This is a genomic window from Pseudoxanthomonas helianthi (genome assembly GCF_017939625.1).
Classification (GTDB): Bacteria; Pseudomonadota; Gammaproteobacteria; order Xanthomonadales; family Xanthomonadaceae; genus Pseudoxanthomonas_A; species Pseudoxanthomonas_A helianthi.
The window spans coordinates 549,592-662,292 of record NZ_JAGKTC010000002.1; the positions used below are offsets into that span (position 1 = coordinate 549,592).

At 66.7% G+C, this 112,701-nt stretch carries 103 protein-coding genes, 2 tRNA genes and 1 pseudogene (1 of these 106 only partly in view); 66 read left to right on the plus strand and 40 right to left on the minus strand.

The window, feature by feature from the left end; genetic code table 11:
* The first annotated feature begins 84 nt into the window (after window positions 1–84).
* The 5 genes from pheT (at window position 85) to J5837_RS10305 (ending at window position 4,543) form a co-directional block, all read left to right on the plus strand.
* Window positions 85–2,463, plus strand: a complete 2,379-nt coding sequence (gene pheT, locus J5837_RS10285; RefSeq protein WP_210536656.1) for a phenylalanine--tRNA ligase subunit beta — start codon at window positions 85–87, stop codon at window positions 2,461–2,463.
* 37 nt (window positions 2,464–2,500) lie between these two features.
* Window positions 2,501–2,818 carry an integration host factor subunit alpha gene (locus J5837_RS10290; RefSeq protein WP_210536657.1) on the plus strand — a complete coding sequence of 106 codons (318 nt, stop codon included), beginning with the start codon at window positions 2,501–2,503 and terminating at the stop codon, window positions 2,816–2,818.
* Window positions 2,811–3,167 (plus strand): MerR family transcriptional regulator, encoded by a 357-nt coding sequence (locus J5837_RS10295; protein ID WP_210536658.1) that lies wholly within the window; start codon window positions 2,811–2,813, stop codon window positions 3,165–3,167. The genes J5837_RS10290 and J5837_RS10295 overlap by 8 nt, the downstream gene beginning before the upstream one ends.
* 79 nt (window positions 3,168–3,246) lie before the next feature.
* Window positions 3,247–3,323, plus strand: a tRNA-Pro gene (locus tag J5837_RS10300).
* A gap of 194 nt (window positions 3,324–3,517) precedes the next feature.
* Complete coding sequence (locus tag J5837_RS10305; RefSeq protein ID WP_210536659.1) at window positions 3,518–4,543, plus strand: TraB/GumN family protein; 1,026 nt, start codon at window positions 3,518–3,520, stop codon at window positions 4,541–4,543.
* A gap of 13 nt (window positions 4,544–4,556) precedes the next feature.
* On the opposite strand, the gene dxs is transcribed toward J5837_RS10305, so the two are convergent.
* The 6 genes from dxs to J5837_RS10335 form a co-directional block, all read right to left on the minus strand.
* Window positions 4,557–6,461, minus strand: coding sequence for a 1-deoxy-D-xylulose-5-phosphate synthase (gene dxs / locus J5837_RS10310; protein ID WP_210536660.1), 1,905 nt, complete (start codon window positions 6,459–6,461; stop codon window positions 4,557–4,559).
* 204 nt (window positions 6,462–6,665) lie between these two features.
* Window positions 6,666–7,277 carry an HNH endonuclease gene (locus J5837_RS10315; RefSeq protein WP_244755858.1) on the minus strand — a complete coding sequence of 204 codons (612 nt, stop codon included), beginning with the start codon at window positions 7,275–7,277 and terminating at the stop codon, window positions 6,666–6,668.
* A 135-nt stretch (window positions 7,278–7,412) separates the two neighbouring features.
* Window positions 7,413–8,267, minus strand: coding sequence for an NAD-dependent protein deacetylase (locus J5837_RS10320; protein ID WP_210536662.1), 855 nt, complete (start codon window positions 8,265–8,267; stop codon window positions 7,413–7,415).
* Window positions 8,268–8,320: 53 nt separating this feature from the next.
* Window positions 8,321–10,111 (minus strand): acyl-CoA dehydrogenase C-terminal domain-containing protein, encoded by a 1,791-nt coding sequence (locus J5837_RS10325; protein WP_210536663.1) that lies wholly within the window; start codon window positions 10,109–10,111, stop codon window positions 8,321–8,323.
* Between the two features lie 79 nt (window positions 10,112–10,190).
* Entirely contained in the window at window positions 10,191–10,670 is a 480-nt protein-coding gene (locus J5837_RS10330) for an LEA/WHy family protein (protein ID WP_210536664.1), read from the minus strand.
* Between the two features lie 133 nt (window positions 10,671–10,803).
* A tRNA-Phe gene (locus J5837_RS10335) sits at window positions 10,804–10,879 on the minus strand.
* Between the two features lie 138 nt (window positions 10,880–11,017).
* Here J5837_RS10335 and J5837_RS10340 point away from each other — a divergent pair.
* Window positions 11,018–11,473, plus strand: a complete 456-nt coding sequence (locus J5837_RS10340; protein ID WP_210536665.1) for a DUF6491 family protein — start codon at window positions 11,018–11,020, stop codon at window positions 11,471–11,473.
* Between the two features lie 13 nt (window positions 11,474–11,486).
* Here J5837_RS10340 and J5837_RS10345 read toward each other — a convergent pair whose 3' ends face one another.
* The 3 genes and pseudogenes from J5837_RS10345 to ftsY all read right to left on the minus strand — a co-directional run.
* The gene (locus J5837_RS10345; protein ID WP_210536666.1) at window positions 11,487–11,756 is read right to left on the minus strand and encodes an oxidative damage protection protein; all 270 of its coding nucleotides are present in this window, start codon (window positions 11,754–11,756) and stop codon (window positions 11,487–11,489) included.
* Window positions 11,753–12,802: an A/G-specific adenine glycosylase gene (gene mutY / locus J5837_RS10350; protein ID WP_210536667.1), complete on the minus strand. Its 1,050-nt coding sequence runs from the start codon at window positions 12,800–12,802 to the stop codon at window positions 11,753–11,755. The genes J5837_RS10345 and mutY overlap by 4 nt, the downstream gene beginning before the upstream one ends.
* A gap of 98 nt (window positions 12,803–12,900) precedes the next feature.
* A pseudogene (ftsY, locus tag J5837_RS10355) lies at window positions 12,901–13,932 on the minus strand (signal recognition particle-docking protein FtsY); the annotation flags it as partial.
* Window positions 13,933–13,997: 65 nt separating this feature from the next.
* On the opposite strand from ftsY, the gene rsmD reads away from it, so the two are divergent.
* From rsmD to J5837_RS10385, 6 genes are all read left to right on the plus strand, one after another.
* Window positions 13,998–14,615, plus strand: a complete 618-nt coding sequence (gene rsmD / locus J5837_RS10360) for a 16S rRNA (guanine(966)-N(2))-methyltransferase RsmD (RefSeq protein ID WP_210537007.1) — start codon at window positions 13,998–14,000, stop codon at window positions 14,613–14,615.
* Complete coding sequence (coaD, locus tag J5837_RS10365; RefSeq protein WP_210536669.1) at window positions 14,612–15,118, plus strand: pantetheine-phosphate adenylyltransferase; 507 nt, start codon at window positions 14,612–14,614, stop codon at window positions 15,116–15,118. The genes rsmD and coaD overlap by 4 nt, the downstream gene beginning before the upstream one ends.
* A gap of 112 nt (window positions 15,119–15,230) precedes the next feature.
* Complete coding sequence (locus J5837_RS10370) at window positions 15,231–15,731, plus strand: hypothetical protein (protein ID WP_210536670.1); 501 nt, start codon at window positions 15,231–15,233, stop codon at window positions 15,729–15,731.
* Between the two features lie 103 nt (window positions 15,732–15,834).
* The gene (locus J5837_RS10375) at window positions 15,835–16,098 is read left to right on the plus strand and encodes a YfhL family 4Fe-4S dicluster ferredoxin (RefSeq protein WP_210536671.1); all 264 of its coding nucleotides are present in this window, start codon (window positions 15,835–15,837) and stop codon (window positions 16,096–16,098) included.
* A gap of 147 nt (window positions 16,099–16,245) precedes the next feature.
* A complete protein-coding gene (ggt, locus tag J5837_RS10380; protein ID WP_210536672.1) occupies window positions 16,246–17,997 on the plus strand; it encodes a gamma-glutamyltransferase in 1,752 nt (583 codons plus the stop codon).
* A 210-nt stretch (window positions 17,998–18,207) separates the two neighbouring features.
* Complete coding sequence (locus tag J5837_RS10385) at window positions 18,208–18,798, plus strand: hypothetical protein (RefSeq protein ID WP_210536673.1); 591 nt, start codon at window positions 18,208–18,210, stop codon at window positions 18,796–18,798.
* Window positions 18,799–18,824: 26 nt separating this feature from the next.
* Here the strand turns inward: J5837_RS10385 and J5837_RS10390 are convergent, their stop codons facing one another.
* Entirely contained in the window at window positions 18,825–19,556 is a 732-nt protein-coding gene (locus J5837_RS10390) for an SEL1-like repeat protein (protein ID WP_210536674.1), read from the minus strand.
* 88 nt (window positions 19,557–19,644) lie between these two features.
* On the opposite strand from J5837_RS10390, the gene J5837_RS10395 reads away from it, so the two are divergent.
* Window positions 19,645–20,535: an MBL fold metallo-hydrolase gene (locus J5837_RS10395; protein ID WP_210536675.1), complete on the plus strand. Its 891-nt coding sequence runs from the start codon at window positions 19,645–19,647 to the stop codon at window positions 20,533–20,535.
* Between the two features lie 60 nt (window positions 20,536–20,595).
* Here the strand turns inward: J5837_RS10395 and J5837_RS10400 are convergent, their stop codons facing one another.
* The 3 genes from J5837_RS10400 to J5837_RS10410 form a co-directional block, all read right to left on the minus strand.
* Window positions 20,596–20,910, minus strand: a complete 315-nt coding sequence (locus J5837_RS10400; RefSeq protein ID WP_210536676.1) for a PsiF family protein — start codon at window positions 20,908–20,910, stop codon at window positions 20,596–20,598.
* Between the two features lie 88 nt (window positions 20,911–20,998).
* The gene (upp, locus tag J5837_RS10405) at window positions 20,999–21,631 is read right to left on the minus strand and encodes a uracil phosphoribosyltransferase (protein WP_210536677.1); all 633 of its coding nucleotides are present in this window, start codon (window positions 21,629–21,631) and stop codon (window positions 20,999–21,001) included.
* Between the two features lie 196 nt (window positions 21,632–21,827).
* A complete protein-coding gene (locus tag J5837_RS10410) occupies window positions 21,828–23,324 on the minus strand; it encodes an aminotransferase class III-fold pyridoxal phosphate-dependent enzyme (protein ID WP_210536678.1) in 1,497 nt (498 codons plus the stop codon).
* A 116-nt stretch (window positions 23,325–23,440) separates the two neighbouring features.
* On the opposite strand from J5837_RS10410, the gene J5837_RS10415 reads away from it, so the two are divergent.
* The 6 genes from J5837_RS10415 to secF all read left to right on the plus strand — a co-directional run bounded on the left by J5837_RS10415 (window position 23,441) and on the right by secF (window position 29,966).
* Window positions 23,441–23,872, plus strand: coding sequence for an Lrp/AsnC family transcriptional regulator (locus tag J5837_RS10415; RefSeq protein WP_210536679.1), 432 nt, complete (start codon window positions 23,441–23,443; stop codon window positions 23,870–23,872).
* 389 nt (window positions 23,873–24,261) lie between these two features.
* Window positions 24,262–25,311, plus strand: coding sequence for a tRNA preQ1(34) S-adenosylmethionine ribosyltransferase-isomerase QueA (gene queA, locus J5837_RS10420; protein ID WP_210536680.1), 1,050 nt, complete (start codon window positions 24,262–24,264; stop codon window positions 25,309–25,311).
* A 151-nt stretch (window positions 25,312–25,462) separates the two neighbouring features.
* Window positions 25,463–26,590 carry a tRNA guanosine(34) transglycosylase Tgt gene (gene tgt / locus J5837_RS10425; protein WP_210536681.1) on the plus strand — a complete coding sequence of 376 codons (1,128 nt, stop codon included), beginning with the start codon at window positions 25,463–25,465 and terminating at the stop codon, window positions 26,588–26,590.
* A gap of 107 nt (window positions 26,591–26,697) precedes the next feature.
* The gene (gene yajC / locus J5837_RS10430) at window positions 26,698–27,042 is read left to right on the plus strand and encodes a preprotein translocase subunit YajC (RefSeq protein ID WP_210537008.1); all 345 of its coding nucleotides are present in this window, start codon (window positions 26,698–26,700) and stop codon (window positions 27,040–27,042) included.
* Window positions 27,043–27,102: 60 nt separating this feature from the next.
* Window positions 27,103–28,986: a protein translocase subunit SecD gene (gene secD, locus J5837_RS10435; RefSeq protein WP_210536682.1), complete on the plus strand. Its 1,884-nt coding sequence runs from the start codon at window positions 27,103–27,105 to the stop codon at window positions 28,984–28,986.
* Between the two features lie 20 nt (window positions 28,987–29,006).
* Window positions 29,007–29,966, plus strand: coding sequence for a protein translocase subunit SecF (gene secF / locus J5837_RS10440; protein ID WP_210536683.1), 960 nt, complete (start codon window positions 29,007–29,009; stop codon window positions 29,964–29,966).
* A gap of 668 nt (window positions 29,967–30,634) precedes the next feature.
* On the opposite strand, the gene J5837_RS16650 is transcribed toward secF, so the two are convergent.
* On the minus strand, window positions 30,635–31,759 hold the full coding sequence (locus tag J5837_RS16650; protein WP_425504837.1) for a C40 family peptidase: 1,125 nt from the start codon (window positions 31,757–31,759) through the stop codon (window positions 30,635–30,637).
* A gap of 117 nt (window positions 31,760–31,876) precedes the next feature.
* Window positions 31,877–32,377 (minus strand): C40 family peptidase, encoded by a 501-nt coding sequence (locus tag J5837_RS10450; protein WP_244755920.1) that lies wholly within the window; start codon window positions 32,375–32,377, stop codon window positions 31,877–31,879.
* Window positions 32,378–32,536: 159 nt separating this feature from the next.
* On the opposite strand from J5837_RS10450, the gene J5837_RS10455 reads away from it, so the two are divergent.
* Window positions 32,537–33,016, plus strand: coding sequence for an FKBP-type peptidyl-prolyl cis-trans isomerase (locus J5837_RS10455; protein WP_210536685.1), 480 nt, complete (start codon window positions 32,537–32,539; stop codon window positions 33,014–33,016).
* 82 nt (window positions 33,017–33,098) lie between these two features.
* Here J5837_RS10455 and J5837_RS10460 read toward each other — a convergent pair whose 3' ends face one another.
* Window positions 33,099–34,718 (minus strand): M4 family metallopeptidase, encoded by a 1,620-nt coding sequence (locus tag J5837_RS10460; RefSeq protein ID WP_210536686.1) that lies wholly within the window; start codon window positions 34,716–34,718, stop codon window positions 33,099–33,101.
* A 292-nt stretch (window positions 34,719–35,010) separates the two neighbouring features.
* Between J5837_RS10460 and J5837_RS10465 the strand changes: the two genes are divergently transcribed.
* The 4 genes from J5837_RS10465 (at window position 35,011) to J5837_RS10480 (ending at window position 39,596) form a co-directional block, all read left to right on the plus strand.
* Entirely contained in the window at window positions 35,011–36,267 is a 1,257-nt protein-coding gene (locus tag J5837_RS10465; RefSeq protein WP_244755921.1) for an NAD(P)/FAD-dependent oxidoreductase, read from the plus strand.
* Between the two features lie 93 nt (window positions 36,268–36,360).
* The gene (locus tag J5837_RS10470; protein ID WP_210536688.1) at window positions 36,361–37,830 is read left to right on the plus strand and encodes a DUF418 domain-containing protein; all 1,470 of its coding nucleotides are present in this window, start codon (window positions 36,361–36,363) and stop codon (window positions 37,828–37,830) included.
* Window positions 37,831–37,839: 9 nt separating this feature from the next.
* Entirely contained in the window at window positions 37,840–38,616 is a 777-nt protein-coding gene (hutG, locus tag J5837_RS10475; protein ID WP_210536689.1) for an N-formylglutamate deformylase, read from the plus strand.
* Window positions 38,617–38,708: 92 nt separating this feature from the next.
* On the plus strand, window positions 38,709–39,596 hold the full coding sequence (locus J5837_RS10480) for a DMT family transporter (protein WP_210537010.1): 888 nt from the start codon (window positions 38,709–38,711) through the stop codon (window positions 39,594–39,596).
* A 1-nt stretch (window position 39,597) separates the two neighbouring features.
* Here the strand turns inward: J5837_RS10480 and J5837_RS10485 are convergent, their stop codons facing one another.
* The 3 genes from J5837_RS10485 to parE all read right to left on the minus strand — a co-directional run bounded on the left by J5837_RS10485 (window position 39,598) and on the right by parE (window position 44,780).
* Complete coding sequence (locus J5837_RS10485; RefSeq protein WP_210536690.1) at window positions 39,598–40,734, minus strand: carboxylate-amine ligase; 1,137 nt, start codon at window positions 40,732–40,734, stop codon at window positions 39,598–39,600.
* Between the two features lie 88 nt (window positions 40,735–40,822).
* Window positions 40,823–42,775, minus strand: a complete 1,953-nt coding sequence (locus J5837_RS10490; RefSeq protein WP_210536691.1) for a S9 family peptidase — start codon at window positions 42,773–42,775, stop codon at window positions 40,823–40,825.
* Between the two features lie 115 nt (window positions 42,776–42,890).
* Window positions 42,891–44,780: a DNA topoisomerase IV subunit B gene (parE, locus tag J5837_RS10495; RefSeq protein WP_210536692.1), complete on the minus strand. Its 1,890-nt coding sequence runs from the start codon at window positions 44,778–44,780 to the stop codon at window positions 42,891–42,893.
* Window positions 44,781–44,958: 178 nt separating this feature from the next.
* Here parE and J5837_RS10500 point away from each other — a divergent pair, with 178 nt between their 5' ends.
* The 10 genes from J5837_RS10500 to truD all read left to right on the plus strand — a co-directional run bounded on the left by J5837_RS10500 (window position 44,959) and on the right by truD (window position 53,076).
* Window positions 44,959–45,450 (plus strand): hypothetical protein, encoded by a 492-nt coding sequence (locus J5837_RS10500; RefSeq protein WP_210536693.1) that lies wholly within the window; start codon window positions 44,959–44,961, stop codon window positions 45,448–45,450.
* A gap of 145 nt (window positions 45,451–45,595) precedes the next feature.
* Window positions 45,596–45,847, plus strand: coding sequence for a hypothetical protein (locus J5837_RS10505; RefSeq protein ID WP_210536694.1), 252 nt, complete (start codon window positions 45,596–45,598; stop codon window positions 45,845–45,847).
* A 177-nt stretch (window positions 45,848–46,024) separates the two neighbouring features.
* Window positions 46,025–47,683: a CTP synthase gene (pyrG, locus tag J5837_RS10510; RefSeq protein WP_210536695.1), complete on the plus strand. Its 1,659-nt coding sequence runs from the start codon at window positions 46,025–46,027 to the stop codon at window positions 47,681–47,683.
* 54 nt (window positions 47,684–47,737) lie between these two features.
* The gene (gene kdsA, locus J5837_RS10515; RefSeq protein ID WP_210536696.1) at window positions 47,738–48,571 is read left to right on the plus strand and encodes a 3-deoxy-8-phosphooctulonate synthase; all 834 of its coding nucleotides are present in this window, start codon (window positions 47,738–47,740) and stop codon (window positions 48,569–48,571) included.
* 32 nt (window positions 48,572–48,603) lie between these two features.
* Complete coding sequence (locus tag J5837_RS10520; protein ID WP_210536697.1) at window positions 48,604–49,107, plus strand: hypothetical protein; 504 nt, start codon at window positions 48,604–48,606, stop codon at window positions 49,105–49,107.
* Window positions 49,104–50,408 carry a phosphopyruvate hydratase gene (gene eno / locus J5837_RS10525; RefSeq protein WP_210536698.1) on the plus strand — a complete coding sequence of 435 codons (1,305 nt, stop codon included), beginning with the start codon at window positions 49,104–49,106 and terminating at the stop codon, window positions 50,406–50,408. Before J5837_RS10520 ends, eno begins: the two co-directional genes overlap by 4 nt.
* 2 nt (window positions 50,409–50,410) lie before the next feature.
* Window positions 50,411–50,761, plus strand: coding sequence for a cell division protein FtsB (gene ftsB / locus J5837_RS10530; RefSeq protein ID WP_210536699.1), 351 nt, complete (start codon window positions 50,411–50,413; stop codon window positions 50,759–50,761).
* Window positions 50,761–51,450, plus strand: a complete 690-nt coding sequence (gene ispD, locus J5837_RS10535) for a 2-C-methyl-D-erythritol 4-phosphate cytidylyltransferase (protein WP_210536700.1) — start codon at window positions 50,761–50,763, stop codon at window positions 51,448–51,450. The genes ftsB and ispD overlap by 1 nt, the downstream gene beginning before the upstream one ends.
* A complete protein-coding gene (ispF, locus tag J5837_RS10540) occupies window positions 51,447–51,935 on the plus strand; it encodes a 2-C-methyl-D-erythritol 2,4-cyclodiphosphate synthase (protein ID WP_210536701.1) in 489 nt (162 codons plus the stop codon). The genes ispD and ispF overlap by 4 nt, the downstream gene beginning before the upstream one ends.
* A gap of 88 nt (window positions 51,936–52,023) precedes the next feature.
* Entirely contained in the window at window positions 52,024–53,076 is a 1,053-nt protein-coding gene (gene truD, locus J5837_RS10545) for a tRNA pseudouridine(13) synthase TruD (protein WP_210537011.1), read from the plus strand.
* An 81-nt stretch (window positions 53,077–53,157) separates the two neighbouring features.
* On the opposite strand, the gene J5837_RS10550 is transcribed toward truD, so the two are convergent.
* Window positions 53,158–53,712, minus strand: coding sequence for a Smr/MutS family protein (locus tag J5837_RS10550; protein WP_210536702.1), 555 nt, complete (start codon window positions 53,710–53,712; stop codon window positions 53,158–53,160).
* Window positions 53,713–53,799: 87 nt separating this feature from the next.
* Between J5837_RS10550 and surE the strand changes: the two genes are divergently transcribed.
* The 6 genes from surE (at window position 53,800) to J5837_RS16430 (ending at window position 57,635) form a co-directional block, all read left to right on the plus strand.
* On the plus strand, window positions 53,800–54,579 hold the full coding sequence (surE, locus tag J5837_RS10555) for a 5'/3'-nucleotidase SurE (RefSeq protein WP_210536703.1): 780 nt from the start codon (window positions 53,800–53,802) through the stop codon (window positions 54,577–54,579).
* Window positions 54,576–55,253, plus strand: coding sequence for a protein-L-isoaspartate(D-aspartate) O-methyltransferase (locus J5837_RS10560; protein ID WP_210536704.1), 678 nt, complete (start codon window positions 54,576–54,578; stop codon window positions 55,251–55,253). The genes surE and J5837_RS10560 overlap by 4 nt, the downstream gene beginning before the upstream one ends.
* Window positions 55,253–55,867 carry a YqaA family protein gene (locus J5837_RS10565; protein ID WP_210536705.1) on the plus strand — a complete coding sequence of 205 codons (615 nt, stop codon included), beginning with the start codon at window positions 55,253–55,255 and terminating at the stop codon, window positions 55,865–55,867. Before J5837_RS10560 ends, J5837_RS10565 begins: the two co-directional genes overlap by 1 nt.
* Window positions 55,868–55,880: 13 nt before the next feature.
* Window positions 55,881–56,657 carry a peptidoglycan DD-metalloendopeptidase family protein gene (locus J5837_RS10570; RefSeq protein ID WP_210536706.1) on the plus strand — a complete coding sequence of 259 codons (777 nt, stop codon included), beginning with the start codon at window positions 55,881–55,883 and terminating at the stop codon, window positions 56,655–56,657.
* A gap of 8 nt (window positions 56,658–56,665) precedes the next feature.
* A complete protein-coding gene (locus J5837_RS10575; RefSeq protein ID WP_244755860.1) occupies window positions 56,666–57,292 on the plus strand; it encodes a hypothetical protein in 627 nt (208 codons plus the stop codon).
* A 202-nt stretch (window positions 57,293–57,494) separates the two neighbouring features.
* On the plus strand, window positions 57,495–57,635 hold the full coding sequence (locus J5837_RS16430; RefSeq protein WP_342345541.1) for a DUF2164 family protein: 141 nt from the start codon (window positions 57,495–57,497) through the stop codon (window positions 57,633–57,635).
* Here J5837_RS16430 and J5837_RS10585 read toward each other — a convergent pair.
* From J5837_RS10585 to yhbY, 3 genes are all read right to left on the minus strand, one after another.
* Window positions 57,625–58,236: a D-Ala-D-Ala carboxypeptidase family metallohydrolase gene (locus J5837_RS10585; protein WP_210536707.1), complete on the minus strand. Its 612-nt coding sequence runs from the start codon at window positions 58,234–58,236 to the stop codon at window positions 57,625–57,627. The genes J5837_RS16430 and J5837_RS10585 overlap by 11 nt on opposite strands.
* Window positions 58,237–58,365: 129 nt before the next feature.
* Window positions 58,366–58,740 carry an Mth938-like domain-containing protein gene (locus J5837_RS10590; RefSeq protein ID WP_210536708.1) on the minus strand — a complete coding sequence of 125 codons (375 nt, stop codon included), beginning with the start codon at window positions 58,738–58,740 and terminating at the stop codon, window positions 58,366–58,368.
* Window positions 58,741–58,747: 7 nt separating this feature from the next.
* Window positions 58,748–59,053 carry a ribosome assembly RNA-binding protein YhbY gene (gene yhbY, locus J5837_RS10595; protein WP_210536709.1) on the minus strand — a complete coding sequence of 102 codons (306 nt, stop codon included), beginning with the start codon at window positions 59,051–59,053 and terminating at the stop codon, window positions 58,748–58,750.
* Window positions 59,054–59,146: 93 nt separating this feature from the next.
* Between yhbY and rlmE the strand changes: the two genes are divergently transcribed.
* The 5 genes from rlmE to hfq all read left to right on the plus strand — a co-directional run bounded on the left by rlmE (window position 59,147) and on the right by hfq (window position 64,682).
* Window positions 59,147–59,779, plus strand: a complete 633-nt coding sequence (gene rlmE, locus J5837_RS10600; RefSeq protein WP_210536710.1) for a 23S rRNA (uridine(2552)-2'-O)-methyltransferase RlmE — start codon at window positions 59,147–59,149, stop codon at window positions 59,777–59,779.
* A 39-nt stretch (window positions 59,780–59,818) separates the two neighbouring features.
* On the plus strand, window positions 59,819–61,744 hold the full coding sequence (gene ftsH, locus J5837_RS10605) for an ATP-dependent zinc metalloprotease FtsH (RefSeq protein ID WP_210536711.1): 1,926 nt from the start codon (window positions 59,819–59,821) through the stop codon (window positions 61,742–61,744).
* 65 nt (window positions 61,745–61,809) lie between these two features.
* Window positions 61,810–62,709, plus strand: coding sequence for a dihydropteroate synthase (folP, locus tag J5837_RS10610; protein WP_210536712.1), 900 nt, complete (start codon window positions 61,810–61,812; stop codon window positions 62,707–62,709).
* Between the two features lie 628 nt (window positions 62,710–63,337).
* Entirely contained in the window at window positions 63,338–64,297 is a 960-nt protein-coding gene (gene miaA, locus J5837_RS10615; RefSeq protein WP_210536713.1) for a tRNA (adenosine(37)-N6)-dimethylallyltransferase MiaA, read from the plus strand.
* Between the two features lie 118 nt (window positions 64,298–64,415).
* Window positions 64,416–64,682, plus strand: coding sequence for an RNA chaperone Hfq (gene hfq, locus J5837_RS10620; protein ID WP_210536714.1), 267 nt, complete (start codon window positions 64,416–64,418; stop codon window positions 64,680–64,682).
* Between the two features lie 105 nt (window positions 64,683–64,787).
* Here hfq and J5837_RS10625 read toward each other — a convergent pair whose 3' ends face one another.
* Together J5837_RS10625 and J5837_RS10630 are read right to left on the minus strand one after the other, a co-directional pair.
* Complete coding sequence (locus tag J5837_RS10625; RefSeq protein ID WP_244755861.1) at window positions 64,788–65,450, minus strand: exopolysaccharide biosynthesis protein; 663 nt, start codon at window positions 65,448–65,450, stop codon at window positions 64,788–64,790.
* Window positions 65,428–66,738 (minus strand): hemolysin family protein, encoded by a 1,311-nt coding sequence (locus J5837_RS10630; protein WP_210536715.1) that lies wholly within the window; start codon window positions 66,736–66,738, stop codon window positions 65,428–65,430. Before J5837_RS10630 ends, J5837_RS10625 begins: the two co-directional genes overlap by 23 nt.
* 298 nt (window positions 66,739–67,036) lie before the next feature.
* Between J5837_RS10630 and J5837_RS10635 the strand changes: the two genes are divergently transcribed.
* The 4 genes from J5837_RS10635 (at window position 67,037) to J5837_RS10650 (ending at window position 70,007) form a co-directional block, all read left to right on the plus strand.
* Window positions 67,037–67,663 (plus strand): DUF47 domain-containing protein, encoded by a 627-nt coding sequence (locus J5837_RS10635; protein ID WP_210536716.1) that lies wholly within the window; start codon window positions 67,037–67,039, stop codon window positions 67,661–67,663.
* A gap of 10 nt (window positions 67,664–67,673) precedes the next feature.
* Window positions 67,674–68,795, plus strand: coding sequence for an inorganic phosphate transporter (locus J5837_RS10640; RefSeq protein ID WP_210536717.1), 1,122 nt, complete (start codon window positions 67,674–67,676; stop codon window positions 68,793–68,795).
* A gap of 167 nt (window positions 68,796–68,962) precedes the next feature.
* Window positions 68,963–69,298: an MGMT family protein gene (locus J5837_RS10645; RefSeq protein ID WP_210536718.1), complete on the plus strand. Its 336-nt coding sequence runs from the start codon at window positions 68,963–68,965 to the stop codon at window positions 69,296–69,298.
* 55 nt (window positions 69,299–69,353) lie between these two features.
* Window positions 69,354–70,007 (plus strand): rhomboid family intramembrane serine protease, encoded by a 654-nt coding sequence (locus tag J5837_RS10650; RefSeq protein ID WP_210536719.1) that lies wholly within the window; start codon window positions 69,354–69,356, stop codon window positions 70,005–70,007.
* 145 nt (window positions 70,008–70,152) lie between these two features.
* Here J5837_RS10650 and J5837_RS10655 read toward each other — a convergent pair whose 3' ends face one another.
* The 6 genes from J5837_RS10655 to J5837_RS10680 all read right to left on the minus strand — a co-directional run bounded on the left by J5837_RS10655 (window position 70,153) and on the right by J5837_RS10680 (window position 80,844).
* Window positions 70,153–72,183, minus strand: a complete 2,031-nt coding sequence (locus tag J5837_RS10655) for a M13 family metallopeptidase (RefSeq protein ID WP_210536720.1) — start codon at window positions 72,181–72,183, stop codon at window positions 70,153–70,155.
* 261 nt (window positions 72,184–72,444) lie between these two features.
* Complete coding sequence (locus J5837_RS10660; protein ID WP_210537014.1) at window positions 72,445–74,526, minus strand: M13 family metallopeptidase; 2,082 nt, start codon at window positions 74,524–74,526, stop codon at window positions 72,445–72,447.
* Between the two features lie 156 nt (window positions 74,527–74,682).
* On the minus strand, window positions 74,683–76,083 hold the full coding sequence (locus J5837_RS10665) for a M16 family metallopeptidase (RefSeq protein ID WP_210536721.1): 1,401 nt from the start codon (window positions 76,081–76,083) through the stop codon (window positions 74,683–74,685).
* Window positions 76,080–77,438: a M16 family metallopeptidase gene (locus tag J5837_RS10670; protein ID WP_210536722.1), complete on the minus strand. Its 1,359-nt coding sequence runs from the start codon at window positions 77,436–77,438 to the stop codon at window positions 76,080–76,082. Before J5837_RS10670 ends, J5837_RS10665 begins: the two co-directional genes overlap by 4 nt.
* 74 nt (window positions 77,439–77,512) lie before the next feature.
* Window positions 77,513–79,183, minus strand: coding sequence for a CHASE2 domain-containing protein (locus tag J5837_RS10675; RefSeq protein ID WP_210536723.1), 1,671 nt, complete (start codon window positions 79,181–79,183; stop codon window positions 77,513–77,515).
* Window positions 79,180–80,844: a FecR family protein gene (locus J5837_RS10680; protein ID WP_210536724.1), complete on the minus strand. Its 1,665-nt coding sequence runs from the start codon at window positions 80,842–80,844 to the stop codon at window positions 79,180–79,182. Before J5837_RS10680 ends, J5837_RS10675 begins: the two co-directional genes overlap by 4 nt.
* 131 nt (window positions 80,845–80,975) lie before the next feature.
* On the opposite strand from J5837_RS10680, the gene J5837_RS10685 reads away from it, so the two are divergent.
* The 3 genes from J5837_RS10685 to J5837_RS10695 all read left to right on the plus strand — a co-directional run bounded on the left by J5837_RS10685 (window position 80,976) and on the right by J5837_RS10695 (window position 83,747).
* Window positions 80,976–82,577, plus strand: coding sequence for a phytoene desaturase family protein (locus J5837_RS10685; protein ID WP_210536725.1), 1,602 nt, complete (start codon window positions 80,976–80,978; stop codon window positions 82,575–82,577).
* 90 nt (window positions 82,578–82,667) lie between these two features.
* A complete protein-coding gene (locus tag J5837_RS10690) occupies window positions 82,668–83,258 on the plus strand; it encodes a YceI family protein (protein ID WP_210536726.1) in 591 nt (196 codons plus the stop codon).
* Between the two features lie 30 nt (window positions 83,259–83,288).
* Window positions 83,289–83,747, plus strand: coding sequence for a DUF2214 family protein (locus J5837_RS10695; protein ID WP_210536727.1), 459 nt, complete (start codon window positions 83,289–83,291; stop codon window positions 83,745–83,747).
* Between the two features lie 130 nt (window positions 83,748–83,877).
* On the opposite strand, the gene J5837_RS10700 is transcribed toward J5837_RS10695, so the two are convergent.
* The 5 genes from J5837_RS10700 to trxA all read right to left on the minus strand — a co-directional run bounded on the left by J5837_RS10700 (window position 83,878) and on the right by trxA (window position 87,885).
* Window positions 83,878–84,879, minus strand: a complete 1,002-nt coding sequence (locus tag J5837_RS10700; protein ID WP_244755862.1) for a serine hydrolase domain-containing protein — start codon at window positions 84,877–84,879, stop codon at window positions 83,878–83,880.
* 73 nt (window positions 84,880–84,952) lie between these two features.
* On the minus strand, window positions 84,953–85,744 hold the full coding sequence (locus tag J5837_RS10705; RefSeq protein ID WP_210536729.1) for a queuosine precursor transporter: 792 nt from the start codon (window positions 85,742–85,744) through the stop codon (window positions 84,953–84,955).
* Window position 85,745: 1 nt separating this feature from the next.
* Entirely contained in the window at window positions 85,746–86,414 is a 669-nt protein-coding gene (locus J5837_RS10710) for a DUF502 domain-containing protein (protein WP_210536730.1), read from the minus strand.
* Between the two features lie 105 nt (window positions 86,415–86,519).
* A complete protein-coding gene (locus J5837_RS10715; protein WP_210536731.1) occupies window positions 86,520–86,972 on the minus strand; it encodes a DUF4442 domain-containing protein in 453 nt (150 codons plus the stop codon).
* 55 nt (window positions 86,973–87,027) lie between these two features.
* Window positions 87,028–87,885, minus strand: coding sequence for a thioredoxin (gene trxA, locus J5837_RS10720; protein ID WP_210536732.1), 858 nt, complete (start codon window positions 87,883–87,885; stop codon window positions 87,028–87,030).
* Window positions 87,886–88,015: 130 nt separating this feature from the next.
* Here trxA and leuS point away from each other — a divergent pair, with 130 nt between their 5' ends.
* From leuS to rlmH, 6 genes are all read left to right on the plus strand, one after another.
* Window positions 88,016–90,646, plus strand: a complete 2,631-nt coding sequence (leuS, locus tag J5837_RS10725; RefSeq protein WP_210536733.1) for a leucine--tRNA ligase — start codon at window positions 88,016–88,018, stop codon at window positions 90,644–90,646.
* A gap of 380 nt (window positions 90,647–91,026) precedes the next feature.
* On the plus strand, window positions 91,027–91,602 hold the full coding sequence (locus J5837_RS10730; RefSeq protein WP_244755863.1) for an LPS-assembly lipoprotein LptE: 576 nt from the start codon (window positions 91,027–91,029) through the stop codon (window positions 91,600–91,602).
* A gap of 17 nt (window positions 91,603–91,619) precedes the next feature.
* A complete protein-coding gene (holA, locus tag J5837_RS10735) occupies window positions 91,620–92,654 on the plus strand; it encodes a DNA polymerase III subunit delta (RefSeq protein WP_210536734.1) in 1,035 nt (344 codons plus the stop codon).
* 148 nt (window positions 92,655–92,802) lie between these two features.
* Entirely contained in the window at window positions 92,803–93,465 is a 663-nt protein-coding gene (gene nadD / locus J5837_RS10740; RefSeq protein ID WP_210536735.1) for a nicotinate-nucleotide adenylyltransferase, read from the plus strand.
* 30 nt (window positions 93,466–93,495) lie between these two features.
* The gene (gene rsfS, locus J5837_RS10745) at window positions 93,496–93,915 is read left to right on the plus strand and encodes a ribosome silencing factor (protein WP_210536736.1); all 420 of its coding nucleotides are present in this window, start codon (window positions 93,496–93,498) and stop codon (window positions 93,913–93,915) included.
* Window positions 93,916–93,942: 27 nt separating this feature from the next.
* Complete coding sequence (gene rlmH, locus J5837_RS10750) at window positions 93,943–94,413, plus strand: 23S rRNA (pseudouridine(1915)-N(3))-methyltransferase RlmH (protein WP_210536737.1); 471 nt, start codon at window positions 93,943–93,945, stop codon at window positions 94,411–94,413.
* Window positions 94,414–94,640: 227 nt separating this feature from the next.
* Here the strand turns inward: rlmH and J5837_RS10755 are convergent, their stop codons facing one another.
* The 3 genes from J5837_RS10755 to J5837_RS10765 form a co-directional block, all read right to left on the minus strand.
* Window positions 94,641–95,306, minus strand: coding sequence for an energy transducer TonB (locus J5837_RS10755; protein WP_210536738.1), 666 nt, complete (start codon window positions 95,304–95,306; stop codon window positions 94,641–94,643).
* A gap of 213 nt (window positions 95,307–95,519) precedes the next feature.
* Window positions 95,520–98,327 (minus strand): TonB-dependent receptor, encoded by a 2,808-nt coding sequence (locus J5837_RS10760; RefSeq protein WP_210536739.1) that lies wholly within the window; start codon window positions 98,325–98,327, stop codon window positions 95,520–95,522.
* Window positions 98,328–98,659: 332 nt separating this feature from the next.
* The gene (locus J5837_RS10765) at window positions 98,660–99,400 is read right to left on the minus strand and encodes an SIMPL domain-containing protein (RefSeq protein WP_210536740.1); all 741 of its coding nucleotides are present in this window, start codon (window positions 99,398–99,400) and stop codon (window positions 98,660–98,662) included.
* Between the two features lie 152 nt (window positions 99,401–99,552).
* Here J5837_RS10765 and J5837_RS10770 point away from each other — a divergent pair, with 152 nt between their 5' ends.
* The 4 genes from J5837_RS10770 to tldD all read left to right on the plus strand — a co-directional run bounded on the left by J5837_RS10770 (window position 99,553) and on the right by tldD (window position 107,632).
* Window positions 99,553–100,119 carry a Maf family protein gene (locus J5837_RS10770; protein WP_210536741.1) on the plus strand — a complete coding sequence of 189 codons (567 nt, stop codon included), beginning with the start codon at window positions 99,553–99,555 and terminating at the stop codon, window positions 100,117–100,119.
* Between the two features lie 133 nt (window positions 100,120–100,252).
* A complete protein-coding gene (gene rng, locus J5837_RS10775; protein ID WP_210536742.1) occupies window positions 100,253–101,752 on the plus strand; it encodes a ribonuclease G in 1,500 nt (499 codons plus the stop codon).
* Window positions 101,753–102,133: 381 nt separating this feature from the next.
* Window positions 102,134–105,958, plus strand: coding sequence for a YhdP family protein (locus J5837_RS10780; RefSeq protein WP_210536743.1), 3,825 nt, complete (start codon window positions 102,134–102,136; stop codon window positions 105,956–105,958).
* 228 nt (window positions 105,959–106,186) lie between these two features.
* Window positions 106,187–107,632, plus strand: a complete 1,446-nt coding sequence (gene tldD / locus J5837_RS10785; RefSeq protein ID WP_210536744.1) for a metalloprotease TldD — start codon at window positions 106,187–106,189, stop codon at window positions 107,630–107,632.
* Window positions 107,633–107,769: 137 nt separating this feature from the next.
* Here the strand turns inward: tldD and yjgA are convergent, their stop codons facing one another.
* Window positions 107,770–108,336 (minus strand): ribosome biogenesis factor YjgA, encoded by a 567-nt coding sequence (yjgA, locus tag J5837_RS10790; protein WP_210536745.1) that lies wholly within the window; start codon window positions 108,334–108,336, stop codon window positions 107,770–107,772.
* A 17-nt stretch (window positions 108,337–108,353) separates the two neighbouring features.
* Between yjgA and pmbA the strand changes: the two genes are divergently transcribed.
* The 4 genes from pmbA to J5837_RS10810 form a co-directional block, all read left to right on the plus strand.
* Window positions 108,354–109,739 (plus strand): metalloprotease PmbA, encoded by a 1,386-nt coding sequence (gene pmbA / locus J5837_RS10795; RefSeq protein WP_210536746.1) that lies wholly within the window; start codon window positions 108,354–108,356, stop codon window positions 109,737–109,739.
* A gap of 77 nt (window positions 109,740–109,816) precedes the next feature.
* Entirely contained in the window at window positions 109,817–110,194 is a 378-nt protein-coding gene (locus tag J5837_RS10800; RefSeq protein WP_210536747.1) for a DUF4870 domain-containing protein, read from the plus strand.
* Window positions 110,195–110,317: 123 nt separating this feature from the next.
* Window positions 110,318–111,706 carry a DUF1800 domain-containing protein gene (locus J5837_RS10805; RefSeq protein ID WP_210536748.1) on the plus strand — a complete coding sequence of 463 codons (1,389 nt, stop codon included), beginning with the start codon at window positions 110,318–110,320 and terminating at the stop codon, window positions 111,704–111,706.
* Window position 111,707: 1 nt separating this feature from the next.
* Window positions 111,708–112,701, plus strand: partial view of a DUF1501 domain-containing protein gene (locus J5837_RS10810; protein ID WP_210536749.1) — the 5' portion only. It continues 137 nt past the right edge of the window; 994 of the gene's 1,131 nt are visible here — the first part of the coding sequence; it begins with the start codon at window positions 111,708–111,710; its stop codon lies off the right edge, out of view.

Here is a 112,701-nt window from a genome sequence, read left to right on the forward strand (position 1 = left end):
GCGTAGGGTGGGCCCCGGCCCACCGTTCCGGAAACCCGATGCATTGCGATGGTGGGCTGGAGCCCACCCTACGGATCACGAACGATGAAATTCTCCGAAAACTGGCTGCGTTCCCACGTGCCGACCACCGCGACGCGCGACGAGCTCGCCGCGACGCTGACGGCGATCGGCCTGGAAGTCGAAGACGTCACCGCGCTGGGCGAATCGCTGGACAAGGTGGTGGTGGCTCGCATCGTGTCCGCCGAAAAACACCCGGAAGCCGACCGCTTGCAGGTGTGCCGGGTCGATGCCGGGCAAGGCGAGCCCTTGCAGATCGTCTGCGGCGCGCCGAACGCGCGCGCCGGCCTGGTCGCGCCGCTGGCGATGGTCGGGGCGAAGTTCGGCGATTTCCAGATCAAGGCGGCCAAGCTGCGCGGGGTGGAATCGAACGGCATGCTGTGCTCGGCCAAGGAACTGGGCATCGATGCCGACGCCTCCGGCCTGCTGGAGCTGCCCGACGACGCGCCGATCGGCACGCCCGTCGCCGAGTACCTCGGCCTGCCCGACGCCAGCATCGAGATCAAGCTGACCCCGAACCGCGCCGATTGCTTCAGCGTGCGCGGCATCGCCTACGACGTGGCCGCCGCCACCGGCAGCGAGGTCGTGCCGTTCGACGCGACGCCGGTGGCGCAGGCGATCGATTCGGAGCTGAAGATCGAGTTGAACGCCGGCGCCGATGCGCCGCGCTATTGCGGCCGCGCGATCGAAGGCGTCGACCCGGCGGCGAAGACGCCGGTATGGATGGCGGAGCGCCTGCGCCGCAGCGGCGTGCGCCCGGTGTCGCTGCTGGTCGACGTCACCCAGTACGTGATGCTGGAACTCGGCCAGCCGATGCACGCGTTCGACCGCGACACCCTGGCCGGTCCGGTCGGCGTGCGCAAGTCGCGCACGGGCGAAAGCGTCAAGCTGCTCGACGGCCGCGAAGCGCAGCTCGACGACGACTTCCTGGTCATCACCGATGCCGACCGCGTGGTGGCGCTGGCGGGGGTGATGGGCGGCTTCGACACCCGCGTCACCGAGGCGACCAGGAACGTGTTCCTCGAGGCCGCGCATTTCGCCCCGGCGGCGATCATCGGCCGCGGCCGCAAGCTGGGCCTGCACACCGACGCTTCGCATCGCTTCGAGCGCGGCGTGGATCCGGAGCTGCCGCGACAGGCGATCGAGGTCGCGACGCGGCTGGTGGTCGGACTGGCCGGCGGCAAACCCGGTCCCGCGACCGAAGCGGTATTGTCCGAGGCGCTGCCGCGCATGGCCGCGATCGCCTTGCGCCGCGCGCGCATCGCCCGCGTGCTGGGCATCGAGATCGCCGACGCCGAAGTCGAGCGCATCCTGCGCGCGCTGGGCATGCAGGTCGCGGCGTCGGCCGATGGCTGGAGCGTCGTCGCGCCGAGCCGTCGCTTCGACATCGCCATCGAGGAAGACCTGATCGAGGAGCTGGCGCGCATCCATGGCTACGAGCGCATTCCGACCACGCTGCCCTCCGGTGCGGCGCGCATCGCCGCGCCCAGCGAAACCCGCGTGGACGACGCCAGCCTGCGCCGCCAGCTGGTCGCGCGCGATTGCCTGGAGACCGTCAACTACGCCTTCGTCGACGCCGGACTGCTGAAGCTGTGGGGCGCCGGGGCGGGCGCAGTGCCGTTGGCCAACCCGCTCAGCGCCGAGCTGGCGGTGATGCGCACCCGGCTGCTGCCGGGCCTGGTATCCGCGCTGCAACGCAACGTCGCCCGTCAGGCGGGGCGGGTGCGTCTGTTCGAACTCGGCAATGTTTTCGCGGCGCCCGCGTCGCATGGCGATGCCCCGCTCGAAACCCTGCGCATCGCCGCCGCGGTCTGCGGCGATGCGCGCGCCGAGCAATGGGGCGAAGCCGCGCGCAAGGTCGATTTCCACGACCTGAAGGGCGACCTCGAGAGTCTTGCCGCGGCCTCCGGCGCGGAGCTGGAGTATCGCCCGTCCGCCGAAGGCTTCGGCCACCCGGGCCGCTCGGCCGACGTCTATCGCGATGGGGTGAAGATCGGCTGGATCGGACAGCTGCACCCGCGCCTGCAACGCGCCCTGGACCTGGACACGGAAGTGGTCGCGTTCGAAGTGGATCTCGCGTCCTTGGCCGCGCGCGCGCTGCCGAAGGCCGCCGAGCTTTCCAGGTTCCCCTCGGTGCGTCGCGACCTGGCCGTACTGGTCGGCGAGCAGGTCGGTTGGGCTGAACTGGCCGCGACGGTCGAGAGGGCCGCGGGGCCGATTTTGCGCGATCTTCACCTGTTCGACCGGTATGTTGGCCGTGGCGTCGAATCGGGTCAAAAGAGCTTGGCTATGGGCTTGATTTTGCAGGACAAATCACGCACCCTGACCGACCGCGACGTGGAAGCGGTAGTCGCGGGGGTGGTCGAGGCCATTGGCCGCGAACATGGCGCGAAGATCCGCGCCTGAGCCCGCCGCGACAGGAAAGAAGGAATAGGGGACGGTGATGGCACTGACCAAGGCGGAAATGTCCGAGCGTCTGTTCGACGAAGTCGGCCTGAACAAGCGCGAGGCGAAGGAATTCGTCGACGCCTATTTCGACGTGCTGCGCGAGGCGCTGGAGCAGGGCCGCCAGGTCAAGCTGTCCGGCTTCGGCAACTTCGACCTGCGCCGCAAGAACCAGCGCCCCGGCCGCAACCCCAAGACCGGCGAGGAGATCCCGATCTCCGCCCGTACCGTGGTCACCTTCCGTCCCGGGCAGAAGCTGAAGGAACGCGTCGAAGCCTTCGCCGGCGCCAACGCCAGCGAGGCCGGACATGCTTGATCCGGGCAGCAACAAGGAACTGCCGCCGATTCCGGCCAAGCGCTACTTCACCATCGGCGAAGTCAGCGAGCTGTGCGACGTCAAGCCGCACGTGCTGCGCTACTGGGAAACCGAGTTCCCCAGCCTGGAGCCGGTCAAGCGCCGCGGCAACCGCCGCTACTACCAGCGCCACGACGTGCTGATGGTGCGGCAGATCCGCGGCCTGCTGTACGAACAGGGCTACACCATCGGCGGCGCGCGCCTGCGCCTGGAGGGCGATGGCGCCCGCCAGGAGTCGGCGTTGAGCAACCAGATCGTCAAGCAGGTGCGGATGGAGCTCGAGGAAATCCTGCACCTGCTGCGGCGTTGAGCCGACGGTCGGGAATGCTTGCGGCAAACCCGCTATAATTCGCGTCCCGCTTCGGCGGGCCTGTCAGTTCCCTCGGAATCGGGGTATAGCGCAGCCTGGTAGCGCACCAGTCTGGGGGACTGGTGGTCGTCGGTTCGAATCCGGCTACCCCGACCATTCCGGGAACGACAAGGTGAACATGAAAAAGCCCGCCTCGCGCGGGCTTTTTCGTGCCGACTTCCGCGTCGTGCTCGCATCGATCCTGACCGGCGGCTTTCCGAAACCCGCGGCTGCATCCGAAAGAACGAAAATTTGATGCTTGCGTTGCGGCGGCTGCGTAAGCTGCGCGCGCCCCAGGGAACGAGGTCGTCATGCGTCTGCAGTGGATCGCGTTGTGCTTGTTGTCGCCGCTCGTCTGTTTCGCCCAATCCCCGCAATCCCCAGACTCGCCGCAACCCGCCGCAGCGACGGACGGCACGCCGGTACGCGACTTGGAGGTGGTGGTCGTGACCGGCGCGCAACCGGGCCCGGGCATGTGGAAAGTATCCAAGGGCGACCATGCGCTGTGGATACTCGGTACCGTGTCGCCCTTACCCAGTGGAATGGACTGGAAATCGAATGAGGTGGTGGCCGTTCTGAAGCAATCCGACGAAGTCCTCGCTGCGCCGGGTCTCGCCGTGGATGCCGACATCGGGGTGTTTCGCGGGCTTCTTCTGCTGCCGTCGGCACTCAAGGCGGGCAAGAACCCGGATGGGAAGACACTGCAGGAAGTGTTGCCGGCCTCCATGTACGAGCGATGGGCGGCAATGAAGCCCCGCTACTTCGGTCGCGACAAGGGCATCGAGAAAAGGCGCCCGCTATTGGTCGCCAACGAGCTCTATGCCCAAGCCAACCGGCGGGCTGGATTGGGCCGGAAACCGGTCATCTCCCCGGTGATCAACGGGGTGCTCAAGGAGCGGAGCATGAAGCTGACGCCCACGACTCTCAAGATCCGGATAGAGGATCCAAAGGCGGCCATCGAGGAATTCAGCCGGGAGAACGTCAACGACCTGGATTGTTTTCGCACTGCGCTGGACCGCGTCGAAAGGGACATGCCGGCGCTGGTTGCGCGTGCCAATGCCTGGGCTACCGGCGATATCGAAGCGTTGCGTGCATTGCCGGTCGAGAACCAGCAAAGGGTATGTACGAAGGCGTTCGTCGGAGGCGAGTATGCGAAGAAGCGCGGCATCATCGATGTCGAGGCTCGCATCCGGGCCAAATGGCTGGAAGTCGCCGAAGCCGCATTGGCGAAGAACAAGACGACGTTCGCGACTTTAGAGATGTCCGACGTGTTGACGGCGGATGGCTATCTGGCTGCGCTGCAGGCCAAGGGCTACACGGTCGAAGCGCCCGAGTAACTGGCGTCGGTCTTCAGCCCGCCGCGCTGCGCGGCTCGGTCGCCGCCAGTTGCGGCCAGCGCTTGAGGATCGACGCACGGATGCCATCGGCGTCGATGCCGGCTTCGGCCAGCAGCTGTTCGCGGCTGGCGTGGTGCTGGAACGCATCGGGCAGGCCCAGGTGCAGCACCGGCAGGGCGATGCCTTCGGCGCTGAGCAGTTCGGCGACGCCGGAGCCCGCGCCGCCGGCGATCACGTTGTCCTCGACGGTGACGAAGCCGTCGTGGGCCTTTGCCAGTTCGAGCACCAAGGCGCGATCCAGCGGCTTGACGAAGCGCATGTTGACGAGAGTCAGGTCGAAGTCGCGGGCGACCTGTTCGGCGGCGGCTACGGTCGAACCGAATGCGAGCACGGCAACGCGCGAACCGCGCTGGCGAAGTTCCGCCTTGCCGATCGGCAGCGTTTCCAGCGATGCGTCGACCGCGACGCCAGGACCGGTGCCGCGCGGATAGCGCACCGCGGCCGGACCTTCGAAACGGAAACCGGTGCTGAGCATCTGCCGGCATTCGTTCTCGTCCGCCGGCGCCATCACGACCATGTTCGGCACGCAACGCAGGTAGCTGAGGTCGAGGTTGCCCGCGTGCGTCGCGCCGTCCGGGCCGACCACGCCGCCGCGATCGATGGCGAACAGCACGTCGAGGTTCTGGATGGCGACGTCGTGCACGAGCTGGTCGTAGCCGCGCTGCAGGAAGGTCGAATAGATCGCGACGACAGGCTTGGCGCCTTCGCAGGCCATGCCCGCGGCCAGCGTGACCGCGTGCTGTTCGGCGATGGCCACGTCGAAATAGCGCTGCGGGTATTCCTTGCTGAAGCGCACCAGGCCGGAGCCTTCGCGCATCGCCGGGGTGATTCCAAGCAAGGTCGGATCGGCGGCGGCCATGTCGCACAGCCAGTCGCCGAACACGTCGGTGTAGGTCGGCTTCTTCGCCCCGGCCTTGGCGACCAATCCCTTCTCCGGATCGAACGGGCCGACCGCGTGATAGCCGATCTGGTCGCCTTCGGCCAGTTCGTAGCCCTTGCCCTTGGTGGTGATGATGTGCAGCAGCTGCGGGCCCTTGAGGCCCTTCAGCATCTTCAGTGTCTTCACCAGCGCATCGATGTCGTGGCCGTCGATCGGGCCGGTGTAGTGGAAGCCCATTTCCTCGAACAGCGTGGACGGCACGAACATGCCCTTCCAGTGTTCTTCCCAACGCTTCATGAAACGCGCAGGCGGCTTGCGCTTGTCGCCGAGCAGCTTCTTGCCGCCCTCGCGGATCGCGTTCAGCGTGCGGCTGCCGGTCATGCGGCCGAGCATCTTGGTCAGTCCGCCCACGTTCTCCGAGATCGACATCTGGTTGTCGTTGAGGATCACCAGCAGGTTCGGCTCGTCTTCCATGCCGCCGGCGTGCATCAAAGCTTCGAAGGCCATGCCGCCCGTCATCGCGCCGTCGCCGATCACTGCCACGACCTTGCGATCGTCGCCGGCGCGCGCATTCGCGATCGCCATGCCCAGCGCGGCGGAAATCGATGTGGACGAATGGCCGACGCCGAAGGTGTCGTATTCGCTTTCCTCGCGCTTCGGGAACGGAGCGACGCCTCCAGCCTGTTTGACCGTATGGATGCGGTCGCGCCGGCCGGTGAGGATCTTGTGAGGATAGGTCTGGTGGCCGACGTCCCAGACCAGACGGTCGACCGGCGTGTCGTACAGCCAGTGCAGGGCCACGGTCAGCTCGATCACGCCCAGGCCGGCGCCGAAATGACCACCGACGCGCGCGACCTGTTCGATCAGGTAGGCACGCAGTTCCTCGGCGATGGGGGGCAGTTCGGCCTCATCGAACCCGCGTAGGTCGGCAGGCGTGTCGATGCGCGAGAGGCGCGGATAGCGGGCGGGATCGATCATCGTGGCGGCAGCTGGCCCGTTGCCGGGCTTGGACCCGTATTTTCCTCCCGTGCGAAGGGTGGGGCAAGTTGACGGGTGCCGGGGGATCACCCCCTTTGAAAAAGGGAGCAGGCGTTCGCGTAGCGAACGACGGGGGGATTTGCGTGGAACGCCAGAAAAGCAAATTCCCCTCGGCCCCCTCTTCCAAAGAGGGAGGCAGAGCGATCAGACGATGCTGCGCGGGCGCTTCTTCGGCAGATGAGCCTTCAGGAACGCCATCTGGTCGGCCAGGATGTTGCGGTTGGACAGGATCAGGTGCTCGATCCAGCTCGGCCGGTACGGTACCGCGAGCAACGGCATGTTGGCCTGTTGCGGGGTGCGGTTGCTCTTGCGCGAATTGCAGTGGAAGCAGGCGCTGACAACGTTCTCCCAGATGTCCTTGCCGCCCTTGGACAGGGGCATGACGTGATCGCGGGTCAGGTGCGGGCGGGTGAATTCATTGCCGCAGTACAGGCACAGGTGCGCGTCGCGGGCGAACAGCGCGGTGTTGGTCAGCGTGGGCGTGGGCGACAGTGCATGCGCGCGTGCCTGGCCGCGCGAGGCGACGATCGGATGCAGGTCGATGACGCTCTGTTCGCCGCTGAGCCGGCTGGTGCCGCCATGCACGCGCAGGCAGGGATCGCCGAGAGTCCACGCCACTGCGCCGCGCGCGTACAGGCAGGCGGCGTCCTGCCAGTTGATCCAGTCGAGCACGCGGCCGTGTGCGTCCAGCGACAGCAGTCGCGGCGCGAAACGGGACACGGTGGAAGACGCTGCGGCGACCGGGTCGAGAGTCATTCCGGCAAGCGCCGGCCCGGTATCGTCCAAGTGAAGCTGAGCGGGGTCTGCTTCCATGGGGAAAACAGCTTATACCCGAATGCTTACATTTTGTGAATCGCAGGCCCTGAATCTGGCGGCGATTCGACGCCCGCGTCAGCCCGTGGCCGACAAGACCGGCGCCGGGCCCTCAAGCAGGAATGCCAACGCTTCCGCTCCGCTCGTCTCGAGCTTCAGCGAAAGCAGTTCGTCGGCGCGGGTGCGGCCCAGGTTGATCGCGGCGACCGGCAAGCCGTCGCGTGCAGCGGCCCGGACGAAGCGGAAACCGGACCAGACCATCAGCGAGGAACCGACCACCAGCACGGCATCGGATCGCGACAGGCGGAGGTTTGCGTCGACCACGCGTTCGCGCGGCACGTTCTCGCCGAAAAACACCACGTCCGGCTTCAGCAGGCCGCCGCAGGTCGCGCAGGCGGGCACATCGAACGAGGCGAAGTCGCGGCCTTCCAGGTCGGCGTCGCCGTCCGGGGCGATGCCCGCGTCGAGTCCGACCCAGCCGGGGTTGCGCGCGAGCAGTTCGCGCTGGAAATCCTCGCGCGGCGTGCGCGCTTCGCAACCCAGGCAGCGCACGGCATCGAGACGCCCGTGCAGGTCGATCACGCGCCGGCTGCCGGCGGCCTGGTGCAGGCCGTCGACGTTCTGGGTCAACAGCAGTTCGATCTTGCCTTTCGCTTCCAGCGCAGCCAGTGCGCGATGCACGGCGTTGGGGCGTGCGCGCCGGAAATACGACCAGCCGATCAGGCTGCGCGCCCAGTAGCGTCGGCGCGTCGTGTCGTCGCCGGTGAACGCCTGGAAAGTCACCGGCGGCGTGCGTTTCCATTCGCCGTTGGCGTCGCGGTAATCGGGAATGCCGGAGCCGGTGCTGACGCCGGCGCCAGTGATCACGAACAGGCGGGCATGGCCTTCGATGAAGGCGCGGACCGAGTCGAGGTCGGTGTTTATCGCTTGCATGTAGCGGATTGTGCCTTCCCTCTCCCCGTCGATGGGAGAGGGAAGATCAACGGTCAATCGCCGAAGCGCTCCGCGTCCATCGCCATCAAGGGCTCGGCACCGGCTTCGATCGCCGCCTTGTGCGCCAGCGTGCGCGGCAATATGCGGGCGAAGTAGAAACGCGCGGTTTCCAGCTTGGCCTGCTTGAACGCTGCGCTTTGCGACGAAGCGTTCGCTGCGGCGACGCTGCGCGCCCACCAGTAGGCCAGCACGACGTAGCCGGAGTAGAACAGGTAGTCGGTGCTGGCGGCGCCGAGCTCTTCCGGGTTCTTGGCCGCGCGCTGCAGGATGCCGGTGGTCAGTTGCGCCCATTCCGCGGCCTTGGCCTGCAGCGGTCCGACGAACTCGGCCAGCGCCGCGTCGCCTTCATGCTGCTTCACGAACGCGTCGACCATGCCGAGGAACAGCTTCAACCCCGCGCCTTGCGATACCGCGGTCTTGCGCCCGATCAGGTCCAGCGACTGGATGCCGGTGGTGCCTTCGTACAGCGTGGTGATGCGGGCGTCGCGGGCCAGCTGTTCCATGCCGTGCTCGGCGATGTAGCCATGGCCGCCGAAGCACTGCAGCGCGTTGTAGGTATTCTCGATGCTCCATTCGGTCTGGCAGGCCTTGGCGATCGGGGTCAGGAAACCGACCAGCGTGTCGGCCTGTTCGCGCACCGCCGCATCGGTGGCGTGGTGCGCAGCATCGAGTTGCGAATAGGCGTGCAGGGAGAGCAGGCGGCCGCCTTCGACCAGCGACTTGATCGACAGCAGCATGCGCCGCACGTCGGGGTGGACGATGATCGGGTCGGCGGGCTTGTCGGGGAATTTCGGGCCGGACAGCGAACGCGTCTGCAATCGTTCGCGCGCGTAGTGCAGCGCGTTCTGGTACGCGCGCTCGCTCAGGCCCAGGCCCTGCAAGCCGACGCCGAGGCGCGCCGAGTTCATCATCACGAACATCGCCTGCAGGCCCTTGTGCGCCTCGCCGACCAGCCAGCCCTGCGCGCCGTCGAAGTTCATCACGCAGGTGACCGAACCGTGGATGCCCATCTTGTGCTCGATGGAACCGCAACGCAGCGCGTTGCGTTCGCCCATGGCGCCGTCCTTGCCGACCTTGAACTTCGGCGTGACGAACAGCGAGATGCCCTTCGGCCCCGGCGGTGCGTCCGGCAGGCGCGCCAGCACCAGGTGGACGATGTTCGGCGCTAGGTCGTGCTCGCCGCAGGTGATGAAGATCTTGGTGCCGGTGATCGAATGGCTGCCGTCGCCATTGGGCTCGGCGCGGGTCTTCAGCAGGCCGAGGTCGGTGCCGGCATGCGGCTCGGTCAGGCACATGGTGCCGGTCCAGCGACCCTCGACCAGTGGGCGCAGGAACGCCTCCTTCTGCCAGTCCTCGCCGTAGCGGTTCAACGCCTCGATCGCCCCGTGCGACAGCATCGGGAAATTGCCCCAGGCCAGATTGGCCGCGTCGACCATCTCGGTCAGCGCCGCGCCGAGCACTTCCGGCATGCCCTGGCCGCCGAACTCCGGCGCGTTGGTCAGGCCGGTCCAGCCGCCTTCGACGAACTGGTCGAAGGCCTGCTTGAAACCGGGCGGGGCGGTGACGTCGCCGGTGTCCTTGTCGAACTTGCAGCCGATCTGGTCGCCGATCGCGTTGAGCGGCGCCAGCACGGCTTCGGTGAAGCGGGCGGCCTCGTCCAGCACCGCGTCGACGATGTCGCGGCTGGCTTCGGCATAGCCGAGTTCGGCGAATTGCTTTTCCACGCCCAAGACGTCGTACAGGGCGAAACGGAGATCGGCGAGGGGGGCTTTGTAGGTGCTCATGGCTGGAGTCCGGCGGGGCTTCGCCTAGGATACTCCAGCGTATGGTCGTGGCTTGTTGCGCTGCAGCAGTGATGCGAGCTCAGCGCAGGACGCCCTGCAGGCCCGGCATCGGGCTGAGCGTGTTGCGGGAGTCCACGTCGAAGCTGCGCGACTTGGCGTCCTCGGGTACCGCGCTCATCGTGCCCTTCAGGGTGTAGCCGACCGTTCGGCGGCCGGCCAGCGCATCGGCCACCGCCAGCTTGGCTGCGAGTGCGGGAGCGAAGGCCACGCTGACCACGTCGGCCGATTCCGGACCGATCGAAATGGCGGGTGAAGCCTGCAACTCGCCCGCCGGCTGGTCGGCGACGGTCAAGGCCAGCTTCGCGTTGTCGAAGCGCATCGGGATGCTGCTGTAGTTCTGCAGGCGCAGGTCCACCTTCCAGCTGCCGTCCGCATTGACCGTGAGTTGCTGGATGCTGGCCGCCGGCGGCGATATCCGCCGGACCGGGCCGCTGCTGCATGCAGCCAGCAAGGCCAGTGCGCCCAGCCACAGGGCGCTGCGAACGATGCGAAGGTTCATGCCGGTCCTCGAATCCCGTGGAGGGGCAAGCATAGCGCCTGCGGGCTGGCAGGCGACTGAGCCCAGGCCGGGACACCCGAATGGCAGAAAAGACGAAGGCCCACGCAAAGCGCGGGCCTTCGTCGGTGATGCATGGTGGCCGGGGAGGGAATCGAACCCCCGACACAGGGATTTTCAATCCCTTGCTCTACCAACTGAGCTACCCGGCCGGGGCCGCGCATGATACGGGCGTGCCGCGGTTACGGCAAGCCGCACGCGGGCTGAACGCTCCGTGGGCGGGGGACTTGGCAGGGTAAACGGCTGGCGCATCATGGCGTTAACAAGGCGTCTGACATTCGGAGGCTTCCATGAAAACCCTGAAAACGAGTTTCCTGCTGCTGGCCCTGGGCGTCGCGCTGGGTGGCTGCGCATCGAACCTGAGCAGCAGCGAAAAGCTGGCCATCTACCAGGCGCACGCCGGTGCGCCGGTAAAGGATTTCCGCTATTTCAGCAGCATCAGCTGGACGCCGCTCGGCGACCAGGCGCTGGCGGTATGGACCAAGCCGAACGAGGCATGGCTGCTTGACCTGACCGGGCGCTGCATCGACCTCGACTATGCGCCGGCGATCAGCCTCAGCAACATGTTCGGCCGGGTGTCGGCGAAGTTCGATTCCGTGCGGGTAATAGGCGGGGCGAATTCGCATTTCCGCATCCCATGCCGCATCGACACGATCCGCCCGCTGGACGTGAAGGCGCTGAAGGCGGCGGAAAAGGAACTGCGCGAAGCCAAGATCGTCGAGCGCGAAGCGGAAAAGACCGGTTGACCCGGCCTGCGGATCAGCCTTCCGGCACGTAGCCGGAAGGCTTGTCGGCGCCGCCGCCGAACAGGAATTTCCGCATCTCGCCTTCGAGGAAGGCGCGATGCTTGGGGTCGCGCGGCGACAGCCGGTTTTCGTTGATCAGCATGGTCTGGTGCGCCAGCCATGCCGCCCACGCGGCCTTGCCGATGTGCGCGAACACGCGCTGGCCCAGTTCGCCCGGGTAGGGCACGAAGTCCAGGCCCTCAGCGTCCTTCTTTTCGTATTCGCAGAAAACGGTGCGGCTCATCGGCTGTCCAGCAGTTTGCGGATCGGCGCGGGGATGCCAAGCGAAGCCAACGCGTCGCGCGCGACCCAGCGCAGGTCGTCATTGTCGCGCACGGCGTCGCGCGGGGCGAGCGCGCGCCAATGCAGCGGGTGCAGGCGCAGGCGGTAATGGGTGAATGCATGCGGCACTTCGGCCAGCGCTTCGCCGTGGTCGTAGTCGCCGCGCAGGTGCGCGTCGAACCATTGCCGTGCGGCGGCATGGTCCGCGGCTTCGGGCAGCGACCACAGCGCGGCCCAGATTCCGGTCGGCGGACGTCGTTGCAACAGCACCTCGCCGGCCGCATTTTCGGCCACCAGCACGATCGCGCTGCGTTCCGGCAGTGGCTTGCCGGGCTTCGGCGTCGGCAACTCGTCGGTGCGTCCCTCGCGTAGGGCAACACAATCGGATTGCAGCGGGCACAGCACGCAGGCAGGGTCGTGGCGGGTGCACAGCGTCGCGCCGAAATCCATCTGCGCCTGCGTGTAGTCGGCCATGCGCGAATCGGGCAGATGCGACTCGGCCAGCGTCCACATGCGTTTCTCGATGGCCGGCAGGCCGGGAAATCCTTCGACGCCGTGGAAGCGCGCCAGCACGCGCTTGACGTTGCCATCGAGGATCGGGAAGCGCTCGCCCCAAGCCTGCGCGAGGATCGCGCCGGCGGTGCTGCGGCCGATGCCGGGCAGGGCGAGCAGGGCATCGAAGTCGCGTGGGAGTTCGCCACCGTGCAGTTCGAGGCAACGTTTCGCCGCGGCATGCAGGTTGCGGGCGCGGGCGTAGTAGCCCAGGCCGGCCCAGTGCGCCATCACCTCGTCGGTGGAGGCGTCCGCCAGCGCAGCGATGGTCGGGAAGGCTTCGACGAAACGCACGAAATACGGGGTCACCGTCGCCACCTGCGTCTGCTGCAGCATCACTTCCGATAGCCACACGCGGTACGGGGTGCGTGGATGCTGCCACGGCAGGTCGTGGCGACCGTTCTGGTCGAACCACGCCAGCAGGCGAGAGGAGAAGGTGTCGGAAACTGCCATCATGTCCGGTGTGGGAGCGACGTAAGTCGCGAACGCTTTTCCTGATCTGGATGAAAGGCTTCGCGACTTACGTCGCTCCCACATTGAAGTGAGTGGCAAGGTCAAGCAGTGCCCAATGCTTCGGGCAGCAGCGCATCGACGAATGCCTCCGCATCGAATACACGCAGGTCTTCCGGCCTTTCGCCGATGCCGGCATAGCGGATCGGGATGCCGAATTCGCGCGCCAGCGCAAATACCACGCCGCCCTTGGCGGTACCGTCGAGCTTGGTGACGACGAGGCCGGTGACGCCGGCTGCGGCATGGAACTGGCGCAGTTGCGACAGCGCGTTCTGCCCGGTGGTGCCGTCGATCACCATCAGCACTTCGTGCGGCGCGGCCGGATCGAGCTTGCCGAGCACCCGACGGATCTTGCCCAGTTCGTTCATCAGCCCTGCCTGGGTATGCAGGCGCCCGGCGGTGTCGGCGATCAGTACTTCGACGCCGCGCGATTTCGCCGCCTGCAAGGCGTCGAACGCGACCGATGCCGCGTCGGCGTCCTGGCCTTGCGCGATCACCGGCACGCCGTTGCGCTCGCCCCATGCCTGCAATTGCGCCACCGCCGCGGCGCGGAAGGTGTCGCCGGCCGCCAGCATCAGGCTGCGGCCTTCATCCTTGTAGCGGCGCGCCAGCTTGCCGATGGTCGTGGTCTTGCCGACGCCGTTGACCCCGACGGTCAGTACCACGAAGGGCTTGGGCGAAGCATCGATCGCCAGCGGCTTCGCCACCGGCCGCAGTAGCGCGACGAGATCGGCGCGCAGTGCGCCAAGCAGGGCATTGGCGTCGGCGAATTCGCGCGATTTCATTCGCTTGCGCAGATCGTCGACCAGCGCGGTCGTGGCCGGTACACCGACGTCGGCGGTCAGCAGTGCGGTCTCGATTTCGTCGAGCAGGTCGTCGTCCAGCCGCGGATTGCGCGAGAACAGACCGCCGAAGGTCTTCGCGAAGGCGCTGCCGCCCAGGCGCTCGCGCCAGCCCTTCTTGCCTTCAGGTGCGGGCGGTGCCGTGGTTTCCGGCTCCGGCACGGAGACGATCGCCTCGGTCGTGCTCTCGGGTTGGACGTTTTCCGGAGTGGTCGGCGCTGCCTCGGAGGGCGCATCGGGTTTCTTGCGGCGGAACCAGCTGACCATACGGAAACAATCGCGGAGAATGGGCGAATGTTATCACCCGCCCCATCCACGCCTTGAAAACGGCTCCCGGTTCCATCCGCATCATCGGCGGGCGCTGGCGCGGGACCAAGCTGGCCGTGCCCGACAGTCCGGGCCTGCGGCCCAGTGGCGACCGGGTGCGCGAAACCCTGTTCAACTGGCTGATGCCGAAGCTGGCCGGGGCGCGCGTGCTCGATCTGTTCGCCGGCACCGGCGTACTGGGGCTGGAGGCGGTGTCGCGCGGTGCGGCGCACGCGGTGCTGGTCGAACGCGATGCGGCGCTGGTCCGCAACCTGCGAGTAGCGGTAAACCGGCTTTCCGCGCAAGCGGCGGTCGAGGTGGTGCAGGCCGACGCGCTGGCCTGGCTGCACGCGCAGCCGACGGGGGCTTACGACCTGGCCTTCGTCGACCCGCCATTCGCTGGCGACCTGTGGGCGACCGCCCTGGCCGCATTGTCGCCACGGCTGGCCGACGATGCCTGGTTGTACGTCGAGTCGCCGGCGGGGGTCGAACCCGCCCTGCCGCCGGAATTTGCATTGCATCGGGAAGGCCGCACCCGCGAGGTGCGCTTTGCCCTGTACCGCCGCGCCGCTGCTACACTCCGCCCGCAAACGACCGGGGGGCCGGAATGAGTGTCGCGCGCCAACGCATCGCCGTGTATCCGGGTACCTTCGACCCGATCACCAACGGCCATATCGACCTGATCGACCGCGCGGCGCCGCTGTTCGAAAAGGTCGTCATCGGCGTCGCGGAAAGTCCGGCCAAGGGCCCGGCGCTGCCGCTGGCGCAGCGGGTGGAGCTGGCCCGCGCCGCGGTGGCCAAGCACCCGCACGTCGAGGTGCGCGGCTTCGACTCGCTGCTGGCGCATTTCGTCAAGGAAGTCGGCGGCGGCGTGCTGCTGCGCGGGCTGCGCGCGGTATCGGACTTCGAATACGAATTCCAGCTGGCCAGCATGAACCGCCACCTGATCCCGGACGTCGAAACCTTGTTCCTGACCCCGGCCGAACAATACGGCTTCATCTCGTCGTCGCTGGTGCGCGAAGTCGCCCGGCTCGGCGGGGACGTGTCCGGCTTCGTCCCGGCCCCTGTCGCCACCGCGCTGCGCGAGCAATGGCGCCAGCGTGGCAACCGCTAGCACAAGCCATCGCAAACCACCCAGAACCGCAGGCTGTGCGAGCATGCCGGCAGCGTGGCGGTCGATAAGGCAAACTGTCGCAAAACCACCTAGAACCACAGAGGGAAACACCATGAAGACCATCGCCCGCCTGATGCTTGCCGCATGCCTCGTGCTGCCGTTCGCCGCGTGCAAGAAACACGAGGAAGCCAAACCCGTCGAGGCCGCGCCGCTGACCGCGCCGAAGACCGCCGACGACGCGGAGTGGAAGAAGTACCTGCAGGACGTGGTCACCCGCAACATGGGCAACATCACCAACAGCCCGTTCGTCTATTACCTCCCCGCCAAGGGCGCGACCGAGTCTGACGACGAATACCAGGGCAAGTACAACCGCCAGCTGGAACAGGCGTCCAACGCGATGGCCCGCGGCATCGTCGCCGGCAACCTGATCGCGTTCGCCTCGCCGGATTCGGCCAGGATGGCCGATCTCGTGGTCGCTTCGTTCCAGGGCGTGCAGCCGGACGCGATGAAGGGCGTGCGCGTGCTGTTCATCGGCGCCCCGGCCGACAACGAACGGGTCAAGGCTGTGGTGGCGCCGACCGGCGTCGACTACGTGTTCATCGAAGCGAAGTGATCCGACCGGCCCGGCGCTGCGTCCGCGGCTTCAAGCCCGGCGCAGCGCGCCGGGCCGGCGCTTCGTCACGCGGGCCAATGGCCCGCAAGCGTTCCTCATCGCCATGTCGCTGAAGATCAACGAACTCTGCGTCAACTGCGACGTCTGCGAGCCGGCCTGTCCCAACCAGGCCATCTCCATGGGCGAAACCATCTACGTGATCGATCCGGCCCGCTGCACCGAATGCGTGGGCCATTTCGACGAACCGCAATGCGTGGTGGTGTGCCCGGTCGAGTGCATCGACCCCGATCCGGATTTCCCCGAAAGCCAGGACGACCTGCTGGCCAAGTTGCGCCGGTTGCAGGTGGCGGACGCCGCTTCCCGCTGACGACGCCATGCGCCGCTTTCCATAGAAGGGAAGAGCGAGCTTCCCTTCCGGAAGATCTCGTGCAACGGCGTGTCTTGCAGGCAGGAATGACGCCTCGGGAGCGCGACCGCTAGACTGGGGCGTCCCCCGTAACGCCCGCGAGTCGCCATGCGAACCACGATCGCCTTCCTGTTGGCCCTGCTGCTGCCGATTTCCTCCGCCTGGGGGGAACAGCCGAAGACCGCGGCGCCGCAGACGCAAGCCGTTGCCACCAAGCCGCCCGGCGCGGCCATCGCTTCCGGGCACAAGCTGGCGACCGAAGCCGGCCTGGAAATCCTCAGGGCCGGCGGCAACGCCTTCGACGCGGCGGTGGCGGTGTCGTCGACCCTGTCGGTGGTCGAGCCGATCAGTTCCGGCCTTGGTGGCGGCGGGCTGTTCCTGCTGCACGACGCGAAGACCGGGCAGGACCTGTTCCTCGATGCGCGCGAGATTTCTCCGGCATCGGCCACGCCGGACAAGTACCTCGACAAGGCCGGCAACCTAGATGAGGAAAAATCGCAGAACGGCCCATGGTCGGCCGGCATTCCCGGCCTGCCCGCGATGCTGGTGGAGATGGCCGGCAAGCACGGTCGCCTGCCGCTGAAGCAATCGCTGCAGCCGGCGATCCGCATCGCCCGCGAGGGCTTCCCGGTGTACGGGCGCATGGCCCGGGGATACAAGCAGCGCATGGACGTGATGCGCCGCTACCCGGGCACGCGCGAGGTCTACGAGCGCAACGGCAAGCCGATCGCGGAAGGCGACCTGTTCAAGCAGCCCGAACTGGCCCACACCCTCGAGCTGCTCGCGGAAAAGGGTTTCGACGGTTTCTATCGCGGCGAGACCGCGAAGAAGCTGGTCGCCGGGGTCAATGAAGCCGGGGGCCACTGGACCGCACAGGAACTGGCGGGTTACCAGGTCAAGCAGCGCAAGCCGATCGTGTTCGACTACAAGGGCTGGAAGGTCACCACCGCGCCGCCGCCGTCTTCGGGCGGCATCGCGTTGGCGACGATGCTGCAGATCCTCGAGCCCTACGACCTGCCGAAGATGGACGAAGCGCATCGCATCCACATGGTGGTCGAAGCGATGCGCCGGGCCTATCGCGACCGCACCTTCTTCCTCGGCGACCCGGACTTCACCGACATCCCGCAGGAAGTGCTGACCAGCCGCGACTACGCGCAAGGCCTGCGTGCGACCATCCATCCGGACAAGGCCACGCCCAGCGACCTGCTGTCCGGCCAGGAAACGCCGCTGGAAGACGACGAGACCACGCATTTCTCGATCATCGACGGCGAAGGCAACCGCGTTGGCGGCACCCAGACGGTCAACCTGCTGTACGGCTCGGGCCTGATCCCCAAGGGCACCGGCGTGCTGTTGAACGACGAGATGGACGACTTCGCGCTGAAGCCGGGCACGCCGAACGCATTCGGCGTGATGGGTTACGAGGCCAACGCTCCTAAACCGGGCAAGCGCATGCTCAGCTCGATGACGCCGACCTTCATGGAGTCGGCCGACAAGGCCGTGGTGATCGGCACGCCCGGCGGCAGCCGCATCATCACCATGGTGCTGCTGGGCATGCTGGGCTACGACGCCGGGCTCGGCGCGCAGGCAGTGGCCGCGTTGCCGCGCTACCACCACCAGTGGCTGCCCGACGTCATCGACGCCGAGCCGAGGGCGATCGGCGCTGACGCGGCGAAGGCGCTGCAGGCGATGGGCCACAAGCTCGACCTGCCGGGCGACGAAGCGGCCGGCGGGCGCGGTTCCAGCCATGTCTGGGGCAACCTGCAAACGGTGGAATGGGACAAGCGTTCCAACACGCTTTCGGCCGGTACCGATCCGCGCAATCCGGTGGGCGAGGGCAAGGTCGAGCTGGCGAAGCCGTAACGCTTTTCCTTCTCCCTCCGGGATCGAAGCCGTCTCAAACGGCTGAGGGTGGCGCGAAGCGCCGGATGAGGGCGGGAGTCTTCCGATTCGCGGAAGCTGCATCACAAGCGCGTCTTCCGCCCTCATCCGCCCCTTCGGGGCACCTTTTCCCGGGGGGAAGGGAAGAAAAAGCCGTATGATTCGCGGCGTTTTCTTGGGGATGGATCGGGAATGAGCGGGAACGACAAGGAAAAGAAGGCATGGGTCGGTACCGTCCCGGGGATCCTGACCGGTTCCGCGGCGCTGCTGGCCGCACTGACCACGGTTTATGTCAACGTACGCGACGACGTCCGCGGCAAACCCGAGCCGGTCGCGCAAGCCGCGCCACAGGCGCCGGCCGCGCAGGCCGCTCCAGTCCAGCCGATTGGTCCGCAGAAGCTGCAACTGACCCTGCAACGCATCGCCGTGCAGCACGACGGTGAGCTGGGTACGGCCGACTGGCGCTTCGCCGTGGAAGCCGAGGATCAGCCCTTGTTCGCGTTCGAACAGGAAGCGCTCAACGACGAAGGCGGCCGCAACGTGGTCGTCGCCGACGACCTGAAGAAGGCGCGCGCCTCGCTGGAACTGGCGAACGGCCAGCGCATCCGGTTGACGGTCAAAGCCTGGCGCAGCGGCTGGTTCACCTCCGGTGCCGAGCCCGTCGCCACCGGCGAGGGCGTGCTGACGGCGGCGGGCGCGATCGCGCCGATCGCGGTGAAAGCCGTAGACGAGAAGAAGGGGGCGTTCACCTTCTACTTCAGCGCTGTACCCGACAAGGATTGAGGGGCAGCAAGCATGGCTGCCAGGCATTACTGGTTCGCCGAAGGCAGGGATGGGTCTTTTGGACGCGATACCGAATCGCGGACCATTTCCGGAGCGCCCACGTTGACATTTTTCTTCGCGGTCGGGAGTGGGCGGAGAATCGTTTCTGCAGCGGCTTCATCGAGTTTGGCAAGCGCCTTCAAACCCGATGAAGTCGACCCGTCGAAGCCGATTTCGAACCTGACGGAGGGATCGAGCTGGAGTGCGCGGCGCAGCTCCCGGGTTTCTCGCTCGTAGCGCTCCTGCGCACGGACCAGCACTACGCGGTCCGCGTATTTGAGCTTCATCTGGTTCCACAGCGCGTTCGCAGCGTCGCGGGTTTCGGGCCTGGCGGATTTCCATGCGCCGGCGAGTACTTCGCGCTGTATACGGTCCTTAGGGCGTTCGGCGGCCAACGCCAGCCAGGCCAACCCCAGCGGCTCGTTCTTCGGTACGCCTTCGCCACGCAGCAGCAACAAACCGAGGTTGAACATCGCACGCTTGTCCCCCCAGCCTGCGGCGACTTCGTACATCTCCAGCGCCTTGCGCGTGTTGCCGCCCTGGAGTGCCTTGTTGCCGGCGCAGAAGTAGTAGTCACCGGGCAGGTAACGTTCGGCGCCCTCGGCGCACAGGATCCGCTTGATATCGGCGAAGTGCCCATTTTTCTCCTGTGCACGGACGCCTGTGAAGACGGCAATCGACAGGGCGAAACAGACAGCGATCCACGGACGCTTGAGCATCGGACCCCTCCGCATTCGACGCCGGTTTACTCCCGTTCGGGGTACGATGCAAGGCATCTGGGACGAACGGACCCGCAAGGTTGACGAAATGAAACTCTGGTCGATTCTGGGCAACACGCAGAAGCTCGACGGTGGCGCGATGTTCGGCAACGCGCCGCGGGCGATGTGGGGCAAGTGGGCGCCGCCGGATGCGGAAAACCGCATCGACCTGGCCTGCCGCGCGCTGCTGGCCAGCCCGCTGAACGGCAAGACCGTGCTGTTCGAAACCGGCATCGGCAGCTTCTTCGAACCGAAGCTGCGCGAGCGCTACGGCGTGCAGGAAGACCGCCACGTTCTGTTGGACTCGTTGCGCGAGGCGGGCTTCGGCCACGAGGACATCGACGTAGTGGTGCTGTCGCACCTGCATTTCGACCATGCCGGCGGCTTGCTGGCGCCGTGGGCCGAAGGCAAGGCGCTGGAGCTGCTGTTCCCCAACGCCACTTTCGTGGTCGGCGCCGAACACTGGCAACGCGCGCTGAAGCCGCATCCCCGCGACCGCGCTTCGTTCATTCCCGAATTGCCAGGCCTGCTGCAGGCGAGCGGCCGGCTGGAAATCGTCGAAGGCGAATACTCGCGCGCGTTGGGCGACAGCGTCCGCTTCAGCTACAGCGATGGGCACACGCCAGGGCTGATGCTGGCGGAGATCCTCGGCCCCGAAATCGTCGATGGCCGGCGCCATGGCGGCGTGGTGTTCTGCGCCGACCTGATTCCCGGACGTTTCTGGGTGCACGTGCCGATCACGATGGGATACGACCGCAACGCCGAGCTGCTGATCGACGAGAAGCGAGTCTTCCTCGAGGACAAACTGGCGCGCAACGTGCACCTGTTCTTCACCCACGACACCGAATGCGCGCTGGCGCAGGTGACGCGCGACGAAAAGGGACGCTTCGGCACCACTCACGAAGTGGCGGAGCTGCACGCCCGTTCGTTGGCGGCATGAACGAAAACGACGGGCCGGTCGCCACCCGCGGCCGGCCCGTCTGTACAACACGCCTGACGATCAGTGGGCTTTCAGGCAGGCGCTCTGCGCAGCCTTGTAGTCGGCGCCCTTCTTGCCCTTGTTCTCCGCCGCGCACTTGGCCATGCGCTGTTGCGCGGTCATGTTCGCGACCGGCGCGGCCTTGCCGCTGAGGCAGGCGCTCTGCGCGGCCTTGTAATCGGCACCGGTCTTGCCCTTGTTCTGGGCGGCGCACTGGGCCATGCGCTGTTGCTGCGCGCTCAGCGGCTTGGCGGCGGGAGTGGCGGTCGCCGCGAACAACGGACCGGCGGCCATGGCCAGAGTCAGGGCGACGGCGACACGGGATGGCAACTTCATCTGGGTTCTCCGGTGGCTGGGACGGGAGCGATGCTGCTCGCCCGCGTTCCACCGGTCGATGGCCGCAGGATGAAATTTCGGTAAGGAATCAGCCGACGCGCGTGCCGAAGATGCGGTCCCCGGCGTCGCCCAGACCGGGCAGGATGTAGCCATGTTCGTTGAGGCGTTCGTCGATCGCGGCGGTGTAGACCTGCATGTCGGGGTGCGCGGCTTCCAGCGCTCGTAGCCCTTCCGGTGCGGCGACCAGGAAGATGCCCTTGATCCGCTTCGCCCCGGCGCGCTTGAGCATGTCGATGGTCGCGATCAGGGTGCCGCCGGTGGCCAGCATCGGGTCGAGGATCAGGGCGTCGCGTTCGTCCAGGCGGCCGGTGAGGCGTTCGAAATAGGGCACCGGCTGCAGGGTTTCCTCGTCGCGTTGCAGGCCGACCACACTGACCTTGGCCGCGGGGATCAGCGCCAGCACGCCAGGCAGCATGCCCAGGCCCGCGCGCAGGATCGGTACCAGGGTGATCTTCGCACCGGCGATGCGCCGTACCTGCACTTCGCCGGCCCAACCCGGCTGCGTGGCGGGTTCGGTTTCAAGGTCCGCCGTGGCCTCGTAGGCGAGCAGGGTGCCCAGCTCGGTGACCAGTTCGCGGAAGCCCTTGGTGCTGAGCGAGGCATCGCGCAGCAATCCGATCTTGTGCTGCACCAGCGGATGGCGGACTTCGACGACTTTCATGGCATTCGGGCCGTGGTTCAGATGCAACGAGTCTGCATCAAATGCCGCCGCCGTTGTAGGAGCGCATCTGGGCACGATCGGGAAAATGGCGCTACGCGGAATCTTCCGCAAGCCGAAAGGTTCCGGTCGCGCGCAGGTGCGCTCCTACGGAAAAGCCGACATTGAGCCGGCTTTTCCCTTGCGTCTGTCGATGCGATCAGGCCGCCTGGGCTTCCTGTTTGCGCGGGCCTTCGCGCAAGGCCTGTCCAACCATGCCGACCAGCAGGTCGAGTTCCTCGGCGTCCATCGCGAAATGCGGGGTGAAGCGTAGCGAGTTGGCGCCGCCGTGGATCACGTTCAGGCCATGCATGCGCAGCCATTCCTCGGTGGAACCCGCGCCATAGCACTTGAACTGCGGGGCGAGTTCGCACGAGAACAGCAGGCCGGTGCCCTGCACCTTGGTGATCAGCCCGCCCAGTTCGGCCTTCAGCTTCTCCAGCTTCTGCACCGCCTCGGCACCGCGCTGGCGGATGTTGGCGCGCACTTCCGGGGTCAGTTGGCCGAGCGTGGCGCAGGCCACGTCCAGCGCACGCGGGTTGGTGGTCATGGTGTTGCCGTACACGCCGCTGCGATACAGGCCGGCGGCGCGTTCGCCGACCGCCAGCACCGACAGCGGGAACTGCGCGGCGTTCAGCGCCTTGGAATAGGTCTCCATGTCCGGCGCGTCGAGGCCTTCGAAGCCGGGATAGTCGACGATGGACAGCACGCCGTGCGCGCGCAGGCCAGCCTGGATCGAATCGACCAGGAACAGGCTGCCGTGGGCGCGGGTCAGTTCGCGCGCGGCAGCGTAGAAGGCCGGCGGCACGCTGCGGCCCGGATCGCCTTCGCCCATTACCGGCTCCAGGAACACCGCCTCGATGAACCACTGGTTGCGTTCGGCATCGGCGAACACGCGCTTCAGCGCTTCGACGTCGTAGGGCTCGATGGCGATGACCGAATCCTCGCCGCGGTAGCTGGCGAGGTATTGCAGGTAGGTCTTGCGCGAGGAGTCCGAATACAGCGCCGGGCGCTCGGTGCGGCCATGGAAACTGCCCTTGACCACGACGCGCTTGACCGCGTGACCGGCGTGCGCGGCGCCGGGGTCGGTCTGCAGCTTGGTGTTGATGTCGGCGATGCGAGCGGCCAGTCCGACCGACTCGGAGCCGGAGTTCAGGCACAGGAACTTCGCGTACGGGCAACCGCCGCGGGTTTGGCCGATCTCCTTGCGCAGGGCGCGGTCGAAGCGCAGCTGCGACAGGCTCGGGGTCATGATGTTGGCCATCGCCTGCGGGCGGGCCATGGCCTCCAGTACCGCCTCCGGGGTATGGCCGAAGCCGAGCATGCCGTAGCCGCCGGCGTCGTACAGCACCGCGCCCTTCAGGGTGACGACCCACGGACCGCGAGCGGCGAGGGCGATGTACGGGTTCACCGCGTCTTCGGGGTAGAAATTGACGTAACCCGCCTGCACGGTGCGCAGCTGCGCGGTTTCGTCCAGGTCCAGCAGGTCGGCGAATTCGCCGCGCAGGCGGGCGTATTCGGCCGCGGCGGCGTCGATGGCCGCTTCCAGCTGCGGGTGCGAGGCGGCCAGGCGCAGCACGGTGGCGTCGTCCAGGCCCTGAGTCAGGCGCTGGCCGGCATGGGCGCGCAGGGGGGCGAGTTTGGCGGTCACGGTCATGGTGGTCGTCCTCGGACAGGGCAAACGCTTATTATCTGGATAATATCGTCGCAAGACAGATATGATTTGTACGGATTTCACTTTGATTTCGTCGTTTCGACGAATCCGGGGCATGCATGAAGCTGACTGCGACCGACGAACAATTGCTCTCCCTGCTGCGTGAGAACGCGCGCGCCTCGACCGCGCAGATCGCGCGCCGGCTGAAACTGTCGCGCACCACGGTGCAGAGCCGCATCGAGCGGTTGGAACGCGAGGGCGTGATCAGCGGCTACACGGTGCGCACCGACGACAGTTTCGAGCGTGGCCATATCCGTGCGCACATCATGATCACGGTGCATCCGAAGCAGGCGACGACGGTCACGGCGGCGCTGCGGGCGATGCCGGAGTTGCGGGTGTTGCACTCTGTCAGCGGTTCGCACGATTTCATCGCGATCGGGGTGGTGCCGACGGTCGACGGGATGGATGCGCTGACCGATCGGATCGGGGCGATGGAGGGGGTCGAACGGACGACGTCGTCGATCATCCTTTCGACCAAGTTCGAAAGGTAGCAACCTGGTTGGGGGCATAGGCCACAACCAGGCGAAGTACAATGGCCCGCCGTTGCTTTTGCTCGTCATTCCCGCGAAGGCGGGAATCCATGGACGTTGCTCCTGTCCCCAGAAAGCGTTTCGCGCTGGCGCGCGAGTCACTTTCTTTGCTTGTGCAAAGAAAGTAACCAAAGAAACACACCCTTGCTCGCGCCCTTCGCTACGCGAAGGGTCCGCGGAGCCGGCGGGAATTTTCGGACGGGGCATCCTGCCTCTTCCGAAAACGGCGCACATCCGTGTGCGCCGCCCCTGCGGGTCTACCCATCGTCTCCGCCGCTGCGGACGGTGCTTGGAAAGCAAAAGCAATCGCCACAACAAACCGCATCACCGAAATCCTTGCGTTCACGACCTTGAAAAAATCCGATTTCCACTACGAATTGCCGCCCGAGCTGATCGCGCAGGCGCCGCTGCCGGAGCGTTCGGCCAGTCGGTTGCTGGTGGTGCCGCCGGGCGATGCCGCGTTCGAGGACCGGCATGTGCGCGACCTGCCCGGGCTGTTGCGCGCGGGCGATCTGCTGGTGTTCAACGACACCCGGGTGATCCCGGCGCGGTTGTTCGGGCAGAAGGAGAGTGGCGGGCGGGTCGAGATCCTGATCGAACGCCTGCTGCCGGACAATGCCGCGCGCGTGCAGATCGGCGCGAGCAAGTCGCCCAAGGCCGGCAGCCGCATCGCGCTGGACGCCGGCGGCGAAGCCGAAGTGCTGGACCGCGAAGGCGAGTTCTACCGATTGCGCTTCCACGTGCCCGATGCGCTGGAAAACTGGCTGCTGCACGCCGGAAGGCTGCCGCTGCCGCCCTACATCCAGCGCGCGCCGGGGGCGGACGACGACGAGCGCTACCAGACCGTGTTCGCGAAGGAACTGGGCGCGGTGGCGGCGCCGACCGCCGGCCTGCATTTCGACGATGCCTTGCTGCAGCGGTTGCGCGATGCCGGCGTCGAATTCGGCCATGTCACCCTGCATGTCGGGGCGGGCACGTTCCAGCCGGTGCGCGTGGAGAACATCCACGAGCACCGCATGCACAGCGAGTGGCTCAACGTCGGCGCGGAACTGGTGCAGCAGGTCCGCCGCGTGCGCGCCAGCGGCGGTCGGGTGATCGCGGTCGGCACCACGGTGCTGCGCGCGCTGGAGTCGGCGACATGCGTGAATGAAGCCGGGGACGGCGAGTTGCACCCGTTCGCCGGCGAAACGCAGATCTTCATCTTCCCGGGCTACCGCATCCGCAGCATCGATGCGCTGGTGACCAATTTCCACCTGCCGGAGAGCACGCTGCTGATGCTGGTGTCGGCGTTCGCTGGTCGAGATCGAATCTTCGCCGCATACGAGCATGCCGTGCGCGAGAAGTACCGGTTCTTCAGCTATGGCGATGCGATGCTGCTGTTTCCGGAGTCGGGAAAGTGACATCTCGACATTCTTTCCAGGGTCATCCCCGCCAAGGCGGGGATCCAGCGGCTTTCGTTCCGATTGCGATAAGGGCAGAAGCAAAGTCGCTGGATTCCCGCCTTCGCGGGGATGACGAGCAAGAGCCAAAGCTACGCGCCAAGGGTTTTCGATGAGCCGGATGTCGTTCCAACTGCTGACCACCGACGGCGTCGCCCGCCGCGGACGCCTGTCCTTCCCCCGCGGCACGGTGGAAACGCCCGCGTTCATGCCGGTGGGCACCTATGGCTCGGTCAAGGGCATCCTGCCCGAGCACACCGAGGAACTCGGCGCCGAGATCATCCTCGGCAATACTTTCCACCTGTTCCTGCGGCCTGGCCTGCAGGTGATCGGGGAACACGGCGGCCTGCACGGCTTCGCCCGCTGGAACAAGCCGATCCTGACCGATTCCGGCGGTTTCCAGGTGTTCTCGCTGGCGCACCGGCGCAAGATCAGCGAGCAGGGCGTGACCTTCGCCTCGCCCGTCGATGGATCGAAGGTGTTCCTCGGACCCGAGGAGTCGATGCGCATCCAGCAGGTGCTGGACAGCGACATCGTGATGATCTTCGACGAATGCCCGCCGGTGAACGTCGACGGCAAGCCGGTGGACAAGCGCGTGGTCGACCGTTCGATGGAGCTGTCGCTGCGCTGGGCGCAACGCAGTCGGGACGAACACGATCGGCTGCAGAACGACGCGGCGCTGTTCGGCATCGTCCAGGGCGGGGTGCACCACGACCTGCGCACGCGATCGGCGGATGGGCTCAAGGCCATCGGCTTCGACGGCTACGCCATCGGCGGTCTCGCGGTGGGCGAGACCGAGGACGAGCGCAACGCGATGCTCGAACACACCTGCCCGCAATTGCCGCACGACCGCCCGCGTTACCTGATGGGCGTGGGGCGGCCGGAAGATCTGGTCGAGGCGGTGGCGCGCGGCGTGGACATGTTCGACTGCGTGATGCCGACCCGCAATGCGCGCAACGGCCACTATTTCACCCGTTCCGGCACGGTGCGCATCCGTAATGCCAGGTACGAGCACGACCTGGACCCGATCGAACCGGGCTGCGGCTGCTATGCCTGCCGCAACGGCTTCAGCCGCTCCTACCTGCGCCACCTCGACCGCTGCAACGAGATGCTGGCGCCGATGCTGGGGACCCTGCACAACCTTTGGTACTACCAGAAGCTGATGGCGGAGATGCGCGCGGCCATCGAGGCGGGAACCTTCGACGCCTGGCGGCGGTCGTTCTATCTCGCCAGGGGGTAGAGGGGCGGAATCCGGCCGGATTCGGGGGCGCAAACGCCCTTGCGGTCGCGTCCGGCCGCCCCCATGGCATAATTCCCGGCTGTTTTCGGCCCCGAATGGACCTGATGATGAATCTGCTCGATTTCCTGATCCCCGCCGCCCATGCCCAGACCGCGGGTGGCGCGGCGCCCGCCGGCGGCGGCTTCGGCATGCTGCTGATGCCGGTGATCCTGATCGCGGTCATGTATTTCCTGATGATCCGCCCGCAGATGAAGCGGCAGAAGGAGCATCGCGCGATGCTGGACAAGCTTTCCAAGGGCGATGAAGTGATCACCAGCGGCGGCGTCGCCGGCGTGGTCACCGACGTGGGCGACAACTTCGTCACCGTCGAAATCGCCGACAACGTGCGCGTCCGCGTGCAGAAGGGCGCCGTCGGCAACGTGTTGCCGAAGGGCACGCTGAAGTCCGCCTGATCCACTTTCCGACCCACCCTTGAGCGTGGCCCGGCTGGCCGGGTCGCGCGGAACATCGCAATGCTCGAATTCCCGCGCTGGAAATACGCCGTCATCGTGCTGGTGCTGCTGCTCAGCGTCGTCTACGCGCTGCCCAACATCTACCCGCAGGACCCGTCGGTGCAGGTCACCGCCAACCGCGGCAGCACGGTCGACGCGACCGTGCGGCAGAAGGTCGACGCGACGCTCAAGCAGATGGGCATCGTGCCGAAGGCGATCGAATCCGCGAACGGCCAGCTGCTGGTGCGGCTGGGCAACGCCAACCTGCAGACCCGCGTCGCCGACGGCGTGCGCTCGGCGCTGGGAGACGGCTACAACACCGCGCTGAACCTCGCGCCCACCGTGCCCGCGTGGCTCGAGTGGATGCATGCCAAGCCGATGTCGCTGGGCCTGGACTTGCAGGGCGGCGTGCACTTCCTGATGCAGGTCGACCAGAAGGCCGCGCTGGACAAGCGCGTCGACGCCTACCTCGACAACATCCGCCAGACCCTGCGCGACAACAGCATCGCCTATACCGCGGTGAACCGCAGCGGCACCAACGCCATCGTGGTCAACCTGGGCGCGAACGCCGACCCCGCCAAGGCGCAAGCCCTGGTCGCCACGACCCTGACCGGCGCCAGCGGCTCGCTGGGCGTGGCGGCCAACGCGCCGACGGTCAGCGTTTCCGGCCAGCGCCTCGACGTGACCCTGAGCGAGGGCGACCTGAACCGCATTTCCACCGACGCGATCGAGCAGAACCGCAACGTCATCGCCAACCGCATCAACGCGCTCGGCGTATCCGAGCCGGTGCTGCAGCGCCAGGGCAGCGACCGCCTGGTGGTGGAACTGCCGGGTCTGCAGGACACAGCGGAAGCTAAGCGCCAGATCGGCGCCACCGCCACGCTGGAATTCCGCGCGGTGACCGGCGACGAAGCCACTGCGGCGGCCGCGTTGGCCAGCGGCAACATCCCGGCCGATTCGCGCATCTACTACGACCAGTATCGCCGTCCGCTGCTGTTGTCCAAGCGCGTGCTGGTGTCCGGCGACCAGCTGATCAACGCGGTGCCGCAGACCGATTCGCGCACCGGATCGCCGTCGGTCGGCATCACCCTGAACAGCGCCGGTGGCAAGCGCATGCTCGACCACACGCTGGAAAACGTCGGCAAGCGCCTGGGCATCGTGTACGTCGAGCGCATTCCGACCACCACGCAGGTGGACGGCAAGGAAGTGCCGTCGTCGCGCACCGTGGAGCGGGTGATCAGCTCCTCGACCATCCAGGGCGTGTTCGGCAAGGACTTCCAGACCACCGGCCTGAGCCAGCAGGAAGCGGCCGACCTGGCCAAACAGCTGAAGGCCGGTGCGCTGGCCGCGCCGATGGACTTCATCGAACAGTACGTGGTCGGCCCCAGCCTGGGCGCCGAGAACGTCGCCCGCGGCACCAAGGCGGTGCTGTTCTCGTTCGTGTTCGCGCTGGCGTTCTTCCTGGTCTATTACCGCGTGTTCGGCGTCCTGACCTGCCTCGCGCTGCTGATGAACCTGTTGATGGTGGTCGCGGTGATGTCGCTGTTCGGCGCGACCATGACCCTGCCGGGCTTCGCCGGCCTGGCCTTGTCGGTGGGCATGTCGGTGGACGCCAACGTGCTGATCAACGAACGCATACGCGAGGAATTGCGCGCGGGGGTGCCGCCGCAGGCGGCCATCGCCAGCGGCTACGACAAGGCCGGCGGCACCATCTTCGACTCCAACATGACCGCGCTGCTCGCCGGCGTGGCCCTGTACGCATTCGGCACCGGCCCGCTGAAGGGCTTCGCCGTGACCATGGTGGTCGGCATCCTGACCTCGGTGTTCACCGCGGTCACCGTGTCGCGCGCGATGGCCACGCTGATCTACGGCGGCCGCCGCAAGCTCAAGACCATCGCGATCTGACGGGCCAGGAAAAAACGACCATGAAACTCTTCCCGTTGCACCTGATCCCGAACGACACCAACGTCGACTTCATGCGCCTGCGCTGGGTATCGTTGACCGTCGCCCTGCTGCTGGCGCTGGCGGCGCTGGGCGGCATCCTGTTCAAGGGCTTCAACTACGCACTGGACTTCACCGGCGGCACCGCGGTCGAACTGCGCTTCGACAAGCCGGCCGACGTGGACGCCGTGCGCCAGCGCCTGGCCCAGGCCGGTTACGACAGCGCACAGGTGCAGACCCGCGGCACCAGCAGCGACCTGCTGGTGCGCCTGCAGCCGAAGGAAGGCACGCAGGGCGACAGCAGCCAGCTGGCCGATGCCGTGGCCAAGGTCGCCTCCACGGCGGACAATCCCGCGCACCGCTTGAGCAGCAGCTTCGTCGGACCGCAGGTCGGCCGCGAACTGGCGATGAACGCGCTGTATGCGTTGATCTTCGTGGTGGTCGGTTTCCAGATCTACATCGGCTTCCGCTTCGAATGGAAGTTCGCGGTGGCGGCGATCCTGACCACCCTGCACGACGTGCTGATCTGCGCCGGCTATTTCGCCTGGACCGGCCGCGAATTCGACCTGACCGTGCTGGCCGGCCTGCTGTCGGTGATGGGCTTCTCGATCAACGACACCATCGTGGTGTTCGACCGCGTGCGCGAGAACTTCCGCGGCTTGCGCGCCGGCCCGGTCGAGGTGCTGAACACTTCGGTCAACCAGACCCTGTCGCGCACGATCATCACCTCGTTCGTCGCCTTCCTGTCGGCGCTGGCGCTGTTCCTGTACGGCGGCGATTCGCTGGAGGGCATGGCGATCTCGCAGATGATGGGCATCGTGATCGGCACCATCTCGTCGATCTTCATCGCCTGCCCACTGCTGACCATGGGCTTCCTGAAGGTCACCAAGCAGGACCTGATGCCGAAGGCAAAGGACGACGCGGCGCTGGCGGCGCGTCCGTAAGCCGGGCATCGGTATTCGCGATCCACGAGGCGGCGCCGGGAAACCGGCGCCGTTTTCATTCGTGCGCTCGCCACGCCCGGCGTCGCGGCGACTCCAGGCAATTCGGTGGCATTGGTCGTGATCGCTGGCATTGCGTCGAAAGCGCATCGTTTGCGCGACGACTTGCGAGAGCGATCGATGGCGAAGAAGGCTGCCGAGAATATGGTTCGTCGCGACCCGTTGCGCCATTGCCGGCAGCGGCTACAAGTTTGGCAAATGCACCGGTGCACAAGGACGACATGGCCCCAGCACAGCCTGCCGGGACGTAGCGGTCGGGTTGTCCGACGAATGAGGAGCGCAGGTCGCGAGCGTCGTCCGGCAACGGCGGAAATCTTCGAAATCCGGCACGGATTCCTTCTCCCCGCGTGCGGGGAGAAGGTGGCCGACAGGCCGGATGAGGGACGTTCCCGGAGCTGACGTACCTGGAGTAGCGCTTAGGAATTCGAGTGCGGAAGTTCCGACCTGCCCGACACTCGATACGACCTTGCTCCGGAACCGACGTCAACTCCAGCGCCCCTCACCCGCATGCGGGGACAGGGGTACGCCATGCGCTCCAGCGCAAGGATCCGGATGCGCATAAGAAAGGCCGCATGCGCGGCCTTCGACAGGAAACAGGGCAAGGCGGAGATTTACATCTCGACGCGGCGCGCCTGCATGAATCGGGTGCTCCAGTAGCCCGACATCAGGCTGGAGACTTCCACGTCCTTGCCGGTGCGCGGCGCATGCACGAACTGGCCGTTGCCCAGGTAGATGCCGACGTGGTCGATGCGGCCCTTGCGGCGACCGAAGAACACCAAGTCGCCTTCGCGCAGTTCGTCGCGGCTCTTGATCAGCAACGCATCCTTGTTGCGCGCCATGTCGCGGGAGACGCGCGGCAGTTCGATGCCCAGAGCGGTGCGGAACACGTAACCGACCAGGCCGCTGCAATCGAAGCCGCTGTCCGGCGAGGTGCCGCCCCAGCGGTATGGGGTGCCGAGCAGGGTCAGTGCGCGCTTGAGCACGCTCTGCACCTTGTCGCTGGGCGGCGGCGCATCGGAAGCCGACTGCCCCGAGAGCAAGCGGCCCAGGTCGCTGGCGACCTGGGTGGAGCGGCCGAGCAGGGGCATGGTGTCGTCGCCGGCAGCCAGGCGCGGCAGCAGCAGGGTCAGGGTCGAGGCAGCGGCATCGGAAGCCATGCCACGGATGCCGCCCCTGGCATCGGTATCGGCCTTTGCGCGAACGGCAGCGGCCGACTTGTCGGCAGCGGGTTCACCCTTCTTTTCGACGTCGATCGAAGCTGCGGCAGGCGCCTCGGCCTTGGCGGCGGCGATGCCGCCGGTGGCTTCGATCGGCAACAACGCGACGGTACGCGCCGGCGTCGCCGCCAGTTTCTCCTTGACCGGCGCGGCAATTGCGGCGGTTTCGGCCGGGGGAGCAGGGTTCTTGTCGCCCTTCTTCTTGCTGTCGGCCTTGGCGGTGGCTTTCTTGGCCTCGCTGCCCTTGGTCGCGGCGACCTTGCCCTTCGCCTTCTTGTCGGTGGCCTTGGCCGATCCGGTTTTCTTCTTGGCCTGGCTGGATGCCGCGGCTTTTTTCTTGCTGGCCGGGGACTTGGACGCGCTCTTCTCCGTGGCCGGCTTGGCCGAGGTCGAAGAAGCGGTCTTGGCGAACGAAGCGGCGCTGGTCAGGCCAACGGCCAGTGCGAGGAAGAAAACGGTCGCGCCCTTGAGGCGGCGGGTGGCGGCGGGCAGGCCTAGGCGCAGGTCGTCGGTCGTCACGGGCAGGTCGGAAAACGGGCGAAGGGAGGATAATGCCGGCTTAAACCTTCGATAAAGTTCACAAACCGTTATTTATTCGTTAAAACTTCTCCTGAAGGTCACAAATCTGACCGCCGACTAGCGCAAAACGCGTTTCGCGCCGGAGTAATGGTCCTTCCAGTACGGGCCGTCCAGGTAGTCGAGCCGCACCGTGCCACCGGTGCTCGGGGCATGTACGAACCGACCCTCGCCGACATAGATGCCCACGTGGCTGACATTGCCTCGGCTGCCGAAGAACACCAGGTCGGCGGCTGCCAGCTTGCGGGGTTCGATGCGCGGACCCTGTACCTCGGCCAGTTCCCGCGAGGTCCGCGGCAGGCGCAGGTCCAGCATGTCGCGGAACACGTAGGTCACCAGCCCGCTGCAGTCGAAGCCACCCGCGGGGGTATTGCCGCCGTAGCGGTACGGCGTGCCGACCAGGCCCAGGGCGCGGATCAGCACCGCGTTGGCCGCCACCGGGTCGGCTGGCGCCACCTGCGGCCAGTCGCGCGGATCGTGTGCCGGCGGGGTGGGGCGGCGGACGGACTGCTTGCCGCCGCCGCAGGCGGCCAGCGCCAGTACCACGGCCATTCCCGCCATGCGCAGGGCAAGGGCGGCCCAAGCGGCGGGGGGCGTCGCTGGAATGCGGGGCGGCTTGCCCGGATAATGCGCGGCCTTCATTGCGGTCCATCTTGACCGCAATCCCACGCGGCCGACAAGCCGCCCCCGCTGCGAGCGCAGCCCCTCTCCGAGTCCCGCATGAAAATCGCCAAAGACAGCGTCGTCCGTTTCCACTACACCGTTTCCGAAGTCGGCAAGGAGCCGATCGAGAGCTCGAAGGACCGCGAACCGCTGGCGATCCTGATCGGCCACGGCAACATCATCCCGGGCCTGGAAACGGCCATGCAGGATCGCGAGGCCGGCGACAGCTTCGGCGTCGACGTGGCCGCGGCCGACGCCTACGGCGAGCGTCGCGACGGCATGATCCAGCGCGTGCCGAAGAAGCATTTCGGCAGCCAGAAGCTGACCCCCGGCGAACAGGTCGTGCTGCAGACCAACTTCGGTCCGCGTGCGGTGACCATCGAGAAGGTCGGCATGAGCGTGGTCGACGTCGACCTGAACCATCCGATGGCCGGCAAGGACCTGCACTTCGACGTGGAAATCGTCGATGTGCGCGAAGCGTCGGCCGAGGAACTCGAGCACGGCCACGTGCACGGCGATGGCGGCCACCATCACTGAAGCCGGGCGAATCCGCCGGGCATGAAAGAAAACGGCCCGCTTGCGCGGGCCGTTTCTCGTTGCGCGACGCGGTTGCCCGCGATCAGTTGACGTTGACCGCCGTCCAGGCCGATGCCACGGCGTTGTATTCCGCCGAGCCTGCGCCGTAAAGGTCGGCCGCCGCGTTGAGCGTGGCGGTACGGGCCTGCGGGTAGGTCGTGCCCGAGGTGTAGTACAGGTCCATCGCGCGGTAGTAGATCGCCTGCGCCTTGGCGCGACCGATGCCGGTCACCGATGCGGAGCCGGTGCCGTTCTTGGTGTCGCCGGCCTTGCAGGTCGACGGCGTGTGGGTCACGCCACCGAAGGTCTTGGTGCCGGTGCCTTCCGCCAGCAGGTAGAAGAAGTGGTTGGCCGGACCCGACGAGTAGTGCGGATCCACGCCGGCGAAGCCCGCGGCCGGATAGCAATCGTACGAAGCGCCGTCGGCGTACGGCCGGTACATGTAGCGCAGGGCCTTGGTGCCGGTCGGGTTGCTGCGCCAGATCTTCTCGCCGATCAGGTAGTCGCCCGGGTCCGCGGCATTGTTGGTCGAGAACTCGACCATCGTGCCCATGATGTCGGACGAAGCTTCGTTCAGGCCGCCGGCGTCGCCGGAATAGGTCAGGCCGTTGACCGCCTCGGTCACGCCGTGGGTCATCTCGTGGCCGGCGACATCGATCGCCACCACCGGATACCAGGTGGAATCGCCGCTGCCATAGGCCATGAACTTGTACGGCGCGCCGTACCAACCGGCGTTGCCGCCGCCGCGATAGCCCTGGCTCTGGAAGATGATGTTGACGATGCTCTTCACGCCCACGCCGTCGTTGTATATGCCGCTGCGGCCGAAGGTGCTCATGTAGAAGTCCCAGGTCGCGGCCACGCCGTAATGCGCGTCGGAGGCCTCGCTGGCGACGTCGGATTCGTTGTTGTTGCCCCAGACGTTGTCGGCGTCGGTCATGATCGGCGCGCTGTTGTACACGCGGTCGATGACCTTGCCGCCGCCGTCGCGGGTATTGCCGCCGCCGCGGGTCGGGTCCACCAACTGATAGCCGCCGGAAATGCTGTTGGTGGTCATCGACACATTGCCCAGCAGCAGGGTCTTGCCGGTGCCGGTGGCCGCCACGGTCTTGAAGATGTCGTCGGTGCCGACGACCTTGCCGTTGACGGCATTGACGTAGACCAGCTTGTCGGCGAAGCCGTCGGCGCGGTTGCCGACCACGTTGACTTCATAGGCCAGCACCGGCTGCTTGCCGCGCGCCCAGACCACCAGGCCATTGTTGTTGATGCGATTGATCTGGCCGTCGAAATACGCGCCGGCTTCGACCAGGGCGTCGTCGCCGTTGAGCGCCGGCGTCAGATCGGGACGACCCGTCGTCTTCAGGGTCTGGCTGACCGACTTGAACTTGCCGTTCTTCGAATGCACGACCAGGTCGCCACCGACGACCCGCAGGCCGCGGTAGGTACGATCGAGGCGAACGTGTTCCGTGCCGTCCCGGTCGACGGTCACGGACTTGGCGGTGAAGGCGTCCGCATCGGCGCGGAAAGCGGCGGCGGCGCCAGTACCATTGATCAGGCCCTTCGCGCGGATGGCGGCCGGCGTCTGGTCGGCGGCGGCGAAGGCGGGAGCAGCGACAGCAAGCGACACGGCGATGGCCGTGGACAACAAACGAGCATTGAGTTGCATTGATTGTCCTTACTTGGGTGGTAGGGCCCGCCTTGCGGCAGGCATGGCTGCATCCGTCGCGCTTGGCCGATGCGCGCAGTTCCGCGCCGGACATTGCTTGCGCTTTGTCCGTAACACACGACCAAGACAAGACGGTGACCGGAACTTAGATGGTTTCCGGAGAAACGGTCAAGGCGTTTTCTCCGTACCGGAACAGGAATTACTTATTCCTGGATGTCGGAATTCTGTCGTAGTGCATCTGCATGATTTGAATAAAATTTCTGTCCTGTGCGGTGCAGCAGATTCCTATAAACTGAACGCCGTGAACGACGAATCGGAAATCCTGGTCATTGGCGGCGGGGCCATCGGACTGGCGACTGCGCTGGCCTTGGCCGCCGACGGCCGCAAAGTACGTGTGCTCGAAGCCCGCGCCATCGGCAGCGGCGCCTCGCACGGCAATTGCGGCACCATCACGCCCAGCCACGCGCCTCCGCTGGCCGCGCCGGGCATGGTGTTGCAGGCCATGCGCTGGATGCTGACGCCGGGCGCGCCGCTGTACATCAAGCCGCGGCTCGATCCGACGTTGTGGCGTTGGCTGCTGCGTTTCGCCGCGCGCTGCAACCGCAAGGACTGGCGCGCCAGCGCGCTGGGGCGTGCGGCGATCCTCAACGATTCGCGCGCACGGCTCGCGGATTGGGTGCAGCGCCATGGCCTGCAATGCGAATTCGTCGAGGACGGCGTGGATTACGTGTTCCGCGATCCGCAGAACTTCGAGCGCAACGTGCGCGAATGCGAGCAACTGCGCGAGTTCGACATTCCTAGCGAAGCCATCGACGGGCGTACCTACCTCGCCTCGGAGCCGGCGTTGAAGGAAGGCGTGACCGGGGTGATCCGTTTCCCCGGCGACGCGCGCCTGCGCCCCGATCGTTACGTGGCCGAACTGGCGCGCGTGGTGCGCGCCCGGGGCGGCGTCATCGAAGAGGACTGCAAGGTCGAAGCCGTGCGTTCCGACGCCGGTGGCGCGCGCGTGCTGACCTCGCGGGGCGAGCGTCGCGGGCGGGAGGTGGTGATCGCGCTGGGCGCATGGTCGCCGCGACTGACCCGCTCGCTGGGTTTCCATCTGCCGGTGCAACCGGGCAAGGGCTATTCGATCACCTATTCGCGGCCCAGCTTGGTGCCGAAGCGTCCGTTGTCGCTGCGCGACCGCTCGGTGTGCGTGACCGCATGGGACAGCGGCTTCCGCCTGGGCAGCACGATGGAATTCTCCGGCTACGACACGTCGCTCAACGAAACGCGCCTGGGCATGCTCGAGCAGGCCGCGCGCGAATACCTGCACGAACCGGTCGGCGCGACGGTCGAGGAGCGCTGGTACGGTTGGCGGCCGATGAGCAGCGACGACATGCCGGCGATCGGGCGCGTGCCCGGCCAGCGCAACGTATGGCTCGCCGCCGGCCACGGCATGCTCGGCATCAGCATGAGCGCAGCGACCGGCCAGCTGATGGCGGACCTGATCACCGGCCGCGAACCGGCCATCGATCCGGCGCCTTATTCGCCCAGTCGTTTCGCCTGAGCCGCAGCGCATCCTGTCGCGTGACCTCTGGCACTGACCGCGGATCTGGGTGCGGATGATGCTGGGCGCATGGGCCAACCCGGGCGCAGCGCCATGACCGAGACGCAAACCGAATTCGTGCCGGTCGCGCAGGAACAGCGCATCCATGCGCTGGACATCGTCCGCGGCTTCGCCCTGCTCGGCATCGCGCTGATGAACGTGGAGTTCTTCAATCGGCCGCTGGCTGCCCTGGATGACGGACTGCCCACGGGGTTGACCGGCATGGATGCGTGGGCGGGATGGCTGATCCATGTATTCGTGCGGGCCAAGTTCTTCACCATGTTCTCGATCCTGTTCGGGATGGGTTTCGCGGTGATGCTGGCGCGCGCGCAGGCGGCCGGACGGGAATTCACCGGTGCGTACTTGCGACGCACCCTTGCCTTGGCACTGTTTGGCCTTGCGCATGGCGTGTTGATATGGGCCGGCGACATCCTGCTCAGTTATGCGGGTGCCGCTCTGCTTCTGTTGATCGTGCTGTTCGCGAGAGGGTGGGCGATGTGGCTGGCATTCGCGCTGATGGTAGTCGTCAGCTTCGCCATCGATCCCGGCAATGGCGGCTTCACCGCGATGATCCTGCTGCTCGACGGTGTCGTGCTGGCGCTGTTGCGCCGCGGCCAACGCATCGAGGATGCGCCGACCGTGGCGTCGCAATCGTTGCGTGGCAGGCGCCTGCTCGGGGCTGGTCTCGCCTTGTACCTGATCCCGTCGCTGATGATGGTGGCCGCCGGCGGCATGATGACGGTGGCTGCTGGCGCGCATCAGGACGAATCCGTTGCGGCCGAATCCGGCAAGCCGGCGGCGCAACAGGCCGACACGCAGAAGCAGGCGGTTGCCAAGGCGCGTGCCGAGCGCGCGGCCCATCGCGCCGAGGAAACCCGGGTGATGACCCGGGGCAGTTATGCGGAGGCAGTGGCTTTCCGCGCGAAACAATTCACCGGCGATTACTTGAAGGCATTGTTCTTCCTCACCGTTGCGCTGGGCTTGTTTCTGATCGGTGCGTGGCTGCTGCAGAGCGGCGCTATGCGGGACCCCGCGGCGCATCTGCCTTTGTTCAGGCGCATGGCCTTCGTCGTCTTGCCATTGGGGTTGATGGCTACCCTGGCTGGCGCTGCCATCGCCGTCCGGCCCGATCCGGCGAAGCAAGGCGAGTGGTTGCTATCGATGGGTTTGATGTTCACCGGCGGCATGCCGATGTCGCTGGGGTATATCGCCCTGGTCATGCTCGCATTGCAGCGCGATGCCTGGCGCAGGCTGCTGGGCTGGCTGGCGCCGATGGGGCAGATGGCACTGACCAATTACATTGGCCAATCCGTGCTCGGCACGCTGTTCTTCTACGGCTATGGACTGGGCCACTGGGCGCTGCCGCGGGCGCAACAGGTGGTCTATGTGCTGGTGGTGTTCGCGTTGCAACTGGTCTTCAGCAAGCTGTGGCTGCTGAGGTTCCGTTATGGCCCGCTGGAATGGCTGTGGCGTGCCGCCACCTATCGGCAATGGCCGCTGCTGCGACGGAGCACGGTCCGCTAAACTGCGCGGATGGAAATCTTCGAACTGCATCGCGGCAGCGCGCCGCTATTGATCAGCCTGCCGCATGACGGCACCCATGTTCCAGACGACATCGCCGCGCGATTGACCGACGGCGCGCGGCGCGTGCCCGACACCGACTGGCACGTCTCGCGGTTGTACGCCTTCGCCCGTGAACTCGGTGCTTCGATCCTCGCGCCGCGCCATTCGCGATACGTGATCGATTTGAACCGGCCGCCGGACGACACTTCGCTGTATCCGGGGCAGAACACCACCGGCTTGTGCCCGGTGGCGCAGTTCACCGGCGATCCGGTCTATCTGCCGGAGCAGGAGCCGTCCGCCGAAGAAGTGGCCAGGCGCGTCGAGGTCTACTGGCGTCCGTACCACGCGGCGTTGCGGGAAGAGATCGCCCGCATCCGCGCCGTGCACGGTCGCGCGGTGCTGTGGGAAGGGCATTCGATCCGCGGCAAACTGCCGTTCCTGTTCGAGGGCCGCCTGCCTGGGTTCAACCTGGGTACGGCCGGCGGCACCAGTTGCCGGCCCGAACTGCAGCAGCGGCTCGAAGCCGTCCTGGCGGCGCAGGACGTGGATGATGCGGTGGTCAACGGTCGCTTCAAGGGCGGCTACATCACCCGCCAGTACCACGATGTCGGCAATGGCGTGCAAGCCGTGCAACTCGAACTGGCGCAGCGCAACTACATGGACGAGGATTCGTTCGAGTACCTGCCGGAACGTGCCGTGCGTGTGCAGGCGGTGATCCGCGAGCTGTTGCTGGCCACGCTGGCATGAGCGCCGAAGAGCAGGGCGACGACGCGGTCCAGGCCCTGGATGTCGCACCCGCCGAAGACGTGGTGCACGAGGCGCCCGCGCCGGCCGTGCCGATGCGCCGTGTCGATCGCTCCGGCATCGTGCTGGCGGCGTTGGGCGCGATCGCGTTCTCCGGCAAGGCGATCATCGTCAAGCTCGGTTTCCGCTACGGCGCCGATGCGGTGACCCTGCTGGCGCTGCGGATGGCGGTGGCGCTGCCGTTCTTCGTGGGGATGGGCGTGTGGGCCGCCCGCCGGGCGCCAAGGCTGACGCGCGCGGATCGGTGGAGGATCCTCGCCCTCGGGTTCTTCGGCTATTACCTGGCCAGCTTCCTCGATTTCGCCGGCCTGGCTTACATCACCGCGACCCTGGAACGGCTGATCCTGTATCTCACCCCGACGCTGGTGCTGCTGATCGGCGTCGCATTCGCCAAGCGGCGCCCGACCCGGCTGCAACTGATCGCATTGGGGACGAGCTATCTCGGCGTATTGCTGGCATTCGGCCACGACCTGGACCATGGCGGAAGCGACATCGTGCTGGGCGGTGGGCTGGTTTTCGGCAGCGCACTGGCCTATGCCATCTATCTGTACGGCAGCGGCGAAATCGTCGCGCGCATCGGCGCAGTGCGCCTGACCGCCTACGCCAGCAGCGTTGCCAGCGTGTTGTGCATCGGCCAGTTCCTGCTGCTGCGTCCGCTCGATGCGCTTGCGCTTCCGCCGCAGGTGTACTGGCTCTCGCTGCTCAACGGCACGGCGTGCACGGTACTGCCCGTGCTCGCGACGATGCTGGCGGTGAAGCGCATCGGCTCGGCCACGGCCGCGCAGATCGGCATGCTCGGTCCGGTGTCGACCATCGTGCTGAGTCTGTTCGTGCTCGGCGAGCCGATGGGAGCATGGCAGGTCGCGGGCACTCTGCTGGTGATGGCGGGCATATTCGTGGTTTCCCGGCAACGGGTGGCATAGCTCACGCGGGCATGGCCGGTACGCTGGCCTGGGCCAGCCAGTCGACCACCGCTTGCAGGGCTTCGCTGCGCGAGGCGCCCTGCGCGCGGCTCTCGCGATAGATCGCCATTTGCCGGTGTGCGCTGGTGCCGGTTTGCAGGATGTGCCAGAGGTGGTCGAATTCGGCCTCTACGCCGAGCGCGGCCACGTCTTCGGCCAGCACCTGCTGCAGGTTGCGGAACATTTCGCGCATCGAGACCAGGCGGTTGCTCGACAGATCGATCAGGCCGGCATCGAAACCGTAACGCTGCGCACGCCACAGGTTCTCGGCGACGATGGCCTGGACGCCCGCGTCCAGGCCTGCATGCAATTGCGGCTGGCGTTCCAGGTAGCGGATGAGGCAGCGGTACAACTGGGCGATGGCCAAGGCGTCGTCGGTATTCGTGCAACAGTCGGTGACGCGGAGTTCCAGCGTCGGGAAATTCAACGACGGGCGCAGTGCCCACCACAGGAATCCGGCGTTCTCGATCGCGCCGGACTGGATCAGCCGCCGCAAATAGCGGTCGTAACCGGCCTGGTCCGTGAAAAGGGGAGGCAGGCCGGTCCGCGGGATTTCCTGGTACGCGGTCTGCCGATACCCCATCAAACCGGTCGGTTGCCCCATCCAGAACGGCGACGAGGTGCTGAACGCCAGCAGCATCGGCAGGAATGGCTGCATCCGTCGCATCAGGTCGATGCGCGCTTCGACGTTGGCCGGCTGCACGTGCACGTGCAGCCCGCACAACAGGTTGCGCCGTCCGGGCAATTGCAGCTGCGCCATCACCTGGTCGTAGTGCGGTTTCACCGTGCTGCGTTGCTGTCGCCACGACTCGCGCGGGTGCGTGCCCGCGGCGAGGATGGACAATCCATGCCGTCGCGCGAGCTCGGCGACGCGGGTGCGCAACCCGACCAGGTCGCGGCGCGCTTCCCCCGCATCGTGGTGGACCACCGTCTGCACTTCGACCTGGGTCTGCAGCAATTCGTGGCCGAACCGGCCATCGCCGATGGCATCCCGGCACTCGTCGAAGAACGCTCGCGGCATGTGCCGCAGGCGCCGCGCGTTGCGGCGGACCAGGAAATATTCTTCTTCCAGCCCGAAGGTATAGGGATGCGCGGCCATGCCGCGTTATCGCATCTACGGGGTTTGCGTTGCGTAAACGAAAGCGGGCGCCTTGGGGCGCCCGCGCGGGACAGGATCCCAGCCGCAATCAATGCCCGATGTGTTTTTCGAGGAAGGCCTCGATGCGCTGGTAGAGCTCAGCGCGGGTTTCGGGCTTGTAGAAGCCATGACCCTCGCGGGCGGCGACCATCGTCTCGATCGGCGTTCCCTGTCTTTTGAATGCGGAAGTCAACGCGTTGAACTGCTCCATCGGGACGCGCTGGTCGATGGATCCTTGGGCCAGGAAGACGGGCACCTTGATCTTGTCGACGTTCTGCGCTGGCGACCATGCCTTCAAATTGGCCATATCGGTGCCCAGTACGCGGTCTAGGTATCGCCTGCCGGATGCACGGTCCTTGATGTCGCCTTCCTTCTTCATGACTTCGAGGTCGTAAACGCCGACATAGCCGATAGCGCATTTGTACAGCTCGGGGTAGCGGATCGGTTGCATCAATGCGGCGTACCCGCCAAAGCTGGCGCCGAAGGTGCAGATACGGTTCGGGTCCGCCAGTTTGTTGTCGATGGCCCAGCGTACGCCATCGGCGACGTCGTCCATCATCTTGCCGCCCCATTCGCGGTGGCCGCTTTCTTCGAAGCCTTTTCCACGACCGCCGGAACCGCGGAAGTTGATCTGCAGAACGGCATAGCCGCGACTGGCCAGGAACTGCGCATCCGGGTCGAAGCCCCAGCTGTCGTATGGGCCGTGCGGGCCGCCATGGGGCAGGACGACGGTCGGCTTGGCGCCGGTACCGGCGGGAGCGGTGTAGAGACCGTACAGCGTCAGTCCGTCGCGGGTGGTGAAACTGATCGGTCGGGTGGAAGCCAGCGAGCCCGCCTTTAACCATGGCATCAATTCGCTGACCAGTTGGACCTTGTTGGCATCGCGATCCAGGAGGTAGTAGGCGCCCGGGTTCCGATCGCCCCACACGGTGAATAACACCTTCTTGTTGTCGCGTGTCCATTGCACGAAGGACACCATCTGGCCCGGGAATGACTTCAGCAAGCCGGCGTGCAGTTTCGCCCAGTCCGATGCCGGATCGAGGTACTGGACCGTTGGTTTGGCGGCGTCGTAAATGACGGCGAACGGCGGGCCATCGTGGCCGGCGTACATCACCCGGGAAATCGCTACTTCGTCACTGCCGGCGAGCCGGGTCCGGGTCCCCTTGGCCAGATCGACCTTGTAGAGCTGCGCGGGTTCGTTCCGGTCGGTAATGCTGGCGTACGCAGTATTGTTGTCCGGTTCCACGTACAGCAGACTCATGTTGTAGCCGGCCAGCGGTTTCGGCACCGGCATCCACTCGTTGCTGGCGCCCGGACGATAGGCAAGCACGGGGTCATCCTTGTCGTCCGACGTGATCTTGAGACGTGCCCGCCCAGCATGATCGAACATGAAGGATGCGGTTTCCTTCGTCTGCTCCAGCTCCTGGCGATTACCCGTCCGCGTATCCACCTTGTAGATGGAGGTGGTCTGATCCTCATCGCCACGGCTGTCCGGCCACGCGGTGAAGTCGACCAGCACTTTGCCGGGCTCGTCGTCCAGAACCTTGACGATACTGGCGAATCCTCGATCCTTGCGTCGTCCTGAGCGTGCACCATCGTCTTCGATGTAGGCGAACAGGGTTTCTTGAGTCTTGCCGTGGACGTCCGAACTCATCAATTCGCCGTAGCTGTACGGGCGGGCACGAAGTGGCTCCATCCTGGCTCGCGCGACCACCACCTGGTCGTTGTCGCTCCAGACGATGTTGGCGACATGGTTCTGGCGGCCGAACCGCATGGCCTGGACCGTGCCCTGGCCGTCCAGGGCGACCACATGCAATTGGGTTTCCATGCCATCCGCGGAGGGCACGGCAAGCGCGATGTGCTTGCCATCTGGCGAAAGGGCGATATCACTGATTTCCGCATGTTTGGAAAAATCCAGAGCCGTAGGGCTTTGGGCGGAAACGGGCGCGGACAATACTGCCGCCAGCGCGATGGCGTGGCGAATACGAGCGGTAAATCTCATGGCTCCCTCCATATGGTGGCCATGTCCCCAAATGCACGGCCCCCGGGCATTTAGCCGTGCCGCATGGCCGCTTTGCAAGGCGCGATGCGGAACGGGATGGCCAGCCGGACCGGAATCAGACCTCCAGCGAAGCCAGATCGCCCTTGGTCTCGAGCCACGTCTTCCGGTCCGAAGCCCGCTTCTTCGCCAGCAGCATGTCCATCAGTCCCCGGGTCTCACCGGCGTCGTCGACGGTCAGCTGCACCAGCCGGCGCGTGTCGGGGTGGATGGTCGATTCGCGCAGCTGCGACGGGTTCATTTCGCCCAGGCCCTTGAAGCGGGTCACGTTGACGGCGCCCTTGATCTTCTCCCGCTCGACCTTTTCCAGCAGCAGGCGTTTTTCTTCCTCGTCCAGCGCGTAGAACACCTGCTTGCCCACGTCCACGCGGAACAGCGGCGGCATGGCCACGAACACATGGCCGGCGTCGACCAGCGCGGGGAAGTGGCGCAGGAACAGCGCGCTGAGCAGGGTCGCGATGTGCAGGCCGTCGGAGTCGGCGTCGGCGAGGATCACGATCTTGCCGTACCGCAATCCGGAAATATCGTCCTTGCCGGGGTCGCAGCCGATGGCCACGGCGAGGTCGTGCACTTCGTTCGACGCGAGCACGCCGCCGGAAGCCACTTCCCAGGTGTTGAGGATCTTGCCGCGCAACGGCAGGATCGCCTGGAAATCCTTGTCGCGCGCCTGCTTGGCGCTGCCGCCGGCCGAGTCGCCTTCGACCAGGAACAACTCGGTGCGGGAGAGGTCCTGGCTGATGCAGTCGGCCAGCTTGCCGGGCAGGGCGGGACCCTGCGTGACTTTCTTGCGCACGACCTGCTTTTCGGTCTTCAGTCGGGCGGCGGCGCGTTCGATCGCGATCTGCGCGATCTTCTCGCCGAAGTCGACGTGCTGGTTCAGCCACAGGCTGAAGGCGTCGTGCGCGGCGCCTTCGATGAAGCCTGCTGCCTGGCGCGAGGACAGGCGTTCCTTGGTCTGCCCGCTGAACTGCGGGTCGGTCATCTTCAGCGACAGCACGAAGGCGACGCGGTCCCACACGTCTTCCGGCGCCAGCTTGACGCCGCGCGGCAGCAGGTTGCGGAAATCGCAGAACTCGCGCAGCGCGTCGGTCAGGCCGCTGCGCAGGCCGTTGACGTGGGTGCCGTGTTGCGCGGTCGGGATCAGGTTGACGTAGCTTTCCTGCACCAGTTCGCCCTCCGGCACCCAGGCCACCGCCCAGTCGACGATTTCGGTGTCCTTTTTCAGCTGGCCGACGAACAGCTCCGGCGGCAGCAGTTCGCGCCCCTGCATTTCCCCCTTGAGGTAGTCGCGCAGGCCGTCCTCGTAATGCCAGGTGTCGCGCTCGCCGGTGGCTTCGTCGTGCAGCTTGACGGTCAGGCCGGGGCACAGCACCGCCTTGGCGCGCAGCAGGTGGCGCAACGCGCGCGCGTTGAACTTCGGCGTGTCGAAGTATTTCGGGTCGGGCCAGAAGCGCAGGCGCGTGCCGGTATTCTTCTTGCCCACCGTGCCGACGGTTTCCAGTTTCGACGCCGCATCGCCGTCGCGGAACTCCATCCGGTATTCGTTGCCTTCGCGCTTGATGAAGATCTCGACCTTCTTCGACAGCGCGTTGACCACGCTGACGCCGACGCCATGCAGGCCGCCGCTGAAGGTGTAATTGCGGTTGCTGAACTTGCCGCCGGCATGCAGCCGGGTAAGGATCAGCTCGACGCCGGGAATCTTCTCCTCCGGGTGGATGTCCACCGGCATGCCGCGGCCGTCGTCGCCGACCTCGCAGCTGCCGTCCTTGAACAGCGTCACCTCGATCTCGCCCGCGTGCCCGGCCAGCGCTTCATCGACCGCGTTGTCGATGACTTCCTGCGCCAGGTGGTTGGGCCGCGTGGTGTCGGTGTACATGCCCGGGCGGCGCTTGACCGGATCCAGGCCGGAGAGGACTTCGATATCGGCGGCGTTGTAGCGACTGCTCATGGTTCAGCGTTGTCGTCGGGCATCGTGATCAGAGCCCGGCAGGATGGGGGCAGCCCCCGTGCCGGTCAAGAACCTGTCCGGATGATGAAGGCCATGTCGCGAATTCACTGCTCCGTCAAGTCGTGTTGCCTAGGGTTCGCATCGCCACGATAGGTGGTACCAACGAAGAGGAACTCCCATGCGCAAGCTGATGATCATCGGCGTCGCCACCACGTCCCTGATGTTCGCGGCGCTGGCGTCGGCGCAGCAGGCCGGCACTCGGGTGGGTGCGGGCGCCAATGTGCAGGCGGGCGCGGTCAACGCGCAGGCGCAGACCGGTGCGAACGCGGGCATGCATGCCGATGCGGTGCAGGGCGCGGTCCAGTCCGCGCGCGATTCGGGCGCACAGGTCGGCACGACGGTTCGCGATACGGCGAGGGCCGGCGAGCAGGCCACCGAGCATGCCAGCGACCAAGCCGTCGGCGCCGTGTCGGGCAACGCGACCGCCGGGGCGAATTCGGCGCTCGGTGCGACCGACGCATCGGCCACGACCAGCACGTCCTCCGGCACGATCGGCGCCGATGCCAGCGCCGACGGCAAGGCCAAGGCCGATGCGGCGAAGGCCGAGCACAAGGGCAAGCACAAGAAGGCCAAGGCAGCCGAAACCGAGAAGCAGGACGGCACGCCGTAACAAGCAGGGGTCTCCCGGCCGGGGATGCCAATCATCCCCGGCTTTTTCATGCCCGGACCGGGGCGTTCAGCTATCCGCAGGTCCTGCTTCCGGGCGGGGTGTAAAATGCGGCGGAACCGTGCAAACGGAGAATCGGAGAAGCGCCATGAAACAGAAGACCCTGATCGCGATGGTCGCCGTTGTCGGCTTGATCGGTGGAGCTGCGTACGCTTTCGCCCAATCCAGCGGCAGCGCCGACCAGAAGAAGGACCAGGCGCCGCAGCAGGACACCCGCACCGAGGCCGAGAAGCGCGCCGAGCGCCGCGCCGCCAACGAAAAGGTCGCGGCCGAACGCAAGGCCCAGCAGGGCGACAAGAAGGCCGGCAAGGAAGAGGAAGAAGAGGAAAAGAAGCCCTGACGGGTCGGTTTCCCACCCTCGCAATGCCAGAACGCCCCGCCAGCCGGGGCGTTCTGCTGTCCGGAACTGGACCGGGCCAGGCATTCCGATAGTCCGGTCTGTTCCGCCAAGCCAACTGCGTCGGCTTTGTCGGCAAGCCGGCAAGCCGGTAAACTACGGCTTTCCGGAGCCCCTCTCATGACTCCCCTCATTTTTGTTACCGGCGGCGTGGTGTCCTCGCTAGGCAAGGGCATCGCCGCCGCTTCGCTTGCGTCCATCCTCGAAGCCCGTGGCCTGAAGGTCACGATGATGAAGCTGGACCCGTACATCAACGTCGATCCGGGCACGATGAGCCCGTTCCAGCACGGCGAGGTCTACGTCACCGACGACGGCGCCGAAACCGACCTCGACCTGGGCCATTACGAGCGCTTCGTGCGCACGCGCCTGAGCCGGAAGAATTCGATCACCACCGGGCGCATCTACGAAAACGTGATCCGCAAGGAGCGCCGCGGCGACTACCTCGGCGCCACCGTGCAGGTGATCCCGCACATCACCGACGAAATCCGCCGCTGCATCGACGAGGCCACCGCCGGCTTCGACGTGGCCCTGGTCGAGATCGGCGGTACCGTCGGCGACATCGAATCGCTGCCGTTCCTCGAGGCGATCCGCCAGATCCGCACCGAACGCGGTGCCGAGCAGGCGATGTTCATGCACCTGACCCTGGTGCCGTTCATCGCCGCGGCCGGCGAGCTGAAGACCAAGCCGACCCAGCACTCGGTCAAGGAGCTGCGCTCCATCGGCATCCAGCCCGACGTGCTGCTGTGCCGCAGCGAGCAGCCGCTGCCGGATTCCGAGCGCCGCAAGATCGCGCTGTTCACCAACGTACCCGAGCGTGCGGTCATCACCGCGCGCGACGTCGACGTGCTGTACAAGATCCCGCTGGAACTGCACGCGCAGGGCCTCGACCAGATCGTCGTCGACCGTTTCAAGTTGCCGGTGACCGGCCCGGCCGATCTTTCCGAATGGGAAGCGGCGGTCGACGCCACGCTCAACCCGCTGGACGAAGTGACCATCGCCGTGGTCGGCAAGTACGTCGACCACCAGGACGCATACAAATCGGTCGGCGAAGCGCTGAAGCATGGCGGCCTGCGCCAGCGCACCCGGGTCAACCTGAAGTGGCTGGAGTCGCAGGACGTCGAAGCCGACGACTCGGCGCTCCACGATGTGGACGGCATCCTGGTGCCGGGCGGCTTCGGCGATCGCGGGTTCGAAGGCAAGGTGCTCACGGCGAAGTACGCGCGCGAGCACCGCGTGCCGTATTTCGGCATCTGCTACGGCATGCAGGCTGCGGTGGTCGATTACGCGCGCAACATCGCCGGGCTGGATGGTGCCAACAGCACCGAGAACGACAAACTGTCGCCGCATCCGGTGATCGGCCTGATCACCGAGTGGCGCACCGCGTCGGGCGAAGTCGAGAAGCGCGACGAGAAATCCGACCTCGGCGGCAGCATGCGCCTGGGCCTGCAGGAACAGCGCCTGAAGCCCGGCACGCTGGCGCGCGAACTGTACGGCAAGGACATCGTCGCCGAGCGCCACCGCCACCGCTACGAATTCAACAACCGCTACCGCACCCAGCTGGAAGACGCGGGCCTGGTCATTTCGGCAAAGTCGATGGACGACCTGCTGGTGGAGATGGTCGAGCTGCCGCGTGCCGTGCATCCGTGGTACCTGGCTTGCCAGGCGCATCCGGAATTCCTGTCCACCCCGCGCGAAGGCCATCCCCTGTTCGTCGGCTTCATCCGTGCCGCGCGCGAGAAGAAGGCGGGCGGCAAGTTGCTGAAGGAAGCCAGGGCGTGATCCCTCCTTGTCATTCCCGGCGCAGTCCGGGATGACGACTTCAAGGAATAACGAATGAAACTCTGTGGTTTCGAAGTCGGCCTCGACCAGCCCCTGTTCCTGATCGCCGGTCCCTGCGTTATCGAGTCGATGCAGTTGCAGCTCGATACCGCCGGCAAGCTGAAGGAAATCACCGGCAAGCTGGGCATGAACTTCATCTTCAAGTCCAGCTTCGACAAGGCCAACCGTACTTCGGGCACCAGCTTCCGCGGGCCCGGGATGGAGGAAGGCTTGAAGGTACTGGCCGAGGTCAAGAAGCAGATCGGCGTGCCGGTGCTGACCGACGTGCACGAGTACACGCCGATGGACGAAGTGGCGGCGGTGGTCGACGTGCTGCAGACGCCGGCGTTCCTGGTGCGCCAGACCGATTTCATCAAGAAGGTCTGCTCGGCCGGCAGGCCGGTCAACATCAAGAAGGGCCAGTTCCTGTCGCCGTGGGACATGAAGCCCGTGGTGGAAAAGGCCAAGTCCACCGGCAACAACGACATCCTGGTCTGCGAACGCGGCGCCAGCTTCGGCTACAACAACCTGGTGTCCGACATGCGCTCGCTCAGCGTGATGCGCGACACCGGCTGCCCGGTGGTGTTCGATGCGACGCATTCGGTGCAGTTGCCGGGCGGGCAGGGTACGTCCAGCGGCGGCCAGCGCGAATTCGTGCCGGTGCTGGCGCGCGCCGCGGTCGCGGTGGGCGTGGCCGGCCTGTTCGCCGAAACCCATCCCGATCCGTCCAAGGCGCTGTCCGACGGCCCCAATGCGTGGCCGCTGGACAAGATGGAAGCGTTGCTGGAGACCTTGCTGGCGCTGGATTCGATCACCAAGAAGAACGGATTCCTGGAGAGCACGGTCTGATGATGAGGTACTTCGTTCGGCGGACCGGGAGCATGAAAGCGTCGATATTGCCGATCGCGCTCCTGTTTGCGGGAAGTGCGATATCGTCCGGGGCGATCGCGTGCACCACGTACCCGCCGATGCGCGAAGTTCCTGCGAGCGACCTTGTCCGGAACGCAGATCTGGTCGCCATCGTCCACGTCGAAAAGATCGTGCCAATGAGTGCTGTAGAAGAGGCAGAGCTGCAACGCCTGATGACCGATCCCCCGCTCAACACGCCTATCAGATTACCTGGTCCCTCCGCGCGTTTTTCTGCAATCCGCATCCTGAAAGGCAAGCTTCCGGAAGCGTCGCTGCTGCGTAGCGGCCCTACCAGTTGTGATGTAGTGCTGACGGAAGGCAGCGACTACGTGCTCTTTGCCAGGTCGCCCGATATCCCGGGTGGCCAGATCGTGCCGTTGTATGGCACGTTCCCGCTTGGCGCAGACCCGCAAGCCAAGGCCAAGTTGGCCGAAGTGGAATCCATCCTCAATCCCCCCAATCCGACCCGCCCATGACCACCATCGCCAAGATCCACGCCCGCGAAATCCTCGACAGCCGCGGCAATCCGACCCTCGAAGCCGAAGTCACCCTCGCCGACGGTTCGTTCGGCCGCGCCGCGGTGCCGTCCGGCGCCTCGACCGGTACCAAGGAAGCCGTGGAATTGCGCGACGGCGACAAGACCCGCTACCTGGGCAAGGGCGTGCAGAACGCCGTAGCCAACGTCAACGGCGCCATCGCCAACGCCTTGCATGGTTTCGACGCCGCCGACCAGGAAGGCCTCGACCGCCGCATGATCGACCTGGACGGCACCGAGAACAAAGGCCGCCTCGGCGCGAACGCGCTGCTCGCGGTTTCGCTGGCCAACGCGCACGCGGTCGCCGCGTCGCGCAAGCAGCCGCTGTGGCGTTACCTCGCCGACACCAGCGAACATCCGGCTGGTTGGCAGCCGACCCTGCCGGTGCCGATGATGAACATCATCAACGGCGGCGCGCACGCCGACAACAACGTCGACTTCCAGGAATTCATGGTGCTGCCGGTCGGCGCCGCATCGTTCTCCGAAGCGCTGCGCGCCGGCACCGAGATCTTCCACGCGCTGAAGTCGGTGCTGAAGGGCCATGGCCTGAGCACCGCGGTCGGCGACGAAGGCGGCTTCGCCCCGGACTTCCGCAGCAACGTCGAAGCGCTGGACACCATCCTCGAGGCGATCGGCAAGGCCGGCTACACCGCCGGAGAAGACGTGCTGCTGGGCTTGGACGTCGCTTCCAGCGAATTCCACGAGAACGGCAAGTACAACCTGGTCGGCGAGAACAAGCGCCTGACCAGCGAGCAGTTCGTCGACTTCCTCGCCGACTGGGCCGCGCAGTACCCGATCATCACCATCGAAGACGGCATGGCCGAGGACGACTGGGCCGGCTGGAAGCAGCTGACCGACCGCATCGGTAGCAAGGTGCAGCTGGTCGGCGACGACCTGTTCGTCACCAACCCGAAGATCTTCAAGGAAGGCATCGAGTCCGGCACGGCCAACGCCATCCTGATCAAGGTCAACCAGATCGGCACGCTGACCGAGACGCTGGAAGCCATCGCCATGGCCGACCACGCGAAGTACGCGGCGATCGTCTCGCACCGTTCCGGCGAGACCGAGGACACCACCATCGCCGACATCGCCGTGGCGACCACCGCGACCCAGATCAAGACCGGTTCGCTGTGCCGCAGCGACCGCGTGGCCAAGTACAACCAGTTGCTGCGCATCGAGGAGCAGTTGGGCGTCGCCGCGCGCTACGCCGGCCGCAACGCCTTCGTTTCGCTGAAGCGCTGAACGTGCGGGCGGCGCGCTGGCTGCTGCTGGTGTTGCTGGGGCTTTTGGCCTTCCTGCAGTACCACTTCTGGTTCGGCCGCGGCAGTTCGGGCGAGGTGGTCGCGCTGGAGAAGCAGGTCGCGGCGCAGAAACGCGCCAACGAGGGCCTGCGCGATCGCAACGCCGAGCTCGCTGCCGAAGTCGAGGACCTCAAGTCCGGCGAAGCGGCGGCCGAAGAGCGCGCCCGCAGCGAGCTGGGCATGATCAAGCCGGGCGAGAAGTTCTATCGCGTGGTCGAGTCGCCCGGCGCGCCGCAGCCCATCGACGAAGCCGGCACGAAGCCCGATGCCGGCGCGGCGGAGCAGAAGCCCTGATGCGCGGCACCTGGGCGGTGGTGCCCGCGGCCGGACGCGGCACGCGCTTCGGCGGCGACGTTCCCAAGCAATACCTCGAAGTCGAGGGCAGGCCGTTGATCGCGTATACATTGGCCGCGCTGACCGCGCATCCGGCGGTGGAAGGCGTGGTCGTGGCGATCGGCGAGAACGACGCCGACTGGCCTGGCTGGAACGAGCTCGAGGGCAAGCCGATCCGGACCTGCACCGGTGGTGCCAGCCGTGCCGCGTCGGTGCTGGCCGGCATCGAGGCATTGCCCGACAGCGTGCGCGCCGACGATTTCGTGCTGGTCCACGACGCGGCGCGCCCCAATCTCGGCTTGCACGACCTGTCGCAACTCTTGGAGCGCGGCCGCAACGATCCGGTGGGTGCGATCCTGGCCGCGCCGGTGCGCGACACCCTCAAGCGCGCCGGCGACGACGGCGGCATCGACGCCACCGAGCCGCGCGAACGCCTGTGGCGCGCGCTGACGCCGCAGTTGTTCCGCCGCCTGCAGCTGTCGAAGGCCTTGCAGGACGCGGCGCGGGCCGGCGTCGAGGTCACCGACGAAGCGATGGCACTGGAACGCCAGGGCCTGCGACCGTTGCTGGTCGAAGGCAGCGAAGACAATTTCAAGGTCACCACGCCAGCGGACCTGGCGCGGTTCCGGTTCATACTGTCGCAACGATGAGCGCAACCAACATCCGCATTGGCCAGGGTTTCGACGTCCATGCCTTCGGCGATGGCGACCACGTGATGCTGGGCGGCGTGCGCATCGCGCACGAACGCGGCGTGCTGGCGCACAGCGACGGCGACGTGGTGTTGCATGCGTTGTGCGACGCGATGTTCGGGGCGTTGGCGCTGGGCGACATCGGCGTGCACTTCCCGCCGTCCGATCCGCAGTGGAAAGGTGCCGACAGCCGCGCCTTCGTCCGCCGTTGCAACGAGCTGATCGGCGAGCGCGGCTGGAAGGTCGGCAATGCCGACATCACGGTGGTTTGCGAGCGGCCAAAGGTCGGCCCGCATGCGCCTGCGATGCGCGAGCTGATCGCGGCGGACCTTGGCATCGGCATCGACGACATCAGCGTGAAGGCGACCACCAGCGAGAAACTCGGTTTCACGGGCCGCGGAGAGGGCATCGCTGCGCAGGCAGTGGTGCTGCTCCTGCCTTTGTAGAGTCGAGCTTGCTCGACTGCTGTTGGTCTTGCTCCTTCGTAATCGGATCGAAAAGCAGTCGAGCAAGCTCGACTCTACAAAGAGCGTGATGACCGAATCCCCGACATTGCCGCGTGCCTTTGGCGCCACTGTCCTCACGGCGCAAGTTCGCACGGCGCCCGAAGACTTTTTCGTCGATGAGCTCCCCGCGTTCGAGCCGACGGGCGAGGGCGAACACCTGCTGCTGACCATCGAGAAGCGCGGCCTCAACACCGCCTTCGTCGCCAAGGAACTGGCCCGCTGGGCGGGGATTCCCGAGATGGGGGTCAGCTATGCCGGCCTGAAGGATCGCCACGCCGTGACCCGGCAGCGTTTTAGCGTGCATCTGCCGAAGAAAATCGCGCCGGATGTCGCCACCCTGCAAGTCGAGGGGTTGAAAATCCTCGAAACCACCTGGCACAACCGCAAGCTGCCGCGCGGGGCGCTGGCCGGCAATCGTTTCGTGCTCGCTCTTCGTCATGTCGAAGGCGATCGCGAGGCCATCGAATCGCGACTGGCTCAGGTCGCCGCGCGTGGCGTGCCCAACTGGTTCGGCGAGCAGCGTTTCGGCCATGGCGGCGGCAACATCGCCAAGGCCCTGGCAATGTTTGGCGGCCGGCGGGTCAAGCGGGACGAACGCTCGATCCTGCTGTCGTCCGCGCGCTCGGAGCTGTTCAATCGGGTGCTGACCGCGCGTGTCGATGCCGGCAAATGGGATCAACCGCTGGATGGCGAAGTCTGGATGCTCGACGGCAGCCGCAGCGTGTTCGGCCCCGAGCCATGGAGCGACGAACTCGCGCGACGACTGGCGGATTTCGATATCCATCCCAGCGGTCCGTTGTGGGGCGCGGGTGAGCTGCGCAGTACCGATGAATGCGCGCGGGTCGAGATGGGGGCGATGTCCGACGACGTCTCGTTGCGCCTGCGCGCGGGGCTGGAAGCTGCGGACATGAAACAGGAGCGCCGCGCGTTGCGGCTCAAGGTCGCGGAGCTGACGTGGGAGTGGCTGGACGCAACGACGCTGCGACTGTCGTTCGCGCTGCCGCCGGGGACCTACGCCACTGCGGTTTTGCACGAACTGGGGACCTGCACGCAACCAAGCTTCGCCGTGGGAGCGACGTAAGTCGCGAAAAGATCTACCCAGGAACGAAAAGCTTCGCGACTTACGTCGCTCCCGCAACGGGTTGATCGCTCCGACCGCGGATTACTGGCGCTTGAGCAACACCAGCACCGCGCCTGCGCCGCCCTGTGCGGCCGGCGGCGAATGGAAGGCCAGCACGTCCGCGCGCTGGCGCAGCATGCGGTCCACCAGGTTCTTCAATACCGGCAGGCGTTCTTCCGAGTTCTGCCCCTTGCCGTGGACGATGCGCACGCAGCCCACGCCGTGCGTGCGGCAATCGCGCAGGAAATCGCGCAGCAGGGCCTCCGCCGTGCGCGCGGGCAGGCCATGCAGGTCCAATTCCTCCTGCGCGGCGTACTCGCCGCGGGCCAGGCGCTTGAGCACCTGCGGCGTGACTTCGTCCCGCCGGTAACTCAGCATGTCGCCCGCTTCCAGCGCGGCGATCACCGCATGCTTGAATTCGTCGCGTGCGAGGTCCTCGTCGCGCTCGGCCATGCGCGCCCGCGGCCGCGGCGGTGCCTTGCGGGGTGGCGCCGGCGCTTCGGGCAAGGGCTTGACCGGGCCGATGGCGGAGCGGAACAGCGCCGCAGGGTCTTCGTCGCCTTCGTGGTCGTGATCGTGGTCGCGCTGGCGGGCCATGCGGGCAGGGTAACCCATCGGCGCGGCAAGCCGTCATGGGCTTCCGGTATCATGGGGCCGCACAGAAACCATGCTTGCGGACGCGTAGTGAAAATCCTTGTCAGCAACGACGACGGCGTGGATGCCCCGGGCATCCGCATCCTGGCCGAGGGCCTGCGTGCCGCAGGCCACCAAGTACAGGTGGTGGCGCCCGACCGCGACCGCTCCGGCGCCAGCAATTCGCTGACCCTCGACCTGCCGATCCGGATCAAGCGGCTCGACGAGAACACCATCCGCGTCAACGGCACGCCCACCGACTGCGTGCACCTGGCCCTGACCGGGATGCTGCAGGACGAACCGGATATCGTCGTCTCCGGCATCAACAACTCGGCCAACCTCGGCGACGACGTGATCTATTCCGGCACCGTGTCCGCGGCGATGGAAGGGCGCTTCCTCGGCCTGCCGGCCGTGGCGATGTCGCTGGCGGCCGCCGACCACCAGCCGAAGCACTACGCGACGGCCGCGCGCGCCGCGGTGGAAATCGTCGCGCGGTTGAAGGCCGATCCGCTGCCGGCCGACACCATCCTCAACGTCAACGTGCCCGACCTGCCGTGGGACGAAGTGCGCGGCTTCGAAGTCACCCGGCTCGGCAACCGCCATCGTTCCGAAGCGTGCATGCCGCAGCCGGATCCGCGCGGCGGCACCGTGTACTGGATCGGGCCGGCCGGGCCCGAGCAGGACGCCGGCGCAGGCACCGATTTCCACGCCGTGCGCACCGGCTTCATTTCGATCACCCCGATCCACGTCGACCTGACCCGTTACCAGGCGCTGGAAAAGGTCGCCGGTTGGGTCGGCGGCTTGAGCGCGGCGCTGGAGGCTTCGGAATGATGTCGAAGCTGCGCCTGCAGCCCGAAGCCGTCGGCCTGGGCATGACCAGCCAGCGCGTGCGCGACCGCCTGGTCCAGCGGCTGCGCGACAACGGCATCGCCAACGAGAACGTGCTCAACGCGATCCGCACCGTACCCCGCCATCTGTTCATCGACGAAGCGCTGGCTTCGCGCGCCTACGAAGATACCGCGCTGCCGATCGGCCATAGCCAGACCATCTCGCAGCCGTGGGTCGTGGCGCGGATGACCGAAGCGCTGCTGCAGAATTCGCCGAACAAAGTATTGGAAGTCGGCACCGGTTCCGGCTACCAGGCCGCGGTGCTGGCCGCGTTGGGCATGGAGGTGTACACGGTCGAACGCATCGGCGACCTGCTGCGCCAGGCGCGCAAGCGGTTCCGCACCCTGGGATTGAACGTGCGCAGCAAGCACGACGACGGCCGCATCGGCTGGCCGGAACACGCGCCTTTCGACGCGATCATCGTCACTGCCGCCGCCCCGGCGCTGGTCGACAGCCTGATCGGCCAGCTCGCGGTCGGCGCCAGCCTGGTGGCTCCGGTCGGCGGCCCGTCTTCGCAATCGCTGCTCAAGTTGACCCGGCGCGCCGATGGCGGCGTCGACGAGGTCGAACTGGCCGCGGTCAGCTTCGTACCGCTGCTTTCGGGAACCCTCGACTGATGAAACTGTTCGGGCCGCTGTACGAGCGCGCGATCGGCTGGGCGAAGCATCCGCGCGCACCGACCCTGCTGGCCGCGCTGAGTTTCTTCGAGGCGATCATCTTCCCGGTGATGCCCGAGGTGATGCTGGCGCCGATGGCGCTGGCGCAGCCGAAGCGCGGCTTCTGGTTCGCCACGCTGAGCCTGGCCGGGTCGATGGTCGGTGCCTTGGTCGGCTATTTCCTCGGTCATTACGCGTTCGAAGCGTTGAAGCCGCTGTTCGCCGCGCTGGGCATGCTGCCGGCGATCGAATCGGGCATCGTCACCGTGCAGGCGAAGATGGCCGAGTCGCCGTGGGCGGTGTTCGCGTTCCTGGTGCTGGGCGGCTTCATGCCGATCCCGATGAAGGTATTCACGTGGGCTTCGGGTATCGTCGGCGTGCCCATGCTGCAATACGTGCTGAGCATGCTGATCGGCCGGGGCAAGCGCGTGTACCTGCTGGCGCTGGCGATCCGCCTGGGCGGCGAGAAGGCCGAAAGCGCACTGCGGCGCTGGATCGAGCCGGTCGGCTGGGCGGCGACGGCGCTGGTGCTGGGCGCGATCGGCTGGCTGGTGTGGAGATCGCAGCAAGGTTGAGGACGGATACCGAATGACGAAAGCGACGCGCATCTTCGTACTGGCCATCGCGGCCCTGTGGTTGGCCGCATGCAGCAGCACCGTGGTGCGCACGCCGTCGCGTTCGGCCCCGCGTCCCGTCGTTTCCCAGCCCAAGTACGGCGCCACGACCATCGTCCAGCGTGGCGATACCCTGTATCGGATCGCGGTCAACAACGGCATCACGCCGCTGGACCTGGCCTTGTGGAACGGCGTGGACCCGCCATACACCATCTATCCCGGCCAGCGCCTGCGCCTGTATCCGCAGGATCGCCGCGCCGCACCACCACCGGTGCGTTCCACCGCGACGACCACGCGTCCGCCCGCGACTCGCCCGGCGGCGGGCACCACAACGCCGACGCGTCCCATCGCCAAGCCGGTGCCGCCGCCGGACGCGGACGGTTTCGACTGGCGTTGGCCGGCCGACGGCACGGTCGTCGGCACCTACGCCGCAGGCAACGCGACCCGCCAGGGCATCGATATCGCCGGCAAGGAAGGCCAGCCGGTCCGCGCCGCCGCCGATGGCGTGGTGGTGTACTCGGGCGCCGGCCTGGTCGGCTATGGCGAACTGATCATCGTCAAACACAGCGAAACCTGGTTGTCGGCCTACGGCCACAACCGCCGTCGCCTGGTCAACGAAGGGCAGAACGTGAAGGCCGGCCAGCAGATCGCCGAGATGGGCCACAGCGGTGCCGCGCGCGACATGCTGCACTTCGAGATCCGCTACAACGGCAAGCCGGTTGATCCACAGGAATACCTGCCGAAAAAGTGAGGTTGCCGATGAAGCGCATGGCCATGGCCTGCATGTCTCTGGTGCTGCTGGCCGCATGCGCGACCAAATCGCCAGTCGCAACCGCAAGGCCGAGCCAGTGCGGTTATGACAAAGCTGCAATGCTGGCGCTGGACGAGAACGCCTTCGACCAGGACTTGTCGAATGGCGGCGGGGGGTGGCGGAAAATCGCCAATATTGCAGGTTGCGAGGTCGCCGCTGCGGATCTGATCGCGGCGTACAAGAAAAAACACGGGTTGGACAAGCCGATCCTCAACTGGCACGAAGGGCAGATGCGCGCCTCCGCCGGGCAAACGGAGCGCGCCATCGCGCTGCTTTCGTCCGCGAAGAAAAACGAGGTGGGACAGGAGGCATGGAACGCGTATGTCGATGCGACAGTTGCGTTCCTCCGCAAGGACAAGCCGGTACTGCTTGCCGCCAGGGAAAGACTGATGAAAGTGCCGACGCCGGACGTGCTGGGGCCGGTGAAGGATGGTTACGTGGAAGTATCGATGGACAACGGCCAAAAGATGAAGATGCGCTGGCCCATGAATATCGAGGTGGTCGATGGCTTGGTCACCTGTTTCGACAGGCCTTACCGCCAAGCTTACGGCAGCGACTGTCGACCCAAACAATAGCAGGGAGGATGGATGGAGCGCAGCGATACCCATCTTTGCCGTGTATCAGGTGCTGCGGGATCCCCGCAGCATAGACAGGAGGGGTCGAGATGAACGACATCCGTTTTTCGGACGATGAGAAGGCTGCCATCACCCGCAAGGTGCAGCTGTATTTCTCGGAAGAGCTGAAACAGCAGATCGGCCGTTCGACGCCGAATTCCTGATCGATTTCTTCGCCAAAGAGGTCGGTGCGTATTTCTACAACGCCGGTGTGCGTGATGCCCAGGCGGTCTTGTCGGCCAAGGTCGAGGATCTCCAGGACGTGTTGTATCAGTTGGAAAAGCCCACCGAATTCAACCGCTGACCCTCGTGCATAACGACGTCTTGCGCGTGTAGTCGTAGCCCCAGGTGCGAAAACCCGAGGTGTCGATATGGATCTTGTCGGCGTCGTAGAAACCCAGCCCGAGTTTCAGTGCGGGCCCATGTCGTTGCCACCACGCGCAAAGCCGCGCGACTTCGCTGGGAGTGGCCCGTGCAAGGTCGAAATCCAGCGCGTTGTTCGCCAGATGCTTGCTGCGCGAACTGCCGCCTTCGCAGCGATTGAAGACGGGATCGCGATAGGCCGAAGCGGTTCGCTCTCCATGCAGCAAGCCGTCGGCACGGAGCTGCTTCACCGCCGCCAGGGTCGGCACCATGTTCGCCCAGGCGCTTTCTGGCGGCACCGCGAATTCGGTGACGCCGCAACGGCGCCAGCGCCGCCCGCTGCGCAGCAGGGATTCCATCGGCAGCGCGTCTTCGACCTTCTGGCGACGCAGGAAATCCCGGTAGTCGACGAGGCGTGCGGCTTGCGGCGTGGCGGCCCAGCCGTTGAAGCGATGCCGGGGACCGCGCGGGTCGCAACCCGCCAGCGAAACGATGGCGATGACCAGAAGGCAGAACGGGCAGTGAGCAGCGATACCCCTCATCGTGCGTGCCGTCCCATGACGGATGTCCCCTTCGGCCCCACCCATCCTACAGCCAGATGTAGAGCGGGCCTTGGCCCGCCATCCCGCAGCAGTTGTGGGCCGCGCGGCGGGCCAGGGCCCGCCCTACGATCACGGCGAAAGGAGAAATCCCGCCACCACGCGCCGTCCTTCGCTGGCCAGCACGTTGAAGGTCCGGGCGGCCGCCTGGTTGTTCATCACCTCGATGCCCACGCCGCGGGTCAGGCACGCGGCCATTACCGCGGCGGAAGGGAACACCTGCCTGTCGCCGGTGCCCAGCACCACCAGTTCCGGATCCAGCGCCAGCAGCGGCGCCAGGTCGTCGGCGGCCAGCGGCTCGCCGGCGCGCACCGGCCAGTCTTCGACCAGTTGCGACGGGGCCAGGATGAAACTGGCGTTCAGGACCCGGTCGTTGACCCGCGCACTGTGGCCATCGGCGCTGCGCAGGGCGAAGGCGTAATCGGGGCGCTCGTGGTTCAGCTGCATGGCCGGATCAGCCGCGCGGCAGGACGATCTGCCGCTTGTCCCGGGCGGGACGGTAGAGGATGGCCACGTGGCCGATGCGCTGGACCAAGGCTGCGCCGGTCTGGGCGACGATGTCGCGGACCATCGCGTCGCGGGTTTCCCGGTCTTCGGCCGCGACCTTGAGCTTGACCAGTTCGTGGCGTTCCAGCACCTCGTCCAGCTCGGCCAGGAAGGCCGGGGTGACGCCCTTGCCGCCGGTCTGCAGCAGGGCCTTCAGGTCGTGCGCCTGGCCGCGCAGGAAACGGTTCTGGGCGTTGGTCAGGACGACGGACATGCGGAAAACGGGTGGTGATGGGGGTTCAGGGTATCATGCGGGCCCTGTTCACCGCCTTCATACGGCCCTTTCCGCACGGGAAAGGGACAAGCCATGGCCACCCGCAGCAAAAGCAGCCAACGCTGGCTCAAGGAGCACTTTTCCGACCCCTACGTGAAGAAGGCGCAGGCGGAAGGGATGCGTTCGCGCGCGGCCTACAAGCTGGAGGAGCTGCTGGCCCGCGACCGGTTGCTGAAGCCGGGCATGGTCGTGGTCGACCTGGGCGCGGCCCCGGGCGGCTGGTCGCAGTTCGTCCGCCAGGCCCTGGGCGACACCGGCCGGGTCGTGGCGATGGACATCCTGGAGATGCCGCCGCTGGCCGGAGTGGAGTTCCTTCATGGGGACTTCAGGGAAAACAGCGTGTTATCGCAGCTGGAGGCGATGCTCGCCGGGCAGCCGGTGGACCTTGTTCTGTCGGATATGGCCCCCAATAAGAGTGGCATGGATGCGGTGGACCAGCCGCGGGCGATGCACCTGGCCGAACTGGCGATGGATTTCGCTGACGGTCATCTCAAGCCCGGCGGTGCGTTCCTGATCAAGCTGTTCCAAGGCGTGGGTTTCGACGACTACGTCCGGGAGCTGCGCCGGCGCTACGAGCGCGTGGCGATCCGCAAGCCGGACGCCTCGCGCAAGCGGTCGCCGGAAGTCTATGCGCTGGGCCAGGGCAAACGGCACAGGCCTGTGTGAACCAGTTGAAGTAAGGTGGGACGGTAGGGAACGATGAGGATGAACGACTTGGCCAAGAATCTGCTGCTGTGGGTGGTCGTCGCCGTCGTATTGATGGTGGTCTTCCAGAGCTTCTCGCCGCGCCTGGGCGGGGCCACGGCCCAGCAGCCGTCCTATTCGCAATTCCTAGACCAGGTCGACAGCGGTGCGGTCAAGGAAGTGACCTTCAGTGGCGACGGCCGTGCCGATGTCATGAAGATCACCTATCGAACCAACGGCAGCGACCAGCCGGTCTCCGTGCTCGGTCCGTACGACCGCGAGCTGATCAACGTCCTGCGCAACAAGAACGTCGCGATCAAGCAGGAAGCGCCGTCCAGCGGCATCTCGCTGGGTTCGATCCTGATGACTTTCCTGCCGGTGCTGCTGATCATCGGCTTCTGGCTGTTCATGATGCGGCAGATGCAGGGCGGCGGTGGCGGCGCGAAGGGCGCGATGTCGTTCGGCAAGTCGCGCGCCAAGCTGCAGGGCGAGGATCAGGTGAAGGTGACCTTCGCCGACGTCGCCGGCTGCGACGAGGCCAAGGAGGAGGTCGGCGAACTGGTCGAATTCCTGCGCGATCCGTCGAAGTTCCAGAAGCTGGGCGGCAAGATCCCGCGCGGCGTGCTGATGGTCGGCCCGCCGGGCACCGGCAAGACCCTGCTGGCCAAGGCCATCGCAGGCGAGGCCAAGGTGCCGTTCTTCAGCATTTCCGGTTCCGACTTCGTCGAGATGTTCGTCGGCGTCGGCGCCAGCCGCGTGCGCGACATGTTCGAGCAGGCGAAGAAGCATGCGCCGTGCATCATCTTCATCGACGAAATCGATGCGGTCGGCCGCCATCGCGGCGCCGGCCTCGGCGGCGGCCACGACGAGCGCGAGCAGACCCTCAACCAGCTGCTGGTCGAGATGGACGGCTTCGAGGGCGGCGAAGGCGTGATCGTGATCGCCGCGACCAACCGTCCCGACGTGCTCGATCCGGCCCTGCTGCGTCCGGGTCGCTTCGACCGCCAGGTCGTGGTCGGCCTGCCCGACGTCAAGGGCCGCGAGCAGATCCTGCGCGTGCACATGCGCAAGCTGCCGCTGGCCGACGACGTCGAGCCGATGGTGGTCGCCCGCGGCACTCCGGGTTTCTCCGGCGCCGACCTCGCCAACCTGTGCAACGAAGCGGCCTTGTTCGCCGCCCGTGGCAATGAGAAGGAAGTGCGCATGGAGCACTTCGACCGCGCCCGCGACAAGATCCTGATGGGTACCGAGCGCCGCTCGATGGCGATGAGCGAGGAAGAGAAGCGCAACACCGCCTATCACGAGGCCGGCCACGCGATCGTAGGCCGCATCGTTCCCGAGCACGACCCGGTCTACAAGGTCACCATCATCCCGCGCGGCCGCGCGCTGGGCGTGACCATGTACCTGCCGGAAGGCGACAAGTATTCGCTGAACCGCGTCGGCATCGAATCGCAGCTGTGCTCGCTGTACGGCGGCCGCGTCGCCGAGGAACTGATCTTCGGCGCCGACAAGGTCACCACCGGTGCGTCCAATGACATCGAGCGCGCGACCAAGATGGCGCGCAACATGGTCACCAAGTGGGGCCTGTCCGAGCTGGGCCCGATCACCTTCGGCGAAGAAGAGGACGAAGTGTTCCTCGGCCGTTCGGTGACCCAGCACAAGAACGTCTCCAACGAGACCGCGAGCCGCATCGACGCGGTGGTGCGCAGCATCCTGGACAAGGCCTACGACCGCACCACCAAGATCCTGACCGAGAACATCGACAAGCTGCACACGATGGCCGAGGCGCTGCTGCTGTACGAAACCATCGACGCCGCGCAGATCGACGCGATCATGGAAGGCCGCGACGTGCCGCCGCCGACCGGCTGGGACAAGCCGGGCAAGGGCGAAGGCAAGGGCGATCCGCGCCCGCTGCCGCCGCTGGGCGGTCCGGCGGCGCAGACCTGAAGCGCGTTGCCAGTTCGACGACGAAAGGCCAGACTCCCGTCTGGCCTTTCTTTTTTCCGACCGCAATGTTCGACACCACGCCGCAACTCGATTGCGCCGGCCGCCTCGTCAAGCTCGACGTGCCGAAGGTCATGGGCATCGTCAACGTCACCCCCGACTCGTTCTCCGACGGCGGCGCGCATGCGGATGTCGATGCCGCCGTCGCGCATGGCCTGAAACTGGCGGAAGAGGGCGCGGACATCCTCGACATCGGCGGCGAATCGACCCGGCCGGGGGCCGATGAAGTTCCGGTCGAAGAGGAACTGAAGCGGGTGGTCCCGGTGATCGAACGGCTGGCGAAGCAGATCTCGCTGCCGATCAGCATCGACACTTCGAAACCGGAAGTGATGCGCGCGGCGGTCGCCGCCGGCGCGGGCATGATCAACGACGTGTACGCGCTGCGCCGCGAGGGCGCGCTGGACGCCGCCGCCGCGCTCGGCGTGCCGGTGGTGCTGATGCACATGCTCGGCGAGCCGCGCACGATGCAGGCGGATCCGCAGTACGACGACGTGGTCGCCGAGGTGCATCGTTTCCTGGCCGAGCGCATCTTCGCCGCCGAGATGTCCGGCATCGCGAAGAAGAACCTGGTCGTCGATCCCGGCTTCGGCTTCGGCAAGAACGCCGCGCACAACCTGGCGTTGCTGGCGCAGTTGCAGCGTTTCGCCGAGCTCGGCGTGCCGGTGCTGGCGGGAATGTCGCGCAAGAAGACCATCGGCGAGTTGACCGGACGCGAAGCGCCGGCGGAACGCGTCGCAGGCTCCGTCGCCGCGCACCTGATCGCCGCGCAGAACGGCGCCAAGATCGTCCGCGTGCACGACGTCGCCGCCACCGTCGATGCGCTGAAGGTTTGGAACGCGGTCGCCGCGGTGCCGTTGCCGCGCAAGGAAGCGGCGAAGCCGTCGATCCGCTGGCCCGACGACGAATAGATGACTTGAGGCGACTGGGGAAGATGAAATTTGTCATCCCGAGCGTAGCGAGGGATCTAGCTTTTGTTTCTTGCTCTTGTTCGTCATTCCCGCGCAGGCGGGAATCGCTCTTCGCTCCTGCCATTTGAAGCACGGCAAAGGCACGAGCGATTCCCGCCTGCGCGGGAATGACGAACAAAAACAGATCCCTCGCTACGCTCGGGATGACAATTCTTGAGATGTCCCGAAAGTCAAGGTTTCCGACTGGTCATTTTCTCGCCATATCGGCCGCAGGCCGCACCACGCCTGCGTTTGCGATGCATCTCCACACGACTGTCCCCAATCTTGTCCACAGCGCTTGTGGACAGTTGAAACCGGCTGGTCAAAAAATAGCCAATTCCACGTAACGGCTTGTCGCGGAAGGGCGATCCGGAGTTATCAACAGACTTGCCCCGATGGTTCTCCACAGTGGCTGTGGAAATCGTTGCAACGATTTCTGGTCGTAGGCCGGCGTAACGTCCCCGGCGCGCGCGCGTTTTGTCGTTGCAGCAATGGATCGAAGGACGAGAGGCCCGGCGCTGATCGACAGGCGCAACGGCATGGTCTGAAAAGCAGGTCGGGGGCGTGACCCCGACCTACAATGTCCGGTATGCCCGCCGACCATCGCCCGCTCGCCCTTGCCCTGATGGGCCCGACCGCGTCGGGCAAGTCGGCGCTGGCACTGGAATGGGCGCAGCGCTTGGGCGGGGAAATCGTCAGCGTCGATTCGGCACTGGTCTACCGGGGCCTGGACATCGGTGCGGCCAAACCCAGTGCGGCGGAACAGGCGCTGGTTCCGCACCACCTGATCGATGTGCGCGAACCGTGGCAACCGTATTCGGCCGCGGAATTCGCCGCCGACGCGCGTGCCGCCCTTGAGGGCATCGCCGCGCGAGGCCGGCTGCCGATCCTCGCCGGCGGCACGGGCCTGTACTTCCAGGCGTTGCTGCACGGGTTGTCGCCGATGCCCGAAGCCGATGCCGGTGTGCGTGCGGAGATCGCGGCGCGCGCCGAAGCGCGGGGGTGGCCGGCGCTGCACGCCGAGCTCGCCGAGGTCGACCCCGACGCGGCCCGCAAGATCAAACCCACCGATCCGCAGCGCATCCAGCGCGCGCTGGAGGTGTTCCGGCTCAGCGGCAAGCCGATCAGCCAATGGCAGCGCGAATCCGTGCGCCAGCGCTTTCCGTTCCGCGTGCTGGGCCTGGTGCTGGCGCCGGCCGACCGTGCGGTGCTGCACCAGCGCATCGAGAGGCGCTTCGACGCCATGCTGGCCGAAGGCTTCCTCGACGAAGTGCGCCGTCTGCGCGGCTTGCCGGAACTGTGGTCGCACCCGGCCGTGATCGACCTGCCGGCGATTCGTGCGGTCGGCTACCGGCAGGCCTGGGAACACCTGGATGGCGCGACCGACGCGGCGGAATTCCGCGATCGCGCGATCTTCGCCACGCGCCAGCTGGCCAAGCGCCAGCTGACCTGGCTGCGCGGGGATCTCGGCGCCCGGTGGTTCGATCCGCAAGCAGATCGCGAGGGGTTGGAGCGGGCGCTGGACCTGTTCCTGCGCTCCCGGACCTGAACCACGGCTGGCCAAATCCCCGCAGTTGTGTAACATCCGCGTCCGGGGGGTCGGGGGAAGCCGGACGCCGCCCGCACGATAACAACAACAGCCCGGCGAATGGGCGGGAGCTACGGACATGACCAAGGGGCAATCCCTGCAGGATCCTTTCCTCAACGCGCTGCGCCGCGAACGCGTGCCGGTGTCGGTCTACCTGGTCAACGGCATCAAGCTGCAGGGGACGATCGAATCGTTCGACCAGTTCGTGGTGCTGTTGCGCAATACGGTCAGCCAGATGGTCTACAAGCACGCGATTTCCACCGTGGTGCCGGCGCGCAACGTGCGCATGGGCCCGGGCGGCGGCACGGTGCAGGGCGACGAAGTCGATACGGAAGAAAGCGAGTAACCCGCTACGGGTCTGTGGGAGCGACCTTGGTCGCGAATGCTTCTTCTTGAGCGGCTGCGAGTCCGCAAAAGCATTCGCGACCAAGGTCGCTCCCACGAAAGCGGGTTACGGCCATTTCGCCAGGAGTTCGCCCACCGCCTGGACCAGGTTGCCGGAAAGCAGGCCGAACACCACGATGGTGCCCGCGCCGGCCAGCCAGGCCAGCAGCATCAGCGCGCCGTCCCGCTCCAGCAGGGCGAACACGAACAGCAGCAGCAGCGCACCGAACGCGTAGTTGGTGAACGGTATCGGCAGCGCCAGCAGCAGGCCCAGCACCAGCAGCAACAGGCCGGTGAACGCGCTGGCCAGGCGATGGTCCAGCGCCCATTCCAGGCGCGGGCGGACCAGCCATTCGACCCAGCGCAACGGCCGGGCAAGGATCTTGCCGAAGCGGATGATCGACTTGCGCTGCGGGCCGCGCGCGGCGAGGAAGCGCGGCAGCCACGGCCGACGCAATCCCAGCAGCAGTTGCACGCCGACCAGCATCACCAGCGGGCCGCTGAGCGCACCGGCCACGCCCGGGATCGGGATGAACGACGGCAGCACGGCGATGAACAGCAGCATGCCGAACGCGCTTTGGCGCAGGTCGGCCATCAGCTCGCCCAGGCGCAGGCGCTGTTCGGGGTCGCCGACGCCCAGTGCGTCCAGCACCGTGCGGGTGCTGGCGGAATGCGGGGGCGTTTCTGGCGAACCTGGATCCGGTGGATCAGCCGGCTTGTGCGTCGTCATCTTCTTCCGGCAATTTCTGCAGCAGCAGCTTGTCCACGCGCGCCCCGTCCAGGTCGACCACTTCGATGCGCCAGCCGGCCCAGTCGAAGAATTCGCCGACGTGCGGGATCCGGCCGAAGCGCTCGATCACCATGCCGGCAAGGGTGTTGTAGTCGTCCTCGTCGCCGGGCAGGGCCACGCCGCCGAGCAGTTCGCGCAGATCGTCGTTGGGCAGCGAGCCGTCGACCAGCAGCGAGCCGTCGGCGCGGGTCACCACCAGCGCGTCCTCCTCGGTGTTCTCCGCGGCCTGCAGCCGGCCGACCACCGCGCCCATCAGGTCGCTGAGCGTGACCAGGCCCTGGATTTCGCCGTACTCGTCCACCACCAGCGCCAGCGACTGCTGTTCCTCGCGGAGGATTTCCAGCAGTTTCATCGCATGGGTCGATTCGGCGACGAACAGGGGTTCGCGCAGGTGCTCGAGCAGGCCGCCGTCGTTGTTGCCGCCGATGCGGTCGAGCAGGGTCTTCACTTCCAGCAGGCCGACCACGTCCTGGTCGCTGCCGCGATAGACCGGATAACGCGAATATTGCTCCTCGCGCATGACCGCGAGGTTCTCGGCGTCGCTGGCCGCGGCATCGAGCCAGGCGATGCGGGTGCGCGGGGTCATCAGGCTGTCGGCGGTACGGTCGCCGAGACGGAGCACGCGGTGGACCATGTTGCGTTCATCGTCGTCGATCACGCCCTGCTCATGACTTTCCGTGACCAGCATGCGGATTTCTTCTTCGGTGACCTGCGCCGCGCCTGCGTCCTGTAGGCCCAGTAACCGCATCACCGTGCGTGTGCCGAACGCCAATGCGGCGACGAACGGTTTCGCGATGGTGGCGAAAAAGTCCATCGGATACGCCACCAAGCAGGCGATCTGCTCGGGGCGAAGGGTGCCGATGCGTTTAGGGACCAGTTCGCCGAACAGGCCAAGCGAGAACAAGGTCAGCAGGAAGCCTGCTGCGAATCCGATCTGGCCTGCGTAGGGAGCTAACCACTCGACGCGCACCACCAGCTCGGCGATCTTGTCGCCCATCGATTCGCCGCCGAAATAGCCGATCAGCAGGCTCAGCAGGCTGATCCACAACTGCACTGCGGACAGGAAGCCCTCCGGGTGCTCGGCCAGCATCAGTGCCTTCTGCGCACGGCGGCTCTCCATGGCCAGCTGCTTGAGGCGACTCTTGCGCGAGGTCACTACCGCCATCTCCGACAGGGCGAAGAAAGCGTTGAATAGGATCAGGAAAATGACGATCAGCAGTTCAAGCACGGGGGCGATTCCGGCCGGGGGAGAGGGTCGGAGGGCGTTCGCCACGGGCCGGGGCAGGGCGGTGGCGGGGCAAGTGCGTAGGGTCGTCGTCCATAGGTTGCGCCGTGAGGCGCGGTGGCAGTCTAGCAAACCGCTATGCATACCAGTTGATGGGCGGCTGTCGTGAAATCAAGGCCTTGCGCAGGCGGGCACCCAGCCCGACAGCAGGCCGGGACCGCCGCCGGCTCCCCTTCATGGTCGCTAAACCGTCATAATTCGCCCCCGATTGCCGTCCTTCCCGCGACGGTGGGGTGCCCGCATGTTTTCCCTGCAGACCATCTTCGGCTCCGGCCAACAGTTCTATACCTTGCTCGACGAGGCCGCCGAAGCCGCCCACGACAGCGCCCAGGCGCTGTACGCGATGATGAAGGCGAGCGACCGGCAGCCGGCGCTGGACGCATTCAAGCTGGCCCGCCAGCGCGAGCGCACCGCCTCGGACAAGATCGGCCAGGCGCTGGTCGACAGCTTCATCACCCCGTTCGAGCGCGAGGACATCGAAGCCCTGGGTTCGGCGCTGTACAAGATCCCCAAGCAGATCGAGAAGTTCGCCGACCGCTATTCGCTGGCGGTGACCCACTTGGAGCACATCGACTTCGCGCCGCGCGCGGCGATGCTGGAACAGGCCGCCTCGGTCGTGGTGGAAATGGTCCACGAGCTGCGCAAGATGAACCTGGACCAGATGAGCGCGCTGAACGAGAAATTGCGCGCCATCGAGAACGAGGCCGACCGGCTGATGCTGGAGCTGTACCGCGACATCTATTCCGGCCGCCTCGACAACTTGCAGATGTTCCTGCTGAAGGAGTTCTTCGAGATCCTGGAGAAGGCCATCGACCGCTGCCGCGAGGCAGGCGTGGTGGCGTACCAGATCGTGTTGAAGAACAGCTGAGGAAGCCGCGATGCTGACCCTGGTCATCGTCGTGATCCTCGCGGCGCTCGTGTTCGAGTTCATCAACGGTTTCCACGACACCGCCAACTCCATCGCCACCGTGGTCGCGACCAAGGTGCTGACCCCGGGGCAGGCCATCGTCCTGGCCGCCACCACCAACCTGATCGGCGCGTTCATGGGCACGGCGGTGGCGAAGACCATCTCCTCCGGCCTGATCGACAGCAACGTGGTCAACGTCACCTCGCAGGTGATCATCTGCGCGTTGCTTGGCGCCATCGTCTGGAACCTGATCACCTGGTGGCGCGGCTTGCCGTCGTCGTCCTCGCACGCGTTGATCGGCGGCCTGTGCGGCGCGGCCATGGCCGCTTCGCAGAACAACTGGGCTTCGCTGATCTGGTCGAAGGCCGGCGACGAGGGCTGGACCAGCAACAAGGGCCTGCTGTGGAAGGTCGTGGTGCCGATGGTCACCTCGCCGCTGGCGGGGTTCCTGCTGGGCGTGGCCATCATCACCTTGCTGTACCTGGTGATCGCCAGCCTGTCGAAGGCCGGCGGTCCGCTGGCGCGGATGGTGCGCCCGCGCTGGATCAACGCGTTCTTCAGCAAGGCGCAGCTGGTTTCGGCCGGCTACATGGGCTTCGCCCATGGCCGCCAGGATGCGCAGAAGACCATGGGCATCATCGCCCTGGCGATCTTCGCCGCGCAGTCGTCCGGCGCGTTGAACGACTTGCCGGGCTGGTTGTCGTTCATGCATCCGGACGGCGGCAAGGACGACATCGACACCTGGATCATCGTCGCCTGCGCGTTGGTGATGGCGGCCGGTACCGCTTCGGGCGGCTGGAAGATCATCAAGACCCTCGGCCACAAGATGGTCAAGCTGGATCCGATCGACGGTTTCGCCGCGGAAACCGCTTCGGCGACGATCCTGGTGTCCGCCGCGGCCTTCGGCATGCCGGTTTCGACCACGCACAGCATCTCCACGGCGATCATGGGCGTGGGCTACGCCAAGAACCCGAAGGCGCTGAAGCTGGGCGTGATCGAACGCATCGTGTGGGCGTGGATCCTGACCATCCCGGCCGCGGGCGGCATCGCCTGGTTGCTGTGGCGCGGGTTGAACGCGCTGGGCTGGGCGTAAGTTCTTCCTTCTCCCTCCGGGAGAAGGTGCCCGAAGGGCGGATGAGGGCGGGAACCATCACGTGCAAGGGCTTTGCCAATGCGCTTGTGAGGTCTTTTTCCTCAGCCGCTTGAAGCGGCTTCGATCCCGGACGGAGAAGGAAAAGCACCAGCGGGTATGCTTGCCGCATGTCCGACAAGACCAGCATCGAGCGCATCCTTGCCGCGGTCCGCGCCATTCCGCGTGGGCAGGTGGCCGGTTACGGCGAAGTCGCACGGCGTGCGGGCCTACCCGGTCGCGCGCGGCTGGCGGCGCGGGTGCTCAGCGAGAACGCGGACCCGAAGCTGCCGTGGCACCGTGTGCTGCGTTCCGATGGCCGCATCGCTTTTCCCGAAGGCTCGCGCGGCTACCGCGAGCAGAGCCAGCGCCTGCGCGCCGAAGGCGTGTCCGTGGTGAAGGGCCGCGTGCGGGGCGTGAAGGCCGCGCGCAGCGTCGAGGAGCTGATCTGGGGGCCGGAGGATTGATCCGGCGCCGGCAGTTCCCATTTATCCTGTTCCCGCGATTTCCAGAAGCCCGGCCATGTTCCCACCGCTGACTCCCGCCGTCCGTTCGCTGTTGATCGCCAATGTCGCGGTCTTCCTCCTGCAGAACCTGTTGGGCAATGCGTTCACCGACCAACTGGTGTTGTGGCCGCTGGGCGCGGGCGACGTGGTGCCCAACGGCGGCTTCATGCCCTGGCAGTTGCTGACGGCGGGGTTCGCCCACGCGGGCATCGGGCACCTGTTCTTCAACATGTTCGCGCTGTGGATGTTCGGCTCGTCGCTGGAGATGGTCTGGGGCCGGAAGCGCTTCCTGACCTATTACTTCGTCTGCCTGCTGGGCGCGAACATGCTGCAGTTGTTGGTGTCGACGTGGCTGCTCGCGCAGCAGGTCACGCTGTCCACCGCGCTGGGCGCTTCGGGCGCGGTGTTCGGCCTGCTGCTGGCCTACGGCATGATCTTCCCGAACAATCGGATGATCGTGTTCCCGATCCCGATGGAAATCCGCGCACGCAACCTGGTGATCATCTACGGCGGGCTGGAACTGCTGCTGGCCTACACCGGCTGGCAGCCGGGCGTGGCGCATTTCGTGCACCTTGGCGGCATGCTGTTCGGTTGGCTGCTGATCCGCTACTGGCGCGGGCAGCCGCCGTTCAACAAGCGGCGGCCGCCGGGGCCGAGGATCGTGAGATGAACTGCAAAGGATCTGATTGAGTGGAATGACATCGGCCGTCATTCCAGCGCAAGCTGGAATCCATTCTGCCTTGGGCTTCCGCATGGGAATTCGAGAGCAAGAGCAAAATGAATCCCGGCTTGCGCCGGGACGACGAGCAAGAAACTCAACGCCAGATCTTTACCTGCTCGTCTTCCTTGCGCTGCATCGCATTGCCCGCCTTGCAAGTGAACGCGTCGGCGAAGTCGGGCTGGTTGACCAACGGACCGTTGGCGCGCCACTGGCCCGGCGCGTAAGGCGAGGTGCTGGCGCGCAGGGTGGCATCGGCCGGCGACAGGCTCTGCGCCCACAGGTGCGCCCAGCCTTCATAGAACGCCTTCTGCTGCACGGCGATCGGGCCGGGCTGCATTGCGGAGAACGCGGCGCTGGCCAGTTCCACGCCGGCCAGGTCGGCCATGTTCTCGTCGGCGGTCTGGCGGCCGTTGACCTTCACGTCCTTCAGCATCGGCCAGGCGTAGCCGTCGTATTGCGATGCCAGTTTCGAGGAGATCGACGACCACGCCGAGACGTCGGCCGGTGTCCACCAGTCGCGCAGGTCGCCCTTGGAATCGACCATGCGGCCCTTGTTGTCGAAACCGCGGCTCAGCTCGTGGCCGACCAGCGCGCCGAAGCCGCCGTACTGCGCGGACACGTCGCCCGCGGCGTCGAACACCGGCGCCTGCAGCACCGCGGCGGTGACGATCAGCCGGTTCTGCGCTAGGTCGTAGGCCAGCGCCGGCTGCTGCGGCAGCACGTCCCAGCGGCGGTCGGCATTGCCCTTGCCGATGCGCTTCATTTCTTCGCGGTGGTGCCAGGTCGAAGCGATCAGCAGGTTGCTGCCGAAGCTGTTGCGGCCCATCGGCTGCACGCTGTAGTCGAGGTCGCGGCGCGGCGTGCCGATTTCGATCTTCAGCTTGGCGAGCTTCTTCTTCGCTTCGTCGCGGGTCGCGGGCGCCAACCACGTGTTGCGGTCGAGCGACGCGTCCAGCGCGTCGCGCACGGCCTTGGCGATGGCCTCGGCCTGCGCCTTGTTCGCGGCGGGCAGGTAGCGCGCGGCGTATTCCTTGCCCAGCATCGGGCCGGCGGCGAGGTTGATCGCGTCCAGCACCTGTTGCCAGCGCGGCGATGGCGCGACCTGGCCGCGCAGCACGCGGCCGCGGAATTCGAATTCGGCGTCGCGGAAGGACTTGGCCAGGTACGGCGCCATGGTGTCGCCGACGCGCCAGCGCAGGTAGGCCTTCCACTGGTCGGGCTTCAGCGATTTGACCAATGCGTCGAGCTGCCTGACGTAGGCCGGGTTGGGCAGGGAAATCGTGTCGTCCTTGATGCCCTGCGCCTTGAGGAAGGCGTCCAGCTGCAGGTTGCGGTACTGCTTGCCCAGGTCCTTGGTCGCGACCGGTGCATAGGCGGCGCGGAAATCGCGCAACTGCAGCAGCGGGGTGGACACCTGGGCGAGGCGCGTTTCCAGGTCGATGACCGTGGCCGATTCGGCGTCGAGCTTTTCCTTCGGCGTGCCGGTCAGGGCCAGGATCTGCCTGACGTAGGCACGGTAGCGGCCGAGCAGCTCGCGCGTTTCGGCGTCGGTGCGGGTGTAGTAGGCCGGGTCGGGCAGGCCCAGGCCGCCCTGCATCAGGTAGCCGATGTGGCGTTCCAGGTCGCGCAGGTCGATGTCGGCGTTGAAGTTGAACGCGACCGGGATGCCGACCTGGTGCAGCGCGGCGATGGTCGGGGCGATGTCGCCGGCTTTCTTGATCGCGTTGATGCGGCCGAGCAGGCCGGCGATGGGCTGCGCGCCGTCGGCTTCCACCGCGGCTTCGTCGAGCCCGCTGGCCCAGAAGTTGCCGAGCAGGGTCTGCACCTCGTTCTGCGGTGCATTCATCGCCGCGTCGAGCAGTTCGCGCTGCTGCGTCTGCGCACGCGCGCTGAGTTCGCCCAGCGCGGTGACGGCGGTCTGCTCGGGCAGCGCCACGTGGCCGTCCAGCCACGACTTGTTCGCGTAAGTGTAGAAATCGCCGCAGGCGGTCACCGCGGGAGCCGCCGCTTTCTTGCTCTTGGTGGATTTCTTCTTCGCGGCATCCGCGTCGGCGGCGGCGAAGGCGGCCAGCACGGCCAGGGACAGCAGGGCAAGCTTGAGCGGAGCGGGGCGCGAGTGCGGCATCGACGGTTTCCGGGTCGGACAGTGGCCGGATTCTAGCAGCCGCGTCGTGCAGGGCCCCGCATACGCGGCGATTCACCCTGTGGGAGCGACGTGAGTCGCGAACCCCGTCGCAAGATTTATGGAGAAGCATTCGCGACTTAAAGGCCAAAGCATGCTTTGGCCATTTCCGCAGGGGTGAGGAAAGGAGGCTACAAAAACGAAGGCCCGGTTTCCCGGGCCTTCGTCTGTCGCAAGCGACGAGGATCGCTTGATGGAACGCGTTTACCAGATCACCACCTGCTGGTCGCCACCGCGCACCATCGCGTCGCCCGTCTTGCACTGGAACGCAGCGGCGAACGCCGGCAGGTTGGACGGTGCGCCGATGGCGCGGAAGTTGGCCGGGGCGTGCGGGTCGGTCTTCAGGCGCACGGCCAGGTTTTCCGGGGTGAAGTTGCGGCGCCACACCGTGGCCCAGTTCAGGAAGAAGCGCTGGTCGCGGGTCAGGCCGTCGGTCTTCGGGTCCTGCTTGCCGGCGGTGGCGGCGTTCATCGCGTCGTAGGCCGTGGCCAGGCCGCCGAGGTCGGCGATGTTTTCGCCCAGGGTCAGCGCGCCGCTGACCTGGCCGCCGGCGTCGGTCTTGTAGCCATCGAACTGCTTGACCAGCTTGCCGGTCAGGCCCTTGAAGGCGTCGAAGTCCTTCTGCGTCCACCAGCCCGGATCGGCGATGAAGTTGCCATCGGCGCCGAAGCGGCTGCCCTGGTCGTCGTAGCCGTGGGTCATCTCATGGCCGATCACCGCGCCGATGCCGCCGTAGTTGGTCGCGTCGTCGGCGTTGGGATCGAAGAACGGCGGCTGCAGGATCGCCGCCGGGAACACGATCTCGTTCTGCAGCGGGTTGTAATAGGCGTTGACCGTCTGCGGGCTCATGCCCCACTCGGTCTTGTCGACCGGCTTGCCGATCTTGGACAGGTTCCACTTGTAGTTGAACTCGCTGGCCGCGTGCACGTTGGCGTAGTAGCTGTCGCGGTTGGTGCTCAGGCCGGCCCAGTCGCGCCACTTGTCGGGGTAACCGATCTTGGTGGTGAACGCGGCCTGCTTGGCCAGCGCCTTCTGCTTGGTCTCGTCGCCCATCCACGCCAGCTTTTCGATGCGGGCCTTCAGCGCGGTATTCAGGTTGGCGACCAGCGCCTCCATCTTGGTCTTGGAATCGGCGGAGAACGCGACCTTCACGTACAACTGGCCCAGCGCTTCGCCGGCCTGGCCGTTGATCGTGCCCAGCACGCGCTTCCAGCGCGGCTTGATTTCCTTCTGTCCGTTGAGGGTCTTGCCGTAGAAGGCGAAGTTCTCCTGCACGAACGGCTCGCTGAGGAACGGCGAGGCGCTGTCGACGGCGTGGAAGCGCAGGTAGGCGCGCCACACCGACGGATCGGTGTCGGCCAGCATCTTGTCGACTTCCTTGTGGAATTCGGGCATTGCCAGCGAGAACTTCTCCTGCGGCGCGACGCCCTGCGACTTGAAGAACTCGGTCCACGAGAAGTTCGGGGTCAGCTTGTCGGCGTCGGCCAGCGTCACCGGGTTGTAGTACAGCGAGGTGTCGCGCGACAGCTCCGTGCTGGTCTTGGACACCTTGGCCAGGCGGGTTTCGAAGGCGACCACGTCGGCGGCCTGCTTGGCCGCATCGGCCGCGGCCACGCCGGACAGTTCCAGCACCTTGGCCACGTGGGCCTGATAGGCGGCCAGCTTGTCCTTGTTTTCGGCCTTGGTGTAGTACTCGGGGTCCGGCAGGCCCAGGCCGCCCTGGCTGGCGTAGGCTAGGTTCATGGTCGAATTCTTGAAATCGGCCTCGGCGCCGAAGCCGAACAGGACGTTGTCGCCCTTGGCCGCGCTGCTGCGCAGGTAGCCGACGATGCCGGCGGTGTCCTTCAGCCCGTCGATCGCGGCCAGGTCGGCCTGGATCGGCTTGATGCCTTCGGCGTTGACCTTGGCTTCGTCCATGCCGGTGGCCCACAGGTCGCCGACGATCTTCTCCACGCCGGTCGCGTTCTTGTCGGCGGCGGCCTGTTCGGCCAGCTGCTTCTGCACGGCGTTGGAACGCTCGTCGAGCATCTCGAAGGCGCCCCAGCTGGCGCGATCGCCGGGGATGGCGTTCGCCGCCAGCCACTTGCCGTTGGCATAGCCGTTGAAGTCGGTACAGGCGTTCTTGCTGGTGTCGAGGTCGCTCACCTGGAAGCGGTTGACGCCGGGCAGGCTGGACTCGTCCAGCTTCAGTTCGGTCGCGGCGCTGGCGGTGGTGGCGCCGGCTTCGGCCTTCTCGCCCTTCTGGCAGGCGGTCAGTGCGGTGGCGACGGCGAGGGACAGCAGCAGGACTTGCGGCTTGCGGATGGCATTGCGAAGGATCACGGGCTAACTCCGCCCCGTTGGGGCATGACGGAATGGGGACGCCCCGCGGGGCGGTCGCGCGACTGTACCCGCTGGCGGCGAGGCCAGCGGGTGCCGGAGGTCATGCCGCTCGGGGCGGGTTCAGGGTGCCGGGGCGAAGCGCGGGTCGGACAGCTTCATCTCGGTCAGCGGACCGTAGGTCTTCATCGCGTCGCGGATCTTCGCCGCATCGCCGATGGCCACGATCGCCAGGTCCTTGCCGTCCGGGAACACCGCGCGAGCGGCGGCGACCTGCTCCGGCGTGGCCGCGGCGACCTTGCCGAGGTAGCCGTCGACCGTTTCGCGGCCGTCGCCGTACAAGGCCAGTTCCGAAAGCTGACCCGCCAGCTGCGGTGCGGTTTCCAGCGAAGGCGCGAACTGCCCGGCGATGTACTGCTTGGCCGAGGTCAGCGTGGCGGCATCGAGACCGTCCTTGTGCAGGCGGTCGAGCGTGGCGATGGCCAGGTCGATCGCCTGCTTGGTCGATTCGGTCTTGGTGAAGCTGGTGATCGACACCGCGCCGGGTTCGCGCGGGCGGTCGATGCTCGAACGCGCGCCATAGCTGAGCCCCGACTTGATCCGCAGTTCGGTGTTGATCATCGAGGTGAAGCGGCCACCGAACGCGGTCTGCACCAGGTCCTGCGCGGCTTCGGCGGGGTCGCCGTGCTTGCTGCCGACGTTGGCCAGCGCGAAATAGGTCTGCGTCGCGCCGGGCTTGTCGACCAGCAGCACGCGGCGGCCGCTTTCGCGCGGTTTTGCCACGACCTGCGGCAATGCGCCGCCGGCCTTGGCCCAGCCACCGAATACCTGCTTCACCTGCGCGGTCACCGCGGCCGGATCGAAGTCGCCGGCGATGGCGACGATCAAACGGTCGCCGCCCATCTGCTGCTTGCGGAAATCCTGCAGGTCGGCCAGCGAAATCTTCGCCAGGCTGGTTTCGTCGCCGTCTTCCGCGCGGCCGTAGGGATGGCCGCGGAACAGCCACGCCGCGTTGTAGGTGCCCAGCAACTGGCGGGGGTCGGAATCCTTGGCGCTGGCGATGCCGTCGATGGCGCGCTTGCGCAGCTTGTCGAATTCGACCGGGTCGAGCTTCGGCCGCAACAGCGCATCGCCGAGCAGCGACAGCATCAGGCCGGCGTCCTTGGACAGGAACTGCGCGCTGGCCTCGATGGCTTCCTGCGAACTGCCGAACGAAAGCGTGCCGCCGGCCCCGTCGATCGCTTCGGCGAACTGCAGCGCGTTGCGCTCGCCCGCGCCCTTGGACAAGAGCTCGGCGAGCAGCGACGCTGTTCCCTCCTTGCCCGGCGCGTCGGCCAGCGCGCCGCCGCGCACGCGCACCGACGCGGCGACCAGCGGCACGTCCTTGCGCGGCATCAGCAGCACGGTGGCGCCGTTGTCGAGGGTCAGGGTCTGGTAGTCGGGCAGCCTGATTTCGGCGGCGTTCGCGGAAAGCGCGGCGCAGCCGGCGAGGAGTGCGGCGGAAACGATGCGGAACAGGTTCATTTCGCGGCCTCCTTGTTGCCGGCGATGGGCTTCAAGATGCCGGTGGTGCGGTTCTGCACGCGCAGGATCTTCTTGGCCAGCGCCTGCACGTCGGCGGCGCTGACGGCCGCGTAGGCCGCGGGCGCGTCGAAGGCCTTGCGGTAATCGCCGTTGAACACCTCGTAGGTGCCCAGCACGCGCGCCTTGCCGTTGATCGTGGCCATGTTGCGCCAGAACGCCGCGGACTTCAGGTTGCGCACTTTCTCCAGTTCGGCGGCGCTGACGCCGTCGCGGGCGATCTTCGCCAGTTCGTCGTCGAGCAGGTTTTCGACCTTGGCCAGGTCGCCGCCCGGCGGCAGCGCGGCGTAAACCCATAGCAGGCCGGGATCGAAACCGGCCTCGGCGAACGCACCGGTGTCCACCGCGGCCTGTTCGCGTTCGACCAGGCGCTGGTGCAGGCGCGAGGAATCGCCCTGGGCCAGGATCGCGGTCAGCAGTTCCAGGGTCGGGTACTGCTTGTCGCCGGCGCCCATGCCGGTGTGGAAGGCGTAGGCCAGCAGCGGCGATTGCGCGTCGGCTTTCTCCACGACGAGGCGGCGTTCGCCCTGCTGCTCGGGTTCGACGGTGGTGATCGGCGTCGGTTCCGGCTGCTTGGCCAGCGGCGCGAGGTACTTGTCGGCCAGCGCGAACACCTGCGCCGGTTCGACATCGCCGGCGATCACCAGCACCGCGTTGTTCGGCGCGTAGTAGGTCTTGAAGAAACGCTTGAGGTCGTCGATCTTCCAGTGCTCGATGTCCGACGGCCAGCCGATGGTGGGGAACTGGTACGGGTGCGCGGTGAACGCGGTCGCCTGCATCTGTTCCATCAGCGTGCCGAAGTTGTCGTTGTCGACGCTGGAACGGCGCTCGCTGTAGACCACGCCGCGTTCGCTCTCGACCACCTTGGGGTCGAAGGCGAGGTTGGCCATGCGGTCGCCTTCCAGGTCGAAGATGGTTTCCGTCGCGCTGCTCGGGAACCAGTCGGTGTAGATGGTCAGGTCGTTGCTGGTGCTGGCGTTGTTGCTGCCGCCGGCGGCTTCCATGATGCGGTCGAATTCGCCAGGCGCGCGTTTGCTGGTGCCGTTGAACATCATGTGTTCGAAGTAGTGCGCCAGTCCCGTGATGCCTGGATATTCGTTGCGGCTGCCGATCTTGTAGAAGGTGTAGTAGTTGGCGTTGGGGATGTCGTGGTCGGGCCAGACGATGATCTTCAGGCCGTTGGCCAGGGTCTTGCTGACGATGGCGTCGGCGCCGGGCACGGTGGCGGGCGCCTTGGCCGCGAACGCGGGGCCAGCCGCCAGCAACAACGCGCAGGCGAGAGAAACGATCGGACGCATGGATTCTTCCCCGGTGGCGATGCCCCACTGTGCCACGCCTTGACGGCGGGCGAATATGCCGGAAGTCGCGCCGCTCAGCCGGTCAGTTCCAGGCTGGTCGCGGTGCGGTTGCGACCGTTCTGCTTGGCCCGGTACAGGGCGGCGTCGGCCAGGCCCATGACGTCTTCGCCATCGACGTCGTGGTCGCTGGGGAAGCTGTGTACGCCGATGCTGACGCTCGTCGTCTGTCCTGCCGCAAGCATCGCCGGCGTCGCCAGCGAGCCGATGTCCGCATGGATGGTGGAGGCGATGGAAGCCGCGGCGTGGGGCGGGGTTTCCGGCAGGAGCACGGCGAATTCGTCGCCGCCCAGGCGCGAAACCAGGTCGCGCGGACGGCGCGCGCGGGCCCGCAACACCTTGGCCAGCCGCACCAGCAGCTCGTCGCCGGCAGGATGGCCCAAGGTATCGTTCAACTGTTTGAAGCGGTCGACATCGACCAGCAGCAGCGACAACGTCTGGCCGGTGCGGCGGGCGACGCGGATTTCCTGTTCCAGCGCACCGTCGAAGTGCGCGCGGTTGGCCAGTCCGGTCAGCGGATCGGACATCGCCCGCGTGTGGGTGCGCCGCAGCAGTTGTATTCCCAGGACGATGGCGAACAGCAGCAGCACCAGCAGCACCGGCATCGGCGAAAACCAGCGGTTGCCCAGGCACAGCAACGCGATCGAAAGCAGCATCGCCAGCACCGACGCGCCCAGCACCAGCAGGCCCCGGTTGCGCAAGCCCGGCAGGCCATACAGCAGCAGCGGAAGCACGATCACCGCGGCCGACAGCGCAAGCTGCAGCGGCAGCGACAGGGGCACGATCAGGTTTCCATGCGCGAGCGCATTCAGCGCATTGGCCTGGTACTCGACGCCGCTGAGGCGGGAATCGGAAAGACCGCCCGGGCTGTTGAGCGCATCGCCCAGTCCGGTCGCGGTGACGCCGACCAGGACCCAGCGGTCGCGCAGCGCCGCGGCCGGCACGCGGCCGTGCAGCACGTCCGCGTAGGACACCTGGGTGAAGCCGTCGGAAGAATTCGCATACGGCACCAGCACCTGGTAGTCGCGCGACCACAGGTACGGCGAGGCGTTGGGTTGCGAGTTGCGCAAACCCGGCAGCGGCTGGTCGGGGACCGCCGGCAACTGGTCCAGCTGGAATTGCGCCAGGGCCAGCGAAGGCCAGTGCGGGTCGCCCATGCCGGCTTGCAGGAACATGCTGCGGGCGACGCCGTCGGCATCCATGGGCAGGTCGACATGACCCAGCCCCGCCGCGGCCGCGGCCAGTTCCGGAATCGGCAGGGCTTCGGTGGCCGGGGCGTTGATCTCGGCCGGTTCGGCGAACACCGGCAACACGGTGCGGCCATAACGGCTCATCGACTGGGCCAGCACGGCATCGCCTTCGGGATCGTGCAGGACCGGTTCGGTCAACAGGATGTCGAAGGCCACGCTGCGTGCGCCGGCCGCGGCCAAGCGATCCAGTAACTGCGCATGCAGTCGCCGCGACCATGGCCAGCGTCCCAGTTCGGCCAGGCTCTTCTGGTCGATCGCCACCACCACGATGCGCTCGTCGGCCTTCTGTCCGCGCAGGTCGAGCAGCAGATCGTAAGTCCATGCGTCCGCGCGCCAGAACAGGCCCGACAACGTCAGCACCGCGACCAGGGCGAGCGCGCCCATGCCGACCAGGGTGCGGTGCAGCGGTTGCAGGGTTCGTGGCAAGGATGCGCTCATAGCGACAGCAGGATAAGCACCAGGCCGGAGCCGCCGACGATCCGGCACACGCGGCACGGCATCTTCACCGTCTGCGCGGCCGGGAACGGCCCCGCGTGGCCGTCGGCGTCGAGCGTCTGCGCACGCACGTACCAGGTGCCCCCGCCGAGTCGCGGCACGCTGATCTGCGGTTCCTCGACGACCTGGTCGATCTTCGGCGCGGCGAAATCGGCGGTCCGCGACAGCTGGAAGCGGTAGCGCTGCGACGCGTCGCCTTCCTGCCAACGGAAAGTGACTGCGCCGTGGTCGCCGCGGGTGTCGCCGATGTCGTTCACCTCGGGCAATGGCTGGTAGGCGAAGGGAATCGCATCGCCGTACGGACCGACCCTGCCGCTGCGATCGCGGCTGGCGACGCGCCAGTAGTAGCGGCCGGGCGCCAGCGGCGTGTCGGGACGGAATTCCGTGCCGCGCAGTTCGCTGGCGGTGGCGATCAGGTTGGAGAAACCGTCGTCGGTGGCGACTTCGACAATGTAATCGCCTGCATCGGGCACGCCGCTCCAGCGGAAGGTTGGCTGCGGATTGCCGGTGGTCGAACCCGCGACCGGGGCGATCGCATACGGTGGCTCGGGCGTGCCCTGCACCGAGATGCGGGCGACTGCATCGCGGCCTTCCAGTCCGCTGGCGTCTATGGCGCGGACGCGCACGGCATAGTCGCCGTTGCCGAGCGCCGGTAGCACGGCCTTGGCCTCGTGATAGGCCTGGTCGACGAGCAGACTGGCGAAATCGGGCATGGCCGAAACCTGTACGCGGTATTCACGCGCGCCGTCGACCGCCGGCCACGCCAGCTCAGGGCGGGCGGTGCGCTGCTGTTTCGGCAGCGCCGACAGATTGGGCGCGGGCAACAGCTTCACCGCGCGAATCGCGCTACCGGCGCCGGCCGACACGGCCGTGCCGTACCCGCGCGAAACCAGCGCCCGGCGCTGGCCGCTGCTCACCGCAACGCTGCCTTCCAGCACCTCTGCATGGGTTCCGCGGTCGTCGGCGTCGACGCGGAATACCGTGCCTCGCACCGCCGTGGTGGCGCTCGGCGTTACCACCTGGAATTTCGCCGCGCCGCTGCTGGGCAGCTTGTGCACGGTGTTGGTGATGCGGCCGCGCTGCAGGCGGAGCTGGGTGTCGGCCATCGCGCCGCCGCCGAAGCTGCTGAGCCGGTCCAGCCGCAAGCGGCTGGCGGCGCGCAACAGCAGGCGCGACCCATCGGCGAACTGCAGGGTCAGGCTGGCCTCGGGATCGGTTTCGATCAGGGTTCCGGCCGGCAGGCGCATGCCGGCGACGGCCGGGGCAGGGGGGCGCCCAGGCGCCTGCGTGGTCGCGGAGCCGTGGACCGCGACGACCCTGGCGCGCGCGGGTTCGGCCCGCAGCCAGGTGATCGGTACCTGCAGCGTGGAGCCCGGCGGCAGGCGATAGGGGTCGGCGACCCGGTTGTACGCCTGCAACTGCTGCCAGCGATAACCGGACTTGAGATAGGCGGCGGAAAAATCCCACAGCGTGTCGCCGGGGCGCACGCGGTAGGTCCAGTCGCCGGCCGCGACGGCGGAAGCGAAGGCGAACAACAGCGTGGCGATGGCCGAGCGGGCCCATTCCCTGTGCATCCACTTGTCTGCGGATCGGCCTCCGGCCATGCCAACTCCTCCTGGGACAGCTAACTGGGTCACATTATAGGGGGCAAACTCCTTCATCCCCGGGGCGGATGGCCGATGACGACCGCGTCTTCCGTTTGGGGCCGCCGGGGTCGCTGAGGTATACCTGCACGATGTCCAAGGCAACCCACGATTTCGACGCCATCCTGGTCGGTGGCGGCCACAACGGCCTGGTCTGCGCCGCCTACCTGGCGCGTGCCGGACTGAAGACCCTGGTGCTGGAACGCCGCGGCGTGGTCGGCGGCGCGGCGGTAACCGAGGAATTCCACCCCGGTTTCCGCAATTCGGTGGCCTCTTACACCGTGTCGCTGCTGCAGCCGAAGGTCATCGCCGACCTCGACCTGCATCGCCATGGCCTGCAGATCGTGCTGCGCAAGCACGGCAATTTCCTGCCGCTGCCGGATGGACGCTACCTGCTGACCGGCGCCGGGCGCACGCAAGAGGAAGTGGCGAAGTTCTCCCGCCGCGACGCCGAGCGGCTACCCGACTACGAACGCCGCCTCGACGCCATCGCCGACGTGCTGCGCGCGCTGGCCCTGCAGCCGCCGCCGAACATCACCACCGAGGCGTGGTGGAAGCAGTTGCCGCAACTGCTGCGCGGTACGCGCATCGGCAAGCGCCTGCTGCAGCTGGACGAAACCCTGCGCCAGGAACTGCTGGACCTGTTCGCGATCTCCGCCGCCGAATACCTCGACCGCTGGTTCGAAAGCGAGCCGATCAAGGCGCTGTTCGGTTTCGACGGCGTGGTCGGCAACTATGCAAGCCCGTACGCACCGGGCAGCGCCTATGTGCTGCTGCACCACGTGTTCGGCGAAGCGAACGGGGTCAAGGGCGCATGGGGCCATGCCATCGGCGGCATGGGCGCGATCACCCAGGCGATGGCGAAGGCCGCGCGCGAAGCCGGCGCGCAGATCCGCACCGATGCCGGCGTGCGCGAAGTGCTGGTCGAGAACGGGAAGATCGTCGGCGTCGCCACCGAGACGGGCGAGACCCTGCGCGCGCGCTGCGTGGTCGCCAACGTCAACCCGAAACTGCTCTACCAGCGCTTGCTGGCGCAGCAACACGTGCCCGCGCCGACGCAGGAACGCATGCGCAACTGGCGTTGCGGCTCCGGCACGTTCCGCATGAACGTGGCGCTGTCGCGGCTGCCGGATTTCTCCGCGTTGTCCGGCGACGGCGACCACCTGACCGCCGGGATCATCCTCGCGCCCTCGCTGGCGTACATGGATCGTGCCTGGCGCGATGCGATGGATTTCGGCTGGTCGCGCGAACCCATCGTCGAAATGCTGATCCCGTCGACGCTGGACGATTCGCTGGCGCCGCCGGGCCGGCACGTCGCCAGCCTGTTCTGCCAGCACGTCGCGCCCGAGCTGCCGGACGGCAAGTCGTGGGACGACCACCGCGAGGAAGTCGCCGACCTGATGGTCGCCACCGTCGACAGGTTCGCCCCGAGTTTCGCCGCTTCGGTACTCGGCCGCCAGATCAAGTCGCCGCTGGACCTCGAACGCGATTTCGGCCTGGTCGCCGGCGACATCTTCCACGGCGCGTTGTCGTTGAACCAGTTGTTCAGCGCACGGCCGATGCTGGGGCAGGGCGACTATCGCGGCGCGATCCCGGGCCTGTACCTGTGCGGCGCCGGCACCCACCCCGGCGGCGGCGTCACCGGCGCACCGGGGCACAACGCGGCGCGGGCGGTCATTGACGACCTGAAATAAAAGATCGATGCCGTTGTCGATTCCGGCCTCGCTGGTCCGTCGTCATTGCAAAGGCCCGCATCGGGCTGGCCTGACATCGGAGCCAAGACCATGAATCGCCTGCAAATCCTCGCCTTCGTCCTGTCCGCCAGCCTGTCGGCCGTGGCGGCGCCGGCCCATGCCGCGTCGACGACCTATGTCATCGATCCCGACCACACCTACCCGAGTTTCGAAGCCGACCACTTCGGCGGCCTGTCGGTATGGCGGGGCAAGTTCAACAAGTCCTCCGGCAAGATCGTCCTCGACAAGCAGGCGGGGAAGGGCGAGGTCGAAGTGGATATCGACATGGCCAGCGCCGATTTCGGCAACGACAAGATGAACGAGGCCGCGCGCGGCGACATGCTGTTCGACACGGCGAAATACCCGAAGGCGAGCTATCGCGGGCGGCTGGCCGCGTTCAAGGACGGCAAGCCGGGCGAAGTCGACGGAGAACTGACCCTTCACGGCGTTACCAAGCCATTGAAGCTTAGAATCCAGAGCTTCAAGTGCATGCCGCATCCGATGCTGAAGCGCGAGTTGTGCGGTGCGGATGCGCTTGCCACGTTCGAGCGCGACGATTTCGGCATGGCCGCCGGCAAGGATTACGGTTTCGACATGACCGTGACCCTGCGCATCCAGGTGGAAGCGATCGCGGCCGAATAGTCCACGAACCGTCCTGGAGAGGTGTTCCGCATGCTGAAGGATTTCCTGCTCGCCTCGTTCCACCACCTGCTCGCCTTCGGCCTCGTGGCGATGCTGGTGACCGAATCGGTGCTGCTGACTCGTCCGCTGGACACGCCGGCGATGAAGCGCTTGGCCGGCGTCGACCGCGGCCTCGGCATCGTCGCGACCCTGCTGTTGGTGGTCGGCATGTGGCGTGTCTACGATGGGATCAAGGGGCCGGATTTCTACCTGCACAATCCCTGGTTCCACGCCAAGGTCGGCGCCTTCCTGCTGGCGGCGCTGCTGTCGCTGTGGCCGACCGTGCGTTTCCTGCGCTGGCGGCGACAACTGAAGGCCGATCCTTCGTTCGTGCCTTCGCCGGCCGAGGCGGCGGGCCCGCGCCGGATCGTGCGCTTCGAGCTGGCGCTGGTCGCGGTGATCCTGGTTTGTGCGGCGGCGATGGCCCGTTACGGTGGGCTGCATCTATAGGCGGTGCTGCCCGGAAAATTTCGCCGTGGGAGCGACATAAGTCGCGAACAGGAGTTGCCGAAATCCTGAAGAAAAGCATTCGCGACTTACCGACCACGGCATGCCGTGGTCACTCCCACACCGGTTCCTGTTATGGACGAAACAAGGCCGCGATGGCCTTTGCGGTCGCGTAGGGCTCCGGCTCGTTGCGATTGCTCAGGATCACCACCGTGAGCTTTTCCTTCGGATAGCGCAGGATGACGTTGCGGCCGCCGATGGTCTCGCCGGAATGCCACAACGCGTCGCCGTTGATGCGCCAGCCGTAGCCGTAGTACGGCACGTCCGGTTCGGGCGTCTTGGTTTTCGGCGTGAACGCCGCGTGCAACGAAGCCGCCTTCAGCAGGCGCTCGTCGTACAGCGCCGCGTCCCACTTGGCCAGGTCGTCGATCGACGAATACACGCCGCCGTCGCCGAGCGTCGCGCTGGTGTTGCTCTGGTCGGTGCGGACCCATTTGCCGTCGACCTCGCTGTTGCCGTAGGCACGGTTTTGCACGGTCGAGATGCCGTCCTCGAATTCGACGCTGCCATCCATCCGCAGCGGGGCGAAGATGCGCGACTTCACGAAATCGGCGAAACGCATGCCACTGGCTTTTTCCACGATCAGCGCGAGCAGGCAATACGCGCTGTTGCTGTAACGGTAGTCGGTGCCGGGCGGGAAGTAGAGCCGGTCCTGGCCTTCGAGCAGCTTGAGCACGTCGGCGTCGTGCAGCTGCCATTCCTGCTTGGCATCCATGACTTCTTCGTAGTCGACCAGCCCGGAGGTGTGGCTGAGCAGGTGGCGGATGCGGATGTCGTCCGTCGCCGCAGGCAGCGAGGGCAGCCATTTGCGCACCGGATCGTCGACGCCGAGCTTGCCGTCTTCGGCCAGCAGCAGGATCGCGGCCGCGGTGAACTGCTTGCTGATCGAGGCCAGCCGGTAGTTGGTCTGCGGCGTGGCCTTCACGCCGTGCTGCAGGTCGGCATAGCCATAGGCCTTGCGCACGATCGGTTCGCCATCCTTGAGCACCAGCAGCGACGCGCCGGGTACGTGGCCGTCGTAGCGTTGCATCAGCTTGTCGATGGCGGCCTGTTGCGCCGGGGTGACCTGGGCCATGAGCGGGAAGGATAGCGCCGTCGCGAGCATGAGAAACAAAGCGGAACAACGCCTGGCCAAGTTCGCGTGCATGTCAGTCCCTCGCGGCTTCTTCGCGCAATTGCGCTTCGCGTTCATGGCCCAGGTAGGCGCGGATCGCGTGGCGCATCAGGTACAACAACGGAATCATCGCCACCGCGGCCAGCATCTTGTACGCGTAGTTGACGCTGCTGACCGCGAGGAACAACGAGGTCGGCCAGTGCTGCGGCCCCAGCACGAAGGCGATCCAGATCACCACGAAACTGTCCACCAGTTGCGATACGGCCGTGGAGCCTGTGGCCCGCAGCCACACGTGCTTTTCGCCGGTGCGCCGGCGGATGTGGTGGAACACCGAGATGTCGATCAACTGCCCGACCAGGAAGGCGACGATCGAGCCGGCGATGGTCCACATGCCCTGGCCGAAGATCGCCGAGAACGCCGCCTGGTAATCCGGCACGCCCTGCGCCTGCGCCGCGGTCACCCACCAGCCGGCGGGCGCCAGCGAGATCGCCGCGAACGCGAACAGGAAGCCGTAGCCGATCAGCGCCACCGCCACCCAGGAAATGAAGCGCACGCCGCGCCGACCGAAGAATTCGTTGACGGTGTCGGTCATCACGAACACCACCGGCCACAGCAGCGTGCCGGCGGTGAAGCTCAGCGAGCCCTTCTGCCCGAACAGGTTCCACTCGAACGGCGCCACGCCCAGCGTGTCTTCCAGCGCGAAGATCTTGACCCCGATGAATTCGGCCAGCACCGCGTTGACGCAGAAGAACGCGGCCAGGGCGATGAACAGGCGCACCGCGCGATCGTCCAGCGTGCGCGGCGCGTGCTTCGCGGGCGTCTCCAACTCAGCGTTCCCCGGCGCGGGTGAACGGCACGCTTTCCGGCGACACCGCGCCGCCGGAGATGATGAAGCTCATCGCCTGGTCCACGGTCCAGTCGGTCGGGGTCAGCAGTTCCACCGGCACTACCTCCAGGTAGCCCGAAGTCGGGTTCGGCGTGGTCGGCACGTACACTGCGGCCAGTTCGCGGCCGGTGCCCTGTTCCTTGATCACCCGGGTGACCAGGCCGACCGATTTCATGTCCCGGTGCGGGAAGTCGATCAGCACCACGCGCTGGGTACCGTCCGGCGAGGTCTGCAGCATGTCCAGCAGCTTGCGCGCGCTGCCATAGATCGTGTTGGCCAGCGGAATGCGCTGGATCAGTTTCTCGAACCAGCCGAGCAGGCGCTGGCCGATCATGCGCTGCGCCAGCAGGCCGACCAGCACGATCACCACCAGCGTCGCGATCAGGGCGATGGTCGCCTGCACCCATTGTCCGTTGAACCAGCCCAGCGATTGCGGGAACGATGCGGCGATCTGCTGCGACAACGGCCCGACCCACGGCCGGCTGATGTCCGACAGCAGCACGAACACGAACTTGACCACGACCCAGGTCAGCCAGATCGGCAACAGGGTCAGCAGACCGGTCAGGAACAGCTTCTGCAGGGAAGGGCGCGCGGGGGAGGGGGTGGCCATGCGCGCATTGTAGCGGTGGCCGACTCCGCGTAGAGCGGGGCTTGCCCCGCTGCTCTTGCCTCTTTGGTGCGGCTCGAAAAGCAGCGGAGCAAGCCCCGCTCTACGTCAGCGCGCCTTGGGCTTGAGTCGCACGTAGATCTGCTTGCGCACGCGGGCGACGACATCGCCTTCCGCATCGACCACGTCGGCGGGCAGCCAGCGCAGGTACTTCTCGCCGCCGGCGGTGGCGGCGCGCAGTTCGTCGAGCAGGGCGTCGTCGACGCGGAACTCGGCGCGGACCGTGCCCCTGCCGGGTTTGACGAATTCGATCTCGGCGGCCTTGTCCCAGACGAAGTAATCGCCGCCCAGGCATTCCTTGACCAGGATCATCCAGAACGGATCGGTCATCGAAAACAGGTTGCCGCCGAAATGCGTGCCGACATAGTTGCGGTTCCAGGGCCGCATGCGCATTTCGACGCGGGCGTGGCGCCAATCCGGCGCCAGGTCGCTGACGTGGATGCCGGCGAACAGGAACGGCGGCCAGAAATTGAAACCATGGCGCAGGGTGGAGGCTTTCATGCCGGACTCGTGGGGGCGAGGCCGGCAGCCTACCATACGCAAAGGTACGGGTCGCTCAGAACAGCAGCGCCGACATCTTGCGGCGGTACTGGCCGACCAGGTCTTCGTCCTCGACCACGCGGAAGGCATCGATCAGCGCCTTCTTCGCCAGGCCGTCCTGCCAAGTGCGGTCGCGGCGCAGCATTTCCAGGAATTGGGCCAGCCCGGCCTCGGATTGCCCGCCGACCAGGTGCTGCACGCCGAGCAGATGGCGCGCCTGCAGGTCGCCCGGGTCGGCGGCGATGGCCGCTTCCAGCACCTGCGGCGGCGGCGCGTCCTTCAGCAGGGCGGCGAAGCCCAGGCGGGCGCGGGCGCGCACCGCGCGCTCGTCGGTGGCGAGGTTGGCGGGCAGGGCGTCGAGCAGTTGTTCGGCTTCGGTCGTCGCCCCGGTCTTGAGCAGGGCCAGGGCCAGGTCGAGCTTCAGTTCGGCCTTGTCCGGCTCGGCGGCGACGGCGTGGCGCAGGGCGACCACCTGTTCGTGCGGGTCGAGCGGTGCGGCTTCCGCCGGTTCGTCGTTGGCCGCGGCGGCCGGTTCGATGCCGTGCTGCTTGAGGAATTCGCGCAGCTGGCCTTCCGGCAGGGCGCCGGGGAAGCCGTCGACCAGTTGCCCGCCCTTGACCAGGAACACCGTCGGCACCGAGCGGATCTGGAACGCGGCGGCGATCTGCTGCTCCTTGTCCACGTCGATCTTGGCCAGGCGGAAGGCGCCGTTGTACTCGGCCGCCAGCTTTTCCAGGATCGGACCGAGGGTCTTGCACGGTCCGCACCAGGTCGCCCAGAAATCGACCAGCACCGGGGTTTCCAGCGATTTCTGCAGGACTTCGGCTTCGAAGGTGTCGGTAGTGGCGTCGAAAACGTGGGGCGAGGCGGACATGGCAGGGCTCGAAAGGATTCCAGTCCAAGATGGTAACGAGGACCGGGGAAAACAAGCCGACCCCGTCCATGGCGGCCATTGCTGCGCTGCGGTAACCTAGCCCGCTTTGCCGCCGCCTTTTCCGCGCCCCATGTCCGCCGTCGAACCCGTCGCCTACGACCCCAAGACCGTCGAATCCGCCGCCCAGCAGTTCTGGGACGGCAGCCAGGCCTTCGAGGTCAAGGAAAATTCCGACAAGCCGAAGTACTACTGCCTGTCGATGCTGCCGTATCCGTCGGGCGCGCTGCACATGGGCCACGTGCGCAACTACACCATCGGCGACGTGATCAGCCGCTACAAGCGCATGACCGGGCACAACGTGCTGCAGCCGATGGGCTGGGACGCGTTCGGCCTGCCGGCCGAGAACGCCGCGATCAAGAACAAGACCGCGCCGGCCAAGTGGACCTACGCCAACATCGACCACATGCGCGCGCAGCTGAAGTCGCTGGGCTACGCCATCGACTGGTCGCGCGAATTCGCCACCTGCCGTCCGGATTACTACGTGCACGAGCAGCGCATGTTCACCCGCCTGCTGCGCAAGGGCCTGGCCTACCGCAAGAACTCGGTGGTGAACTGGGATCCGGTCGACCAGACCGTGCTGGCCAACGAACAGGTGATCGACGGTCGCGGCTGGCGCTCGGGCGCATTGGTGGAGAAGCGCGAGATCCCGCAATGGTTCCTGCGCATCACCGATTACGCGCAGGAACTGCTCGACGGCCTGGACGAGCTGCCGGGCTGGCCGGAGTCGGTCAAGACCATGCAGCGCAACTGGATCGGTCGTTCGGAAGGCCTGGAAATCCAGTTCGCCGTGGATGGCAATGAGGCATTGACGGTATTCACCACGCGGCCGGACACGCTGATGGGCGTGACCTTCGTGTCGATCGCCGGCGAACACCCGCTGGCGCTGAAGGCGGCGAAGGACAATCCTGCGCTGGCCGCGTTCCTGCAGGAACTGAAGCAGGGCGGCGTGTCCGAGGCCGAGCTGGAGACGCAGGAAAAACGCGGCATGGACACCGGCCTGAAGGCCGTGCATCCGATCACCGGCGAGCAGGTGCCGGTATGGGTCGCCAATTTCGTGCTGATGGGCTACGGCACCGGCGCGGTGATGGCCGTGCCCGGCCACGACGAGCGCGATTTCGAATTCGCCCGCAAGTACGGCCTGCCGATCAAGCAGGTGATCGCGCTGAAGTCGCCGCGCAACGAGGAAGAAAAGCACTACGACCCGACCGTCTGGCACGACTGGTACGGCGACAAGACCCGCAGCGACCTGGAACTGGTCAATTCGGGCGAATTCGACGGCCTGGACTATCGCGGCGCTTTCGACGCGCTGGCCGAGCGTTTCGAACGCAAGGGCCAGGGCCAGCGCCGGGTCAACTATCGCCTGCGCGACTGGGGCGTCAGCCGCCAGCGCTATTGGGGTTGCCCGATCCCGGTGATCTACTGCGACGATTGCGGCGCGGTGCCGGTGCCGGACGAGCAGTTGCCGGTGGTGCTGCCGGAGAACGTCACCCTGGACGGAGTCAAGTCGCCGATCAAGGCCGACCCGGAATGGCGCAAGACCACCTGTCCGCAATGCGGCAAGCCGGCCGAGCGCGAGACCGACACCTTCGACACCTTCATGGAGTCGAGTTGGTACTACGCCCGCTACACCTCGCCGGGCGCGAAGGACATGGTCGACAAACGCGGCAACTACTGGTTGCCGGTGGACCAGTACATCGGCGGCATCGAGCACGCGATCCTGCACCTGATGTATTTCCGCTTCTACCACAAGCTGCTGCGCGACGCGCGCATGGTCGACAGCAGCGAGCCGGCGACCAACCTGCTGACCCAGGGCATGGTCATCGCCGAGACTTTCTATCGCGACAATGCCGACGGTTCGAAGGACTGGATCAACCCGGCCGACGTCGAAATCCGGCGCGACGAGAAGGCGCGCGTGGTCGGTGCGACGCTGAAGGCGGACGGCCAGCCGGTCAAGATCGGCCCGGTCGAGAAGATGTCGAAGTCGAAGAACAACGGCGTCGACCCGCAGGCGATGGTCGACAAGTACGGCGCCGACACGGTGCGCCTGTTCTCGATGTTCGCCGCGCCGCCGGAGCAGTCGCTGGAATGGAACGAAGCCGGCGTCGAAGGCATGGCGCGCTTCCTGCGCCGGTTGTGGACGCAGGTGCAGAAGCACGCAGCCGATGGCGCCGCGCCGGCGCTGGACGTCGCTTCGCTGGACGCCGGGCAGAAGGCGTTGCGCCGCAAGACCCACGAAACCATCGCCAAGGTCGGCGACGACTACGGCAAGCGCCATGGCTTCAACACCGCCATCGCCGCGGTGATGGAGCTGTCGAACGCGCTGGCGAAGTTCGACGACGCCAGCGCGCAGGGCCGCGCGGTGCGCCAGGAAGCGCTGGAAGCGGCGGTGCTGCTGCTCAATCCGATCACCCCGCACGCCAGCCATGCGTTGTGGCAAGTCCTGGGCCACGCCGAAACGCTGCTGGAGGACGTGCCGTTCCCGCAGGCCGACGCCACTGCGCTGGTGCGCGACTCGGTGGTGCTGGCGGTGCAGGTCAACGGCAAGCTGCGCGGGACCATCGAAGTCTCCGCCGACGCGCCGCGCGACCTGATCGAATCGCTGGCCAAGGACGAGCCCAACACCGCCAAGTTCCTCGAAGGCCAGCAGGTGAGGAAAGTCATCGTGGTGCCGGGCAAGGTGGTCAACATCGTTGCCGGCTGACACAACCTCCTGAGCTTGCCATTCCCGCATAGGCGGGGATCCGTTTTGCCTTGCTCCCGTCGTAGGAGCGCACTTCAGTGCGCGACCGTACCAATGGGGCTGCATGGTCAATTCTTCAGCGCAGGAGGGCTTCCGGTCGCGCACTGAAGTGCGCTCCTACAAAAGCATTTCGCGCGGAGGTGCGGGTCGTTCTTCCTGCTCGTGCAAGAAATGCTTTTGGGGGTAGGCCCTGTGCGCCGCCCCTGCCTGGGGATTGCCGCCAGCTTTCCTGCTGCAGGTGGGGTTTCACACAGCAACGGCGACAGTTGCCGGGACATCGGTTCACCTCCCATCCGGCTAGGCTATTGCCCGCCATCCTTGGCTCGTCCAGACTTCCGTCCATGAATCGAACCCCGTTGCCGCGCCTTCTCGCCGTTGCCGCGCTGGTCGCCAGCCTGTCCGCCTGCGGCTTCCACCTGCGCAATGCCCTGCAACTGCCGCCGGACCTGGGTCCCGTTCGCGTGGTCTCGGTGGACAAGTACAGCCCGCTGGCCGATTCGCTGAAGCGTTCTCTGGACCAGGTCGAGGGCGCGGTCGAAGTCAGTACCGCCAATGCGGCCGAGGCCATTGCCAGCGGCGTGGATCCGACCACCGCGGGCGCGAACGAAGGCGTCGCCGTACTCGACATCCTCGCCGAGCGCTGGGGCGACACGCCGATCGCGGTGGACCAGTTCGGCCGCTCGCAGGAATTCACCCTGCGCTACGCCACCGTGTTCGTGTTGCGTGGGCCCGACGGCAAGGAAGTGGTGCCGCAACAGGCGATCGAACTGACCCGCGATTACCTGTCGGTTCCGGGGGGCTCGATCGGCACGGAAAGCGAACGCGAATTGCTGGTGAAGGAATTGCGCCGCGAAATGAGCGCGGCGATCCTGCGCCGCATCGACGGCGCGCTGAGCGCGCACGGTCGTCGCCAGTAGGCGTCGGCAGACCTCAGGTGGAACTCACGCCGGAACGGCTGATCGCGCAATGCGCCAGCGGCGAACTGCTGCCGGCCTACCTGATCGCCGGCCCGGAAATGCTGCGCGTGCTCGAGGCCGCCGATGCGGTGCGTGCGCAGGCAAGGGCACAGGGCGTGGCCGAACGCGAAGTGTTCGACGCCGACGGCCGCGATTTCGATTGGGGCCAGCTCGACGCCAGCTTCCATGCACCCAGCCTGTTCAGCGCGCGGCGCCTGGTCGAAGTGCGCCTGCCCTCGGGCAAGCCGGGCAAGGAAGGCGCGGAAGTGATCGCCGCGTTCTGCGCCAATCCGCCGGCCGACGTGGTGCTGCTGATCACCGCGGGCGAATGGAGCAAGTCGCACCACGGCAAGTGGACCGACGCCATTTCCCGCATCGGCGTCGTCGCCATCGCCTGGGCGGTCAAGCCGCACGAGCTGTCCGGGTGGATCGAAACCCGCCTGCGTTCGAAGGGCGTGCGCGCCGACCGCGATGCGGTGCAGGCGCTGGCCGAACGGGTCGAAGGCAACCTGCTGGCCGCGGCGCAGGAAATCGACAAGCTCGCCCTGTTGGCGCAGGGGGAAACCCTGAGCGTGGATGCGATGGAAGCGCTGGTCGCCGATGCCGCGCGTTTCGATATCTTCCGCCTGACCGACGCCATGCTGGCCGGGCAGGGCGCCTTGGCCGCGCGCATGCTGGCCGGACTACGCGCCGAAGGCGACCAGGTCGCCGGCCTGATGCCGATGCTGGTGCGCGAACTGCTGCGCACGGCCGCGCTGGCGCGCGCGCAGGCGCGCGGCGCCAACCTCGCCGCCGAGATGAAGTCGCAGGGCATCTGGGAAAGCAAGCAGGCGCCGTTCAAGCGCGCGCTGCAGCGCCACGCCAACCCGGCGCGTTGGGATCGCTTCGTCGCGGAAGCTTCGCGCATCGATCGCGCCGCCAAGGGGCGCGGCGATGGCGATCCCTGGGTGATGCTCGAGCGCTTGCTGCTGGCGGTCGCCGACGCGAAAGGCGTGAAGTTGCTGGCAGCCTGAGCCTTTCGTCCCCTTTGCAAAAGGGGGCGGCGCCCGCGCGCGGGGCGACGGGGATTTGTGTGGCTCGCCAGAAGCAAATCCCCCTCAATCCCCTTTTTCAAAGGGGAGATCGCGGCTATGTTCTCCTGATCGCTACGCGGATTATCGAATGCTCCACCTCTACTACGGCGGCACCTTCGATCCGTTCCACAACGGCCACCTGGCCATCGCCCGATCGGCGCGCGATGAACTGGGCGTGGAAGTGCGGCTGATGCCGGCGGCCGATCCGCCGCACCGCGCACCGCCGGGCGCGACCGCAACGCAGCGCGCGAAGATGCTCGACCTCGCGGCCGCCGCCGAAACCGGACTGGTCGTCGACCGTCGCGAGTTGCGTCGCGCCGAGCGCGATCCCGACAGCCGTTCGTGGACCATCGACACCTTGCGCGAACTGCGCGCGGAGTTTGGCGACCAGGCGCGCATCGCCCTGCTGGTCGGCGCCGACAGTTTCATCGGCCTGCCGACCTGGCGCGAATGGCGGTCGCTGTTCGCACTGGCCCACTTCGTGGTCGCCGAACGTCCGGGCAGCCCACTCGACGGGGAACTGCCCGATGCGCTGGCTGAGGCCGTGCGGGAACGCTGGGCGGCGACCCCGGCCGAATTGGAAGCCACGCCGATCGGCCGGGTCTACCGGCTCCGCCAGCCCTTGCACCCCGAATCGGCCACCGATATCCGCCACCGCATCGCTACCGGCGAACCGTGGCGGGAGCTGGTGCCCCCGGCCGTGGCCCGGTTCATTGCGATGAACGGCTTGTACCGGCGTCCGGCGCTATAATTCGTCCCGTTTCCCCACCCGATCACGCCTTTGTCCAGCCAAGCGCAAGTCATCAAGACCCGTCTCCCGAACCCGCCGCCGGCCACGCCGGTCCTGCTTGCCAGCGTGCACGCCGCGGTCGAAGAACTGAAGGCCAAGGACGTCGTCGAGATCGACGTGCGCGGCAAGTCCAGCGTCGCGGATTTCCTCGTCATCGCCTCGGGCACCTCGACCCGCCACGTCAAGTCGATCGCCGACGAAGTGGTCAAGTTCGCCAAGAAGCTCGACGTCATGCCGCTGGGCGTTGAAGGCGAGCGCGAAGCCGAATGGGTGCTGGTCGACCTCGGCGACGTGATCGTCCACGTGATGCTGCCGCGCGTGCGCGAGTTCTACGCGCTGGAGCGGCTGTGGACGGTCGGCGACCAGGCGCCGGAAGAGGTTTCCGAAACGGCGGACGAAAGCCGGCTGTAATCCTTTGCCGGCACAAGGGATGCCCGGATGAAGGCACGCCTGATCGCCACCGGCGAACGCGCACCGGCCTGGGTGGCGCAGGGTTTCGCCGAGTACCAGAAACGCTTGTCGCACTGGCTGCCGTTCGAGCTGGTCGAAGTCGAGCCCGGCCTGCGCGGCAAGGGTCGCGATCCTCGCCGCGCGATGGAAGACGAAGGCAAGCGCGTGCTGGCGGCGATCCCCAAGGGCGCGCACGTGGTCGCGCTGGAAGTCACCGGCAAATCGCATACGTCGGAACAACTCGCGCAGCGGCTGGAGCACTGGCGCGGACAGGGCCGCGACCTGGCCTTCCTGATCGGCGGTCCCGAGGGTCATGCGCCCGAGGTGCTCGCGGCGGCGAACGAGACTTGGTCGCTGGGTCCGTTGACCCTGCCGCACATGCTGGCGCGGCTGGTCGTCGCCGAGCAGCTCTACCGCGCCGCCGCGCTGCTGGCGAATCATCCCTACCATCGCGCCTGAGCCCAGCCATGGAAGACGTTGTGGGAGCGACGTAAGTCGCGAATCGCTTTTCCGCATTGCGGGAAAAAAGCATCGCGACTTACGTCGCTCCCCACGATGTTTCGTCTCGCAGGGGCGCCCTTCAGGGCACGACCGGATTCGTGCGAAAAGCGTCGCGCCCGGAAGGGGGGGTCCTCCGGCCCATATGCGCCATCCTCGCGGACGGCGCGCATGGCATGGATGCGGCGTTATTGCAGTGAAAACACGATCGGCACCAGCCCGTAGGCCTGCACGGCTTGCCCATCCTTCATCGCCGGCTGGAAATGCCACCGTTTCAGCACATATTGCAGGGCGCTCCGGTCGAGATTGCGGTTGCCGCTGCTGGTCTGCACCACTACCTCCAATGGCGTGCCATCGACATCCACCAGTACCTTCAGTATCACCGTGCCCTGGACCCCTGCACGCAGTTCGTTGCGCGGGTAGGGCGGAGGTGGGGCCTCGCCATAGCCGAGCGTAGCCACCGTGATGGGCCCGCTCACGGTTGGTCCGGAAATCGGGCCTGGACCGGGGTCCGCGGATGCCTCGATGTCAACGGGGCGCGCGTCGTTGTCGGTGATGGCCCGCTGGTCGTCGACCGGGTCTATCGGTTTGGGTGTATCGATTTTCTTCGGCGTCTCGGTCTGCTTCCGCGTGTCCACGGGAACCGTAATGGGATCCTTCGGCTTTTCCTTTTCTTTCTCTATCCAGCGAAAGGTCGGATTCTGCGGCTTGGCTACCTGCCGCACTTGCGGCGCCGTCATGGGGATCAACAGCAAGAGCAGAGCCAGCGCATGCAGCGCGATGGCCGTGGCATAACCGAGGATGCGTGAAACATCGATACGGTTGTCGGAACCGTAGGGCAGCGTGCGAACCATGATCCACCTCCATAGCAAGGATATGCAGAGGGAACAACGCACCAGCGCGGGTTTCGGGGTTGGCCGGCCCGGCCTCGCCTACTGTCTACTCCCAATGAGAACGGTTCGCAACTAATCCTTGGTCTAAGGCCGGGCAAACAAAAACCCGGCCCCGCGGTGGACGGGGCCGGGCTTCGCCGCTTTGGAGAGAGTAGAGAAGCGGCGAAAACTTGCTTACTTGAAGGTGTACTTGACCCCGAGGGTGAAGTAGCGACCCATCGCGCCGCTGAAGTCCAGCGGGTTGTAGTTGAGCGCGCCGTAGGTGACCGGATCGAGCGGGGCGATGCGGTCGCCGACGTTCTGCACCGAACCGAACACCGCCAGCGACTCGGTCGCCTTCCAGTTCGCCGACAGGTCCACCGTGGTGAACGACGGGATCTTGCAGCCGCTGGGTGCGTCCTCCCCGTTGGCGAACGTCGCGCCGCAACCTTCGCCGCTGGAATACGGCACGGTGTTGTCGAAGCTGCTGCGGTAGTTGGCCACGCCGCTCACGCTCCAGTCGCCGATGTCCCAGGTGGCGCCGAAGTTGATGCGGTCCTTGGGCGTGCCAATGCAGTTGGTCACGTTGCAGTTGTCGTGGGTGCCCTCGATTTCGACGACGTCGCCCTCGATGTCGATGGCGTAGCGTTCGATGTGGCTCCACTGCAGGTCCAGGGTCAGCTTGCCGGCGCTGTCCATGTCGAAGACCTGGCGGGCATCCAGGTCGATGCCTTCCACCGTGGTCGAATTGGCATTGATGTAATCGGTGTACACCGCCAGCGGCGTGCCGCTGTCCGGAACGCCGGGCACGTCGTCGTCGGCGCGGATCACGTTGCCCGCGGCCAGCGCCTGCTCGTAGCTCTGGGTAGTGATTTCGTCCTCGCGCTTGATCTTCCACGCGTCGAGGGTCAGCGTGGTCGTCGCGGTGGGCTGCAGCACCACGCCGACCGAGTAGCTCTTCGACGTCTCGGGGTCGAGGTCGGGGTTCGGGCGGTTGATGAAGGCAACGCCGGTGGGGCAGTTGGTCGGAGTCGGTTCGATGCCGCAGCGCACCGGATCGGCGACGTTGGCGAAGCCGACCGAGGAACCCGCGGTTTCGGCCGCGTTCGGCGCACGGAAGCCTTCGGCGTAGGTGCCGCGCAGGGCGATCCAGTCGGCCGGCTTCCATTTGATGCCGAGTTTCGGCGTCAGCGAGGTTTCGCCTTCGCGATAGCTGTCCATGCGCACCGCGCCGGACAACTCCAGCGACTTCAACACCGGTGCGGTCAGCTCCGCGTAGGCCGAAGTGACGGTTTCCTCGCCGCTGTAGGCCGAATAGCCCAGGCCGATGATGTTGCCTTCTTCGGTGAAGCTGACCGGCTGCAGCTCCGCGCGCAGTCGCCGCCACTCGCCGCCCAGCGCCAGGCCCACGGGGCCGCCGGGCAGTTCGCCGAAGGTGCGCGAGATGCTGGCGTCGACCACGTCCATCGTGGTGTTCGCGCGGGCGCTGATCGTCGGCGAGATGTAGTTGTACAGCTCGGGGGAGTTCATGCCGGCATTGGTGCCCAGCCGCCACCAGCCGACCGGGCTCGTGTCGCCGGCGGTCAGCACCTCGCGCACGCGGTCGTAGCGCAGGAAGCCGGTGCGCTTCTGGTCCAGTTGGGTCTGCGAATGCAGATAGCCCACGTCGTAATCCCACTCGCCGGCGGCGCCCTTGACCCCGACCAGGAAGCGGAAGAAGTTGTTGTCGGTTTCGGTATGGCGCGGGCCCACGTCGAACGCCGCGTAGCGCAGGCGCGCATCCTGTCCGGTCGGGTTGTCCGGATGGTTCGCGCCGAGCACGACCGCGCCGGGACCGCTGCTGGCGTTCACCGCACCGGCCAACGGCGAGCCCCATGCGCCCGACACGCCGCTGGGCGTATTGGTGAAGGCGCTGTTCTTCTTGCCGTAGGCGAGTTCGGTGTACAGCTCGGCGTTGTCGTTCAGGGCGAAGGTGCCGCGCGAATAGAAGTTCAGGTACTTCTGTTCGGGTTGCAGGCTGGTGAATTGCGCGCTGTCCCAGACGCAGCCGCCGCCGGAATCGGTCTGGTTCGCGTTCGAGAACTGGGCGCAGTCCTCGGCCGTGCCGAGGGATCGCCAGTCGCCGGGGCCGTACTCGATCGTGCCGACCGGCGAATTCTGCGCCGATGTGCCGAAGTTGTAGCCCACCAGTCCGCCGAACGAAGTGTTGTCGTAACCCCAGCGCGAGATGTCGCCGGTGCCGATCCACTTGCGGTCCTTGCGGTCGCGGACGAAGATCTCGTCGCTCTTGCCCGCCTCGACGGTGAAGAAGAAGTTCGCCCCGTCCTCGCTCAGGTTGCCCGCGCCCCAGGTCAGAGAGGCCTTGCTCTCGTTGCCGTCGCCTTCTTCCGACATGCCGTACGACGCGGTGGCCACCGCGCCTTCGAAGTCGTTGCGCAGGATGATGTTGACCACGCCGGCGATGGCGTCGGAGCCGTAGATCGCCGAAGCGCCGTCCTTCAGGACTTCCACGCGTTCCACCGCTTCCAGCGGGATGATGCTCAGGTCGGTGAACACCTTCTGGCCGTCGTCGGCCATGCCGTACGGTGCGATGCGGCGGCCGTTGACCAGCACCAGCGTGTTGCCGGCGCCGAGGCCGCGCAGCGAAACGCCCGAGGCGCCCGAGGCGAATCCGGCGCCGAAGCTCTTCGGCACCGAACCGGAACCGTCGACGGTCAGGGTCTGCAGGTATTCGCCGATGGTCTTCTTGCCGGTACGGTCGATTTCCTCGCGCTGGATGGTCTGCACCGGCGAGGCGGTTTCGGTCTCGGTGCGCAGGATGCGCGAACCGGTCACGGTGATCTTGTCCAGCTCGGTGGTTTGCTGCGGAGTGGCAGGGGTTTCGGGCGCCTGTTGCGCGAGGATCGCCTGCGGCGCGGCCAACGCCAGCATCGCGAGCGTGGTGGCAAGATGCAGTCGCGTCCGCCGAAGCTTGCGATGGCCATGGAAGGAAGAAGTCGCCACGATGGTCTCCCGGTTTGCGTCAATGAAGAAGAGGAAGGATTCGGTGAACCCTTCGGAAATTCTCCGTTCGCGCCGTGTGGAAGACCGGTGACTGCGCAGTCAGCGATGTGAGCGACCCGGCGATGTGCGGCAGGTCGCGCGGTGCAAATTCCCCTGTCGCAATGCTCTTGCGGGGTCGGGTTCGTGATTGACGAATTTGAACGGAATGTGATTTCGTGATGTGCGACTGAACGAGATGCGCGCATTCGACGGTGCCCCAAACCCTGCGTGCAGCAGCCGAAAACGAAAACAGGGCCGAAGCCCTGTTTTCGTCGCGGACGAATCGCCAATGGTTACTTGCCCAGTTCGAACACCACGTCCAGGCTGACCGAGAGGGTGGTTTCGCCCGGCGACACCGAAGTCTCCTTGGCCATGCCGGCGTCGGCGGCCATCGCCCGCATCATCGGCATCGGCGGGGGGAAGCCGCCGTTGCCGCCTTCGTTGATGCTGACGATGCGGCGCACGCGCAGGCCCAGCGCCTTGGCGTAGGTTTCGGCGCGCGCCTGGGCCTTCTTCAGCGCGGCCAGGCGGGCCTCGTCTCGGACCGGCTCGGGCTGGTCGATTTCGAAGCTGGGGCCGTTGATCTGGTTGGCGCCGACCGCGGCCAGTGCATCCAGCACCTTGCCGAGCCGGGTCAGGTCGCGCACCTTCAGGTTGACCGTGTTGTTGGCCTGGTAGCCGGTGATCTGCGGGGCCTGGTTCTCGGCGTACTTGTATTGCGGGAACAGGTTGATGCCGCTGGTCTGGATGTCCTTCTCGGCGATCCCGGCGGCGCGAATCGCGGCCATCACCTTGTCCATCTGCTCGGCGTTCTGGCGCATCGCCGCGTTGCCGTCGGCGGCCTGGGTGACCACGCCGGCCGAGATGGTCGCCACGTCGGGCACGCGCTTGGCCTCGGCCTGGGCCGACACGTTGAGCAGGGTGCCGTCTCCGGGAATGGCGTAGCCGGGAGCGGTCTGGGCGCAGCTGGTCATCACGGGGACTCCGAGGGCGAGGGACAGGGCGAGCAGGGAACGGGATAGGACATGGCGCATGGTTTCCTCCTTGGTGGGCGCGGCACGGGTGCCGACGATACGCGAACGGGACGGTTCGGGCGTATGAACGCGCTGTGAGCCGGGCCGGGGTTCGGCGTTCCCGGCCCGGGTTTGCGGCCATTCAGTCAGGTGACGCGGGTTATCCTTCTCCGATGTTGCACCTCGCTTCCCAATCCCCGCGCCGCGCCGAGCTGCTGACCCGTCTCGGCCTGGACTTCGGCCGCATCGATCTGGACATCCCCGAGCACCGCCAGCCGAACGAGTCGGCCGAGGAATACGTGCGCCGCGTGGCCCGCGAGAAGGCGGGGGCCGGCCTGCTGAAGGTGATCGCCGTGCCCGGCGCGGTCGTCCTGGGCGCCGATACCGAGGTGGTGCTGGACGACGAGGTATTCGGCAAGCCCGCCGACGAGGCCGATGCCGCGGCGATGCTGCGCCGGCTGTCCGGACGGACCCATCGGGTGATTTCGGCCGTGTCGGTGGTCAGCGCCGCGCGCGAAGCGCAGGCGGTGTCGGTTTCCGAAGTGAGCTTCGCCGAGCTGTCCGATGCCGACATCGCTGCCTACCTCGCCAGCGGCGAGGCGATGGGCAAGGCCGGCGCCTATGCGATCCAGGGCCGCGCCGAACAATACGTGACCCGGCTGTCCGGAAGTTTTTCCGGGGTGATGGGCCTGCCGTTGCACGAGACGGCGGGGTTGCTGCGCCAGTTCGGGGTGTTGTGAAGAGGCAGCAACCTTCTTTGGACACGGATCAACGCGGAAAAGGCGGATAGAGCAGAAACAATGAAAAAGTCACTTCCACAAATCGCTCCATCCGCGTTCATCCGCGTCGATCCGCGTCCAGAAGCCTTTCGCCATGTCTGAAGAAATCCTGGTCAACGTCACCCCGCGCGAAACCCGCGTGGCCGTGGTCGAGAGCGGCATGCTGCAGGAACTGCACATCGAACGCGGCTGGCGCCGTGGCGTGGTCGGCAACCTGTACAAGGGCAAGGTGCAGCGGGTGATGCCCGGCATGCAGGCGGCCTTCGTCGACGTGGGGCTGGAGCGCGCGGCGTTCCTGCATGCCAACGACATCGTCCGCGCCGCGGCCGTGGCCGCGGTCGATCCCGAGGCGGCCGGCGACGACGTGCCGGCGCCGGCGCCGAGCAGCGTGCCGATCATGGACCTGCTGCGCGACGGCCAGGAAGTGGTCGTGCAGGTGGTCAAGGACCCGATCGGCAGCAAGGGCGCGCGCCTGACCACCCAGGTCAGCATTCCGTCGCGCTACCTGGTGCTGTTGCCGCAGTCGCGGCAGATCGGCGTGTCGGCGCGGATCGAGGACGAGGCCGAACGCGCGCGCCTGAAAACCCTGGTTTCCGAGCTTTCCGCCCAGCACGGCGGTTACGGCTACATCGTCCGCACCAACGCCGAAGGCCAGCCGGCCGAAGCGCTGGCCGAGGACATCGCCTACCTGTCGCGGGTGTGGAACGCGGTCGAACGGCGCGGCCGCGAGGCGCCGGTGCAGACCTGCATCTACGAGGACCTGAGCCTGCCGCTGCGTTCTGTGCGCGACCTGATCCGCAAGGACGTGGACAAGGTCAAGGTCGATTCGAAGGAAACCTACGCGCAGTTGCAGGCCTTCGTCGCCAAGTACATGCCGGTGCTGGCCGAGAAGATCGAGTTGTACACCGGCGACCGCCCGATCTTCGACCTGTACGGGGTCGAGGACGAGATCGGCCGCGCGCTGGACAAGGAAGTGCCGCTGAAATCCGGCGGCTACCTGGTGATCGACCAGACCGAGTCGATGACCACGGTCGACGTCAACACCGGTTCGTTCCTCGGCCAACGCAACCTCGAGGAAACGGTCTATCGCACCAACCTGGAGGCCGCGCAGGCGGTGGCCCGGCAACTGCGCCTGCGCAACCTCGGCGGCATCATCATCATCGACTTCATCGACATGAACGATGCCGAACACAAGCGCCAGGTGCTGCGCACGCTGGAGAAGTCGCTGGCGAAGGACCATGCCAAGACCACGGTGTACGACTTCTCGCCGCTGGGACTGGTCGAGATGACCCGCAAGCGCACGGTGGAAAGCCTGGAGCGGCAGTTGTGCGAGCCCTGCCACGAGTGCGGCGGGCGCGGCACGCTGAAGACCACGGAGACGGTGACTTACGAGATCTTCCGCGAGATCACGCGGGCGGTGCGCCAGTTCGAGGCGGGGCGCCTGCTGGTGATCGCGTCGCCGAAGGTGGTGGCGCGGATCACCGACGAGGAGTCGCCGGCGGTGGCGGAGCTGGAGGAGTTCCTCGGCAAGTCGATCCGTTTCCAGGCCGATGAGCAGTACCTGCAGGAGCAGTTCGATGTGGTCCTGCTCTGATGCTTTAGCTCTTGCTCGTCATGACCCGACATGCGTCGGTTGGAAGCCCCGCGAAGGCGGGAATCCATGGACGTTGCCTTTAGAAGCATTTAGCGCTCCCGCGCGAGTTACTTTCTTTGCTTGTGCAAAGAAAGTAACCAAAGAAGGCACATCCTGCCTCGCGCCCTTCGCTGCGCGAAGGGTCCGCGGAGCCGGCAGGAATTTCCGGAAGCAACATCCTGTTGCTCCGGAAACGGCGCACATCCCTGTGCGCCGCTCCTACGGGGTTTACCTGCCGTCTCCGCCGCTGCGGACGGCGCATCAGAAAGCAACCGCAACGACAACAGCCGAAGCGTTCCACTCCGTTCCTTTCGTTCCTCGTTTCTCGTTCCTGGCTCGCTGATGCCCACCTCCTTGCACCATCGTCTTCGCATGGCCCGTCGTGGTATCGGCTACGCCGTCGCCATCGTGCTGGTGTGCATGGCGTTGGCCCTGGGCGTCGCCACGCAGGTGTTGCCGCTGGCCGAGCGCCATCCCGAGCGGATCGCGGCGTGGTTGAGCGAGCGCGCGGGGCGGCCCGTGGCGTTCGATCATGTCGAGACTTCATGGACACGGCGTGGGCCGCTGCTGCGCCTCGACGGACTGCGCATCGGCGAAGGCGAGGGTGTGCGCATCGGACAGGCCGAAGTGCTGGTATCGATGTACGCGGGCTTGCTGCCCGGCCATTCCTTCACCGAACTGCGCCTGCGCGGCCTGTCGCTGACCCTGCAGCGCGCCGATGATGGCACGTGGTCGGTGCGCGGCTTGCCGGGCCAGCAGACCGGGGGTGATCCGCTGGGGAGCCTGGAAGGCCTGGGCGAGTTGCAGGTGATCGACGGGCGGCTCGCGATCGTCGCGCCTTCGCTGGGCTGGAAAGTGCAATTGCCGCACATCGACCTGCGCCTTCGCGTGGATGGCGACCACGTGCGTGCGGGCACCCGCATCCGCGCGCGCGATGGCGGCGAGCCCATAAACGTCGCCGTCGATTTCGACCGCAAGCGCGGCGACGGCCGCGCCTACCTGCGCGCCGAGCCGGCCAACCTCGCCGACTGGTCGCCGCTGCTGCGCTACGCGGGGACGCGCATCGATGCCGGGCAGGGGCGCGTCGAAGCCTGGGTAGACCTGCACCGCCATCGCGTGATCATGGCGACCAACCGCCTGCAATTGCGCCAGGTCGCGTTGAGCGGCGAAGCGCCCTCCGCGGGTGCCGCGCGGCCGCAGGTTCGGTTCGAACAGGTCGAAGGCCTGCTGCGCTGGCGCCTGCGTGCCGGTGGCTGGCGGCTGGATGCACCGACGTTGCGCGTGGGCACGCGTGCGCAGCCGCAGAAGCTCGACGGCCTGCTGCTCGCTGGCGGCAACGAATACGCGGTACAGGCCCGGCAGCTGGAAGCCGCGCCATTGTTGTCGGTGCTGGCGCTGAGCGACCGGCTGGATCCCGGCCTGCGCCATTGGCTGGCGCGCGCGCGGCCCGACTTGCGCGTTTCCAAGCTGGCGCTGTTCGGCCGGCGCGGCGGCCGAATGCGCGCGCAAGGCCATCTCGACGGCGTGCGTTTCGCCGCGGCCGGCCACGCTCCCGGCCTGGACGGGCTGGCCGGCGATTTCACCGGCGACGCCGAAGGTTTCGCCCTGACCCTGGATCGACATGCGCGCGCGCGTTTCGACTGGCCCAGTGGCTTCGGCGTGGTCCACGACCTGAAACTGGACGGCCGTATTGCTGGCTGGCGCGAAGGCGCGGGCTGGCGCGTCGGCACGCCCGCTTTGCGTGTCGATGGCGGCGACTACACGGCCAACGTGCGCGGCGGGCTGTGGTTCCAGAACGACGGCACGCGACCGTGGATCGACCTGGCCGCCGACCTCGGTCCCGCCCCGGTGCCGGTGGCGAAGAAGTTCTGGGTGCGCTACCAGATGTCGAAGGCGGCAGTTGGCTGGCTCGACTCGGCGTTGCAGGGCGGCACGGTGCTCGATGGCCATGCCATCGCCTCGGGCGACCTCGACGACTGGCCGTTCAAGCACGAGAACGGCCGCTTCGAAGCGACCGGGCACATCGTCGGCGGCTTGATCAAGTTCAGCCCCGAATGGCCGGCGGTGGATCGCCTCGATGCCGACGTCGCCTTCATCGCCAACGGTTTTTCGTTGCAGGGCCGCGGCGCGCTGGCCGGCGTCGAGATCGGCAAGTTCGAAGCCGGCATCGCCGATTTCGCCGAATCCAACCTGGTGGTGAAGGCCGACGGCGCCTCGGGCGCCGACAAGCTGCTGGCGATGCTGCGGCAAAGCCCCTTGCAGAAGGAACACGGCGAAACCCTGGCCAACCTCGGCGCCAGCGGACCGGCGCGTGCCAGCTTCGACCTGCTGCAGCCGCTGCGTCGCGAGAACGCGGCGGCGAAGCGCATGCACGGCAAGGTCGAATTGCAGGGCGTGAAGCTGACCGACAAGCGTTTCAATCTCGCCTTCGACGACGTGCGCGGCACCGCGGACTACGACGACCACGGCTTCACCGCGGAGAAGCTCGCGGTGGTGCACGACGGATTGCCGGGCACGCTGTCGCTGCGCGCCGGCGGCGGGGTTCGCGATCCGAACCAGGTGTTCGAAGCGGAAATGGCTGCGAACATGGCCGCAGGCGCCTTGCTCGACCGCGCACCGGAGCTGGCGTGGCTCAAGCCGTATGTCGAAGGCCGTTCGCAATGGGCGGTCGGCGTGGCGATCCCGAAAGGCAGCGGCGCGAACGCGGCGCCGACCCGGTTGCGCCTGCGTTCCGACCTTGTCGGTACCGCCCTGAAGCTGCCTGCGCCGCTGGACAAGCCGGCGGCACAGGCGCTGGCCACGACGATCAACGCGCCGTTGCCGTTGGGCAGCGGCATGGTCGATGTCGCATTCGGCAAGCTGGTCGCGCTGCGCGCGCGCAGCAGCGGCAACCAGACCGGCGTGCGCGTGGCGCTGGGTAGCGACAGCGTCGATGGCGCGCCGCCTGCCTCGGGACTGGTCGTCGGCGGGCGTACCGCGACGCTCGATGCCATCGACTGGATCGCGCTGACCTCACGCGACGATGGCGGCGAAGACAAATTGCCGTTGCGCCGCATCGACGTCACGGCCGACCACCTGCGCCTGCTGGGCAGCGATTTCCCGGCCACGCGGATGCAGCTGGCGCCTGCCGGCGGCGCGGTGGCGGTGACGCTCGAGGGCAATGCGCTGGCCGGTGCGGTGATGGTGCCGAAGGCGAAGGGCGCGGCCATCGCCGGCAGGCTGTCGCGCTTCCATTGGCGTGCGATCGCAAGGCCGGCCGGCACGGCCGCGCCGGGCGCCGCGCCTGCGGCCTCGCCGACCGACGATTTCGATCCCGCATCGATTCCGCCGCTGACCCTGGACGTGGACGACCTGCGTTTCGCCGATGCGAAGCTCGGCGCGGCGAAGCTGCGCACCCAACCGGTCGCCGGCGGGCTGCGCATCGATCAACTGCAATTGCGCGCGCCGAAACAGAAGATCGACATCGTCGGCGACTGGCTCGGTCGCGGTGTTGCGGCACGCACCCGGCTCAACGCCAGCGTCGACAGCCAGGATTTCGGGGGCTTGCTCGACGACCTCGGCATGAAGGGGCGCATCCGGGGCGGCGACGGACAGGTGAAACTGGATGCCGCATGGGCCGGCAGCCCGGCTGGGTTCGCGTTGGCCAATGTGCAGGGCGGGATGAAGGCTTCGATCCACAATGGCCAGTTGCTGGAAGTGGATCCCGGCGCGGGTCGCGTGCTCGGCCTGCTCAGCATCGCCCAGTTGCCGCGACGCCTGATGTTCGATTTCCGCGATTTCTTCAACAAGGGCTTCGGCTTCAACCGCATCGAAGGCAACGTCGCCATCGGTAGCGGCGTCGCCCATACCGACGACATGCTGATCGACGGCCCGGCCGCCGAAATCAAGATCCGCGGCAACACCGACCTGCGTGCGCAGCAGTTCGACCAGACCATCGATGTGCGGCCGAAGTCCGGCAACCTGCTGACCGTGGTCGGCGCGGTCGCCGGCGGCCCGATCGGCGCCGCCGTCGGCGCGGCTGCGAACGCGGTGCTGGGCAAGCCGCTGGGCGGCGTCGGCGCCAAGACCTACCGGGTGACCGGGCCGTGGAAGGAGCCCAAGGTGGAAGTCATCACCCGCGAGCAGTCGCGGGCGGACAACGCGCGGTCGGGCGACGGTGCGCCCTAGCTTTTTTCCTTCTCCCTCCGGGAGAAGGTGCCCGCAGAGCCTGCCCCGTACTTGATACGAGGGCGGATGAGGGCAGCAGCTGCAAGCGCCAGGCCGGCTGCATGACGAGCGAGTCTCCTTCCCTCATCCGTCGCTACGCGCCACCCTCAGCCGCTTGAGGCGGCTTCGATCACGGAGGGAGAAGGAAAAACGGTTGCCTTTATCGACTTTGACCCCAAACATGAGCCCATGACCACCACCTCGCTGACCCTCGCCGAAACCCGCCTCCTGCTGCCCGCCGGGCTGGACCAAACCGGCCTCGATCGCGCCTTCGGTGCGCTGCTCGGCCCCGGCATCGACTTCGGCGACCTGTATTTCCAGCACGCACGGCGCGAGAGCTGGACGGTCGAGGATGGCATCGTCAAGGACGGCGCGCATTCCATCGAACAGGGCGTCGGCGTCCGCGCGATTTCCGGCGAGAAGACCGGCTTCGCCTATTCCGACGACATCAATGCGCCGGCGCTGCTGGCCGCCGCCGGTTCGGCGCGCGCCATCGCCCGCGACGGCGCCTCGCATGCGCCGCGCGCGCTGGTGCGCGGCAACGGCCGCCAGTTGTATGCGGGCACCGATCCGATCGATGCGATGGACAACGACGCCAAGGTCGAGGCGCTGCGCGCGGTCGACCGCTATGTGCGTGCCGCCGATCCGCGCGTGCAGCAGGTGACGGTCAGCCTGTCCGGCGGCCTCGACACCGTGCTGGTCGCGCGCAGCGACGGCGTGCTCGCCGCCGACGTGCGCCCGCTGGTGCGGCTCAACGTGCAGGTGATCGTCGAACAGAACGGCCGCCGCGAATCCGGCTATGCCGGCATGGGCGGGCGCTATTCGTACGCCGAGCTTTTCGCCAACGGCAAGCCGGAGGAACTGGCGCGCGAAGCCTTGCGTCAGGCGCTGGTCAATCTCGACGCGGTCGATGCGCCCGCCGGGGTGATGCCGGTGGTGCTCGGCTCGGGCTGGCCCGGCGTGCTGCTGCACGAAGCGGTCGGCCATGGGCTGGAAGGCGACTTCAACCGCAAGGGCACTTCGACCTATGCGGGCCGGATCGGCCAGCGCGTCGCGGCGCCCGGCGTGACCATCGTCGACGACGGCACCCTGCCAGGGCGGCGCGGTTCGTTGAACATCGACGACGAAGGTACGCCGACGAATTGCACGACGCTGATCGAGGACGGCGTGCTGGTCGGTTACATGCAGGACACGCTCAATGCGCGCCTGATGGGCATGGCGCCGACCGGCAACGGTCGCCGCGAATCGTTCGCCCACCTGCCGATGCCGCGCATGACCAACACCTACATGCTGGCGGGTACCCACGATCCCGAGGAAATGATCCGTTCGGTGAAGAAGGGCCTGTACGCCGTGAATTTCGGCGGCGGGCAGGTCGACATCACGTCAGGCAAGTACGTGTTCTCGGCGACCGAGGCTTACCTGATCGAAGACGGCAAGATCACCGCGCCGGTCAAGGGCGCCACGCTGATCGGCAACGGCCCGGAAACGATGCAGAAGGTGAAGATGGTCGGCCACGACTTGGCCTTGGATGCCGGGGTCGGCGTGTGCGGCAAGGACGGACAGAGCGTGCCGGTCGGCGTCGGGCAGCCGTCGCTGCTGATCGAAGGTTTGACGGTGGGCGGGACGAAGGCTTGAAGAATTCCGCCTTCGCTCGTCATCCCGGCGAAAGCCGGGACCCAGCTTCTGCTGTTGCTTTTGCGGAAGTGAAAACCAAGAGCTGGGTCCCGGCTTTACCAGCCATTTGGCTGTTGAAAGCCGCCGGGATGACGAGATCAGGTTTCGTCGTCGCTCTCTTCCGACCCGTCGGGCGTTTCGTCTTCGCTCGACAACAGCAAGGCCCTCACTTCCCGGAACAACTCCCGGAACGCGCGCGGCGGTTTGTTCTTCGCCCGTTCGTCGTGCGCATTGCGCACCAGCTGGCGCAGCTTCTGCCGGTCGGCCGTAGGGAATTCGTCCAGCAACTCGGCCAGCGCGGCGTCCCCGTCGTCCAGCAGGCGTTCGCGCCAGCGTTCGGCCTGGTGCAGTTGCGCGGCTTCGCGGCGGGCCATTTCGCCGCCTTCGTCCAGCGCATCGTGGATGGCCTGCAACACCTCGTCGTCCTCGCGACGCATCTGCTTGGCCAGGTATTGCAACTGGCGCTTGTGCGCGATGTGCGAGGTGATGCGCTGGGTTTCGTGGATGTGCGGCAACAGCGATTCGGGAATCGGCAGGCGCAGCAGTTGCGCCGGCGGCAGGGCCACCAGCTTCTCGGCCAGGCTGCGCACCTCCAGCGCTTCGACGCGCTGCTGGGTGCGGCTGGGGCTATAGAATTCGCCGGTTTCCGGGTCGCGTCCTCGCATGGCAATAGGATAAGGCATTGAACGCAATCGTTACCCCCCATTCCGTCGGTTCCGACGACAGCCTGCAGCGGCTCGACCGGCTGGCCGAACTGAGCCAGCGCCTGCTGGCCGCGGCGCAACGCCGCGGCGCCTCGCAGGCCGAGGTCAGCTGCAGCGAAGAGCGCGGCCTGAACGTCAACGTGCGCATGGGCGAAGTGGAGACCGTGGAATCCACCCGCGACCGCGGCATCGCCGTCACCGTGTACTTCGGCCAGCGCAAGGGCAGCGCCAGCACCGCCGACCTGCGCGAGGAAAGCCTCGAGGCCACGGTCGAGCAGGCCTGCGCCATCGCCCGCTACACCGAGGACGACGACGCGGCCGGCCTGGCCGACGCGGCCCTGATGGCGCGCGCACCGGCAGGCGGCGCGTTTCCCGAATTCGACCAGTGGCACCCGTGGGCGCTGGACGCCGATCGCGCCATCGACCTGGCCCTGGCCTGCGAACGCTCGGGCCGCGACAGCGACGCGCGCATCGCCAATTCCGACGGCGCTTCGGTCGGCAGCGGCGAGAGCCTCGCGGTGTACGCCAACTCCCACGGCTTCGTCGGCCGCGAGCGCAGCAGCCAGCATTCCATTGGCTGCGCATTGATCGCGGGGCAGGGCGACGCGATGCAGCGCGATGGCTGGTACAGCATCGGCCTGGCCGAAGCGGACCTCGAAGACCCGGCCGCCATCGGCCGTCGCGCCGCCGAACGCACGGTGGCGCGCCTGCAGCCGCGTTCCGTCGCCACCGGCGAATACCCGGTGCTGTTCTCCGCGGAAATGGCCCGTTCGCTGATCGGCCACCTGCTCGGTGCGGTCTCCGGCGGCGCGTTGTACCGCAAGGCCAGCTTCCTGCTCGACCACGCCGGCAGGCAGGTGTTCCCGGAATGGTTCGCGATCGACGAGCGACCACACCTGAGCCATGGCCTGCGTTCGGCCGCGTTCGACGCCGAAGGCGTGGCCACGCGCGAATCGGCGCTGGTCGAAGGTGGCGTGCTGCAACGCTACGTGCTGGGCAGCTACTCCGCGCGCAAGCTGGGCCTGCAGACGACGGCGAACGCGGGCGGCGTGCACAACCTGGCGGTAAAGGCCAACGCCGGCGGTTTCGACGAACTGCTGCGCGGCATGGGCCGCGGTCTGCTGGTCACCGAGCTGATGGGGCAGGGCGTGAACCCGGTCACGGGCGATTACTCCCGCGGCGCGGCCGGTTTCTGGATCGAGGATGGCGCCATCGCCCATCCGGTGGACGAGATCACCGTCGCCGGCAACTTGAAGGATGTCTTCGCGCGCATCGAAGCCGTCGGCAGCGACGTCGACCGGCGTTCGCACATCGGCGTGGGTTCGATCCTGATCGGCGGGATGACCGTCGCCGGAACCGAATGACGTTATGATCGGCGGCAGGACGGCACGCGCCGTTCCCGGACCGGTTGTTCCATCCACCCAAGCATAAGGAAATATCGATGAGCGAATTCGACAACGTGACCGCACCGCCGCCGCCGCCGTCCAGCGAGGCGCCGCAGGAAGACCGCACCATCGCGCTGCTCACCCACCTGTCCGGCATCATCGCCGGCTTCATCGTCCCCCTGATCATCTGGCTGATCAACAAGGACAAGACGGACAAGTCGTGGTTGAACGATCAGTCGAAGGAAGCGCTCAATTTCCAGATCACCATCGCCATCGCCTATGTCGCCTGCATCGTGTTGTCGGTCATCGTGATCGGCGGACTGTTGATGCCCATCGTGTGGATCGTGAACCTGATCTTCTGCATCTTGGCCGGCGTCAAGGCCAATGCTGGCGAAGCTTACCGCTATCCGTTCGCGCTGCGCCTGATCAAGTAACCGCGCGCATTCAGCGATGCGAAGAAACCCGGCGCAAGCCGGGTTTCTTTTTTCCACATCGCCACGTCAACCGAGCCCGCGCCGATGCGTTGCCATCCCCGGCAGCAGCAAAGGAGCAAGGCAATGTCCGCACGCGAAGCCGCCAGCGCAGCCAACCGTTTCGGCATCGGCGCCCGTCCCGGCGAATTGGCCGGCATCGACGATCCGCGCGCCTGGTTGAAAGCGCAATTGCGCGGCGATGCCGGTGCGTCGCGCTTCGCGGACCTGCCTGCCAGCCTGGACTACCTGCGTCGCGAGAACGAGTTCTACCTGCAGCGACGCGAACGCAAGCGGGCCGGCGATCCGGCGCTCAAGCCGGGCCCGCTGTACCGGCGCGCGCTGATGCAGGAACTGGGCCGGCGCGCCCAGGTCGCGGTGGCCAGCGAGGCGGGTTTCGTGGAGCGCCTGGTGCGATTCTGGTCGAACCACTTCGCCATCTCCGTCGACAAGCGTCCGGCGGCGCTGTACGCCGCGCCGATGGAACGCGAAGTGATCCGGCCGCATCTGTTCGGACGTTTCTCCGACCTGCTGCTCGCGGTGGAAACGCATCCGGGCATGTTGCGCTACCTCGACAATGTGCGTTCGGTCGGCGTGGATTCGCCGCTGGCGATGCGCGCGCGGCGGCGCGGCGGCGCGCAACGGCGCGAGCCCGGGTTGAACGAGAACCTGGCGCGCGAGATCCTCGAACTGCACACCCTCGGCGTCGATGGCGGATACGCCCAGGACGACGTGCTCGAACTGGCGCGCGCCATCACCGGCTGGGGCGTGCCGCTGCCGCGCGATTGGCAACGCGGAACGCCCGACTCGGCATTCCTGTTCCGTCCCGCCGCACATGAAGGCGGCGCACGGCGCGTGCTGGACCGGCGCTATGCCGAAGCGGGAGAAGCGCAAGGCCGCGCGATCCTCGCCGATCTGGCTGTGCATCCGGCCACCGCGCGGCACGTCTGCCTGAAGCTGGCCCGGCACTTCGTCGCCGACCGGCCGCCGCAGGCGTTGGTCGAGCGCATGGCCTCGGCATGGCGTTCGAGCGAAGGGAATCTGCCGGAGGTGTACCGTGCATTGGTCGAAAGCGAAGAAGCGTGGTCGCCGGGGGCGCGCAAGTTCAAGACGCCGGACGACTTCCTGCTTTCGGCGCTGCGGGCCGCCGGCTCTGCCTCGATCGGCACGCCGCAACGCCAGTACGATCTGTTGAACCGGATGGGCCAGCCGCCGTTCACGCCGCGTTCCCCGGCCGGTTTCGCGGACGAGGTCGCGGAATGGAGCGGTGCGGATGCGTTGTGGAAACGCGTGCAGGCCGCGCAATTGCTGGCCGATGCCGCGCAGCAGGCACGCATCGATCCATCGGCGACCGCACGCGAAGCCTTCGCCGGCACGCTGGACGAGGAAACCGCGACCGCCTTGCGTTGCGCCGAATCGCCGCGCGACGGCCTGGCCCTGCTGTTCGCCAGTCCCGCTTTCCAGTGGAGGATCTGAGATGAAGCTGAGTCGTCGCGGTTTTCTCGGCGCCGCGGGCGCGTTAACGGCCTTGACCCTGTGGCCGGGCGGTGCCCGGGCGACGCAGGGCGATGCGCGGTTGCTGGTGGTGTTGCTGCGGGGCGGCGTCGATGGCTTGCACGTGTTGGCACCAAACGGTGACGCGAATTACCGACGCCTGCGCGGCGCATTGGCACCGGAAGACGCGACGCCGCTCGCCGAAGGTTTCGCCCTGCATCCCTCGCTGGGTTTCGCTCGCGAGTTGTACGCGCAACGGCAACTGCTGCCGGTGGTGGCGATCGCGCCGCCCTACCGCCAGCGTTCGCATTTCGAGGCGCAGGACTGCCTGGAGAACGGTACCGCCAGCGCCAGCGGCGCGTCCTCCGGCTGGCTGAACCGCTGCGTGGCCGCGTTGCGCGGCGAGGAAGCGCTGGCGATCAGTGCGGTGATGCCGCTGATCATGCGCGGCACCGGCGCGGCGACCACCTGGTCGCCGCCGCTGCCCGACGAAGTCAATCCGATCCTGTTGCAACGCCTGCAGCCGCTGTATGCGGCCGACCGCGAACTGGGCGAAGCCTTCCAGCGCGCGCTGCAGACCGGCGATGCGACGATGGCCGCTGGCGCCGGCGGGCGCCTGCCGAATGCGATGCGGGCCGCGGCGAAGTTCATGTCGGCCGGCGACGGGCCGCGCATCGGCTTCGTCGAGGATTCGGGCTGGGATACCCACAGCAACCAGGCCGCGGTGTTGAAGCGGAAACTCGGCGAGCTGGATGCGGGCCTGCGCGCATTCGAGGAAGCCGCGAAGGGCGTGTGGAATCGCAGCGTAGTCGTCGTGGTCAGCGAGTTCGGTCGCACGGCCGCGGCCAACGGCACCGGCGGAACCGATCACGGCACCGGGGGGCTGGCGTTGCTGGCCGGCGGGTCGGTGCGTGGTGGACGCGTCGCCGGCGACTGGCCGGGACTGGCGCCCAGCCAGCTCAACGAGGGCCGCGACC

Bases quoted from the DNA above. Each gene is read 5' to 3' on its own strand.
- ispD (WP_210536700.1), top strand. From the start codon at position 50,761: ATGCGCGGCACCTGGGCGGTGGTGCCCGCGGCCGGACGCGGCACGCGC.
- hutG (WP_210536689.1), top strand. From the start codon at position 37,840: ATGGAAATCTTCGAACTGCATCGCGGCAGCGCGCCGCTATTGATCAGC.
- J5837_RS10570 (WP_210536706.1), top strand. From the start codon at position 55,881: ATGACGAAAGCGACGCGCATCTTCGTACTGGCCATCGCGGCCCTGTGG.
- J5837_RS10655 (WP_210536720.1), bottom strand. From the start codon at position 72,183: ATGCCGCACTCGCGCCCCGCTCCGCTCAAGCTTGCCCTGCTGTCCCTG.
- J5837_RS10345 (WP_210536666.1), bottom strand. From the start codon at position 11,756: ATGAGCCGCACCGTTTTCTGCGAATACGAAAAGAAGGACGCTGAGGGC.
- J5837_RS10460 (WP_210536686.1), bottom strand. From the start codon at position 34,718: ATGCAACTCAATGCTCGTTTGTTGTCCACGGCCATCGCCGTGTCGCTT.
- J5837_RS10755 (WP_210536738.1), bottom strand. From the start codon at position 95,306: ATGGTTCGCACGCTGCCCTACGGTTCCGACAACCGTATCGATGTTTCA.
- J5837_RS10675 (WP_210536723.1), bottom strand. From the start codon at position 79,183: ATGAGCGCATCCTTGCCACGAACCCTGCAACCGCTGCACCGCACCCTG.
- pheT (WP_210536656.1), top strand. From the start codon at position 85: ATGAAATTCTCCGAAAACTGGCTGCGTTCCCACGTGCCGACCACCGCG.
- yjgA (WP_210536745.1), bottom strand. From the start codon at position 108,336: ATGCGAGGACGCGACCCGGAAACCGGCGAATTCTATAGCCCCAGCCGC.
- rlmE (WP_210536710.1), top strand. From the start codon at position 59,147: ATGGCCACCCGCAGCAAAAGCAGCCAACGCTGGCTCAAGGAGCACTTT.
- J5837_RS10505 (WP_210536694.1), top strand. From the start codon at position 45,596: ATGAAACAGAAGACCCTGATCGCGATGGTCGCCGTTGTCGGCTTGATC.
- J5837_RS10715 (WP_210536731.1), bottom strand. From the start codon at position 86,972: ATGAAAGCCTCCACCCTGCGCCATGGTTTCAATTTCTGGCCGCCGTTC.
- J5837_RS10590 (WP_210536708.1), bottom strand. From the start codon at position 58,740: ATGCAGCTGAACCACGAGCGCCCCGATTACGCCTTCGCCCTGCGCAGC.
- J5837_RS10685 (WP_210536725.1), top strand. From the start codon at position 80,976: ATGTCCAAGGCAACCCACGATTTCGACGCCATCCTGGTCGGTGGCGGC.
- J5837_RS10550 (WP_210536702.1), bottom strand. From the start codon at position 53,712: ATGGCCCGCCAGCGCGACCACGATCACGACCACGAAGGCGACGAAGAC.
- ftsH (WP_210536711.1), top strand. From the start codon at position 59,819: ATGAACGACTTGGCCAAGAATCTGCTGCTGTGGGTGGTCGTCGCCGTC.
- J5837_RS10410 (WP_210536678.1), bottom strand. From the start codon at position 23,324: ATGACCGTGACCGCCAAACTCGCCCCCCTGCGCGCCCATGCCGGCCAG.
- J5837_RS10290 (WP_210536657.1), top strand. From the start codon at position 2,501: ATGGCACTGACCAAGGCGGAAATGTCCGAGCGTCTGTTCGACGAAGTC.
- tgt (WP_210536681.1), top strand. From the start codon at position 25,463: ATGAGCCGGATGTCGTTCCAACTGCTGACCACCGACGGCGTCGCCCGC.
- J5837_RS10320 (WP_210536662.1), bottom strand. From the start codon at position 8,267: ATGCAAGCGATAAACACCGACCTCGACTCGGTCCGCGCCTTCATCGAA.
- mutY (WP_210536667.1), bottom strand. From the start codon at position 12,802: ATGATGGCAGTTTCCGACACCTTCTCCTCTCGCCTGCTGGCGTGGTTC.
- J5837_RS10635 (WP_210536716.1), top strand. From the start codon at position 67,037: ATGTTTTCCCTGCAGACCATCTTCGGCTCCGGCCAACAGTTCTATACC.
- J5837_RS10375 (WP_210536671.1), top strand. From the start codon at position 15,835: ATGTCGCTGAAGATCAACGAACTCTGCGTCAACTGCGACGTCTGCGAG.
- kdsA (WP_210536696.1), top strand. From the start codon at position 47,738: ATGAAACTCTGTGGTTTCGAAGTCGGCCTCGACCAGCCCCTGTTCCTG.
- J5837_RS10770 (WP_210536741.1), top strand. From the start codon at position 99,553: ATGTTGCACCTCGCTTCCCAATCCCCGCGCCGCGCCGAGCTGCTGACC.
- hfq (WP_210536714.1), top strand. From the start codon at position 64,416: ATGACCAAGGGGCAATCCCTGCAGGATCCTTTCCTCAACGCGCTGCGC.
- truD (WP_210537011.1), top strand. From the start codon at position 52,024: ATGACCGAATCCCCGACATTGCCGCGTGCCTTTGGCGCCACTGTCCTC.
- ispF (WP_210536701.1), top strand. From the start codon at position 51,447: ATGAGCGCAACCAACATCCGCATTGGCCAGGGTTTCGACGTCCATGCC.
- J5837_RS10490 (WP_210536691.1), bottom strand. From the start codon at position 42,775: ATGAGATTTACCGCTCGTATTCGCCACGCCATCGCGCTGGCGGCAGTA.
- nadD (WP_210536735.1), top strand. From the start codon at position 92,803: ATGCTCCACCTCTACTACGGCGGCACCTTCGATCCGTTCCACAACGGC.
- J5837_RS10485 (WP_210536690.1), bottom strand. From the start codon at position 40,734: ATGGCCGCGCATCCCTATACCTTCGGGCTGGAAGAAGAATATTTCCTG.
- J5837_RS10450 (WP_244755920.1), bottom strand. From the start codon at position 32,377: ATGGCGGGAATGGCCGTGGTACTGGCGCTGGCCGCCTGCGGCGGCGGC.
- J5837_RS10700 (WP_244755862.1), bottom strand. From the start codon at position 84,879: ATGGCCCAGGTCACCCCGGCGCAACAGGCCGCCATCGACAAGCTGATG.
- J5837_RS10780 (WP_210536743.1), top strand. From the start codon at position 102,134: ATGCCCACCTCCTTGCACCATCGTCTTCGCATGGCCCGTCGTGGTATC.
- rlmH (WP_210536737.1), top strand. From the start codon at position 93,943: ATGAAGGCACGCCTGATCGCCACCGGCGAACGCGCACCGGCCTGGGTG.
- yajC (WP_210537008.1), top strand. From the start codon at position 26,698: ATGAATCTGCTCGATTTCCTGATCCCCGCCGCCCATGCCCAGACCGCG.
- dxs (WP_210536660.1), bottom strand. From the start codon at position 6,461: ATGATCGATCCCGCCCGCTATCCGCGCCTCTCGCGCATCGACACGCCT.
- J5837_RS10805 (WP_210536748.1), top strand. From the start codon at position 110,318: ATGTCCGCACGCGAAGCCGCCAGCGCAGCCAACCGTTTCGGCATCGGC.
- J5837_RS10640 (WP_210536717.1), top strand. From the start codon at position 67,674: ATGCTGACCCTGGTCATCGTCGTGATCCTCGCGGCGCTCGTGTTCGAG.
- coaD (WP_210536669.1), top strand. From the start codon at position 14,612: ATGAGTGTCGCGCGCCAACGCATCGCCGTGTATCCGGGTACCTTCGAC.
- J5837_RS10710 (WP_210536730.1), bottom strand. From the start codon at position 86,414: ATGGCCACCCCCTCCCCCGCGCGCCCTTCCCTGCAGAAGCTGTTCCTG.
- J5837_RS10520 (WP_210536697.1), top strand. From the start codon at position 48,604: ATGAAAGCGTCGATATTGCCGATCGCGCTCCTGTTTGCGGGAAGTGCG.
- tldD (WP_210536744.1), top strand. From the start codon at position 106,187: ATGACCACCACCTCGCTGACCCTCGCCGAAACCCGCCTCCTGCTGCCC.
- J5837_RS10330 (WP_210536664.1), bottom strand. From the start codon at position 10,670: ATGAACCTTCGCATCGTTCGCAGCGCCCTGTGGCTGGGCGCACTGGCC.
- eno (WP_210536698.1), top strand. From the start codon at position 49,104: ATGACCACCATCGCCAAGATCCACGCCCGCGAAATCCTCGACAGCCGC.
- leuS (WP_210536733.1), top strand. From the start codon at position 88,016: ATGTCCGCCGTCGAACCCGTCGCCTACGACCCCAAGACCGTCGAATCC.
- miaA (WP_210536713.1), top strand. From the start codon at position 63,338: ATGCCCGCCGACCATCGCCCGCTCGCCCTTGCCCTGATGGGCCCGACC.
- J5837_RS10400 (WP_210536676.1), bottom strand. From the start codon at position 20,910: ATGAAGTTGCCATCCCGTGTCGCCGTCGCCCTGACTCTGGCCATGGCC.
- J5837_RS10315 (WP_244755858.1), bottom strand. From the start codon at position 7,277: ATGACTCTCGACCCGGTCGCCGCAGCGTCTTCCACCGTGTCCCGTTTC.
- J5837_RS10645 (WP_210536718.1), top strand. From the start codon at position 68,963: ATGTCCGACAAGACCAGCATCGAGCGCATCCTTGCCGCGGTCCGCGCC.
- J5837_RS10695 (WP_210536727.1), top strand. From the start codon at position 83,289: ATGCTGAAGGATTTCCTGCTCGCCTCGTTCCACCACCTGCTCGCCTTC.
- folP (WP_210536712.1), top strand. From the start codon at position 61,810: ATGTTCGACACCACGCCGCAACTCGATTGCGCCGGCCGCCTCGTCAAG.
- J5837_RS10385 (WP_210536673.1), top strand. From the start codon at position 18,208: ATGAGCGGGAACGACAAGGAAAAGAAGGCATGGGTCGGTACCGTCCCG.
- yhbY (WP_210536709.1), bottom strand. From the start codon at position 59,053: ATGTCCGTCGTCCTGACCAACGCCCAGAACCGTTTCCTGCGCGGCCAG.
- J5837_RS10305 (WP_210536659.1), top strand. From the start codon at position 3,518: ATGCGTCTGCAGTGGATCGCGTTGTGCTTGTTGTCGCCGCTCGTCTGT.
- J5837_RS10325 (WP_210536663.1), bottom strand. From the start codon at position 10,111: ATGAGCACCTACAAAGCCCCCCTCGCCGATCTCCGTTTCGCCCTGTAC.
- J5837_RS10415 (WP_210536679.1), top strand. From the start codon at position 23,441: ATGAAGCTGACTGCGACCGACGAACAATTGCTCTCCCTGCTGCGTGAG.
- J5837_RS10340 (WP_210536665.1), top strand. From the start codon at position 11,018: ATGAAAACCCTGAAAACGAGTTTCCTGCTGCTGGCCCTGGGCGTCGCG.
- ggt (WP_210536672.1), top strand. From the start codon at position 16,246: ATGCGAACCACGATCGCCTTCCTGTTGGCCCTGCTGCTGCCGATTTCC.
- J5837_RS10500 (WP_210536693.1), top strand. From the start codon at position 44,959: ATGCGCAAGCTGATGATCATCGGCGTCGCCACCACGTCCCTGATGTTC.
- J5837_RS10585 (WP_210536707.1), bottom strand. From the start codon at position 58,236: ATGAGGGGTATCGCTGCTCACTGCCCGTTCTGCCTTCTGGTCATCGCC.
- trxA (WP_210536732.1), bottom strand. From the start codon at position 87,885: ATGTCCGCCTCGCCCCACGTTTTCGACGCCACTACCGACACCTTCGAA.
- J5837_RS10665 (WP_210536721.1), bottom strand. From the start codon at position 76,083: ATGAACCTGTTCCGCATCGTTTCCGCCGCACTCCTCGCCGGCTGCGCC.
- secF (WP_210536683.1), top strand. From the start codon at position 29,007: ATGAAACTCTTCCCGTTGCACCTGATCCCGAACGACACCAACGTCGAC.
- J5837_RS10395 (WP_210536675.1), top strand. From the start codon at position 19,645: ATGAAACTCTGGTCGATTCTGGGCAACACGCAGAAGCTCGACGGTGGC.
- J5837_RS10625 (WP_244755861.1), bottom strand. From the start codon at position 65,450: ATGACGACGCACAAGCCGGCTGATCCACCGGATCCAGGTTCGCCAGAA.
- J5837_RS10575 (WP_244755860.1), top strand. From the start codon at position 56,666: ATGAAGCGCATGGCCATGGCCTGCATGTCTCTGGTGCTGCTGGCCGCA.
- pyrG (WP_210536695.1), top strand. From the start codon at position 46,025: ATGACTCCCCTCATTTTTGTTACCGGCGGCGTGGTGTCCTCGCTAGGC.
- J5837_RS10730 (WP_244755863.1), top strand. From the start codon at position 91,027: ATGAATCGAACCCCGTTGCCGCGCCTTCTCGCCGTTGCCGCGCTGGTC.
- J5837_RS10565 (WP_210536705.1), top strand. From the start codon at position 55,253: ATGAAACTGTTCGGGCCGCTGTACGAGCGCGCGATCGGCTGGGCGAAG.
- upp (WP_210536677.1), bottom strand. From the start codon at position 21,631: ATGAAAGTCGTCGAAGTCCGCCATCCGCTGGTGCAGCACAAGATCGGA.
- J5837_RS10680 (WP_210536724.1), bottom strand. From the start codon at position 80,844: ATGGCCGGAGGCCGATCCGCAGACAAGTGGATGCACAGGGAATGGGCC.
- parE (WP_210536692.1), bottom strand. From the start codon at position 44,780: ATGAGCAGTCGCTACAACGCCGCCGATATCGAAGTCCTCTCCGGCCTG.
- J5837_RS10370 (WP_210536670.1), top strand. From the start codon at position 15,231: ATGAAGACCATCGCCCGCCTGATGCTTGCCGCATGCCTCGTGCTGCCG.
- secD (WP_210536682.1), top strand. From the start codon at position 27,103: ATGCTCGAATTCCCGCGCTGGAAATACGCCGTCATCGTGCTGGTGCTG.
- rng (WP_210536742.1), top strand. From the start codon at position 100,253: ATGTCTGAAGAAATCCTGGTCAACGTCACCCCGCGCGAAACCCGCGTG.
- J5837_RS10690 (WP_210536726.1), top strand. From the start codon at position 82,668: ATGAATCGCCTGCAAATCCTCGCCTTCGTCCTGTCCGCCAGCCTGTCG.
- J5837_RS10295 (WP_210536658.1), top strand. From the start codon at position 2,811: ATGCTTGATCCGGGCAGCAACAAGGAACTGCCGCCGATTCCGGCCAAG.
- J5837_RS10650 (WP_210536719.1), top strand. From the start codon at position 69,354: ATGTTCCCACCGCTGACTCCCGCCGTCCGTTCGCTGTTGATCGCCAAT.
- J5837_RS10800 (WP_210536747.1), top strand. From the start codon at position 109,817: ATGAGCGAATTCGACAACGTGACCGCACCGCCGCCGCCGCCGTCCAGC.
- J5837_RS10390 (WP_210536674.1), bottom strand. From the start codon at position 19,556: ATGCTCAAGCGTCCGTGGATCGCTGTCTGTTTCGCCCTGTCGATTGCC.
- J5837_RS10480 (WP_210537010.1), top strand. From the start codon at position 38,709: ATGCGCCGTGTCGATCGCTCCGGCATCGTGCTGGCGGCGTTGGGCGCG.
- J5837_RS10455 (WP_210536685.1), top strand. From the start codon at position 32,537: ATGAAAATCGCCAAAGACAGCGTCGTCCGTTTCCACTACACCGTTTCC.
- J5837_RS10765 (WP_210536740.1), bottom strand. From the start codon at position 99,400: ATGCGCCATGTCCTATCCCGTTCCCTGCTCGCCCTGTCCCTCGCCCTC.
- J5837_RS10560 (WP_210536704.1), top strand. From the start codon at position 54,576: ATGATGTCGAAGCTGCGCCTGCAGCCCGAAGCCGTCGGCCTGGGCATG.
- J5837_RS10670 (WP_210536722.1), bottom strand. From the start codon at position 77,438: ATGCGTCCGATCGTTTCTCTCGCCTGCGCGTTGTTGCTGGCGGCTGGC.
- J5837_RS10470 (WP_210536688.1), top strand. From the start codon at position 36,361: ATGACCGAGACGCAAACCGAATTCGTGCCGGTCGCGCAGGAACAGCGC.